General features: G+C 48.1%; 104 protein-coding genes (2 of these 104 cut by a window edge). 38 read left to right on the top strand and 66 right to left on the bottom strand.

The window, feature by feature from the left end; all coding sequences use genetic code 11:
* From K300_RS15410 to K300_RS16295, 12 genes are all read right to left on the bottom strand, one after another.
* Nucleotides 1-1,370, bottom strand: partial view of an efflux transporter outer membrane subunit gene (locus K300_RS15410; protein WP_022851644.1) — the 5' portion only. The gene continues 73 nt to the left of window position 1, outside the view; the window shows 1,370 of its 1,443 coding nt (coding positions 1-1,370); it begins with the start codon at nucleotides 1,368-1,370; its stop codon lies off the left edge, out of view.
* Nucleotides 1,371-1,638: 268 nt separating this feature from the next.
* Nucleotides 1,639-3,624: a methyl-accepting chemotaxis protein gene (locus K300_RS0110570; protein WP_022851643.1), complete on the bottom strand. Its 1,986-nt coding sequence runs from the start codon at nucleotides 3,622-3,624 to the stop codon at nucleotides 1,639-1,641.
* Nucleotides 3,625-3,723: 99 nt separating this feature from the next.
* Nucleotides 3,724-4,731, bottom strand: a complete 1,008-nt coding sequence (locus tag K300_RS0110565) for a PilZ domain-containing protein (RefSeq protein WP_022851642.1) — start codon at nucleotides 4,729-4,731, stop codon at nucleotides 3,724-3,726.
* A gap of 143 nt (nucleotides 4,732-4,874) precedes the next feature.
* The gene (locus K300_RS0110560) at nucleotides 4,875-5,912 is read right to left on the bottom strand and encodes a protein-glutamate methylesterase/protein-glutamine glutaminase (RefSeq protein ID WP_022851641.1); all 1,038 of its coding nucleotides are present in this window, start codon (nucleotides 5,910-5,912) and stop codon (nucleotides 4,875-4,877) included.
* Nucleotides 5,913-5,927: 15 nt separating this feature from the next.
* Nucleotides 5,928-6,422 (bottom strand): chemotaxis protein CheD, encoded by a 495-nt coding sequence (locus K300_RS0110555; protein ID WP_022851640.1) that lies wholly within the window; start codon nucleotides 6,420-6,422, stop codon nucleotides 5,928-5,930.
* Nucleotides 6,409-7,293: a sensor histidine kinase gene (locus K300_RS0110550; protein ID WP_022851639.1), complete on the bottom strand. Its 885-nt coding sequence runs from the start codon at nucleotides 7,291-7,293 to the stop codon at nucleotides 6,409-6,411. Before K300_RS0110550 ends, K300_RS0110555 begins: the two co-directional genes overlap by 14 nt.
* 11 nt (nucleotides 7,294-7,304) lie before the next feature.
* A complete protein-coding gene (locus K300_RS15405) occupies nucleotides 7,305-8,123 on the bottom strand; it encodes a CheR family methyltransferase (protein ID WP_051135302.1) in 819 nt (272 codons plus the stop codon).
* Complete coding sequence (locus K300_RS15400) at nucleotides 8,113-10,395, bottom strand: chemotaxis protein CheA (RefSeq protein WP_022851638.1); 2,283 nt, start codon at nucleotides 10,393-10,395, stop codon at nucleotides 8,113-8,115. Before K300_RS15400 ends, K300_RS15405 begins: the two co-directional genes overlap by 11 nt.
* Nucleotides 10,396-10,418: 23 nt before the next feature.
* The gene (locus K300_RS0110535; protein WP_022851637.1) at nucleotides 10,419-10,673 is read right to left on the bottom strand and encodes a hypothetical protein; all 255 of its coding nucleotides are present in this window, start codon (nucleotides 10,671-10,673) and stop codon (nucleotides 10,419-10,421) included.
* A 4-nt stretch (nucleotides 10,674-10,677) separates the two neighbouring features.
* Nucleotides 10,678-11,193 carry a chemotaxis protein CheW gene (locus K300_RS0110530; RefSeq protein ID WP_022851636.1) on the bottom strand — a complete coding sequence of 172 codons (516 nt, stop codon included), beginning with the start codon at nucleotides 11,191-11,193 and terminating at the stop codon, nucleotides 10,678-10,680.
* 1 nt (nucleotide 11,194) lies between these two features.
* On the bottom strand, nucleotides 11,195-11,578 hold the full coding sequence (locus tag K300_RS0110525; RefSeq protein WP_022851635.1) for a response regulator: 384 nt from the start codon (nucleotides 11,576-11,578) through the stop codon (nucleotides 11,195-11,197).
* 43 nt (nucleotides 11,579-11,621) lie between these two features.
* Nucleotides 11,622-13,046 (bottom strand): response regulator, encoded by a 1,425-nt coding sequence (locus tag K300_RS16295; protein ID WP_162139885.1) that lies wholly within the window; start codon nucleotides 13,044-13,046, stop codon nucleotides 11,622-11,624.
* Nucleotides 13,047-13,253: 207 nt separating this feature from the next.
* On the opposite strand from K300_RS16295, the gene K300_RS0110515 reads away from it, so the two are divergent.
* Genes K300_RS0110515 through K300_RS0110500 form a run of 4 tightly spaced genes read left to right on the top strand, consistent with a single transcriptional unit; the run spans nucleotide 13,254 to nucleotide 17,429 of the window.
* Complete coding sequence (locus K300_RS0110515) at nucleotides 13,254-15,110, top strand: nucleoside-diphosphate sugar epimerase/dehydratase (protein ID WP_022851633.1); 1,857 nt, start codon at nucleotides 13,254-13,256, stop codon at nucleotides 15,108-15,110.
* Complete coding sequence (locus K300_RS0110510; protein WP_022851632.1) at nucleotides 15,107-15,868, top strand: N-acetyltransferase; 762 nt, start codon at nucleotides 15,107-15,109, stop codon at nucleotides 15,866-15,868. Before K300_RS0110515 ends, K300_RS0110510 begins: the two co-directional genes overlap by 4 nt.
* Entirely contained in the window at nucleotides 15,865-16,815 is a 951-nt protein-coding gene (locus tag K300_RS0110505; RefSeq protein WP_022851631.1) for a Gfo/Idh/MocA family oxidoreductase, read from the top strand. Before K300_RS0110510 ends, K300_RS0110505 begins: the two co-directional genes overlap by 4 nt.
* Nucleotides 16,816-16,823: 8 nt before the next feature.
* Nucleotides 16,824-17,429 carry a sugar transferase gene (locus K300_RS0110500; RefSeq protein WP_026836413.1) on the top strand — a complete coding sequence of 202 codons (606 nt, stop codon included), beginning with the start codon at nucleotides 16,824-16,826 and terminating at the stop codon, nucleotides 17,427-17,429.
* On the opposite strand, the gene K300_RS0110495 is transcribed toward K300_RS0110500, so the two are convergent.
* From K300_RS0110495 to K300_RS0110485, 3 genes are read right to left on the bottom strand one after another with little or no spacing between them, the layout of a single operon-like run.
* A complete protein-coding gene (locus K300_RS0110495; protein WP_022851629.1) occupies nucleotides 17,426-18,463 on the bottom strand; it encodes a glycosyltransferase family 4 protein in 1,038 nt (345 codons plus the stop codon). The genes K300_RS0110500 and K300_RS0110495 overlap by 4 nt on opposite strands.
* Nucleotides 18,460-19,497 (bottom strand): glycosyltransferase family protein, encoded by a 1,038-nt coding sequence (locus K300_RS0110490; RefSeq protein WP_022851628.1) that lies wholly within the window; start codon nucleotides 19,495-19,497, stop codon nucleotides 18,460-18,462. Before K300_RS0110490 ends, K300_RS0110495 begins: the two co-directional genes overlap by 4 nt.
* 3 nt (nucleotides 19,498-19,500) lie before the next feature.
* Nucleotides 19,501-20,775 (bottom strand): polysaccharide deacetylase family protein, encoded by a 1,275-nt coding sequence (locus K300_RS0110485; RefSeq protein WP_022851627.1) that lies wholly within the window; start codon nucleotides 20,773-20,775, stop codon nucleotides 19,501-19,503.
* 90 nt (nucleotides 20,776-20,865) lie between these two features.
* On the opposite strand from K300_RS0110485, the gene K300_RS0110480 reads away from it, so the two are divergent.
* Nucleotides 20,866-21,627, top strand: coding sequence for a TylF/MycF/NovP-related O-methyltransferase (locus K300_RS0110480; protein ID WP_022851626.1), 762 nt, complete (start codon nucleotides 20,866-20,868; stop codon nucleotides 21,625-21,627).
* On the opposite strand, the gene K300_RS0110475 is transcribed toward K300_RS0110480, so the two are convergent.
* From K300_RS0110475 to K300_RS0110455, 5 genes are read right to left on the bottom strand one after another with little or no spacing between them, the layout of a single operon-like run.
* Complete coding sequence (locus tag K300_RS0110475; protein ID WP_022851625.1) at nucleotides 21,624-22,721, bottom strand: DegT/DnrJ/EryC1/StrS family aminotransferase; 1,098 nt, start codon at nucleotides 22,719-22,721, stop codon at nucleotides 21,624-21,626. The genes K300_RS0110480 and K300_RS0110475 overlap by 4 nt on opposite strands.
* Before the next feature lie 12 nt (nucleotides 22,722-22,733).
* Nucleotides 22,734-23,654: a transketolase family protein gene (locus K300_RS0110470; protein ID WP_022851624.1), complete on the bottom strand. Its 921-nt coding sequence runs from the start codon at nucleotides 23,652-23,654 to the stop codon at nucleotides 22,734-22,736.
* Nucleotides 23,651-24,430 carry a transketolase gene (locus K300_RS0110465; protein WP_022851623.1) on the bottom strand — a complete coding sequence of 260 codons (780 nt, stop codon included), beginning with the start codon at nucleotides 24,428-24,430 and terminating at the stop codon, nucleotides 23,651-23,653. The genes K300_RS0110470 and K300_RS0110465 overlap by 4 nt, the downstream gene beginning before the upstream one ends.
* A 4-nt stretch (nucleotides 24,431-24,434) precedes the next feature.
* Nucleotides 24,435-25,202 carry a class I SAM-dependent methyltransferase gene (locus tag K300_RS0110460; protein WP_022851622.1) on the bottom strand — a complete coding sequence of 256 codons (768 nt, stop codon included), beginning with the start codon at nucleotides 25,200-25,202 and terminating at the stop codon, nucleotides 24,435-24,437.
* A complete protein-coding gene (locus K300_RS0110455) occupies nucleotides 25,192-26,406 on the bottom strand; it encodes a glycosyltransferase (protein ID WP_022851621.1) in 1,215 nt (404 codons plus the stop codon). Before K300_RS0110455 ends, K300_RS0110460 begins: the two co-directional genes overlap by 11 nt.
* Nucleotides 26,407-26,475: 69 nt before the next feature.
* Between K300_RS0110455 and K300_RS0110450 the strand changes: the two genes are divergently transcribed.
* On the top strand, nucleotides 26,476-28,491 hold the full coding sequence (locus tag K300_RS0110450; RefSeq protein ID WP_022851620.1) for an STT3 domain-containing protein: 2,016 nt from the start codon (nucleotides 26,476-26,478) through the stop codon (nucleotides 28,489-28,491).
* Between the two features lie 279 nt (nucleotides 28,492-28,770).
* A complete protein-coding gene (locus tag K300_RS16980) occupies nucleotides 28,771-29,049 on the top strand; it encodes a transposase (protein WP_026836411.1) in 279 nt (92 codons plus the stop codon).
* Nucleotides 29,050-29,533: 484 nt separating this feature from the next.
* Here the strand turns inward: K300_RS16980 and K300_RS0110440 are convergent, their stop codons facing one another.
* From K300_RS0110440 to K300_RS0110420, 5 genes are all read right to left on the bottom strand, one after another.
* Nucleotides 29,534-31,246: a hypothetical protein gene (locus K300_RS0110440; protein WP_022851619.1), complete on the bottom strand. Its 1,713-nt coding sequence runs from the start codon at nucleotides 31,244-31,246 to the stop codon at nucleotides 29,534-29,536.
* Between the two features lie 261 nt (nucleotides 31,247-31,507).
* On the bottom strand, nucleotides 31,508-33,637 hold the full coding sequence (locus K300_RS0110435; RefSeq protein ID WP_022851618.1) for a secretin N-terminal domain-containing protein: 2,130 nt from the start codon (nucleotides 33,635-33,637) through the stop codon (nucleotides 31,508-31,510).
* Nucleotides 33,634-34,176, bottom strand: coding sequence for a hypothetical protein (locus tag K300_RS0110430; RefSeq protein ID WP_022851617.1), 543 nt, complete (start codon nucleotides 34,174-34,176; stop codon nucleotides 33,634-33,636). Before K300_RS0110430 ends, K300_RS0110435 begins: the two co-directional genes overlap by 4 nt.
* Nucleotides 34,173-34,700, bottom strand: coding sequence for a hypothetical protein (locus tag K300_RS15385; protein WP_022851616.1), 528 nt, complete (start codon nucleotides 34,698-34,700; stop codon nucleotides 34,173-34,175). The genes K300_RS0110430 and K300_RS15385 overlap by 4 nt, the downstream gene beginning before the upstream one ends.
* On the bottom strand, nucleotides 34,697-35,674 hold the full coding sequence (locus K300_RS0110420) for a hypothetical protein (RefSeq protein ID WP_022851615.1): 978 nt from the start codon (nucleotides 35,672-35,674) through the stop codon (nucleotides 34,697-34,699). Before K300_RS0110420 ends, K300_RS15385 begins: the two co-directional genes overlap by 4 nt.
* A gap of 149 nt (nucleotides 35,675-35,823) precedes the next feature.
* Here K300_RS0110420 and gspG point away from each other — a divergent pair, with 149 nt between their 5' ends.
* The 7 genes from gspG to K300_RS0110385 are packed head-to-tail and all read left to right on the top strand — an operon-like array spanning nucleotide 35,824 to nucleotide 41,254.
* Nucleotides 35,824-36,249, top strand: coding sequence for a type II secretion system major pseudopilin GspG (gene gspG / locus K300_RS0110415; RefSeq protein WP_022851614.1), 426 nt, complete (start codon nucleotides 35,824-35,826; stop codon nucleotides 36,247-36,249).
* 3 nt (nucleotides 36,250-36,252) lie between these two features.
* Nucleotides 36,253-37,902, top strand: a complete 1,650-nt coding sequence (locus K300_RS0110410; RefSeq protein ID WP_022851613.1) for a GspE/PulE family protein — start codon at nucleotides 36,253-36,255, stop codon at nucleotides 37,900-37,902.
* Complete coding sequence (locus K300_RS0110405; protein WP_022851612.1) at nucleotides 37,899-39,098, top strand: type II secretion system F family protein; 1,200 nt, start codon at nucleotides 37,899-37,901, stop codon at nucleotides 39,096-39,098. The genes K300_RS0110410 and K300_RS0110405 overlap by 4 nt, the downstream gene beginning before the upstream one ends.
* A 1-nt stretch (nucleotide 39,099) precedes the next feature.
* Entirely contained in the window at nucleotides 39,100-39,318 is a 219-nt protein-coding gene (locus K300_RS0110400) for a type II secretion system protein (RefSeq protein WP_022851611.1), read from the top strand.
* Nucleotides 39,311-39,727: a prepilin-type N-terminal cleavage/methylation domain-containing protein gene (locus tag K300_RS0110395; RefSeq protein ID WP_022851610.1), complete on the top strand. Its 417-nt coding sequence runs from the start codon at nucleotides 39,311-39,313 to the stop codon at nucleotides 39,725-39,727. Before K300_RS0110400 ends, K300_RS0110395 begins: the two co-directional genes overlap by 8 nt.
* Nucleotides 39,690-40,337, top strand: coding sequence for a pilus assembly FimT family protein (locus K300_RS0110390; RefSeq protein WP_081646961.1), 648 nt, complete (start codon nucleotides 39,690-39,692; stop codon nucleotides 40,335-40,337). Before K300_RS0110395 ends, K300_RS0110390 begins: the two co-directional genes overlap by 38 nt.
* A complete protein-coding gene (locus K300_RS0110385) occupies nucleotides 40,334-41,254 on the top strand; it encodes a type II secretion system minor pseudopilin (protein WP_022851608.1) in 921 nt (306 codons plus the stop codon). Before K300_RS0110390 ends, K300_RS0110385 begins: the two co-directional genes overlap by 4 nt.
* Here the strand turns inward: K300_RS0110385 and wbaP are convergent.
* Nucleotides 41,251-42,705, bottom strand: a complete 1,455-nt coding sequence (gene wbaP / locus K300_RS0110380) for an undecaprenyl-phosphate galactose phosphotransferase WbaP (RefSeq protein WP_022851607.1) — start codon at nucleotides 42,703-42,705, stop codon at nucleotides 41,251-41,253. The two genes, K300_RS0110385 and wbaP, sit on opposite strands and share 4 nt — an antisense overlap.
* A gap of 160 nt (nucleotides 42,706-42,865) precedes the next feature.
* On the opposite strand from wbaP, the gene K300_RS15380 reads away from it, so the two are divergent.
* The 3 genes from K300_RS15380 to K300_RS0110365 are packed head-to-tail and all read left to right on the top strand — an operon-like array spanning nucleotide 42,866 to nucleotide 46,068.
* Nucleotides 42,866-43,570 carry a WecB/TagA/CpsF family glycosyltransferase gene (locus K300_RS15380; protein WP_081646960.1) on the top strand — a complete coding sequence of 235 codons (705 nt, stop codon included), beginning with the start codon at nucleotides 42,866-42,868 and terminating at the stop codon, nucleotides 43,568-43,570.
* Nucleotides 43,567-44,697, top strand: a complete 1,131-nt coding sequence (locus K300_RS0110370) for an O-antigen ligase family protein (protein WP_022851605.1) — start codon at nucleotides 43,567-43,569, stop codon at nucleotides 44,695-44,697. Before K300_RS15380 ends, K300_RS0110370 begins: the two co-directional genes overlap by 4 nt.
* Before the next feature lie 24 nt (nucleotides 44,698-44,721).
* Nucleotides 44,722-46,068 carry a lipopolysaccharide biosynthesis protein gene (locus tag K300_RS0110365; RefSeq protein WP_022851604.1) on the top strand — a complete coding sequence of 449 codons (1,347 nt, stop codon included), beginning with the start codon at nucleotides 44,722-44,724 and terminating at the stop codon, nucleotides 46,066-46,068.
* On the opposite strand, the gene K300_RS0110360 is transcribed toward K300_RS0110365, so the two are convergent.
* From K300_RS0110360 to K300_RS15365, 12 genes are all read right to left on the bottom strand, one after another.
* On the bottom strand, nucleotides 46,061-47,017 hold the full coding sequence (locus K300_RS0110360) for a GNAT family N-acetyltransferase (RefSeq protein WP_022851603.1): 957 nt from the start codon (nucleotides 47,015-47,017) through the stop codon (nucleotides 46,061-46,063). The two genes, K300_RS0110365 and K300_RS0110360, sit on opposite strands and share 8 nt — an antisense overlap.
* Nucleotides 47,018-47,950, bottom strand: a complete 933-nt coding sequence (locus K300_RS0110355) for a sulfotransferase family protein (RefSeq protein WP_022851602.1) — start codon at nucleotides 47,948-47,950, stop codon at nucleotides 47,018-47,020. It abuts the gene before it with no gap.
* Nucleotides 47,947-49,524, bottom strand: coding sequence for a hypothetical protein (locus K300_RS0110350; RefSeq protein WP_022851601.1), 1,578 nt, complete (start codon nucleotides 49,522-49,524; stop codon nucleotides 47,947-47,949). The genes K300_RS0110355 and K300_RS0110350 overlap by 4 nt, the downstream gene beginning before the upstream one ends.
* Complete coding sequence (locus tag K300_RS15375; protein WP_022851600.1) at nucleotides 49,524-51,164, bottom strand: sulfate adenylyltransferase subunit 1; 1,641 nt, start codon at nucleotides 51,162-51,164, stop codon at nucleotides 49,524-49,526. The genes K300_RS0110350 and K300_RS15375 overlap by 1 nt, the downstream gene beginning before the upstream one ends.
* Nucleotides 51,164-52,057, bottom strand: a complete 894-nt coding sequence (gene cysD, locus K300_RS0110340; protein WP_022851599.1) for a sulfate adenylyltransferase subunit CysD — start codon at nucleotides 52,055-52,057, stop codon at nucleotides 51,164-51,166. The genes K300_RS15375 and cysD overlap by 1 nt, the downstream gene beginning before the upstream one ends.
* A complete protein-coding gene (gene cysC / locus K300_RS0110335; protein ID WP_022851598.1) occupies nucleotides 52,047-52,652 on the bottom strand; it encodes an adenylyl-sulfate kinase in 606 nt (201 codons plus the stop codon). Before cysC (K300_RS0110335) ends, cysD begins: the two co-directional genes overlap by 11 nt.
* A 66-nt stretch (nucleotides 52,653-52,718) precedes the next feature.
* Nucleotides 52,719-53,609, bottom strand: a complete 891-nt coding sequence (locus K300_RS0110330) for a polysaccharide deacetylase family protein (protein ID WP_022851597.1) — start codon at nucleotides 53,607-53,609, stop codon at nucleotides 52,719-52,721.
* Nucleotides 53,606-54,391, bottom strand: coding sequence for a formyltransferase family protein (locus tag K300_RS0110325; protein ID WP_022851596.1), 786 nt, complete (start codon nucleotides 54,389-54,391; stop codon nucleotides 53,606-53,608). Before K300_RS0110325 ends, K300_RS0110330 begins: the two co-directional genes overlap by 4 nt.
* A gap of 13 nt (nucleotides 54,392-54,404) precedes the next feature.
* Nucleotides 54,405-55,124: an adenylyl-sulfate kinase gene (gene cysC, locus K300_RS15370; RefSeq protein WP_022851595.1), complete on the bottom strand. Its 720-nt coding sequence runs from the start codon at nucleotides 55,122-55,124 to the stop codon at nucleotides 54,405-54,407.
* A gap of 16 nt (nucleotides 55,125-55,140) precedes the next feature.
* Entirely contained in the window at nucleotides 55,141-56,661 is a 1,521-nt protein-coding gene (locus tag K300_RS0110315) for an ulvan lysase-like protein (RefSeq protein WP_022851594.1), read from the bottom strand.
* On the bottom strand, nucleotides 56,654-58,528 hold the full coding sequence (asnB, locus tag K300_RS0110310) for an asparagine synthase (glutamine-hydrolyzing) (RefSeq protein ID WP_022851593.1): 1,875 nt from the start codon (nucleotides 58,526-58,528) through the stop codon (nucleotides 56,654-56,656). The genes K300_RS0110315 and asnB overlap by 8 nt, the downstream gene beginning before the upstream one ends.
* 1 nt (nucleotide 58,529) lies before the next feature.
* Entirely contained in the window at nucleotides 58,530-59,393 is an 864-nt protein-coding gene (locus K300_RS15365) for a glycosyltransferase (protein WP_022851592.1), read from the bottom strand.
* 162 nt (nucleotides 59,394-59,555) lie between these two features.
* Here K300_RS15365 and wecB point away from each other — a divergent pair, with 162 nt between their 5' ends.
* A complete protein-coding gene (gene wecB, locus K300_RS0110300) occupies nucleotides 59,556-60,611 on the top strand; it encodes a non-hydrolyzing UDP-N-acetylglucosamine 2-epimerase (protein ID WP_022851591.1) in 1,056 nt (351 codons plus the stop codon).
* Here the strand turns inward: wecB and K300_RS0110295 are convergent.
* From K300_RS0110295 to K300_RS0110250, 10 genes are all read right to left on the bottom strand, one after another.
* Nucleotides 60,608-61,894 carry an O-antigen ligase family protein gene (locus K300_RS0110295; RefSeq protein ID WP_155827594.1) on the bottom strand — a complete coding sequence of 429 codons (1,287 nt, stop codon included), beginning with the start codon at nucleotides 61,892-61,894 and terminating at the stop codon, nucleotides 60,608-60,610. The two genes, wecB and K300_RS0110295, sit on opposite strands and share 4 nt — an antisense overlap.
* Complete coding sequence (gene galE / locus K300_RS0110290) at nucleotides 61,873-62,844, bottom strand: UDP-glucose 4-epimerase GalE (RefSeq protein WP_022851589.1); 972 nt, start codon at nucleotides 62,842-62,844, stop codon at nucleotides 61,873-61,875. The genes K300_RS0110295 and galE overlap by 22 nt, the downstream gene beginning before the upstream one ends.
* A 50-nt stretch (nucleotides 62,845-62,894) precedes the next feature.
* Nucleotides 62,895-63,431, bottom strand: a complete 537-nt coding sequence (locus K300_RS15360; protein WP_081646958.1) for a tetratricopeptide repeat protein — start codon at nucleotides 63,429-63,431, stop codon at nucleotides 62,895-62,897.
* A 26-nt stretch (nucleotides 63,432-63,457) separates the two neighbouring features.
* Nucleotides 63,458-64,993 carry a hypothetical protein gene (locus K300_RS15355; RefSeq protein WP_022851587.1) on the bottom strand — a complete coding sequence of 512 codons (1,536 nt, stop codon included), beginning with the start codon at nucleotides 64,991-64,993 and terminating at the stop codon, nucleotides 63,458-63,460.
* A gap of 99 nt (nucleotides 64,994-65,092) precedes the next feature.
* A complete protein-coding gene (locus K300_RS0110275; protein ID WP_022851586.1) occupies nucleotides 65,093-66,295 on the bottom strand; it encodes a hypothetical protein in 1,203 nt (400 codons plus the stop codon).
* Entirely contained in the window at nucleotides 66,279-67,511 is a 1,233-nt protein-coding gene (locus K300_RS0110270) for a lipopolysaccharide biosynthesis protein (protein WP_022851585.1), read from the bottom strand. The genes K300_RS0110275 and K300_RS0110270 overlap by 17 nt, the downstream gene beginning before the upstream one ends.
* Nucleotides 67,512-67,513: 2 nt before the next feature.
* Nucleotides 67,514-68,122, bottom strand: a complete 609-nt coding sequence (locus tag K300_RS15350; RefSeq protein ID WP_162139884.1) for a CatB-related O-acetyltransferase — start codon at nucleotides 68,120-68,122, stop codon at nucleotides 67,514-67,516.
* A 20-nt stretch (nucleotides 68,123-68,142) separates the two neighbouring features.
* On the bottom strand, nucleotides 68,143-69,177 hold the full coding sequence (locus K300_RS0110260) for a polysaccharide pyruvyl transferase family protein (RefSeq protein WP_022851583.1): 1,035 nt from the start codon (nucleotides 69,175-69,177) through the stop codon (nucleotides 68,143-68,145).
* The gene (locus K300_RS0110255; protein WP_022851582.1) at nucleotides 69,174-70,232 is read right to left on the bottom strand and encodes an N-acetylneuraminate synthase family protein; all 1,059 of its coding nucleotides are present in this window, start codon (nucleotides 70,230-70,232) and stop codon (nucleotides 69,174-69,176) included. The genes K300_RS0110260 and K300_RS0110255 overlap by 4 nt, the downstream gene beginning before the upstream one ends.
* The gene (locus K300_RS0110250) at nucleotides 70,229-71,854 is read right to left on the bottom strand and encodes a cytidylyltransferase domain-containing protein (RefSeq protein ID WP_022851581.1); all 1,626 of its coding nucleotides are present in this window, start codon (nucleotides 71,852-71,854) and stop codon (nucleotides 70,229-70,231) included. Before K300_RS0110250 ends, K300_RS0110255 begins: the two co-directional genes overlap by 4 nt.
* A 296-nt stretch (nucleotides 71,855-72,150) precedes the next feature.
* Here K300_RS0110250 and K300_RS16290 point away from each other — a divergent pair, with 296 nt between their 5' ends.
* Nucleotides 72,151-73,143 carry a response regulator gene (locus K300_RS16290; protein ID WP_022851580.1) on the top strand — a complete coding sequence of 331 codons (993 nt, stop codon included), beginning with the start codon at nucleotides 72,151-72,153 and terminating at the stop codon, nucleotides 73,141-73,143.
* Between the two features lie 118 nt (nucleotides 73,144-73,261).
* On the opposite strand, the gene K300_RS0110240 is transcribed toward K300_RS16290, so the two are convergent.
* Nucleotides 73,262-73,993, bottom strand: coding sequence for a hypothetical protein (locus K300_RS0110240; RefSeq protein ID WP_022851579.1), 732 nt, complete (start codon nucleotides 73,991-73,993; stop codon nucleotides 73,262-73,264).
* A 73-nt stretch (nucleotides 73,994-74,066) separates the two neighbouring features.
* On the opposite strand from K300_RS0110240, the gene K300_RS16600 reads away from it, so the two are divergent.
* The gene (locus tag K300_RS16600) at nucleotides 74,067-74,276 is read left to right on the top strand and encodes a cysteine-rich CWC family protein (RefSeq protein WP_081646955.1); all 210 of its coding nucleotides are present in this window, start codon (nucleotides 74,067-74,069) and stop codon (nucleotides 74,274-74,276) included.
* On the opposite strand, the gene K300_RS0110235 is transcribed toward K300_RS16600, so the two are convergent.
* The 8 genes from K300_RS0110235 to K300_RS0110200 all read right to left on the bottom strand — a co-directional run bounded on the left by K300_RS0110235 (nucleotide 74,240) and on the right by K300_RS0110200 (nucleotide 82,782).
* A complete protein-coding gene (locus K300_RS0110235; protein ID WP_155827593.1) occupies nucleotides 74,240-75,256 on the bottom strand; it encodes an ATP-binding protein in 1,017 nt (338 codons plus the stop codon). The two genes, K300_RS16600 and K300_RS0110235, sit on opposite strands and share 37 nt — an antisense overlap.
* Nucleotides 75,257-75,433: 177 nt before the next feature.
* Entirely contained in the window at nucleotides 75,434-76,240 is an 807-nt protein-coding gene (dapB, locus tag K300_RS0110230; RefSeq protein WP_022851577.1) for a 4-hydroxy-tetrahydrodipicolinate reductase, read from the bottom strand.
* Between the two features lie 4 nt (nucleotides 76,241-76,244).
* Nucleotides 76,245-77,126: a 4-hydroxy-tetrahydrodipicolinate synthase gene (dapA, locus tag K300_RS0110225; protein WP_022851576.1), complete on the bottom strand. Its 882-nt coding sequence runs from the start codon at nucleotides 77,124-77,126 to the stop codon at nucleotides 76,245-76,247.
* 19 nt (nucleotides 77,127-77,145) lie between these two features.
* The gene (dapF, locus tag K300_RS0110220) at nucleotides 77,146-77,964 is read right to left on the bottom strand and encodes a diaminopimelate epimerase (RefSeq protein ID WP_022851575.1); all 819 of its coding nucleotides are present in this window, start codon (nucleotides 77,962-77,964) and stop codon (nucleotides 77,146-77,148) included.
* Nucleotides 77,965-77,978: 14 nt separating this feature from the next.
* Nucleotides 77,979-79,238 (bottom strand): diaminopimelate decarboxylase, encoded by a 1,260-nt coding sequence (gene lysA, locus K300_RS0110215; protein WP_022851574.1) that lies wholly within the window; start codon nucleotides 79,236-79,238, stop codon nucleotides 77,979-77,981.
* Nucleotides 79,239-79,392: 154 nt separating this feature from the next.
* Nucleotides 79,393-79,860 (bottom strand): HyaD/HybD family hydrogenase maturation endopeptidase, encoded by a 468-nt coding sequence (locus K300_RS0110210; protein ID WP_022851573.1) that lies wholly within the window; start codon nucleotides 79,858-79,860, stop codon nucleotides 79,393-79,395.
* A 115-nt stretch (nucleotides 79,861-79,975) separates the two neighbouring features.
* Nucleotides 79,976-81,676, bottom strand: coding sequence for a nickel-dependent hydrogenase large subunit (locus tag K300_RS0110205; protein ID WP_022851572.1), 1,701 nt, complete (start codon nucleotides 81,674-81,676; stop codon nucleotides 79,976-79,978).
* A gap of 11 nt (nucleotides 81,677-81,687) precedes the next feature.
* Nucleotides 81,688-82,782, bottom strand: coding sequence for a hydrogenase small subunit (locus tag K300_RS0110200; protein ID WP_022851571.1), 1,095 nt, complete (start codon nucleotides 82,780-82,782; stop codon nucleotides 81,688-81,690).
* Nucleotides 82,783-83,032: 250 nt separating this feature from the next.
* Here K300_RS0110200 and K300_RS0110195 point away from each other — a divergent pair, with 250 nt between their 5' ends.
* On the top strand, nucleotides 83,033-83,971 hold the full coding sequence (locus tag K300_RS0110195; RefSeq protein WP_022851570.1) for a radical SAM protein: 939 nt from the start codon (nucleotides 83,033-83,035) through the stop codon (nucleotides 83,969-83,971).
* A 65-nt stretch (nucleotides 83,972-84,036) separates the two neighbouring features.
* Here K300_RS0110195 and K300_RS0110190 read toward each other — a convergent pair whose 3' ends face one another.
* The 4 genes from K300_RS0110190 to K300_RS0110175 form a co-directional block, all read right to left on the bottom strand.
* On the bottom strand, nucleotides 84,037-86,136 hold the full coding sequence (locus tag K300_RS0110190; protein ID WP_022851569.1) for a methyl-accepting chemotaxis protein: 2,100 nt from the start codon (nucleotides 86,134-86,136) through the stop codon (nucleotides 84,037-84,039).
* Between the two features lie 335 nt (nucleotides 86,137-86,471).
* Entirely contained in the window at nucleotides 86,472-87,272 is an 801-nt protein-coding gene (gene kdsA, locus K300_RS0110185; protein WP_022851568.1) for a 3-deoxy-8-phosphooctulonate synthase, read from the bottom strand.
* Nucleotides 87,273-87,419: 147 nt separating this feature from the next.
* Nucleotides 87,420-89,486, bottom strand: coding sequence for a hypothetical protein (locus K300_RS0110180; RefSeq protein WP_022851567.1), 2,067 nt, complete (start codon nucleotides 89,484-89,486; stop codon nucleotides 87,420-87,422).
* 8 nt (nucleotides 89,487-89,494) lie between these two features.
* A complete protein-coding gene (locus tag K300_RS0110175) occupies nucleotides 89,495-90,925 on the bottom strand; it encodes an aldehyde dehydrogenase family protein (protein ID WP_022851566.1) in 1,431 nt (476 codons plus the stop codon).
* Between the two features lie 295 nt (nucleotides 90,926-91,220).
* On the opposite strand from K300_RS0110175, the gene K300_RS0110170 reads away from it, so the two are divergent.
* Entirely contained in the window at nucleotides 91,221-91,619 is a 399-nt protein-coding gene (locus tag K300_RS0110170) for a hypothetical protein (RefSeq protein ID WP_022851565.1), read from the top strand.
* A gap of 57 nt (nucleotides 91,620-91,676) precedes the next feature.
* On the top strand, nucleotides 91,677-91,922 hold the full coding sequence (locus K300_RS0110165; protein WP_022851564.1) for a hypothetical protein: 246 nt from the start codon (nucleotides 91,677-91,679) through the stop codon (nucleotides 91,920-91,922).
* A 466-nt stretch (nucleotides 91,923-92,388) separates the two neighbouring features.
* On the opposite strand, the gene K300_RS0110160 is transcribed toward K300_RS0110165, so the two are convergent.
* Together K300_RS0110160 and K300_RS15340 are read right to left on the bottom strand one after the other, a co-directional pair.
* Entirely contained in the window at nucleotides 92,389-94,590 is a 2,202-nt protein-coding gene (locus tag K300_RS0110160; protein ID WP_022851563.1) for an NADH-quinone oxidoreductase subunit G, read from the bottom strand.
* Between the two features lie 3 nt (nucleotides 94,591-94,593).
* Nucleotides 94,594-96,606 carry an FAD-dependent oxidoreductase gene (locus K300_RS15340; protein WP_022851562.1) on the bottom strand — a complete coding sequence of 671 codons (2,013 nt, stop codon included), beginning with the start codon at nucleotides 96,604-96,606 and terminating at the stop codon, nucleotides 94,594-94,596.
* Nucleotides 96,607-97,033: 427 nt separating this feature from the next.
* On the opposite strand from K300_RS15340, the gene K300_RS0110150 reads away from it, so the two are divergent.
* From K300_RS0110150 to K300_RS0110105, 10 genes are all read left to right on the top strand, one after another.
* The gene (locus K300_RS0110150; RefSeq protein WP_022851561.1) at nucleotides 97,034-97,582 is read left to right on the top strand and encodes a LemA family protein; all 549 of its coding nucleotides are present in this window, start codon (nucleotides 97,034-97,036) and stop codon (nucleotides 97,580-97,582) included.
* Between the two features lie 11 nt (nucleotides 97,583-97,593).
* Nucleotides 97,594-99,312, top strand: a complete 1,719-nt coding sequence (locus tag K300_RS0110145) for a DUF2207 domain-containing protein (RefSeq protein WP_022851560.1) — start codon at nucleotides 97,594-97,596, stop codon at nucleotides 99,310-99,312.
* A complete protein-coding gene (locus K300_RS0110140; protein ID WP_022851559.1) occupies nucleotides 99,309-100,178 on the top strand; it encodes a methionyl-tRNA formyltransferase in 870 nt (289 codons plus the stop codon). The genes K300_RS0110145 and K300_RS0110140 overlap by 4 nt, the downstream gene beginning before the upstream one ends.
* A gap of 32 nt (nucleotides 100,179-100,210) precedes the next feature.
* Nucleotides 100,211-100,552 carry a hydrogenase maturation nickel metallochaperone HypA gene (hypA, locus tag K300_RS0110135; protein WP_022851558.1) on the top strand — a complete coding sequence of 114 codons (342 nt, stop codon included), beginning with the start codon at nucleotides 100,211-100,213 and terminating at the stop codon, nucleotides 100,550-100,552.
* 9 nt (nucleotides 100,553-100,561) lie between these two features.
* Nucleotides 100,562-101,221 carry a hydrogenase nickel incorporation protein HypB gene (gene hypB, locus K300_RS0110130; RefSeq protein ID WP_022851557.1) on the top strand — a complete coding sequence of 220 codons (660 nt, stop codon included), beginning with the start codon at nucleotides 100,562-100,564 and terminating at the stop codon, nucleotides 101,219-101,221.
* A gap of 14 nt (nucleotides 101,222-101,235) precedes the next feature.
* Complete coding sequence (gene rnhB / locus K300_RS0110125) at nucleotides 101,236-101,763, top strand: ribonuclease HII (protein ID WP_022851556.1); 528 nt, start codon at nucleotides 101,236-101,238, stop codon at nucleotides 101,761-101,763.
* A complete protein-coding gene (locus K300_RS0110120; protein ID WP_022851555.1) occupies nucleotides 101,760-102,092 on the top strand; it encodes a YraN family protein in 333 nt (110 codons plus the stop codon). Before rnhB ends, K300_RS0110120 begins: the two co-directional genes overlap by 4 nt.
* A gap of 204 nt (nucleotides 102,093-102,296) precedes the next feature.
* The gene (locus K300_RS0110115; RefSeq protein ID WP_162139883.1) at nucleotides 102,297-102,545 is read left to right on the top strand and encodes a hypothetical protein; all 249 of its coding nucleotides are present in this window, start codon (nucleotides 102,297-102,299) and stop codon (nucleotides 102,543-102,545) included.
* 167 nt (nucleotides 102,546-102,712) lie between these two features.
* On the top strand, nucleotides 102,713-102,961 hold the full coding sequence (locus K300_RS0110110) for a hypothetical protein (protein WP_162139882.1): 249 nt from the start codon (nucleotides 102,713-102,715) through the stop codon (nucleotides 102,959-102,961).
* A gap of 167 nt (nucleotides 102,962-103,128) precedes the next feature.
* Nucleotides 103,129-103,377, top strand: coding sequence for a hypothetical protein (locus K300_RS0110105; protein ID WP_162139881.1), 249 nt, complete (start codon nucleotides 103,129-103,131; stop codon nucleotides 103,375-103,377).
* A gap of 443 nt (nucleotides 103,378-103,820) precedes the next feature.
* On the opposite strand, the gene K300_RS0110100 is transcribed toward K300_RS0110105, so the two are convergent.
* Nucleotides 103,821-104,273, bottom strand: a complete 453-nt coding sequence (locus K300_RS0110100; protein WP_022851551.1) for a MarR family winged helix-turn-helix transcriptional regulator — start codon at nucleotides 104,271-104,273, stop codon at nucleotides 103,821-103,823.
* A 352-nt stretch (nucleotides 104,274-104,625) separates the two neighbouring features.
* Here K300_RS0110100 and glyS point away from each other — a divergent pair, with 352 nt between their 5' ends.
* The 4 genes from glyS to K300_RS0110080 all read left to right on the top strand — a co-directional run bounded on the left by glyS (nucleotide 104,626) and on the right by K300_RS0110080 (nucleotide 111,220).
* Nucleotides 104,626-106,689 (top strand): glycine--tRNA ligase subunit beta, encoded by a 2,064-nt coding sequence (gene glyS / locus K300_RS0110095; RefSeq protein WP_022851550.1) that lies wholly within the window; start codon nucleotides 104,626-104,628, stop codon nucleotides 106,687-106,689.
* A 20-nt stretch (nucleotides 106,690-106,709) separates the two neighbouring features.
* The gene (gene ppdK / locus K300_RS0110090; RefSeq protein ID WP_022851549.1) at nucleotides 106,710-109,337 is read left to right on the top strand and encodes a pyruvate, phosphate dikinase; all 2,628 of its coding nucleotides are present in this window, start codon (nucleotides 106,710-106,712) and stop codon (nucleotides 109,335-109,337) included.
* Between the two features lie 112 nt (nucleotides 109,338-109,449).
* A complete protein-coding gene (locus tag K300_RS15335; protein WP_162139880.1) occupies nucleotides 109,450-110,871 on the top strand; it encodes a sensor histidine kinase in 1,422 nt (473 codons plus the stop codon).
* The gene (locus tag K300_RS0110080) at nucleotides 110,864-111,220 is read left to right on the top strand and encodes a response regulator (protein WP_022851547.1); all 357 of its coding nucleotides are present in this window, start codon (nucleotides 110,864-110,866) and stop codon (nucleotides 111,218-111,220) included. Before K300_RS15335 ends, K300_RS0110080 begins: the two co-directional genes overlap by 8 nt.
* 208 nt (nucleotides 111,221-111,428) lie before the next feature.
* Here K300_RS0110080 and K300_RS16285 read toward each other — a convergent pair whose 3' ends face one another.
* Together K300_RS16285 and K300_RS0110070 are read right to left on the bottom strand one after the other, a co-directional pair.
* A complete protein-coding gene (locus K300_RS16285; RefSeq protein ID WP_162139879.1) occupies nucleotides 111,429-112,172 on the bottom strand; it encodes a lysophospholipid acyltransferase family protein in 744 nt (247 codons plus the stop codon).
* Nucleotides 112,173-112,177: 5 nt separating this feature from the next.
* Nucleotides 112,178-113,035, bottom strand: coding sequence for a GNAT family N-acetyltransferase (locus K300_RS0110070; protein WP_022851545.1), 858 nt, complete (start codon nucleotides 113,033-113,035; stop codon nucleotides 112,178-112,180).
* Nucleotides 113,036-113,271: 236 nt separating this feature from the next.
* Between K300_RS0110070 and K300_RS15325 the strand changes: the two genes are divergently transcribed.
* Nucleotides 113,272-115,343, top strand: partial view of a glycosyltransferase gene (locus K300_RS15325; protein ID WP_022851544.1) — the 5' portion only. The gene runs 364 nt beyond the window's last position; 2,072 of the gene's 2,436 nt are visible here — the first part of the coding sequence; the start codon lies at nucleotides 113,272-113,274; the stop codon falls past the right edge of the window.

The following is a 115,343-nucleotide window of genomic DNA, read 5'->3' as shown; positions in this document are numbered from 1 at the left end:
TACAGGTTAATTCTCGCTTTTATCACATCCGCTCTGGTGCTCACCTGATCCTGCAGATAGCCGATCATATTCAGTTCCTCGTTAAGCACAGGGAGGAAGTTGCCCGCTCCGTTGATGTACTGCCTTCTCGCCTCACGCATTGTATTGCTTGATAGCTCTATCCGCCTCTGGAGCGTCTCGAGGGATTCACGATAGCGCCTCTCGTTTATGAGGGCATCCTCCACCTCTTTATATGCTGTGACAACAGCTTTGCGATAGCTCGCTATACGCTCCTCCGCCGCCGCTTCAGCCCTTAGCACCTCCGCTTTGCGCCTTCCACCGTCAAAGATCGGTCCTGCAAGATTTGCCGCAAGGTTAGCCACCCAGTTATCCATGATATCGGCAAGCTCCGCACCGTAGTATGAACCGGAGGCGGATATGCTCAGCTTCGGAAGCCTGTCCGCCCTGGCCGCTGTAACTGCCCATTCGGCAGACTTCAGCTTAAGCCCTGCGGAGCGAATATCAGGCCTTGCCGCCAGAAGCTCTGAAGGTATGCCTGCTTCAGGGGTTTCTGATATCTCTGGGAAGGAACTGCTTTTAATATCAAGCCCGGATGCACCTGCCCTGCCGAGAAGAAGGGCTATCTGGTTAAGATAGAGCCTCTCCTGGGCACGAAGGGGAACCAGCCTTGCGTTGATACCTTCGATGGTCTGTCTCTGCTGGTAAACATCCAGAGCGTCCGCCTGGGCATTCTCAAAACGTAGCTCGGCAAGCCTCAACAGCTTCTTGTTCAATTCCAGCTGATCCTCCATAACCGCAATCTGCCTCCTTACGGAGATAAGACTTACCCAGTTCTCTCCGATTTGGGCAGAGATGCTAAGCATCGCTCCCCTGAGATCCTCACGGCTGGCCTCATAGCTGAGTCCGGCTGACCTTTTCCCCGCCTCGACACGGTTCCAGATATCCACTTCGTAGCTCATGCTGAGGCCTATACGATATTCTTCGGAATTGGAATAGCCGCCGAGTTCGGTATCCCGCTCGGTGCGTGAAGCCTCCGCATTCCCTGTGACAGAGGGGTAAAGGTTCGCACCCGCCTTGACAGCGCTCTGCTTCGCCTGCTCGAGCCTTGCCCAATATTCAGCAAGGGTAAGATTTTCATCAAAGGCCTCTTCCATTAGCGAGTTCAGCTCTTCGCTCCCAAAGCTCTCCCACCAACCGAGCTCAAACTCCGGTGATTCACTGTACATAGAGTATCTCTCGGGAAGCTCTCCGCCGGGAAGTGTTTCCGCCGGATTTTTCACTCCGCAGGAAACGCTCAGAAAGAGGATAAAAAAGAGTAGGGGGTATATACCTGCTCCTCTCAGGGAGCGTTCTTTTGAACTTTCAATCATTCTCCACCTTAAATCACTTTAAATCATATCAAATGCAGGCAGATAAAACATGCCATCATACCTGTATATAACAAATACTATGCCTTTAAGGAAACCTCGATTCTCTAACTTTCAAGCACATACAAGCCTGCACATTCTGCCCGTATGTGCAGTATCTGCACAATTAACTCAGCTTTAGAGTAGAACGTGAAGGGTTATATGTTGTTCATGACAAAAAAAGCCCCTGCTCAGAAAACAGGGGCTTTTATCACTTTATATAAATTGGTTTTTAGAAATCGTGGAGGTCATCGCTGTCAAGGGGAAGGACATCTTCGGGATCGTCATCCTTCTTCTTGGCCTTCTTCGCCTCCTTCTTGGGAGCCTGCTGTTTCTTGCCACTACCACCTTTGCTCTCGAGCATCTTAGGCTTCTGCTTGGATGAGCCGCCGGTGTTAATCTGGTCCGCCTTAAGCTCAAGACCAACCATCTTCGCAATCTCTTCCACACTGCTTATCATTGAAACAGCCTGGGCATTAAGCTCCTCTGCGGCTGCGGCCGCTTCTTCACTTCCTGCGGCGTTCTGCTGGGTTATCTGATCGATGGAGCCCATGGCTACGGAGATCTGGTTCATGCCTTCGGTCTGCTCACGGATGGATACGGCGATCTCGCTTATAAGGTCGCTGGTCTTCTTTGTTTTATCAAGGATATCCTGGAACGCCTCGTTGGTGTCCTGTGCGATCTGGTTACCCTCTTTGATCTGCTCTATCGCCTGCTCGATAATGTCCGCTGTTTCCCTTGCAGCTGTGGCAGAACGCTGGGCAAGGTTCTTCACCTCATCGGCAACAACCGCGAAACCGAGGCCGTGCTCACCCGCTCTGGCCGCTTCAACTGCAGCATTGAGTGCGAGGAGGTTGGTCTGGAAGGCTATTTCATCGATGGTTTTGATGATCTTGGCGATCCTCTGGGATGCCTCGGTTATACCTTCCATGGACTTCATAAGGTTCTGAATCTTAACATTACCCTCGTTTGCGGACTGGTTGGAGCTCTTGGCAAGGATATCCGCTTCACGTGTGTTTTCGGAGTTCTGCTCGTTAACGGAGGTTGCCTCCTCTGTGGTGGCGTTAACCTCTTCCACACTGCTCGCCTGCTCACTGGCACCATCGGCAAGCTGGGATGAGGATGTGGATATCTCATCGGAAGCGGCCACAACCTGGGAGCTTGCATCAAATATCATCCTTACAGATGCAGTGATCGGCTTTGTGATACTCCTGATAATGAGGAGTGCGGCAATTATGCCGATGACAATAGCTGCAATAAGACCGTATATCATCACCTTTGAGGAGGTAGATAGGCTTGTCTGAACGTCACCTGCAAGACTGATAGTGTTTGTGAGCCCCGCCTCAGCGATGTTCTGGGATACACCAAGAACAATATTACCAGCATCTTCGAGGTGGACGGCTGTCTCACGGAAGGTTTTGTAGGCTTCCTGAAGTATCCTGATAGCGTCACCGTAGCTGTTGGCTGATTCAACAATCCGGTTGAGCCTCTCTATATCGGCGGCCTGTCTTGTGTATTTGCGGATCTCCTCTACCTTACCGTATGCTATCTGTAGATTATCAAGTGCTGAGCTGAGAAACTCGGGGTCCCTGTCCGCCTGGGCCTTGAAAACATCGATCCTTGCGGCGTTTCCAACATCGATAATGTCGTTGATAAGGGTTATCTTGGTAAGCCTTTCCGTGTTCTCGGCGGGTGTTGCTCCGCTATAATATTCCTTTTTTGCGCTCTCGTTCTGGTTAGTGAGAAAGTCGCCCGTATTCTTCATGTAGATAGCGGCATTGGTATCAAGCTGAATTCTGGCTTCATCAATGCTCTGGTTAACCTGGACCATCTCCTGCAGGTGTTCCTCGTACTTTTCAACTGCGTTCACTGCCTCACCAAGCTGTTCCTTAAGCTTAACAAGATTAGGATGCTTCTGAACCAGCTCCTCCCCCACAGCGATGAACTTGTGCACCTCTTTAAGGTAATCCCTTCCCTGCTTAAGGAACTCAGCCCTTGCAGTATAGTTGTAGCCTCTGATGCTATACATAGTCATAAGCGAGTTACGCTCAAGACCGTTGGACTGTTCCACCTCGGGCACATACTGCTGAGATAGCACATTCGAAATGTCCCGCGCATTGGTCATGTTCTTAACCGCAATCCCTCCAAGGATAAGTGAGATCACAATGAGTATCGTAAAGCCCATTGCAATCTTTACGGACAGAGTAAAGCCTTTCATTATACAGCCTCCGTAATAATTAAAAATTTTTGCCGCTTGTGTAATGTTAACAAGTCCGGCCAACTTGTATTCTTATTAGAGATAAACACCGAGAACATATCAGGCTGTTTTCTCTTCAAGCTCCTTCTCGAGCTCTTCCTTTCTCATGAGTAGATAGTTCTTTATAACCCTTTCTGTGGCTGGATCCGGATATGTTTCCACACCCAGCTTACACACCTTTTCACAGAATATATACTTAACCTTCCCTCTGAGGGAGATGTCGGTTCCGTCCTCAACGGGAAGTGAGAAGGTTATGGTTATATGGGAATAGCCCTGAACAGCGTTTTCATCGAGATTGAGTGAAAGCCCCCTGAGGGATACATCCTCGATGTAGCTCACAGCCTGCTTCCCCTCCACAGACAGCTTCGCCTTAAGGGTACTTTTTGGTTGGAGGCGGAAGATCTTCCTGCGGTCGAAGGGCTTTTTCATAACAACAAACCTGTCCAGAACAGCTGTACAACTGTTAAGATCAACCTCACGAACCTTCGCAGAGATCTGCTGAGGGAGAAGCTTGTGGGTAAAGCTTGTATAGCCTTCGTTGTTAAGGGCAACAGCCTGGTGCCTGTGCACTTTCATTACAACGCAGTCCTGACGAATCTCTGCAAACTCGGCAGCGTGGAAGATTCGCAGACCCTTATATGTGTTCATAAGCTTTGGGGGAGTATCCTGATTGCGGAGGAACTGGAAAAGCTCCATAGCTTCGGAGGACTTCTCCGCATAGTCCTCATAACTGGTATCATTTATCTTAACAAGGTCCAGCATAGAGAGGATTGTGTCCCTGTTCTGCTCCGGCTCTTCACCGGCGTTCTCAAGGAAGGAGGCGAGTATATCTGAAACGGAGGCAATAAAAGCAGGGGCGAAGCTTTTGCCGCTCTCCCCAAGTTTTTCAAGGGTCTTTGAATACACATCGGATGCACGAATACTGGAGGAATCAGCACTGTAAGTGCGATAAAAACTGCTGGCTGCATTGAGAACTGAACCATCGGGTTCCAGACCTGTGAGCTGTACGTATCTCTTGCGAAAGACTTCCTTAAACTCCGCCTCAGTCAACTTATAACTGCTAAGCATACTCTCTCCACCTTGTATCTTCTTTTCATCATTATATTAATATCCTTCCAAGGGTTTCAATATGCAAGGGTTTTTCAATAAAGCTAAACATATTGAATCATACACCCTTAAACACTCATAACCAACATCAATTGGGCGTTTCATCACTTGGAGACCAGCTCCATTAGTCTCTCCGGTATATCTCTGAGTGATTCCACATAATCCGCCGCTCCAAGCTCGACGGCGACCTTAGGCATACCGTAAACCACGCAGGACTGGCTGTCCTGGGCGACTGTCTTCGCACCCGAATTTTTCATCTTGAGAAGCCCCTTTGCACCATCGGAGCCCATCCCTGTGAGGATAGCACCCACGGCGTTGCTCCCCACATACTTTGAAACTGAGTTGAAAAGTACATCCACCGAAGGCCTGTGTCCGCTGACCTTCTTGCCTGTACCCACCTCAACGTAATATCTCCCGCCTGTTCTTTTAACAACCATATGGAGTTCTCCCGGAGCGATCAGAGCAGTGCCCACACCGACAATATCCCCATGCTTAGCCTCTCGTACCTCAATGCGGCAAAGGTCGTTCAGCCTTTCGGCAAAGGCGGCTGTGAAGTTCTGGGGCATGTGCTGTACGATAACTATCCCCGGCGAGTTTGGGGGGAGTACCGTAAGCACCTCCTGCAGGGCAACCGTTCCCCCCGTTGAAGCACCGATGGCGATAACCTTGTTTGTGGTTTCTCCGAGGGCGGTTGTTATCTCCTTCTTCGGCGTCTGCTTGATGGCGGCGATGGTTTTTTTAAGGTTTGAATGGGCAGCATTCTTAACCTTCTCAATGAGCTCCTTTTCCATCTCGCCGATGCCGTCGTATATGTGCATATGGGGCTTTGAGACAAAGTCCACAGCACCGGCATCCAGAGCATCAAGGGTAACCTTAGCACCCTTCTTCGTAAGGGAAGAAACCATTACAACGGGGGTCGGCATATGCTGCATTATCTTGCGCAGGAAGGTTATGCCGTCCATGCGGGGCATCTCCACATCCAGACAGATAACATCGGGCTTATGCTTTACGATCATATCCCTTGCTACGTATGGATCGGGTGCCGCCCCGATAACTTCTATGTGGCTGTCCTTGCTCAGAACATCCGTTATCATCGCCCTTGCGGTAGCGCTGTCGTCAACAACTAAAACTCTTATGGCCAAGTTCTTCTCCGAATTCTATTCAGCCTCGTCACGGCTGGTGTATTTAAGTTTGATACCCCCTGTACGGGAGTCCATAAGTATCCTTCTACCCTTGAAGCCGCCAAGATCGCTTGCAACAACCTTGATACCCTCCTTTGCAAGGTGGTCCTTGGCCACGGTTATATTCTTCTCGCCTATCATAAGGCCTTCATTTGTAAGCTTCTGGGGGCTTGCGCCGCCAAACAGTTTTGCAACGAGAACCATCCTGTTCGCCCCCTTCTTCTCCATGGACTCTATGAGTTTCTTTATACTGACATTGCCGTACTTCAAGCTCTTCAGCCCCTCACCGTTCCAGAGGGGGAGGAGGTAGTGGTTCATACCCGCAACCCGCTTAACGTTGTCGAAAAGACAGACCGCCACGCATGAGCCCAGAACTGTGCTTATATAAACCTCTTCATTGGTCACATGCAGTTGACCCGCATGGATGTAAATCTTTGGTCTTTTAGGATCAAGCCCTTTAGAACTCGTCAAAACCTTCTTCCTCATCAAAGAAAAATTCGTTCATGTCATCACCGTAGGCCATAGCCTTATCGGCATCCACGTTAGGTATATTTAAAACTATCTCCATACCGCTCTTCTTCATGGCGGACTCCACCCCACCCATAAGGAATGAGGTGAGCTCACGAACAAGGCATATCTCAAGGGTATTTCCGTTTACCTCAAGCCCGCCGGCGGTCTCCGCAGAGCATAGTGTGCAGGATCTCTCAGCATGCTCGTTGCTCAGGAAGGTTCCTGTGTAGTTCACAGTTACAGAGATACTCTCCCCGTCTCCTGCAAAACTTACCTTCACGCTCCCCCCCTCGTCTGCGGCATCGCCGATAACGTGGATAGCATTCGCCACAGCAAGGTAGACAAGCTCCTTATCCTGATAGAATTCACCGGATAGATTCTCCTCCCACTCCATGGAGATATTCTTCTCCATAAAGAGGAAGTGGAGAAACTCCTTAACCTGCTCCATCACAGCCGTTGGGCTGAGACTCCCGATATAAGGCACAATGGTTCCCGCCTCTATCTCTGCGGCTGTAATTATGTTGTTTACCTGGAAGTTAAGGCGTAACGACTCATAATACAGTGTACTCCCAATCCCCTTGGTCTCCTCACTGTCCGCATGGATGGAGAGGCTTTTAGACAGGTTCATCAGGCTCGATATGGGGTTGTTGAAGTTATTGCGGACGAGGGACATAAACTTGCTCTTGTTCTCCTCCGCCTTCATCAGCCTGTCGTTCATCTGCTCGAGCCTGCGCATCATATTCTTCATCTCTGTGGAGGAGCCTTCCCCCTCCTTGAGCCTTCTGGCAAGCTCACCCAGCAGTGTATCGTTGTCGAGGTCTCGGTAGTCCATGGGTACCCCCGTTATTTCTTTATGTATATCGAAGAAGCCGCCGGGCTGAGCCCGCAGTTCATCTTATGCAGGCTTTCCGAATGCCCCAGGAAGAAGAATCCCCCCGAAACAAGCTTTGAGGCAAGGCTCTGCACAACGTATCTTCTTGTCTCTTCATCAAAATATATCATCACATTCCTGCAGAAGATCAGGTCAAAGGTTTTATTAACTATGCCGTAATCTCCGTGTACAAGGTTGAAGGAACGAAAGAGGACCTTATCCTTAACCTCATCCGCAACACGGTAGATATCCTCGCCTCTTCTCTTGTTGAAGAACCTCTTAGCCCCCATCTCGGAGACGTTCTTGAGCTTTTCCCCCGTATACTCCCCCTTCATCGCCGATTTCAGGATCTTCTCGGAGATATCCGTGGCGAGTACCCTTATATTCCATGCGGAGGGGTTGGGGAGGTTCTGCATCAGGAATATAACCACGCTGTAGGGTTCCTCACCACTGGAGCAACCTGCAGACCACACCCTGAAACGCCTGTTCGTCTTTGTTCCGATGATCCTGGGGAGGGTCGCCTTAAGAAACTCCCACTGGGATCCTTCACGGAAGAAAGAGGTGACGTTCGTTGTAATCGCCGAGGTGAGCGTGAGGATCTCTGAGCCGGTATCATCTTCCACAACATAATCGTAGTATTCCGAAAATGTGCGCAGGTTAAGCTCCCGAAGCCTCTTGGAGAGCCTGCTTTTAACAAGCTGCCCCTTCTGCTCACCAAGCCTTATACCTACCCGGTCAAAGATGAGTTCACGGAAGTTTTCATACTCCCTTCGGCTGAGTTCAGGGCTCAATCTTCAGATCCCTGTCCAAAAGCTCACGCATGTGCTCAACATTCAGAATCAGAGATATTTCGCCGTTACCAAGGATTGCACCGCCGGAGAAGTTCTTCGCACTCTCAAGGAAGGAGCCGAGGTTCTTGATAACAACCTGCTGGCGCCCCACGAGCTCGTCCACCTGTGCCAGAAACTTACCTCTCTCATGCTCAAGGCATATGAGAGTCGCTTCATAGGCAGGCTTGGGCTCCCCTTCGATATGGAGAATCTCCTTAAGCTTCAGAATGGGGAGCATCTCTCCCCTGAAATTAACAAATTCACCCTGCCCCTTTACCTGATTAACATCGGCCTTTTTCGGACGGTAAGACTCGATAACCGTAAGGGTGGGTATAATGAATGTTTCGTCATTTATCTGCACAACAAGGCCGTCGATAATAGCAAGGGTGAGCGGAAGAACCAGCTTAAACACGCTCCCCTCATCCTTCTCGGAGCTCACCTCGATCTTACCGCGCAGGTTTTCGATGGAACTGCGCACAACGTCAAGCCCGACACCCCTACCTGAGACATCACTGATCTCCTTGGCAGTGGAGAAGCCCGCATCAAAGATGAGGTTTATAATCTCATTATCTGTCAGGTTGTCATCCTCTTTGATAACGCCCCTGTCGATAGCCTTCTGTCTTATTACTTCTTTATCGATACCTTTTCCGTCATCACCAATTTCTATGACGATATTTCCGCCCCGGTGGTACGCCTCAAGATGCACATGCCCTTTGGGTGACTTCCCTGCGGCTATGCGGTCCTGAACCGTCTCCACACCGTGATCTATGGAGTTCCTTATCATATGAACCAAAGGCTCGGAGAGGGCATCGACCATCGTCTTGTCTATCTCCGTTTCCTCACCCTTTATACTAAGCTCAATATCCTTGCTGGTCTTTTTGGATACGTCTCTGGCAACCATGCGCATTTTGTTGAAGGTGTCCCGAATGGGAACCATCCGCAGAGACATCACCTTGTTCTGGATCATTCTTGTGGATTTGGCCAGCGCCTCAAGGTTCCTTGCGATCTCCGGGTCGCCGATATCCCTGATCTTCTGGTTCTGGTAGAGGAAGGACTGGCTTATGACAAGCTCGCCCACTACATCAAAGAGGTCGTCGATCTTATCGGATTCCACCCTTATGAAGCTGTGGTGCGAGGAGGGCTTCTTCTTAGGCTTCTTCCCGCCATCATCCTTTGCAGGCTCTCCCTTTTTTTCAACTGGTTTAGGCGGTTCTGCCGGTTTTGCGGGCTCTGGCGGCTTCTCATCAACGGATTCAGGGGTCTCTGCACTCTCCTCCCTTATCTCAAGGTCAGGAGCCTCTCCACTGGCGGGAACGATGATCTCAGGACCCTTATCCTCCGGGTCCTCCATCTCCAAAAGCTCTTCACTGCTCTTTCGCAGAGTATCCATATCCGCATTGCTTAACTGGCGGATCTGAACTTCGGTCTCCTCAACGGTGAAGTCGAATACATCATCAACCTCTTCCATATCGGCAGGCCCGTTGGCTAAAACGGTCACACAGGTTATGTAGTTAACCTCCGGATCGTACATCTCAATGGGGGGAACCTTTGTCATATCCCAAACGGAGATGATAACGCCAAGGGTTTCGGAGATTAGCTTGATAAGTATAGTGTGGTTGTAGCCGCGGAAGTATATGTCATCCTCGAGGATGAGGCGGATAAGATAAACGTTCTCCCCCTCTTCAAATCTCTGAACCGCTTCGTATCTCGCATCCTCCGGCATTGCGGCGATATCCAGCGGCTTAAGAGGTGCCGTATCATACTTAGACTCTGCCACTATATCCAATACCTCTTGGGACTCTTCAACCACTTCCGGCGCACCCTCTACGGGAGCCGCTCCGCCACCTTCAACTGCCTGCTTGATACGTTCCATCCAGTAGTCGTAGTTTTCGGGATAGCCTTCGGTTTCGTTTATCTCCATCTCCAGAACTTCCTTGACGACATCGAAGGCCGAAAACAACAGCTCCAGCTCCTCCTCGTTGATCGCCTCGTCCCTGGAACGGTAGATATCCATAAGGTCTTCGAAATGGTGGACAAATCCGCCTATTCGTGTAAAGCCGAAGGAGTTTGCACTCCCCTTAAGGGTATGGATGCCCCGAAAAATGCTGTTAATTATATCCTTGTCCGAAGGGTCGCTCTCGAGCTCCATAAGGGCAAGGGAAACCTCCTCAACGATGGTGGAGGCCTCATCAATAAATATATGAATTATCTGCTGTCTCTTATCATCAGACATTTTGTTCTCCCTCAGCTAAAGGCCTAGTAGCGCACAGCCATCCTGCCGACACCCTCAAGCCTTACCTGTTCGCCCTCCAGCACCGGTATGGAAACATTCCCGGATTCCTTCTTAAACGCAAGGAGAATGGAGAGAAGAGCCGAGTTTTCAAGGGGCTCTTTATCAAGCTCAACAAGCTTGATCTCATCTATATGTTCCATAAGAAAGGCACCCAGTTCCTTGATGTCGTTAAACTCCATGGAAGGGCTTACCTTAAGTATTCCGTCAACTATTTCCATGGCATCACCTGCTTGCATTAGTTTCCATGGAGAGAAGCTCCTCTTCGCTGAAGATCTTCTGAAGATCTATCATCATGACAACCCGGTCCTCATTCTGGTATACGCTGTCGATGAAATCTGTGTCCACGGATGTGCCGAACTTGGGGGGTGCTGAAAGCTTGTCATGGGTGACGGGGAGAACCTCGTTGGTGGCATCCACAATGAAACCGACTTGGGTCTTCTCCGAATCATCCTCGCCGGAGCCGATGAGAACGATGATTATTATGGTCTGTGCCGTATACTCCATCTTGGGGAGATTGAACTTAAGCCGCATGTCCACAACGGGGATTATCTGGCCCCGGAGGTTTATAACGCCCTTGATATATTCGGGTACGTTCGGAACGGAGGTTATCTTCATCATTGCGATTATCTCTTTTACGCAATGAACGTTTACTCCGTAATGCTCACCGCCGAGCTCAAATGTAAGGTAACGCTCCATCTTTTCCATCTTGGTAGCTGTACGGATCTCCTCGCTGCTCATCTTAAACCCCCAGTATTTTCTTTATTGCCTTGAGTATAATCTGGTCCTGAAAGGGCTTTGTTATCCAGCCTGTAACGCCAAGCGCCTTCCCCTTTGACTTCATATCTGCTGAGGTTTCTGTGGTGAGCACCAGGATAGGCTTCTGGCGGAACCTTGAGTCCTGCTTAAGCCTTGAAATAAGCTCCAAACCCGTCATCTGCGGCATGTTTATATCCACAAACAAAAGATCGAAATCAACCTCGCCGTTCTGGGCCTTCTGAAGGAATTCAGCAGGGTTCAGGAAAGACTTGGCCTGAAGCTGACCCTTGCTGACAAGATCCTTCACAGTAAGCTCCAGCACTGCAATAATAGACCTGCTGTCATCCACAAATACAACTTTCTTCATCAGGTAAACTCCTTGAGTGTATAATAAATCTTTAATCTATTCTTTAAAAGAACTCGATATCGTCCTCGTCCCCTCCGCTTCCGCCGCCGAAAACCATTTGCAGCTGGAGGGATGTGCTGTAAAGAGAGCTGTCCAGGTAGTGTATATCCCTGGCCTCTCTGTCTATAAATATATTTGTGCGCCATGCAGCAATGTCAGATTCAAGTTCGAAAAGGAGGAGAACCAGCTTGGACTTATCATCAGCGGAGAGCTCATCGGGGTTGAGACTGTCCAGAAACGAAGCAAGATCCGCGAGAGAAAGACCAATACCTGCAAACTCCTTTAAATAATTTATGACTTTTGAATAACTGAGCAATACATTAATAATATTTCCCAGCTCTTCACGGCTTGAGCTGCCTTCAAAGTTGTATATCGCAGTGTAGAGAGCATCACTCTGCTCCTCCAGAACCTCAATATCAAGAAGCACTTCTTCAGGCAGAGAAGCAACGTATTCTGCGGCACTCTTGGCCGTTGTGTGTGTTCTCCTAAGCAGTTTAGCACGGCTCTCTTCTAGTGTATCGTCAAAGGCTGATTTATTCGATACAAACTCGGCATCCGGCTTAGGCTCTTCATATACAGGGGGCTCCTCCTGAACGGGCTCTTCCTCTTGGACATGCTCTTCGGTTTTGTCTACCTTTTCCTCTGACGGAGCTACAGGCTCCACGGGGGGCAGACTCTCCTCATGCTCCCGAGTGACAGTTATACGGACATCATCCCCGACACGCTCAACGTTATCCTTAACAAGTGAGTAAAAGGCGCTGGAGGTAAGCTTGGAGAAAGACTCGGCTACGTCTGGAAGGATAACAACAAGGTTGCGCTCATCATAGAGCACAGCCGCCTCAACGGACATATCTGCGCTTATAATGCGGTCGAAATAGTCATACAGCAGATTGAAGACCGAAAGAAAGGAGCGCCCTTTCTTAAGCCCTGACTCATGAAAGACCTTGCTCAGAAAGGTTGTGAAGCTCACAAGCCCCTCGTGGCTCTTTATCCGGAAAAGCCTTTTCTTAAGGCTTTCAAACTCGCTCTCTTTGGGGAGGTCACCCTCCTCTCTGTTTCGTATAAGCTCGATGAAATTCTTGATAATATTGCTGACCTTAGCAACACGGACAGGCTTGTTAAGATATGTAATTGCACCAGCATCAAGAAGCCTAGCCTCCGTCTCCTCTGTGGTGTCCGCTGTGATAACTATCACTGCGGCATCGGTGTAGAGGGAACATATCCTCTTTGTAGCCTGCAGTCCGTCCATCTCAGGCATCATGTAATCCATGAGCACAATGTCCGGGCGGGTTTCCTCCGCAATCCGGACGCCACTCAGGCCGTTCTCCGCTTCGTAAACGGATACTGCTGAAAACTTCCCGCAAACTCTCTTAAGGAGGATCCTGCTTTCCAGATTGTCCTCCACAATCAATATATTAATATCCCGCATAAGGCGAATCTCCATATACCTCTGTAAACTATATTCTATCACTCAGAATCTAACAAATCAAACATCTTGGAATCCATATTGATATAAAAATAAGCAAACCCAGGACTTATGGCCGGATATAATGTACTATTGAATTGCAGAGCCAATTTATATACAATTGACAACTTTAATAATACCGGCATAACCCGCCGCTGCACAGGACAGCCGATGAATTTCAGCAATCTCAGAAGATACGCATTTTTCCTGCTCTCAGACTCCATTCTCATAGCCGTATCTTTGTATCTTGCCTTCTTTCTGCGCTTCAACGCACACCTTCTGCCTGAATACCGGAACATGTTCCCTGTCTGGCTCTTTATAAGCCTTGCAGTAAAGATCGTCATGCTCCACATATTTCTCGGTTATAATATAAGCTGGCGATTCGTAGGCTTTAAGGAGGCCTCCGGCATCCTGTTTGCGAGTGTAGCCTCCACATCGGCTCTGCTCTTTCTCAACCTCCTCTTCTACCGCTATAACTCTGGGCTTTATGCACCGCTAGGCGTTATAGCCATCGACTTCTTCCTCACATTCTTCCTTATAACAACGCTCAGGGTCTCCAAACGCTTCTACTACGAAGTGCTCAAGTTCCGCAAAGGGGGTAAAAAGGCAGTTATCATAGGTGCCGGAGAGGCTGGAGAAAGGATAGCATCCGAGCTTATGCGCTACTCCAGCAGTGATACACACCCCGTAGCCTTCTTCGATGATGACAGGAAGAAATACAAAACAAAGATACACAACATACCCGTTGAAGGTAACCTTGAGCAGGTATCGGACTACTGCAGAACAAACTCAGTGAGCACTGCTATAATCGCCATATCCGGCGCATCCCATAACATGATACGAAAGCTCTACGACCAACTCCACTACGTTGGTGTGCGGGAGATCAAGATCGTACAGAATATGGCGAATATTGATGAGAACACAAACCTTACCAAACAGCTCCACGATATCAACATCGAAGATATCCTCTCACGCCAGACGGTAAACGTGGACAAAGACAGCATCGGGCGTTTCATCGAAGGCAAGAGTGTACTGGTGTCCGGCGCCGGAGGCTCCATAGGCTCTGAGATAGTCCGGCAGCTGCTGAGCTTTTACCCCGGCAGGGTTATTGCACTGGATATAGACGAAACTGAGCTTTTCTATCTCGGCTACGACATATCCGACAAACTGTCCGGCTCTTCCGTGGATTTTGTGCCCTTCGTATGCGATGTAAAGGACACCGAAAAGTTAAGAAAGCTCTTCAGTACATACCCCATAGATATCGTGTTCCATGCGGCAGCCTACAAGCATGTCCCCCTTATGGAGGAGTTTCCCGAAGAGGCTGTTAAAACAAACATATTCGGAACCCGCACAATGGCAGGTCTCGCCTCGGAGTTTGGTGTTGAAAAGTTTATTAATATATCAACGGATAAGGCGGTTAACCCCACAAGCATCATGGGCGCAACCAAGCGCATGGCGGAGGAGATCTGCTCCAGTCTCAGTACGGATTCCGGCACTTCCTTCATGAGTGTACGCTTCGGAAACGTACTGGGGAGTCGTGGAAGCGCAGTGCCCATCTTCCTTGAGCAGATAAAAAGAGGGGGACCGGTAACCGTAACCCATAAGGATATGAAGCGATACTTTATGACCATCAACGAAGCGGTGCTTCTTGTGTTTCAGGCGGCTGAGATGGGGAACGGCGGGGAGGTCTTTGTCCTTGAGATGGGGGAACCGGTCAGCATAGTGAAGCTTGCGGAGGACCTTATCCGCCTCAACAACCTGACACCATACACCGATATAGATATACAGTTCACCGGGCTACGGCCGGGAGAGAAGCTTTTTGAAGAGCTCCTCACCGCAGAGGAAGGTACATCCAAAACCGGACACCATAAGATCTGGACAGCCAAAAAGGATAAACCGAAAACCGCAGAGGAGATGGAACTCATGCTTAATAGGATAAAGGAGTCCGCCGGAACACCGGGGGTCTTAAAGAATACACTGAGGGAGTTTGTCCCGTTCTACAAAGGTTCCCCAAAGGAGGGTTCATGAACAGCATCATACATGAAACCGCCGCCATAGGCGACAATTGCACCATCGGCAACTTTACAACCATATCCGAGAATGTAACGGTGGGCGAGGGGTGCGTTATCGGCAACAACGTTGTGATCCACCCAGACAGCATCATAGGCGACAATGTTCGCATCGATGACCATGCCGTAATAGGGAAGCTCCCTATGAGAGCGGCAAACAGCGCCATCACAAAGGAGATGGAGCTTAGCCCGGCGAATGTGGGAAGTAACTGTATCATCGGCACATCCACTGTTATATACAGGGGGTGTACCCTTGGCGAGAAGGTGCTTGCGGCGGATCTTGCCACTGTCAGAGAGAATGTCACAGTGGGGAGCTACACCATCATAGGCCGGGGTGTTGCCATCGAAAACCTTGTGGAGATAGGAAGCTATTGTAAGATTGAAACAAACGTATACATCTGCGCCTATTCAGAGATAGCAGATTACTGCTTCGTTGCGCCGTGCGTGGCTACATCCAACGATAACTTCCTGGGTCGGAGTGAGAAACGCTTTGAACTTTACGGCGGTGTTCGGATTAAGAAAGGTGGACGCATAGGCGTCAACGCTACTATACTCCCCGGAAAAACCATCGCCGAGGACACTGTTATCGCCGGCGGAGCACTGCTCACAAAGGATACCGAGCCGGAAAGCATATACGCCGGTACGCCTGCGAAATACTTCCGGGATGTTCCGGAGGATGAGCTTCTAAAAAACCAGAAACCGAAGGAGAAAAAGTGAAACGATTTGCCCTGATCGGTGCGGCGGGATACATCGCACCAAGACATATGAGAGCCATAGCGGACACAGGAAACACACTCGTTGCTGCCACAGACCCCCACGATTCGGTGGGCATTCTGGACAGCTTCTCGCCGCATGCTGATTACTTCAAAGAGTTCGAACGGTTCGACAGACATATAGAAAAGCTTCGCCGCAAAGGTGAGGGGCATAAGGTAGATTATATCTCCATATGCTCACCCAACTATCTCCACGATGCACACATTCGCTTTGCCCTACGCAACGATGCGGAGGCGATCTGTGAAAAACCCATTGTTCTCAACCCTTGGAACCTGGATGCTCTCAAGGAGCTTGAGGAGGAGACGGGCAAGGGTATAAACAATATCCTCCAGCTGAGGCTCCACCCCTCTATCATAGAACTGAAGAATGAATTCGCAGGTTCAAAGAAGAAACACGAGATAGACCTCAGCTACATAACAACAAGGGGCAACTGGTACCTCTATTCATGGAAGGGGAGCCTTGAGAAATCCGGCGGGCTCACAACAAATATAGGCGTCCATTTCTTCGACATGCTCATATGGATCTTCGGTTCTGTGCAGAAGTCCGAACTGCATATCAATGACGACAAAAAGCAGGCTGGGTACCTCGAGCTTGAGAACGCAAGGGTTCGCTGGTATCTCTCCATCGACAGAGAGGATCTCCCCGAACAGGCTGTAAAGGAGGGGAAGCCCACCTTCCGCTCCATCACCGTCGACGGCAGAGAGGTTGAGTTCTCCGGCGGTTTCACTGATCTCCACACCCAGAGCTATCAGAGAATACTCGAAGGGGAGGGATTCAGCATAGAAGAAGCCCGAGCCTGCATACAGACCGTTTACGACATACGCCATGCGGACGTTCAGGAAGGGACCCTCCTTCACCCCTTCACCGAAAGGTATATGGAGAGTAAATGAACGACTTAATGAAAAGAGCATTTGATATCTCTCTGTCTCTGTTCGGCATTATCATATTCTTTATCCCAATGCTTGTTATTGCAATGCTGATCAAGAAAGAGGACGGTGGACCTGTTCTTTATAGAGGCGTTAGAGTTGGAAAAAACAACAAAGACTTCAAGATGAATAAGTTCCGAACCATGTTTGTTGATGCTGATAAGATTGGCCCCTCGTCCACAGGGGAAGACGATCCACGTATAACAAAAATCGGTTCATTCATAAGAAGATATAAGCTGGATGAACTTCCTCAGCTTTTCAATGTTCTCTTTGGTTCCATGAGCTTTGTAGGACCGAGGCCACAGGTGCGCTGGGCTGTGGAAGGCTACAGCGATAAAGAGATGCGACTGCTTGAAGTTCGTCCAGGAATAACTGATTTCGCATCAATCAAATTCAGTAACGAAGGGGAGATCCTTAAAGGTTATGATGATCCGGACAAGGCCTACATGGAGCTAATTCATCCTGAAAAAACAAGACTCGCCCTGAAATATATCGATAACAGAAGTGTACTTCTCGACGTAAAAATACTCTGGATGACCGTTCTTGCTGTTATGGGCAAAAAGGTAACAGTAGATTAGGAGGAGAGGGAAAGAAGAATATCCTCCACTTTTTTCATCTGCGTTTTATAATCTCCACGCTCAAGGATAAGCTTTCTATTGTATTCTGCGGCACTCTCCCGAAATGCTTCATCATTCAATGCCAAGCCAATATACTTTTCGAAATCATCATAGTTGTTGAATAGGTAACCGTTCACACCGTGCTTGATCCACTCTCGGTTTGAGGGTATATCACTAACCACAGGGAAGCACCCCGATCCTATCGCTTCAAGAAGGGACAGGGATGTACCGTCCGACATAGTTGCGCTCACGTAGACCTTAGTTCGACCGAGCTTTTCAAGCAGGTTTCCATGATTGATATATTTCACGAAATCTATACCCGGGTTTTCATTCTGAATTATATCGAAACGTTCATCCGATATATGTGGCAGTGCTACGAATATCTTTTTCCCACCAAACTGGTCTTTACCCAAAGAATGGAGTATGTCATCTATGCGCGAATTAGGCACATAAGCTCTGTTTGAAATAATATCGGTATCCCTGACCTTCTCCGACATCAGCTTTTCTGTTTCAATGCCATACTGGCCGGTAAATACTGCTAAACTCGGCACAAGATCCCTTACGGCAACGGATATCTGTCTGGAAACAGCAAACACATACTCGGCTCTCTTAAGGACAAACCGGTTAACATGTTTCATTATCCCCGGTAAAGGCGGTGCAAGGATATCGCTCCCATGGCAGACGACAGTCATAGGGATACCTGTTCCAATATTGGCAAGTGATGTCACCAGCCCCATACTGTAAGAAAAATGAACATTAAGGACATCCGGCCTTTCTCTAATGATAATACGCCTGAGCTCAGGTATTCCTTTGAGGTAATGGTAGTTTCCTCCTTTCACGCTCACTTCCCTGTCACCAAGATAATAAACATATTCGCAATCGGTTTTGTTCTCTCTGCTGAATGTGCAGATAATGGTTTCATACTTTTTGTCAAAGTAGTCCACCCATTTTTTTATATGGATAGAAGAAGCATCACCAACAAACAGAATTTTCACAAAAGACTCTCCATAAATTCAAGACGTTTCTTCTCCTTTACGGATACATCCAAATTATTTTTGGCAAACTCATGGGCCTGCCTGCGCAACTCATTGTTCATATGCGCTTTGTGTAAAAAGGCTTTTATCTCTTCTATAGAGGAAAGGATATCCTCCTCGTAGTGGCCGAGTTTTAATGCAAAGGGTTCTTCGCCGGAAAGATCCACTTCATTATATGCATATACAACAGGAAGCCCAAGCGAAAGGTACTCCCTTACCTTAAGAGTACACGCATCCTTCAGCCCCTTCCTTATCCATGCCAATGTCCCGAAGCCAACATCACAACCGGACAAAAGGTCCTCGGGTTCACTCATAAACCCGTGATAAAATATGTTTGCCTTACTATCACCTTCACCACCGATTATATGGAAATCACACTCGGGAATCTGCTGTGCAATCTTAAGCAAAATATCGGTGCCCTGCCATGGCTGTTTCAGCGTTCCAATAAATGCTGCTTTTGGTCTTTGTCCTTCATTTTGAATATTCAATGGGTCGGGGACACTTATACCGTTCCCAAGTACAAGACTTCTTGCTTCATGTTTAAATCTGTCTCTAAGTTCTTCCGTAACAAATACAAACCCGTCAGGTATATCTAATACAAGATTTCTTGTTGCTCTGTTGTAGACCCCGAAAGATCTCCCGGATAAATCGTACTCTTCTCTATCGTCAGCATTAATTTCCATTACAACCTTAAATCTTTTTAAAGCTTGTTTAAGGAATGGTACGTAAAAATGATACCGGAGATAGACAATATCCCAGTCGCCTTCTTTGAGGGCGTCCTTTAGGTTCAATCCCCTTCCAAAAACTCCATATCTATATTTTTCACCAGAGGCTGTGGACACAAAGGAATCCAGAGTCTGCCAAGTGTGAGAATAGATTGAATATAAATCAACCTCATGGCCTAACTTTTTCCATAAGGATGCCTGATCTACAATTTTTTTACTAACTCCGGTTTTGTCCTGTAAATCTCTTTCGCATACGTAGAGAATCTTCACACGTCACTCCCTGTCAATCTTAGAAACTGTTTTGTAATAAGTATCTGCGGAAAGCTTGGATGAATTGTGCCAAAGTAAAGAACCGCCTCCATATGTGGCTTTGCTTTCTTCGATATACTCAAATAATCTCTTTTCAGAATACCTCATATACGATGTAACAGTAGCATCCATCAGATAAAGGGGGTGCTCACGAAGCCGGAGCATCAGTCTTTGCTCAACATCAAAAACCGAATAAGGTTTGCCTGTACCGCACCGGTAGCCGGGTTTTTCAGCAAAACCGCAGGTATAATCCTCACTTATCCCGGCATCCTCAAGTTTCCGCCATGTTTCTGGTACAGAAAAACGAAGGAAATGATTCCTTGATTTCGTTATTTCAGCACCTACAATATTCTCGAGGATATCCTTCTCACTTCTGTAAAGGTTTTCAATATCTGCGTTGTAAGAGAAATGTATGCCTAATTCGTGCCCCCTCTCCTTCACATGCTCAATAATCCGCTTCACTCTTCTATCATGCTTTGTATTAAAAGGTGGATCATACTCCCCTTTTCCCCCTGTCATGAAGAAGAAGACCGCTCTTTTACCGAACTCTTCAGCTATGTCCATAAAGCTGTCGAAACGGTCGAAGGGATCCTTCTTTCTGCCGGCGATAACCGTTGATATATCATAAATATTTCTAACAACAGCTTGTAAATCCCCTCTTTTTGCAGGTGCAAATGTATTCTTAAATGTAAAAGAGTTCAGTCCGTAGCAGTAAGGATAATCTATATCGTGGGTAAGCTCTGTAATTCGCTCAGGCTTACTAAGATCAAAATATGATGCAAGAAAAGCCGTATAGTCATCCACAAGAGCCCTGTGATATACCCCAAGCTTTTCTGCTACTGAGTTCTTGAGCTGGAACCTGCCGTGTTTGTCCTCCACAGTCTCCTGCATCTCCTCTATACGTGTCAGCATGAAGAAGGCGGAACCGAAAATATCAATGCCTAGTGTATTACCAGAGGAATCGCCGGAACCGTAAAGTCCACAAATATTTCCGTATTCCGTGTCTATGCTTATGAGCTGGTCCGGCAAAATCTCACTACTTTCGAGACCTTTATCCTTTAAGAGTGGAAGGAAACTGTCATCGAAAGAAAGGGAGCGACCTGCATCTGCAATAGTCCACTTTTCACAGTCAGAACGTAACTCCAAGGTGTAAGGTGCCCTCAGCATCTCTGTAAAAAGAACAAAACAAATGTATTCTCTCTCTTCCCTCATTCCTTCGGGTGCTGTAATCTTGAACATAATGAATCATATTCGTAATAATTGTATTCAGCAAGATACAATATTATGCTAAAATTTGTTCTGTTTTACAGATATTAAAAGAGGTTTACAATGCCGGGTAAAAATAAACTCACCAAGGAAAACCCCTTTGCAACCAACCGCGAGGCGGAGGCTGTGGAGGATTATCAAAGAATATTTGAATCCTCAGAGGATGATACAAAAACGAAGCTGAGACACTTCCCCAAATACGTCCGCAGGCAGGATATGACCAAGTTCCTCGCACGCTATGAGATTTTTAAAAGAGTTTTGAATGTTAAGGGTTCTATCATTGAATGCGGCGTTTTCAAAGGATTTGGCATGTTCAGCTGGGGACATTTCAGCGAGATACTGGAGCCGAACAACCTCACCAGAAGGATATACGGATTCGACACCTTTGAGGGTTTTCCTACTATATCCGAGCAGGATAAAACATCCCTCGGCACACCCGAAAAAGGTGACCTCGCCTCCCACGCCCTTGAAGAGCTAGAGGATTTGAAAGGTGCCTTCGACAAAAACCGCTTCCTCGGCCATATGGAAAAGATGCGCTTCGTGCCAGGCAAGGCGGAAGAGAGCATCCCAAAGTTCTTGGAAGAAAACCCGCACACGGTTGTGAGCCTTCTCTTTATGGACTTTGATCTTTATGAGCCCACAAAGGTTGCCCTTGAACACTTTGTGCCAAGGATGCCCAAAGGGTCTGTCATAGCCTTTGACGAACTGGACAATCCGCTCTGGCCCGGCGAAACCCTTGCACTTCTGGACAGTATAGGCATAAACAACCTGCGCCTTGAGCGCTGCGACTTCGACCCTTACGTGGGATTCGCAGTTATAGACTAGGCATAGAATCCGGCTATGGTGTCTGCGACATATTCCGCCTTCTCCGTCTCAAGCTCGGGATAAAGGGGTAGAAGCAGGCATCTGCTGAAGAACAGCTCAGTTCTCGGCAGGGAGACATCAAACCCGAGCTTCTCAAACTGATGGACCCCCTTGCCACCCCATTGGCGGGGTGTCTGGATACCTTTATCAGCCAGATACTTCTCCAGCGTCTCCCTGTTCTCCGCCTCAATCTCATAGTTCTGGAAAACATCACGGTGTCCGTCACCGTCATAGGCGGGGAGCACCAGCTGCTCTATTCCTTTCAGTTTATCGTGGTAGATCTTTGCTAATACACGTCTCTTCTCAATATTTTCATCCAGCCTGGTGAGCTTATAGTCGAGTATAGCGGCATGGACGTTATCCAGACGGCTGTTAAGCCCCCACATAACTATCTCGCCGCTGGGCGCACGGCCGTGGTTTCGCAGAAGCTTCGCCTTTTCGGCTATCTCATCATCATCGGTGGTGATAGCTCCCGCATCACCGAAGGCTCCGAGAACCTTGGCGGGGTAGAAGCTGAAGTTGCCTGTTAGCCCTATGGAGCCAGCGCCTTTGCCGTTAAGCTCTGCGCCAATGGCCTGGGATGAATCCTCGATAACGGAAAGGCCATGCTTCTCCGCAATCTCCATAAGATTATCCATCCCTTTCATGATGCGCCCATTTAGCTGAACGGGCACTATCGCTTTAGTTTTAGGAGTTATAGCCTCCTCAACCTTGCTGACATCCATGCACCTGTCCTCGCCGATATCCACAAGAACCGGCTCGGCTCCTGTGAATTTGATAACCTCCACAGTGGCCACAAAGGTGTGGGAAACGGTTATGACCTCATCCCCGGGCCCGACACCAGCCGCAAGAAGGGAGATGAGTATGGCATCTGTGCAGTTGTTGACGCCCACCGCATGCTTAACGCCCACATACTCCGCCAGATTCCGCTCGAAGGATTCAAGCTCAGCCCCAAGTATGTATGCACCCTTCCGGAGGGTTTCCATGATAATTCTCTCGTAGTTTTCTGCATCTATGCCGAACTGCTTTGGGTAATCGAAAAAGCGAACTTCCATATCTTTATCCTGTTACTTAATTATTAGTTTCTTTAACGTTTCTGCGATGTTTGTACCAGATAAACCGTACCGCTCACGCAGATACTCAGCATCGCCTATAAGATTACGGTCGTAGTTTTCTATGCCGATCATCTTAAACCTCGGGGCTTTCCCCGCTTCAAGGAGTGCCTGTGCCGCCTGACTGCCGAGACCGCCGAGAAGATTATGCTCCTCGGCAGTAACAACCGCAGGATACCTCCCTGCTATCTCAGCCACCCCCTCACTGTCAAAGGGTGAAAGCGTGTGCACATAGAGAACCCCTGCGTCTATACCCTCTTCTGAGAGGATTTCCCTCGCCTGCAGAGCACTCTGCACCATGGAGCCAGTGGCAATTATAAGACCGTCCGTCCCCTTTCTGAGATGAACTGCTTTTCCCGATAGGAAGGGTGTTTCCAGCTCATATATACTCTCCTCAGCCTGCCTTCCAAGCCGTATATATGCCGGCCCGTTGTCCTGCATACACCAGTCCGCCAGGTTAACAGCATCCGTGGTGTCCGCCGGAGCAAAGGTTCGCATGTTTGGCAGGGAGGCCATTAATGCAAGGTCCTCAAAACCGAAGTGGGTGTAGCCTTCGAATCCGTAGGTGAATCCGCCCCCCACAGTGACGAGCTTCACATCCGCATTGTGCAGAGCCAGATTGAGCCGTACCTGCTCGAATGCCCGCATGGTGAGAAATGGGGTGATGGAGTAGCAGACAACCTTCTTGCCCGACAGGGCGAGCCCTGCCGCTGTTCCCACCATATTCGCCTCGGCCGCTCCTGCGTCTATGAACCTTTTCGGGTCCGTATCACGAAAAGGGTCGAACAACACAAACCCGAGATCCCCTGTTAACAGGTATGTATCGGTGTTGTCGGCAAAATGTTCGTGGAGCCTTTTGAAAAAATCGTTCCTCATACTTGAAGCTCCTCAACTGCCTTAGTGTATTCATCATCATCCGGCGCCCTGTAGTGCCAGAGGAGCTTATCCTCCATAAAAGAAACACCCTTCCCCTTAACCGTATCCAGCACTATGGCAAGGGGTTTTCCGTTCCGATTCGTGTTGAGTGCAGATTCAACGGCGTCCATATCATGTCCGTCTACACGTAAAGCATCCCAGCCGAAGCTTTTCCACTTATCCTCAATGGGCTCAAGAACCAGAACATCCTCGGTATCCCCAAGGGCTTGAATCTTGTTTCTGTCTATCATTACAGTCAGATTATCAAGCTTGTGATGTGCGGCAAATAATGCGGATTCCCACACCATTCCCTCGTTCAGCTCTCCATCCCCCAGCATAACAAATACCCTGGACGGGCTACTGTCGTGCTTCGCCGCAAGTGCCATACCGTTACCGAGCGAAAGACCGTGCCCGAGGGAGCCCGTGGCCGCCTCTATACCCTTTGCAGTATCGATCATCGGATGCTGTTCAAGGGTGCCTCCGTTCACTGCAAACCCCTCGATGTCCTCATCGCTCAGCAAGCCTTTCAGATGGAGTATCGCATAGAGCCCGGGGCATGCGTGCCCTTTGCTCAACAGAAACCTGTCCCTGTTCTCTCCAAAATCCATAACCTTGAAATAGAGAACAGCCAGCGCCTCCACCATGGAAAAAGATGAGCCTATATGAGGTCCACCGGTTTTATAGATCATGTCCAGTATCCCGAGTCGTGCCCGGGAGCATATCTCTTTCATATCCATTGATTCAGTCCTTCTGTGCTGCCATATATATTATCTTGTACTCGTCCCCGCCGATATACGGTACGGGTGGTTCGTAATCGATCATATTGTCTGTAACTGCTTCAGGGATCGGCTTCAGCTCGCCCATAAAGATCCTCTTAAGATAGGTTCGAAGACGTAAACTGCCAGGAATAAGGTTCATCTTTGTTGCTCCACGCTTAAGCACGGAGAAGGCCCTGTCCTTTGCTCCGGCAGGGGCAGAGGGGAAAGCTCCATATGTTTCAACAGTGCTGAAATACTTCCCGGCAAACGCAGCCAGTTCCGCCGCTGTGTAATATCGCCTAGCATAAGGGGATGGGTGGAAATCCTTCCATTCAGGGTTCACCGAACAGATAATGAGCCAGCCACCTTTTTTAAGCTTCTCCATTGCTCCATATATAAAACTCTCTATATCATCAAGATAATATACAGCCTCATAGAGAATTATCAGCCCGTATTCCTTATCTATCTCCCTGAGCCTGCATGCATCGAACTCGAAGACCTCAACGGACTCATTATCCCTGTGCAGTTCAGATGCAATGCGGAGGTTCTCCTTATCGATGTCGCAACCATCAGCCCGCCCAAGCTTTTCCGCAAGGTAGCCCAGCCCTATTCCGGAGCCGCAGGCCGCTTCAAGTACAGGCCCTTCTGTGTTTTCAACAGCAAAACGGTAACGTTGATAAAGCCTCTGGAGCTGTTCTACACTCGCTTGAAGTCCGGGTACTTCGGTTATCTCATTAAAATTATCGCTCATTGGCAATTTCCTCTAGATAGTCCGCATAATCGGAGTAAATCTTATCGGCATCAAAGCGTTCTTTGAATATATTTCCAGCATTGGAGGAAAAGCGATTTCTCGTTTTTTCATCCATAAATTTTCTAATGCATCCTGCCAGCTCTTCACAATGCCCCGGCTCAAAGTTTAGTCCTATACTTTCTTTATCAATTAAGTCCCTGAGCTCACCATGCCAGGCTGATATCAAGGGCAGAGAAAACGATAGATAGACAAATACCTTATTTGGGAAAGCACTTCTCTTTGCCGGAGCGGTTGTTATTCCGCATGCGCTCCATGAGAGTAGTTTTGCCATCTCCAGCTCATTCAGCCAGCCCGTAAATATAACATTATCAAGCCCGGCTGCATCTTTTTCAAGGGATTCACGCATGTCACCGTCACCCCCCATTACAAAAAGCACAGGCTCATCTTTCATCAAATGTGCTGCCTTTATAATATCCGAAGGATCATTATTTGCACTGAACGTTCCCACATATGAGGCGATGAAGCACTTCCCCACGTTCTTCTCGATTCTTTTCAGTTTATCAGGAGTGTTTGATGGTACGGTAACAGCCCTGCTGCCAAGGTAAAAGACCCGGTCGCTTTCTCTCCTGCTGCGGTTCAATTTCCCAAGCCCCCAGTCAAGCATCTCTTCCATCATGCTAACAAGACCGTCGGCGTGGGCTAGTGTGTGCCGAAGCATTGCAGAATCCTTATACAGCGCAAGCCTGCCAATCGGTCTTAGTGGTTCTGGAAGGTAGCTCAGAAATATATCAGGCCATTCATCCCTGATATCGACTATCAGGGGGATCTCACGTTTATATGCATACTTAGCCCCTTCATGGGCAAGATCGTAGGCTGGTGTTGATGCAAGAATCAGGTCCGGTTTTTCTTCTGTTAGGGCTCTTTTACGGAAGTCCGCAGCCACTTTCCTGTGGTCTCTGAATCGTCTGAGTGAGATATTCTTTTTATATCCGTAACCCTCAAGGAGCCGGTAGCTTATTCCATTGTATTCTACTGAAGTATCATCACCAATCCATTCTTTGGTTATATGATCGAACCTGCTGGACCACCATGTTACAGAGTGCCCCCTGCTGATAAGCTCTTCAGCGAGCAGAGCCGTTCTTATCTTTCTGTTGCCCGATTTTATCGGAAGGGGTTCTCCTGTTTGCAAGAGCCAAAAATTCATCTATAATCCCGTATGCAGTTTAACTGCTTCGATAATATCTAATCAAACTAAGCAAAACAAGGATTAACTATGGATATCAAAGCACTCTCTGAGAATAAATCATTCAAAGTAATCGCCGTGTTTCTGATGATAGTAATTGCGTATTCTATCGGAACAGGAATGAGGGTTAAGCAGTATAATAAAGCTATGGGGGAACACAGAGAGCGCTTTATGACTCAACTTGATTTTCCTTCATTTACAACCCTTGATGCCCACTACTGGACAAGGTACGCAAACGAACTGAAAGAAGGTACCTATAAAGCAGGAGAACCTGACACTAAACGGCTCTACCCCACGGGCTCAAAATATCCTGAAAGAGTCCCTCTTATCAGCATAATGCTGGCAAAGATCTCGTCTATATCCGGCATGAGCGTCTGGAATGCAGGCATATGGATGCAGACCTACTTTCCCGCCTTAGCTGTTATTCCAATTATTCTATTATTCGTACGCATTGGTCTGCCTTTAATAGGATTTGCCGGTGCACTTGTAACAGCGACCAGTTTTGAATACACCATCAGAACAAGCTTCGGCAGGGTTGATACTGATATTCTGAACCTGTTTTTCCCTGTACTTGTGGCATACATTCTTACTGAATTGGTTTTACAAAGAAAGGAACTTATTAAATATCTTCTTGCTATTGTTGCTGGTGTTTCAATGTATTTATATATCCTTTGGTATAACCATCCGAGTATGCAGTTGTTTTTCTCATTCTCTCTAATTGCTGCATTATTTGTGAATAAATCCAACATACGCATGATCACAGTAAGCACTGTACTATTCCTTGTGTCATCCGGTCCGCACTTCTTTTTGGCCGGCATTACTGACATAATGTATACCTTGAGAAACTTTATAATAACATCTGAGACTCCAAGCGCTGATACAGCCCGCTTTATTTTTCCATCCTCTTCATCAACTATCAATGAGCTCAAACAGCTGGACTTCTTAAAAACATCCAGAGCAGTTTTTGAGTTTGCATCGATTGCAATACCCGGCTTCATAGGCACAATTTTATTGTTCATATTTGAACGTAAGAGGACCCTGCTGATGCTTCCAATCCTAATACTTTCCCTCATGACATTCTTTGTGGGGATTCGTTTTTCTATGTATGCAACTATCTTTGCTGGTTCCGGTTTTGCATACTTATTCTTTTTGGCAGGAAGATGGCTGTATAACAACTACCATCCCCACGAGCTATTTAAACATCTTTCAACACTACCTGCATTAATTCTATTGGTGCTTACTCCATTTTCTAGTTCCTGGACGATCACATACAACAAACCAGCATTATTGAGTGAAATACTCGATACAGCAATACTTACAACTGAGCTTAATAACAAACCAGTCTTCTCCTGGTGGGGAAATGGATATATGCTTCAAGATTTACAGCAGTCCAAGACTTTCATCGATCCCGGAACACACTCCAAACCTGTGACCAATTTAATTGCAAAAGCAATTATGAATGACAATGAGAGTGATGCATTGTCCATATTTGACTATGTTTATGACAATGGCCTTAAGGGAGTATATACAGCACATGAAACTTTTAATAGTCTGGAAAGCTACGAAGATTATATAACAAGCTATCAATCTGACAACTCTGACTACTATCTTTTCTTGTCTGAAGATATGCTACATAAAACACCGTCAATGAAGCACATGGCAAACTGGGGGCAAACGGACTCCGGTAGCCCTCTTATCTCACATTTACGTTGCAAACCGACAGCAGAGGATGAGCTAACCTGCGGGGCTCTAAAAGTTGACATGCGGAATGGTATCATTAACGGTTCTGCTAAAATTATGAGCAATGTTTTTGTCAATTCTGACGGAGTTGCAGGACGAAAAGATTTCGACTGGGATGAAGGTTACTATATGGTGTTTATGCTGATAAATGGAGAAAAGGTTTACAATGTAATGCTGATGCATGACTACGTTTTCAATTCACAGCTCATTCAGATGTATATATTAGGTAATTACGATAAATCAAACTTCAGTCTGGTTACAAACGGATACCCTTATACCAAGGTTTATAAACGCATCCATCATTGATTCTACAACTACTACTATTTATGATACAAACAACACCATAACTTAGCGCGTAGTTCTTCTCAATGTGAGTATATCGATTCTTCCACAATTATCTATCTGTATAGTACCGTCAAGACAACTAACAATTGACAGAACATGAAGCTGGAGTGTAGCTATCCGTCTTTTGGATGGTATATACCTCAACGTAACTAGGGTGGTTCATATGGATAACATTGATGTACTAATGGCAATAAATGTAAATGAAGAAGGTTACATCACGTAATCGGTGCATCAGGAGGAATGAAGGAAAATAAGGAGATTTTGAGAAACTTCCTCTGTGATCTTAACGAACGAGGTTTAAAGGGTGTTCAGCTTTTTATCGGAGATAAGTGCCTTGGGCCTGTTGATGCACTTAGTGAAGTCTATTTGTATGCCAAGTACCATCGCTGTATGGTTCATTTTTACAGGGATGTATTTTCGGTTACACCTAGAACTAAGGTGAGAGCTTTGGCAGCTATGCTTAAAGCCATTCATGCCTTAGAGAAGTTTAAGGCTGTTACACCGAAGCTTCGAGGTTGAAACAAAGAGTATTTGTTAAAAATTTTGAACACAGCATAGAGTAGATTTTGGCCTATATGACGTTTCCTTATGCTTACTTTCTCAAAATTAGGACGAATAACGTGATTGAGCGGCTTAGCAGGTAGATACGGCGATGAATACATGTGGTTGGAACTTTCCCTGACGGCAATTCAGCCCTGGTGCTGGTGTGTGCTAGATTACGTCATGCTGCTGGGACTCAGTGAGGAACAAAACGTTATATGAGTATGAAGTATTTTAATGAAGCAGAGGAATTAGAAACGGATTCAGTCGCTGGATAGCTGTATAATACCAAACGGCAAAAGTGATTTTACGAAACTTTCTTGACGGTACAGTACATTCGATAAGGGATGCTGACTAAAATCAGTATCGCAAAGAAACACTTGAATAAAAATAGTTAAATTCCGCATAAAAAAAGGCCCCGCAAAAAGCGGGGCCTTTTAAAATATCTGGTCTTAGCTACTAATTACTGAGCCCAGTTGTTCTGGTCGAGAACGGGGATAACCCTGTCTACTCCACCGGGGATAGCCTGAACAGCTACGCCGTGAACCTTGTCCTTGGGAGAAGTAATTGTGAATGTAGCGAAGAATCTGTCGTTTGTCATAGTGTAAGTGGGGTCTGCAGCCATTGCAGCAGCGATGATATCGCTAGCTCTTACAACTACGGAAGAAACTGCGGGAACCTGCTCTGTTCCAGATACCTGGAGGTTAGTGAGCTTGTTGTTGCCAGTTTCGTCAAAGATGTCGATGTACATGTCAGCAGCTTCTGCGTCTTCGTTAGAGATACGTACCCAGTTAGAAGCAGTGTTGAACATGTAGGGAACCTTGAGAACCGCACCGTTGATATCGATATCAAATGTTCTGATAGAATCTGCGCAGTGGTCAAGTTCGCCGTCAGCGTCGTTGAAATCGATCTGGTAACCAGCAGTTACAGTGTAACCGTAGTCCATAGTCTCGTCTGTGTTGTCAGTACCGAAAAGAACGTATACTTCGTCATCTTCGTTTCCACCAGTGCTGTCGAAGTCAGTTACATCGTCTGCACCTCTGGTGAAGTTGCTGAGGTCGAATACATACTCTGTACCGTTTACAGCAAAATCAGTCTCTGCAGCGTCATCACTGATTGCAGTGTCGAAAGTATCGGGGTTTCCAGTCTTGTCAACACCGTCGAAGAGGTTAACAATCATGAAGCTTCCAAGATTCTGTGAAGGTGTGAAAGACATACCTACATTGTCATCGTTGGTGATTGTTATAGCCTGGTCAAGAAGAGCAGCGTTGTCCACAGTTACAAACTCATAGTTTGCAAACTGAGTGCTGGCGTCATCAAGAGCAGTGGCTGTATCCTGAACGAAAAGTGTTCTGGGAGTAGTAGCTTCAACATCTACCTCAGCAGAAGTAGCGTCACTGTCGCTGAGACCGTAGAATATGTCGAACTGGGCAGAGATATCAACTATCTTTGTTGCAGCAGTTGCAGCACCAGCGATGGAGTATCCGCCGCCACCGTCAGTAACAGTTGACTCAACCTGAAGGGTTACGCTGTCAGTGGAACCGGGAGTAGTACATCCATCGTTGTCGATGTTGATGTCAAGGTTAGTGTAGTCAGCGTTGTCATCGCTTCCAGCAGTGTCTTCAGTGGAAGAGATTACAAGTCTTGTACCAGCATCGATAGTTACGCCAGCTTTAGTTACGAAAGTGATAGTGTCTGTATCAGTAGTAGCACCGTCAGTAGAAGCTACAGACTCAAGGTCGTCATCACCAGCTGCATGAGAACCGGGATCTTCATCCTTAAGAAGGTAAAGAGTACCGCCTTCGTTGAAGGTAGCGCCTGCAAGCTTCATAGTGATGAGTGAGCCTGAGGGAATATCCGTAGTGGGGATATACACGATTGTAAGATCGTCAGCAGCATCTGTAGCAGCAGCACCGCCAACAACAGAGTCACCGTTTCCAGTACCATCGAAGTCTGAGAAGTCAAGATCGAGGTCATCTGTAAGCTCGTAAGCTACCTTAACTTCTTTGTTTGTGTTAGTAACGCCTGTGCAATCTGCGCCAGAGTACTGGCTAAGAGTTGTACTAACGGCCTCTGAGCCTTTGTAGAGCTCAATACAACCGATTGTACCGGCGAAAGCAGAGCTTGCGAAGAGGCAAGTGGCTGCTGTGCCGACAGCAATTTTTCTGAAGTCCATAAAACATCCTCCTAAAAGTTATAGTCTTTTTTCTTAGTTTTCCTACTTTAAATGAGACACAAAAAATTAAACCAATGCTTCCAGTTTATTTCAGAGCGGCTCACCTCCTGTAGAATCCCATTCTTTAATCCCCTGCATATTACATGGATCATGTAACAGTTAATTTTAATCGTAAACAACGTTTATCCTATTGTCAATCTTTTTTATCCCCTGACACATATCAAATAAATGTTGTTTACTGTGCAGTTTTGCAAGTGAATTTTACCTCTCTTCACGATTAATGAGTTCAAACTCCTTTTCCACTGCATCGGCGATGTTTCTTACATCATCAGCCTGAGAAAGTATATACGGTGTTATCTGAATGATCAACTCTGTTTTCTGCTTCGACATAGACTGAACCTTAAATAAATGCCCCAGAATGGGGATATCTCCAAGGAGGGGTATCTTGTTCATTGATTCACTTTCGTTTTCTCTTATAAGACCACCCAGGAGAACTGTCTCGCCGGACTTAAGATTTACCTCTGTTTGAATGCTTCTGTTCAGGATTATCGGGGAGTCAATGCTTGATGTACTGTTGCTCTGCGCCTCGCTCAGCTCCTGCGAGATTGTCATAGTTAAAAACCCGTCGGAGTTCACAACTGGAGTAACACTAAGGCTTACCCCTGTACTCCTGTACTGAACATTTCTAACAATTGTGGGGTTATTATCAGTACCTCCGAGGTCGCCTGCTGAGGTTTCCGAAGTAACAACAGGCACCTCGGTACCAACATTTATACTGGCATTCTTGCCGTCAAGGACCAGAATATGTGGGGTTGAAATGACATTAATTAGGTCATTCTCAGCAAAGGCGTTCATGAGCGTCTTGAAATAACCGGACTCATTAGCCGCACTGTAGACAAGACCTGCTCCGCCTACACCAAGCCCTCCCATGGTCTGGATAGCACCGTTGAAATCGCCGCTCTGTTTCAGGTACCATTCTATTCCATACTGCAATGCATCGGTAAGCGTTACATCGGCGATGGTCACTTCAACAAGGACCTGATTCGGGAGTGAGTCCAGCTTTTCCGCAACACGCAGAAACTCTTTGTATTCGGCAGGCGTGGCAGAGATGAGTAGCTGGTTTCTCCCCTCGTCCACGGAGATGCTTATACTAAAATCCTTAAGCTCCACCGATCCTTCATTGCTTTTAACACTCGCAGTCTCTTCTTGGTTATCCTGAGCAGAAGGCCTGGGTGTTTTTGCCCCGCTGACCAATGATTCAAATACACTGCGCAGACTTTCGGCGTCCCTGTTCTTGGGCTTATATACAAAGAGACGCTTCTTCTCCCCTGTAAAAACCTCTTTATCAAGTTTTTCTTTCCAGAAGTTTATGGTCTCGTTCCATTTATCATTGCTGTAGGCCACAAGGAGTGCCTCTATTCTATCAATTGGTATAAACAGTACACCGGGGTCGTTTCCGCTTTCTGCAATCTCATAGCCCTGGGTTTTAAGGATCTTCTCAATTTCCACTTTAAATTCAGACGGCAACATATTATCGAAGTAGTAAAGCTTTGTCTTCTTGCCGAAAAGCTGGGGCCTGTCGAATGCCTCCACAAGCTTTACAGCTCTTTTCACGTCTGAGAGCCTATCGGTGATCATCATGGTCTTTGTTCCTGGAACAGTATCCACTTTAGAGCCAAAGCCAAGGGCATGCTTCTGTATAAATGACTTATAGTAATCAGGGTTTATGTACTGCACCGGAATCACCTGTGTTACCATTGTATGCGGATTGAGTCCGACAGGGAGATCCTTTCCAATAATAACGAGGGGCTTCTCCGGCTCTGCCTGATAGTTGCCTCTCCCTCTGCTGAAAAAGAACGCTCCGTTGTTTATCTCTACATCAACATTGTGCCTCTTAAGCAGCTCCACAACGAGGTTCATGAAGTCGTCACTCTCCATGCTCTCGGTCATCTGGAGTGTGATACCTTTATTAATCTTCTCTACTTCGGGATCCATATTATATGTAACGCCGAAAATATCACCGAAAACGGTAATAATGAATTCCTTAACAGGTATGTCATCAACGGAAATATTCACGTCGCCGGAGGGGAGCTTTAGCTCTGTGGCGTCGTAGCTGGTGTTCTCAACGAAAACAGCTCCGCCGGAATACCCTTCCATCAGAGTGGGAACCTCAACGATATCCTTCTTTCTTTCCATCAATTCTTCTTCGGTCTGGGGAGCCTCATCATCGGCAAAGGTATTCTCAACCTCAGCCTTATTGACCCTCGCTTTCTCGTAGGCTGTCTTGAATATAGGACCCCGAACCTTCTTCTCGCTCGCCGTAGTACATCCGGCCAAAACAATGAAAAGGGCGCATATGGTAAAAACAGCGATCCTTCTGCCGTTTATCATCTCATAACCTCCGTACTGAGAACCTTAAGCTCCCAGACACTGCTGTCTTTTGTATATTCCACAAAGACCCTGCTTCCCAGGATCCTCTTTATCAATAGATTCTTCTCAAGGTACTCACCCTCGTCCGCCGCCTTGAACCCACGGCTCTCCGGTGAAGGGTTGCTGAATATGGCAAAGCTACCTGCCCTTGAATCGGCAATGCCGTAAAGCTCCCAATAGTAGCTCTCATCAATCTCACTGGCAATACGGAACCGCGTACCGTTCTTCTCAAGGAAGAAGCTTTCGGCAGGGCTGACTTTATCAACAACTTCCTCTGTCTTTTCTTCTTCTACCGGTGCTTTTGCAATACCCCAGAGCGTTCCGTAGTCCTCATAGGTAAATTTCTCACCCTGCTTCTGTACAACGGGGGGGTTCATATCCAGGAGATCGGGGCGTTTCTGCTCCGGTTCCGCAAAACTGGGGAAGACGGATATAAAATGATATATCGCAATAACGGCCGCTATGCCGTAAAGAACGGCGTGCTTCTTTATATCCCTCATTCCGACCTCAGCTTATAGCCGGATACAAAGCCGCGGAAAACAAGATGGTCCTCCTTCCTCGGTTTTGCCGCCATCATGGTATCTATGGTAAGAAGCTTCTCGTATCCTGTAATACTGTTTATAAAGCTGGGAAACCCCTGAGGGGGACATTCCACGATAACCTGCATGGAGAGGACGCTGTACCAGTCCTGCGGGATAGGCTCCGCCCACATGGCATTCTTGTATGAACACCCGTTGTCCTGAGCAAACTTGCGCATGAGTGTCTGCATGCCTGTAAAGTCCATGCTCGCCGTACTCTCGGCGGAGTAGAACATCTGCTCGTTCTGCCTGTTTATCTCTATAAGTTCCTTCGCCTTTTCCTTGGCCTCTTCCCTGTGCTCGTATACAGCCTTTTCACGCACAAGGGTGCGCTTCTTAATATTAGCGGAGGAAACGGTTCCTGCGGATTCCTGAATAAGCGGGTTCACATACATTACATAGAAGGCGAGGAGTGCGGTGAAGATGAGTGTCTTACGGTTTATCACTGCTGAGCCTCCGCCAGAAGTAGCTGGGCATTGATATTAACCTTTGAGGGATTATCCCTGTCCGGAACGGCGGAATTTACCTTAACCTCATAGAATGCTCCCGTGTCCTGAAACTTTTCGATGAAGTCACTCGCCGAGGAGCACTGCATGCGTATGGTGATGGAGATCCCTGCATAGTCGATGAGTTCAAGCCTGCCGTTGAGCTCATTCGTTGCGGATGCTATGGCGTTCATGTACTCACCGATACGGGAGGAAAACTGAACAAGCTTATTAAAATCCTCCCATCGCCCGAGCTTCGCCCTAGCCTCATCCACATCCGCCCTGATGGGAAGATTCATCTTCCTGTATTCCTTCAGCTCTTCGCTAACAGACTCCTCGCGGCTGTTAATGTAGGACGATACAGCAATATCCCCCACAGAAAGAACGGCAAAAAGAACTATCAGGGGCATAACGGAATCTGCGGCAAGCTTGCGGAAATAGTTGGAAAAATCCAGCTGGGTTCTGGCGAATGTATATATATCGGAGAATGTGATCTCATAATCGCCGTTGGACTCTATGATAAAGGGCTCCCTGAGGGAATGCTCCCTTGTGAGGAGCTCTGCAAGCTCTTCGTCACTCCGCATGGGGGGCTTCATCATCTGGGAAACCATCCTCCCCTCACGCACAACGCAGACCGCCGAGCCTTCACCCCTGCCGATGACAACCGCATCCCCCCCTTTGAGGGATGAACACATCGCCCACCCTTCGGGGATATGAATTTTTCCGCTCTGGAGAGGAATACGAGTGAACCAGATGAGAAGTCTGTCATCTATAGTAGTATAAACTACACCTTCGGGGGTAAAGGGGCAGAGCTCACCGTAGTTCAGCATAACTAGATGCGAAGAGAGCTTGAGCTTCTCGGGGAGTTCCGCAGAGGCGAAATAGGTATCCCCGGCACTAAGTGTTTGGATATATCTGCCTATAAACTTTACCATAGCGACCTATTAATACAGAATATCGGGTGTACTGTAAAGTTCATTAACTTGCGAATAAAAGAAGTTTTAGCGATTTTTGTTGATGAGCCCGCCCCATATCGGTTATAGGTATCAGGTACGATTATAATAAAGACAGAAGAGGTATATACATGCTCCGCAAGAAAACCGACAGAAGAGGTTTCACACTTATAGAGGTGCTGGTGGTTATGATAATCATATCCCTGCTGGCCTCCCTCGTTGCTCCCAAGCTTTTCAAACAGCTTGGCAAATCCCAGACAAGAACCGCCGAGGCGCAGATTGAGATGATAAGCACAGCCCTTGATGCCTTCCGGCTCGATGTGGGGAGATACCCCACCACCGAAGAGGGGCTGGAAATACTATGGACGAAGCCGGGTGATCTCGAAAAATACGATGGACCCTACCTCCCCAAACCGGTAAACGGCGATCCCTGGGGGGGGGAGTACCATTACGAGGCGCCTGGTGAAAACGACCGCCCCTTCGAGCTCTACACCCTCGGTGCGGACGGCAAAGAAGGCGGGGAGCGGGAGAATCAGGACGTCTCCTACTGGGAATAGACGATGAAAAAGCTGTTCGGCGAGATACTAACAGAGCGAAACGCATGCACCGTTGAGGATATAGACAAGGCCCTTGAGGTGCAGAAATCCTACGGCGGAAAGATCGGAACCATACTGATGAATATGGGGACGATCACCGAGGAACAGCTCCTCACTTCACTGGCTGAACAGCTCAGCCTCACCTACGCAAAGGACATAGACGGTCTCACCCCCTATGACACAGGGGTGGACTGGAAGATCCTCGTGCGCACAGGGATCATACCCGTATCCGAAAACGACGGAAGAATCAAAACCCTCACAAACGAACCGCTCCAGATGGAGATATTCTCCCTCATCGAAACGGTAACCGGCAAACGCCATGAGATCGTACTCACCAGAGAGGAGAACATAAACCGTCTCGCCGCCATGGTGGAGGAGACGGAGATAGAGAGCAGTACAAACCTTGTCCTTGATATCGACGACGAGGTGGACAGGCTCAAGGAACTCGCCTCCGAGGCCCCTGTAATTAAGCTGGTGAATACACTCATGAATAAGGCGATGGAGCAGAATGCCTCGGATATCCACTACGAATCACTCAAGAACAGCATGGTTGTCCGCTTCCGTGTGGACGGCATCATGCACCATGTGGAGACTGTTCCATTAAGGCTGAAGCTTGCTGTGATAACAAGGCTAAAGCTACTCTCCGGCATGAACATAGCGGAGAACCGGCTCCCGCAGGACGGGCGGATATCCATGAAGATAGCGGGGAAGGAGATCGATATCAGAGCCTCCTCCGTACCCACCCAGCACGGGGAAAGCTTCGTGCTTCGTCTGCTCGGAAAGGATAATCTGGACTACTCCCTTGACAGCCTCGGCTTCTACGCCGACCACAGGCAGATCATCGAAACGGTTACATCAAAGCCCAACGGAATATTTCTCACCACAGGACCCACGGGCTCCGGTAAAACAACAACGCTTTACTCTGTTCTCAACCGTCTGAACGGTGAGGATGTCAAAATAATCACCGTGGAAGATCCGGTGGAGTACGAATTCAGTGGTATCAACCAGATCCAGGTAAAGCCGGAGATTGGGTACAAGTTCAGCAATGCACTCAGAAGTATACTCCGTCAGGACCCAGATATTATAATGGTCGGCGAGATCAGGGACAAAGAGACCGCAGAGATCGCCATACAGGCTTCACTCACAGGCCACCTCGTTCTATCCACGCTCCATACAAACTCCGCACTGGCCGCTGTCACAAGGCTTCTAGACATGGGTGTGGACTACTTCCTTGTCAAGGCGTCCCTCGTAGGGCTCATGGCACAGAGGCTTGTCAGAAGGGTATGCCCCAACTGTGCAGAGAAGGATCCCGGCGCCGATGAGGCAAGAAGGATCTACGACATAGACAGGATCATAGAAAACTCCGGTTTTGCAGGGAGCTTTAACCCGATGAAAGGGAAGGGCTGTGCCCACTGCGGCGGAACAGGCTATAAAGGGCGTATGGTTATCAGCGAGATAGCCCCCTTCGACCGGCAGCTCGCCGCCGCATTTCAGGAGGATCCCTCCTTCAGCGATCTCCATGCCGTAAACCAGAGAACGATGATCGAGGACGGACTGCTTAAATACGCCGAGGGTAAGACATCTCTGGATGAGATTCTGCGGGTTGTTCAATGAGAATACTCCGTTATCAGGGGATCAAGGACGGGGGCGAAAAGGTCTCCGGCACTTATGCGGGTGATGAAGCCTCCCTTGTGAAGGAGATGCGCTCCCAGGGGATCATCGTCACCGAGATAAAGGAAGAGAAGAGCCGCAGCAAGGGTAGGCTCAACAAGAAGAGCTTCCACGAAGGTGTGGAGAGGCTCTATTACCTCCTCTCCGCCGGAATGAAGATAGACGAGGCACTGCGCATCGTTGTTAAGAACACAGAGAACGCCGCCGCCTCCGCCTTCTGGCAGAATGTACTCACATACCTTAAGCAGGGGCAGGTTTTCTCCACAGCCCTCAAGAACGCCGCCGAAGAGAACGAACTGCGCATCGAGGAGTTCTATCTTAATATCATAGGCGTGGGGGAAGAGGTGGGGGACATCTCGGATGCCCTCAAAACGGTAATGGAGCATGCGGACTTCAAATCGAAGATGATGGCGGAGATACGCTCCGCACTCGCCTACCCCTCATTCCTGCTCGGGATGAGCCTTGTGGCCGTCTTCTTCATATCCGCTTTCATACTCCCCAAGTTTGCATCCATATTCAATGAATCGGAGATGGCAAGGATTCCTGCCATCTCAAAACTGCTCATAGATTTCGGCAAGGCGGTAAACGCCAATATGAAGGAATTCGTAATCGGCTTCCTCGCTATTATAGGCCTCTCGGGATGGCTCATAAGCACCGAAGGCTTCAGAAGACAACTGAGAGACCTTGTGGATAAAACCCCGTACCTGCGGGATCTCTCCCGCAAGATGGAGCTTTCCGGCGCATTCAGCTCCCTCGGCGCCATGCTCGGCGGTGGTGTTGAGATCACAAAAGCCTTCAGCATGACCGCTAAAGGTATGCGCAACCCGGAGCTTGAAAGCGTTATGAAGAACACCGCCGATGAGATAAAGAAGGGGAAGCGGGTGAGCGAGGTGTGGTCAACCAGCGATGCGATACCCGGCGAGGCGGTTTCCCTCGTTGTCGTGGGTGAACGCTCTGCCAGACTCCCCGAAATATTCCGCAACCTCGGCGAAAGATACCTTCTGGACTTCAAAACCGCTGTAAGCCGTATGCTTACACTGCTGGAGCCTGCGGTAATCGTACTCCTCGGTCTTTTTATCGCCGTAATCGTTGTGGCTATTATGCTTGCCGTTGTGAGCATAAGCGATATTAGCGTTTGATATGAGAAGAGGCTTCACCCTTATAGAAATCCTTGTTGTTATGGCGATACTCACCGCCGCAGTTGCCCTCGTGGCCCCAGCCAGTATACGTTCGCTCGACAGGTTCGACCGCTACCTTGAGGAGAACCGTGTCCGGTTCAATGAAACAAAGGTATTCTTCTACGAATTCGCCAAGGACAGCGAGTGCCGCCTTGAGGATGGGGAGGTTGTCTGTGAATAAACAGGGCTTCACCATCGTGGAGGTGTTGGTGGCCATGGTTGTGGTCACAGCCGCCATCGCCGTTGCAAATATGTCCTACAAGATCTACCTCGACCGCGCCGCCGCCATGCAGAAATACGAGCTGCTGTACAATACAGCCCTCTCCCTCAAGGACACCATCGAGGCTGGCGAGCTGAGTGACGGCAAATCTATGCAGGGGGAGCTTAACGGCTTTGAATGGGATGCAGAGGTGAACCTTCTGGCAAACAACAGGAACTACCACTACGCCCAGGCGGATGTCTCCGAGCGGAATGAAGGAGCCTTTGAGATGTACCTCTACCGGATAGACCTCACGGTTGGCGGACAGGAGACAGAGTTTTACAGGACGGTATATGAGAAACGTGCGGATATCATCAACATGTCCCAATAGGGTGGGCTTCACCCTTATAGAGATGCTTATCTCCGTGCTTATTATGTCCATAATAATAGGCCTCTCTGCGTATGCCTTTCGTCATTATCTCAACTCCGCCGCAAGGGTAAACCTACCCTTCAAGCCGGAAACAGCCCACATATCCTATCTGCGTGACTCCATAAAAAGCACCTTCCATTACATATATGAGGCAAGAGGAAACGACGGGCTCATGCACAACAAGTATTTTTTCCATGGAACTGGAGGAAGTCTGAAGTTTGTGACGGCAAAACCGTTCTTCGGTGAAGAGCTTGCAGTTACAGAGATATTTCTGGACGGAGAGACCCTCAGCGTACGTCAGGCACCGGTATATGATAAAGTGAACACCTACAAGAATCCTCAATTTCCGGAAAGGACTACAAAGCTATACCCCGTTTACAACGATGTCTCTGAGATCTCCTTCACTTACGAATGGGGTGACAACAGCACGAACGAGATCGACGGGATAATCCCCGAACTGGTTAAGATCTCCTTCAACAGGAACGGCAGAGAAAGGGAGATCTTCTACGCTATAAAAAGCGGGTTCAACGAAAAGCTGGATATGGTGAACCACTACGGGGGCGCTGAATGATACGCAACGAAAGGGGTTCTGCCATCATCTTTGTACTGGTTATCGCCCTCATCGCCCTCTCCGTGTCCGCATATATGCTCCGCTCCGCCAAGGATGTTCTGCTCACCGCCGAAATGCTGAGAGACAAGATACACGCCAAATTCGAGGCTGAATCGATACCGGAGCTCCTCGCATTCATCACCGCCACCGCCAAGTTCGAAAAGAACTACTTCCATTTCGAAGGGGATCTACGCAAGATACCGGTGGACAATGAAACCTATTATCTCGACGGGCGGGAGAACACGATGCTTGACTCAAAGGTTGAAATGCTCGATACAGGCGCAATGCTCCCCCTCTGGGCGTTTGACCACAGCTCCATAAGTAAGCTGTTCTACAACGAATTCGAGCCATCCAAGGCCTCAATAATGTACAGCTCACTCATCGATTGGAAGGATGCCGATGACCTGCATCAGATGAACGGTGCGGAGAGCCATTACTACAACTTCGAGAAGAAACTCCCCTACACCCCCAGAAACCGCTTCGATATACAGGCGGTGGAGGAGCTTAGACTTATACGCGGTTTTGATAACGAAACCTACGACAAGGTTAAGGATAACCTTATCGTCGCCCTAGGCGGCAGGCTGAACGTTTCCACTGCTCCGCCGGAGATCATCGGCGTTATGTTCAACCTCTCCAAACGGGAGGTGGACTATCTCAAAGGAGTTAAGAAAGAGAAGGGTGAGATAACCCTCGCTGATATTGAGGATGTTACGGGTGCGGGAACGGTAATGACCGAGGTTGTGAACGAATACCCCTCATACTCTGTGGTGGTGGACGTGTACACGGAGAAGGGGAAGGCCGCCGAAAGACTGCGTACCATCATGAGCTTCAAGCCCACAAGGGACAAGCCCTATAAGATCCTGCGCTGGGAGAACTAGTATACACCTTTGCGGAATATCACCACGGGTATAGTCTTCGCCACCAGCAGAAGATCCAGCCAGAAAGACCAGTTGAGTGAATACCACGCATCGAGCTGGACCCTGTCCTGAAAGGTGAGGGTGTTCCTTCCTGATACCTGCCAGAGGCCGGTAATACCGGGGTAAGTGGTGAGGATCTCGTTAATATATCCCTTCATATCTCCACTTTCCGATGGCATATAAGGCCTTGGACCAACAACGCTCATCTCACCCCTGAGCACATTGAAAATCTGCGGCAGTTCATCGAGTGATGTCTTGCGGAGTATGTGACCGATCCTTGTTATCCTCGGGTCGTCCCCCTTGAGCTTGTGGTACTCCTCCCACTCCTGACGTTTTTCAGGGTTTTCCGCCAAATGCTTTTCAAGGATCTCATCACTGTTTACATACATGGTCCGGAACTTGAAGCATTTGAAGTTTTTGCCGTGTCTTCCCATCCTGTCCTGCTTGAATAGTGCGGGTCCCTTGGAATCCAGCCTTATCAACACAGTAAATATAACCATCAGCGGAAGGAACACAGGTGCACTGAGCAGTACAAAGAGATAATCGAAAACACGCTTGATGAACATGCTGGTGCCCGATTTCAGGTTGTTCTTAAGGTTCAGCATAAGGAGCTGGTCCTTGAAGATATGCTGGGGCTCAATACTCATAAGGGGTATACCTTTGAGTTCGGGAATCAGCAGGATATTGCGGGCGTGTTTATGTATGGTGTTGGTAAGCTGTGTGAGCTTCTCCGCCGGAAGCGTGGGGATGGCGATTAGCACGGTCTGGCTGTCGAACTGGGTCATATGCTCCTTAAAGCTTCCTATGGGGCCAAGGACCTTAAGGCTACGCCCTCCGTTGTCAATATCTTTCCCGTGAAGCGAAGGGTCATCATCAAGGAAGCATACGGGGTTATAGCCGAGGAAATCATCCTTCTCCAGCCAATCCGCCGCCTGCTGACCCGCAATACCGGCACCGAGGATAACCACATTCTCCTTCCAAACACCCCTATAATGAAGCAGCCTTTTCACATAATAGCGTAAACCAGGTATGAAAAACATTCCGGCAAGGGCGAAAACACATGATTCAAAGGCTATGGAAAAGGCAAAGTCCGCTGTAAGGAAGAGATGGGTATAAAGGGCGATGGCGACGCTCACCAGAACGGCACGGTAGACCTGCTTTGTCTCGTCCGCCAGGGGGAGTCTCTTCGTATACAGCCTTTCTACAGCGATGAGGATTATGGTAAGAGCAATGAGGTAGCGCTTCTCCACAGATGGGGGAAAGAAGCTCTGAAGGTGGCTCAAAAAGAGCAGAGTGGTAAGTATGTGAGCAAGATACATACTCAAGCTCACAGAGATAATGTCCGCCGCAAAAAGAACGGCAAAACTTGCATTCTTCCTGTACAGGTAGTTCTTCCTGCTAATCTTTACCAAAACTCTAAGCCCACACGCTTGTTTTTATAGCCCACATAAAGTTTTAACACGACTGGCCTCTATTGTCGATTCTTTTGACCAGCCGATGAATCTGGTGTATAAAAGGGCGGCTGTATATACAATTAACAGCTAAATACGCTTTTGCCGAGTGACTATTACCATGAACCTGCCGTATATTATAGTGAACCGCATGCAGAACAGGGAGATATGCTCAGAGGGGATAACAACCTTTCTGAACCCACACACCTATGTTGTGCACAGGGATAATCCCGAACTACTCTCCAGGTTTGACCATATCTGCTTTGACGGTATAATGATGGTAAAGGCTCTCCGCATGGCCGGAGTTAAGGATGCGGAGCGGATAAGCTTCGATATGACTTCCCTCGCCCCCGAGGTTTTCCATACGGCATCGGAGAAAGGACTCAGCGTATATTTCGTTGGAGCCAAGCCCGGGGTTATCGAAAAAGGAGTTGAGAAGATCTCCGCCAGCTACCCTGAACTGCGGATAGCAGGTTACCGGAACGGCTATTTCAAGGATAACGAGAGAGAGGAGTCCTTCGAAAGAATAAAGGACTCAGGCGCAGACATCGTCGTATGCGGCATGGGGGCCCCTTTGCAGGAGGAGTATCTGGCAGACCTTAAGGATTCAGGCTGGACAGGGTGCGGATATACCTGCGGCGGTTTTCTGCACCAAACAGCCGAGGGGATAAAATACTACCCCGACTGGGCGGACAGATACAACCTCCGCTGGGCGTATAGAATATATGACGAGCCTTACCTTTTTAAACGCTATCTAACAAACTACTCAAGATTCGCCCTTCATTTCCTGCGTGATATGAAGGAGTTCAGGAGGCTTTGCAGATGAACTGGTGGTGTCTGGTCAGCATATCCCACTCCGTTTCCATCAGCTCCACCCAGATAATCCTCGGCGGGCTGCTGTTCTATTGGATATACATCTCATACAAGCACAAGGACTTCTCCCTCGGCAGGGATCCTCTTATGATAGCCCTCGGCGTAATGTTTATAACAGGCCTTATCTCTGTGATCGCCGGGCCTTATAAGTTACGGGCGGCGGAGGGGATAACAAACTACTGGATATTTCTCTATCTCTTCGCAGGGATCTATTACATAAAAGATACCGCAACCCTCAAAAGGATATACTACTGTGCAGCACTGGGTGGTGCGATAATATCCGTAACAGGGCTATATCAGACTCTCGTAGCGGGTGAGTTCCGTGCAGAAGGGTTCTACTCCCACCCCCTCACCTTCGCCAACGTACTTACAATTCTTATAACGATGAATGCAGTACTCATATTAAGAAAGGGTTGGAACGATAAGAAGGAACTGGCCTATCTTATGGTTACGGTTCTGCTTATGTTTGCGGCTGTGCTCGCCTCCGGTTCGAGGATGCCCATACTAACCCTGGCGGCGATCTTCCCCGTTATCGCCGTTGCAACACTCCGCTGGAAGGGGCTTGCACTCTCCATAATCGTCCTTGCCGCAGGGGTTGTGGCCATATACTTCTCCCCGTCGATGAAACAGAGGTTTATATGGTCGCTAAGCCAGGATCTCAGCGACGGGATGACATCATTCGGTAACCGGCTGGAGCTCTGGAAGGCATCGTGGGAGATGTTCAAGGACAGGCCCCTCTTTGGCGTGGGCTACAAAAACTTCAGCAAGGTTGTGCGCGATTACCTCACCCAGGACGTTTACTCCGTCGCCCATGCTCATAACGCATACATTCAGCATATCGTGCTCCACGGCATAGTGGGCTTCGCCTCACTTCTCGCATTCCTGGGGCTTATAATTAAAAGAGTCTTCGGTGTAGTAAACCGCTCCCCTTATCACTTTGCCTCGCTGTTTATCCTTGCCGCATTCCTCATCTGCGGGCTTACAGAGAACACCCTAAGCGACTCGGAGGTGGCGATGTTCTGCATGTTCCTCGTGGGGAGCGCCATCGGCTCAGGGGAGAGAAATGAGACCTCCCACTGAACACGGCAAACACTCCTTTCGTCGATGATAAAGAACATAATTTATAAACAGCTTCTTTCCGATTCCGCCGTTTACGGGGCCGGGATGGTTTCTATCAAAGCTATCTCCTTTCTCACACTCCCAATTTACACACGCATTTTCTCCCCCGAGCAGTTTGGTGCTATTGAGATGCTTAGTATTATAGGAACTTTCATAGCCTTAATCATGAATTCCGGAATGGACTCAGCCCAAAGCTACTACTTCATGGAGGCCAAAAATAAAAACAACTATGATATAAGAGATATAACAACCGCTGTTCTTCAATACAGACTTGTTTCCGGCGTATTAATCATAGGTGTTGTTTCTGCCCTGTCTCCATTTATTATCGACTTCAGTTTCGACACGAATATCGAAGTAAAACTGCTACTGATCGCTGTTATTTCAATTTTTTTTGCAAACCTTGTTAATCAGAGTCTCGAGATATTCAGACTTATTTATAAACCGTATCAGTATATTGGGCTGTCTCTTTTCCAAACATTAGGAAACATAGGCTTCATCCTCTACTTCAGCTATGTAAAGAATATGGGTGTTTCCGGATATTTCTGGGGATCCGTGTGCGGCTCATTTGCTGCCCTTATAACCGGATGGTTTGCTACCAGAGAATACAGGCACTGGAGCAGATTTGAAGTAAGGCTTTGGGGGATTCTGCTGAGATTCGGACTCCCACTTGTTCCAGCAGGGCTTATGATGTGGATAATGAGAGCCAGCGATCGTTGGTTTGTAATGAATATGCTAAGTTCTGCTGATGTGGGTATATACGCCGTAGCGGCAAGATTCTCTGCGATTATGATTGTTTCTGTTGAAGTATTCCGTAAGGCAGTGTGGCCAATTGCCATGGATATGCTTCACAAAGATGACGGACCAAAATTCTTTTCAAATGTGTCTACAGCCTACATACTTGCAGGTTCTGTGCTAAGTATTGCTTTTACAGCCTTGTCCCCCTTTATAATAAAACTTCTCGCCGCACCTGAATATTTCGAAAGCTGGAAGGTTCTTGGCATACTCAGCTGGGTCTCTGTTTTTTACGGGTTTTACCTCTTTAGCGGTATCGGTTTCTTCTCAAGCAGGAGAACATATCTGACCCTATACTCATACGCAACCGGAACCGTTGTGAACCTGATTCTTAATTATTTTCTGATTAGAGCCATAGGTATAGAAGGTGCTGCCTATTCCACAGCTATAGGCCTACTCACAGCCAACATAACATCGATAATACTCGGAAGAAAGCTGTACTCGATCAAGTGGCGCTATGGAATACTTGCAACTTGCATCACTGCAGGACTGCTCTTTACATGGTTTTACACAAAACTTAATTTCGCTTGGATTACCTAAGACTGTCTCTGAGTAAGAAATAGAGCTTGAGCAACCTAGAATCTATTCGGGATATACTGTAATAATCCTTACGAACAGAACCGAAGCTCCGGAAGAAGCTTTCGATATTCTTATCCATAGACCCTTCAAAATCGAACTCCTCAACCTTACCGTGATAATGCCTGACAGCCTCTCGAATTATCAGGGAACCTGCTCCGCTGTTTCGGTACTCAGGATCGGCGCCACTTACAAGGTAATAACAGCTCATGGAATCATGAACAAAAAGTGCCCCCGCCACAGGATGCTGATCCTTATAAGCAATGAACATCTCGGCTGAATCATTCTCTATACAGGCATCGTACACCCTTTTCAAGAATTCTTTCGAATAAGGAGCGGGCATACCCTGTCGCTCATAGGTTTTCATTACAAGACTGTACAAAAGATCAACATCATCAGCTCTTTCAAGCCTACACTTACTTTCAGCTTTTCTTATCTCACTTCGCACCTTTGCGGCAAACCGTTTCTCAATTTCTTCAACTTCATTGGTCAAATCAATCACATATGTATATCGAGTCGTCTGCTCAAACCCCTCCCAATAAAAGGGTAGCCAGTTATCAAAGCTGTAGTGGAAAGTATGCCGGAAAATATCGAAGGGGGGGATATTCTCAATAAAGCTCTCGCATTTTTTCAGTCTGTAGCTCTCCCAACTGGCATCGGTATGGTTTTTCTCACGCCTTATCCATGGGCCTATAAACTGAGTCAGGGCCGGTTTTGAATAGACCTTTCTTCCATGCTTCCTGTAAAACGGGAGAGCCCAGGCAGATTCTATCCGACCGTTATTCTCATTGATAACAGCGTCCCAATCCTCCTCAACGCATGCGACATCAAGCCACCATCCTTTCTGGAAGATACGGAATCCGGACTCCTCAACACTAAGCTTTCGGTATAGATCTTTATTAAGGTGGTCCATTTACCTGTATTTCTCCAAGTAGTAATCAACTTTGTTTTTAAAGTCATTACTTAGATCTTTTCTGCCGTCAACAGGTTTAGGCATTACAAGCCCTTCCCTCTGCTTTATGCCAGTAAAATCTTCTATTTTCTCAAGCACTTTAATAGGATTGTCTAACAAATCTTCATAAAATATTGTAATGTATTGAGTATCACAATAAAGCTTGAGATCATTTATAATTCGTTTCTCGATCAAAGCCACCTGTGCAGTGACCTGCTCTAAAGGCTCTTTTGTTAAAAGACTCTCGTAGCCCTCCGGTTTGAGACTAAACCATTCATACTGGCTTCCCATAACCTTATCTCTACCTTTCAAAATCGATAAGACAGTATCGTAAATATTTCTCCTTATGAAAATAAACTTAGGATATTCTGCACTTATTTTTAACATACGTAGACGTAAACCTGCATTGAGGTTTTTAAAAATAAAAGGTCTACTAAACATATTGGACATGCTGTTAAGGTAAACATTAAGTTTTCCTATTTCTTCAGAATTTAGCGTACTCTCATCTGCTACATGCTGTTTTTCTGTTAACCAATTATACCAAAAGTCACCACATTCATTTGGCCCCCTGGGACCACCTTCTACTGTTTTCCCATATTCTGAATTAAAACCTGAATGAGGGCGATCATTAAAAAAAAGATTACTTAGATGTAATCCTATGAGGATATTTTTATGAAAAGATGCAGAAAAGTTATCAATATAACTAACATTATATGAAGAAGTCAGTAACTGATAAAGAAAAGTTGAACCTGTTCTAGGAGAACCGATAATGAATATCTGAGGATATTGGGCACTGTGGCCGTAATTATCAAGTAGCTTCTTCTCAATTAAACTGATAAGAGGAGAAGACTTATAGATAGTTTTGTTGTATATTCTTCTTAATATTTCATTCAACTTTTCGCACCATTATTTTGATACAACACAAACCTGAGCTCTTCCCCGTAATGCTCATAAATCTCAGGAAACTGCTCCCTGTCAAAAGTAATCGAACTCACCATGCTCCATTCTGAAAAAGGAAGGGGGTCTTCAATACTGCTGTTTGTGTGGTAAACAAAGTAATCTGCACTCCAATCTTCGATATTCTTCTTTATGCTCTGGATGTCACGCCCCCAGAAAGATGGTAATGAATCATCGTTGTTGCTTTTGAAAACGAGATACCAATCTGGGAGCATATGGATATCCTTCAAGGCGGCAGAGTAAAGGAAGGCTTCATATAATGTACGTAGACCAGAGAAAACAGAGTTGTAAACACCATCAGGATCATCAAAGGTAAATATAATCCGAGAACCGCTTTTAACAGGGCTAAGGAAATCTGCCACAAAATCATTAATACGGTGAATTCTGTAAGGTTTGCGTTCAGGAACAATCACGAGAGGGGCTTTGGCCTCGCTAAATTCAAGGAAAAAAGGAAGTGGATTTATCAGAATAATGAATGAGATAAATAAAGCTGGGTTGAAATGCAGGATAGTAATTACTGCACCAAGGCAAAGGGTTGGAACCATTGCAGAGGCGTTGTCTCCATACCTCATATAGGTGGACGAGTTGAGAAAGAAGAGTACCGCCATCGCCGTAAAGAGAGGGTCAAAATTCCCGGCAGTAAGATACAGAACAGCCATAAACTGAAGGTTAAGTGCTAAATAATAAACAGCTTTAGCTACAACTGAAGGTTGTTTTGCCCTTTTGTACTTCACATTCGATGAGATCACCCCTAGCCCTTTCAGGATATCGGCAAACTGCTCTCTCATCTTGCCTGCCTTCAGAAGGGGAAGAAGATGTGTCGCAATCTTCAGTGATGATGGAATAAACGCAGCAGCAGGGAGCAGTGACAGCGAAGATATCGAGGCAACGACTGTAAATACTCCAGCCGTGACCCATGCAGTAAAGCTCCCGAAACTTACCAGAAGCCAGCCGAGGGAGGCAAGCAGGTAGTTCCCCGTGTATAGCCCGTATAGCCCCATAGGGAAGAAGAGCCATCCGAGTGCGTTATAGTTTTGAAGTTCAAATGTGTTGGCATAGAACATACTGCTCAGCATTATTGCTGTTACTACAAGTAAAACTACTCCGGAGTCCACTTCTGTTGTCCATAGCATAAACATGGACAGCATCCCGAACATACCCATAAGAGGCCCTGCAGAGCCCATCCTTTCCGTTATATACAGAGAAGGGAGTGACACCTGAAAGAAACGTGAGAGTTCAAACTTTCCGTCACTAAGAATAGGAGAAGTCCCTGATCGTCCATATCTTTCAAAGTTAACAGCCTGAGTAGAATAAAAAAGCGAGTTTATGCCTCTTATAAGCCCAAACCGGTTGAATCTTTTAAGCTGACCCTCCGCCAGAACACGGCAGCTCCAGATTGCCTGGAGAAACCTGAAGGGTGTCGTAACGGCTACAATAAATGGACTCAGCAAAACACTGAGGAGACCACTCCAGCCATAACGCTCTATGAATACAGAGAATAGATGTTTCATTATTCGGATATCCCCAGCTCACCAAGGAGAAAGAGCAGCTCCCCCATCTCCTCGGCAATATCTTCACGTATCTCTCCGCCAAACTCAAGTATATCCAGACAGTGGTCCCTCACCCCCTCAATATCAGCATCCTCTTCCTTCACAAGGACAATACAGCCAGCGGAATAAAGATGAACTGCCGCATCCGCCGAGCTTCCCGTTATTGCGGCGGCGAACATCTTTCTCTCTATAAGCATAGCCTCATAATCGCCGATTCGCCGGGAGATACCCCCCGTGAGCACGATTATAGCACCCTTATGCCCGATCTTTTCGAAACGGTAGCCCTGATCTGCAATGGATACCTCCGCTCTGGAACCGGCCTGCTCCCGTGGACCCGATTCTTCGTCATAAAGGGGTTCGAGGATGATTCCGCCCCCCATGATCTCATAATCACGCACCATAACGAAACGCCCTGTATGCGGGAAATCGGTCACTGTATCAAAGGCCGCCGGTTCATCCAGCTTTATGATGCATTCGGCAACCTCGTTCCGCTCAACGGCCTTTCGCTCGCTGGAGTGGTTAAGGTCGGAGGAGTCGATAACACGCTGAATATCTGTGATCCTGCCGATTATCTTTTTGCTTCCAAGACGGAAGGTAAACTTGCCGTCAACACCGATGGGTTTCTTGCCGAGCCAGAATATGCTCGCCTTGAATGTATCCGAAACCATCGGAGGTTCCTCTGCGGCGAGGGAGACCATATCACCCCTTCTTGCATAAACAGGGTCTTCGGTGGTAAACCCTGTGGAATCCATGTATCCGGAAGACCCAAGCTCACCATCGGGGAAGGTCTCTATACTCTTGATTTTTGTTTTTGTCCCTTCGGGGCTTATGAGGATCTCGTCCCCCTTCCTGAGGACACCGCTTGTTATCCTTCCGGCAAGAATCCTCCTCTCATCCCCCTCGGAGGTGAACTTGTACACATCCTGAACGGGCATGCGGAGGGGTCTGTCAGCATAATCGCCTATACGGGTATACTGCTCCATCGCCTCGGCAACGGTATATCCGCTGTACCATGGCATATTAGTACTTTTTCTGTATACGTTGTCACCGTTTATCCCGCTTGCAGGGATGATAAACATCGGTTCAACGCCTATGCTTGAGAGGAAACGGAAGTATTCATCCCTTATCTTTGTGAAGATCTCCTCGCTGTAGTTCTCCTTGTCCATCTTGTTCACAACAACGCCGATCTGGCGTATACCGAGAAGTGAGGCCATATATCCGTGCCTGCGGGAGTTCTCACGCACCCCTTCGGAGGCATCGATAACGAGGAATGCACCGTCCGCACGGGAGGCTCCGGTGATCATGTTCTTAAGAAATTCGATGTGCCCCGGGGCATCCATAACAAGGAAGTTGCGCCCCTGTGCACCCTTATAGAAGACACGTGCGGTGTCTATTGTTATCCCTTGAGCCTGCTCAGCTTTGAATGCATCTATGAGAAAGGCATACTCCATGGGTTTTGAGTTCTTCTCACACCAGTCCTGCACCTGCTCCAGCTTACCTTCGGGGAGGTTTCCCGAATCCGCCATGAGCCTGCCCACTATGGTGCTTTTGCCGTGGTCAACATGTCCGGCAAATACAACGCTTACAACACCCTCGGCCATTACATGTACCCTTCCTTGCGGAGTGTTTCCAATCCTCCGCCGTCATCCTTATCCTGCGCCCTTCCCGAACGCTCAGCTATGTTTGAAAGCCTGCCGGAGCGAAGCTCCTCTATTATCTCATCCACATTGGAGGCATCGGACTCGATGGGTCCTGTGCAGGGCTCACAACCTAGTGAGCGGTATCGCTTCCCGTTCCTGGAGAAATAGAGGGGCACAACGGGTATGCTCTCCCTCTTGATGTATTCCCAGATGTTAAGCTCGGTCCAGTCGAGCAGGGGGTGGATGCGCACATGGGTTCCGGGTGCGAAATCTGTCTTGAACTGGCTCCAGAACTCGGGGGGTTGTTCGGATATATCCCAGTAACTGCTTGTGTTCCTGGGGGAGAAGTAGCGTTCCTTTGAGCGTGAGCCCTCCTCATCCGCCCGTATGCCTGCGATTATCCCCTGGAATGGCTCCGGTTTCGGGTCTGGAACGTACATACCTTTTGTATGGTCGAAATAGTCCCTCTCGCCGGTTCCGTCTATGGTTTTGACGAGGGCCTCTGTCTTGAGATACTTACAGCACGTAACCCTGTCCACAGCTCCATCGGGGAAGGTCTGTTTCCCTCTGAGAGCTTCCTTATTTGCCCCGACGAACATCCTGAGCTTCCAGTCACGCACAAGGTTATCCCGGAACTCGATCATCTCGGGGATCTTATAGTGGGTGTCGATATGAATGAGCGGAAAGGGCACATGGCCAAAGAAAGCCTTTCTTGTGAGCCACAGCATGACGGTGCTGTCCTTGCCGATGGACCAGAGCATACCGAGACTGCGGAAGTTTGCGTAGGCCTCACGCAGGATATATATCGCCGTGCTCTCAAGTTCGTCAAGGTGGCTGAACTCTTTATTCTGCATCGATTATCCTTCTCTTTTTAAGTTCATCTATAATAACCCGGACACACTCCGCCGGGGAAAGTTTATCTGTATCAAGAACTATCTCTGGTTTTGACGGGGTCTCATATGGGGAGTCGATACCTGTAAACTCCCTTATTTCGCCCGCTCTGGCCTTCTTGTAGAGACCCTTGGGGTCACGCTTTTCGCACTCCTCAAGGGGGCAGTTAACGTGGATTTCGAAGAAGTTTTTATCCGATGCGGCCCGTCTCGCCACATCCCTGTCCCGCCCAAAGGGGGATATGAAGGCTGTAATGACGATAAGTCCCGCACTGGCCATCAGGTTTGCCACCTCTGCAATACGGCGGATATTCTCACTCCTGTCCGTATCGGAAAAACCGAGATCGCTGTTCAGCCCCTGACGAATATTATCACCATCGAGAACGAAGGTATGGGCCTTATAATCCCTGAAAAGGGCATGATCCAGTTCTCTGGCTATGGTCGACTTACCGCTTCCGGAAAGCCCTGTAAGCCAGATTACAGCAGGGGAGTGCCCCTTTATGGAGCTTCGCTCCAGATCGCTCACCTTATGTGTTTCTGTGGTTAGATTCCTTTCCAAATCCTGCTCCGAAAGAAGTTTTAGGAAATAATCTAGCACAGGGTAAGGCAAAAATGGAAGTGTGTATTAAACTGTTTCGTTCCTGATTAGGTCTGCCATTTCATCCATCCTGATCAGCCTTTTCCCCGACTCGCATATTACATCAAGTGCACGTCTGAAATAATCGAGCTTGGTCTCGATACTGATCTGAGATCTTTCTAAACTGCATCCTCTCGTTCTGTCCAAATCCTGAGGGGCGAGGAGGTCAGCAGGATGAACAAGATAGTAGAAATACTTGTACCTCTTAAGGCAATCTCTCAGGAGGGCTTCATGCCTTTTCCACCCAAAAACAAAAGCAGTTGTGTGCCAGCAGGCCATCCGGAACTTTGCAGTGGGCAGGGGCATAGTAACCAAGCCATCCTTAACAAAGGGGGCTCTCCTGCCTAACAGCGGATTGAACCAATCCTTTCTCATAAGAATATTCTTAAAGGTTGGGCTCCCAAAATGATTCAATAGCATTTTTGCGATACTGGGATATAGAAGGAGTGTGGGAAATGAGGATGTGTCATAACTATAGCTCATCTCTTTGAGAACGCTCTGAACACGGCTTGAATTAGACCATCCCGGCGCAATAAACCCCTTTGGCTCAACACCGGTTATCTCAAATAATGCCTTATGCGACTTCTCTATCTCGTCTTTAACTCTATCGTAGGATAATGAACCAAGACTAAGGGGGTGTGACCAGGTGTGATTCCCTATCTCATGCCCTTCCTCAGCATATAGCTTCATACCTTTTCTTGAGAAATTATACTCCCCGTCCTTATCGATCAGGTATGTGCTGTACTTAAAACCATAATCCTGTGCAAACCTAAGGAACCTTTCCTGAACCACTCCATATGAAGGATCTTCATAGTTTTCAGGGAAGCCGTAGACTTCGGCTAGAGAATCGTAGTTGATATTGATTGCAGCAAAGCTCATCTAACCTTCCACCCTCCCAAAATATCACTAAGACGTACAATCTTACCCCCCTTTTTTCTAAAAACAGACAAATCCTTTCTTTCCGGGAAGCTGTAGTAGGTGTCCGGAAGCGAGCTGTCCTTTGGAACATATTCCTCATTTTTTAGCCTTTCTATAGCCTCCAAAGCCATTGAGGGATACTCTGAAAATACTGTACGATAGAACTCTATAAGGGAACCATAGCTTCTTCCAAGGTGTTTTTGAGCGAGTATTTCGCCGGTATCGATCCCCTCATCGACTTTGTGAAAAGTAAGACCGTGGGGTTCGGATTGAACAATATTCCAAATGTAGGGAAGAACGCCCTTGGATGAGGGAAGAAGCGCAGCGTGGTTGTTTATAACGCCTAACTTTGGAGCATGTATGATTGGATGCTTTAGGATATTGCCAACCATGATGAATATTACATCAACATCATTATCCTTAACCCACTCAACAACATCATGGTTATTCGGGTTTCCCCCCTTATGAACAGGGATCGAGCTGTCATTTGCAAGTCTCTCCCAGCTGTCGAAACTCCCCCTGAAACCCTCAGTCAAGGAGTAGAGACCAAGAAGGAAAAAATCGATAATACCGAATGTTTTTAAGTACCATAGAGGAATCTGAAGTCCGGTTCTTTTGCCCATCCTGTCTGGGAACATATATATGCCAGTAATTTCATACCCGGGGGGAAGCTGCTCAACAACCCTTCGCCAGGCTGGGAGTGCGAAATTTCTTTCATCACTACAAAAAACGGCAATTTTCATAATAAGCGTTCCATTACTTTACATACTTTGAGCATAGGTAATCTGCGATCACCCCGGCGGATTCATCTATGCTGTTTTTCTCTGTGTCAATAATCAGGGCGGGATTTTCAGGCTCTTCATAGGCATCGCTTACTCCTGTGAAGTTCTCTATCTCACCACGCCGGGCTTTTGCATATTTGCCGGCGGCATCCCTCGCCTCACATGCGTCCACGCCAGCCTTGATGAACACCTCCTCATAGCTCCCGCACAGCCTCTCTATCTCAGCACGCCCCTCCTTATAGGGTGAGACAAAGGAGGCCACAACGCCCCTTCCGTCCCGCTCGAACATGCTTAAGAGAAGACCTACACGCTTAAGATAGCGAAGACGTTCCTCACGACTGAAGCCCTCCTGGGGAAAGAGGGAGCGGACATCCTTGCTGTCGAACCTTTTAACGGTTACACCACGCTCGGCCATCAGCTCGGCCACACGATCGCCTATTACCGTTTTGCCTGCACAGGGGAGCCCTGTTAACAGCACAACAAAGGGCTGAACCTTCTTTATTCCGAAACCTATGCGAGACCATATCCTTTCGTGGAAGAAATAGAGAAATATCTTGGAAACAGACTCAAGCCCTCCGGCCAAAAGGGCAAGCTCAAAGCGCCCGAAGATAATATACACGATGGTGGCAGTAACAAGCGTTGCTGTAATCCGCCATGAAAAGGCTTTTATGAGTGAACGTTTCTTGGTTTCCATTATTAAACCTGTTTGATTAATCCAAAGATTTCTTGTTATGAAAGTAACGTGATGTTGCCATATGAATTGTACTGAATTTTCCGCCATGGACAACATTACCCGTCTCCGGTTTATTATCCATTTCCCTCTCTATCTCACCAGTCCTAATACTAATACGCTTATGAACAGTCATTCCCCTAACTGGTTTATTGGGGCTTATCAAAACCTTTACAATCAGCTTTTTAACTAATTCCCTCATAAAGCCGAATCTTGATATAGCTGGCAAAACAAGCCTTAAAACAGCCATTCTGAAAGGGTCCACCACCTGTCTGTTCACCTTTGCGAAGCCTGCAACTACGGTAACAGATTCACCTTCAAGGACACAACTAGAGTTCTGAAGAAACTGTGACGAGTACAGTTCCCCCGAATCAAAATAATAGGAACCGCAATCATCGACAATAAGAGAGCCAGCTTGTTTATCAAAAATTTTTACAACTCCACCCTTTGAAACCCCAATAACCGTATAGAGCATGTCTGTGGAGGCGACAAATATACCTGCATCTTGATAGAACTTGGTAAACTCTTTCTTATACGGAAGATTTTCAATACACTCCTGCACTGCTCCATATTCAGTAAACATAATTAAGTTTGAAAGCAAAGGAGCAATGTTTCCAGCGTCATAGTTAAGAGGGTACAAATAACCAAGGTATCGTTTTTTAATTTCAGCAGTTATTGAAGTAGCTGTCGAAGAGTGACTTGAAAAAAAAGAGAAACCACCGGGATAGGGTATCTCAGTATTTCTTGAGCCGTACTCTCCACCGTAACTCCCATCAGGATGGAAGAAATGTGAGCAAAACTCGATACACTTCAGTGCTATTTGTATCAGCTCTTCATCCTGTCTGAGCTCAAGGATTCTGGCTGTATAATAAAGAGCCAGAGACTGATACCCGGGATCTGCTCCTCCGTACTCTTCAAGCCACCCTTCTGAATTTGAAGCCTTTTTTACTACACCGGTATAGTAGTCACCTCTATCTTCATATTCTGGACCTTCATCAAAGGTTTTATGGAAATAATAAAGCGAAGCTGCTGTACCAAGTAGATGGTTTGATATAATGCCATGCGTTTCATCGTTCCTCATCAAATAATCTGCCATAGGCTTACAGCACAAATAGAACTCCCTTCTCTCCTCTTCATCCAAATGGACAGATATTGTTCTATACGCAAGGATAATATCAAGAAGAAGAAACCCTGTACCTGCATGACTGCTTTCATAGGGGTATGCCTGATTTACAGAACCGTTATCGTTCAATATTGAGCGGGTAAATCTCAGAATAGATAAAATAATCCCCTTTTCGTCAAGACTCAAAGATTCCGTATTTTTCATGATATACGCTAAAGGGTATATAAACCTCTGGAGTGTTGCATCCGGAAAGTCTTTAATTTTCCAAGCCCAGTGGAGTCTATCACAGCAGCCAACAGTTTTGGAGAGGGGGTCTCGGTCTATATTACTCATCAGATAAGGGTAGGTGTCTTTTATCAACTTTAATGAATCATCCATCTATGAATGTCCTGTACCATAATTCCAGATTAAGAGCCCCCCACAGATCCCTTGAGAAACGGTTTGATGCGTTGAGCTGCTCCTCCACCGCTTCGGTGTTTATGATACCCCTCCGCTTTGCAGTTTCACCCGTAAGGATATCCATAACATACTCCCTCAAAGGCCCTGTAAACCATTCGGAGATCGGCGTCGGGAATCCCATTTTATCCTTCCTCTCCACAATCTCATTGGGGAGCAGGTTCTTGACAGCCTTCAGGAGGATGGACTTCGCCTTACCGTTGTTGAATTTGAAGAGCGGCGGCATCTTAGCGGCCATCTCCGCAATACGGTAATCGAGCAGAGGAACCCTCGATTCAAGGGAAACCGCCATGCTCATCCTGTCCTCAACCTGTAGAAGCCCCGGTAGAAGGGTCTTTGTATCGAAATAGGTCATCCGGTTGAAGTAGGAACCAAGACCCTCACGGTTGAAAATATCGCTGAAAAGACCGAACATAGCCTCACTGTCCACACCTTCAAGAAAACCCTCATCGTAAACCTTATGGAGATTGGGGGAACGGTTCACAAGGGCATAGTAACGCCTGTCCATCTCCTCAAAAAGCCCGCTTCCGAACTGCTGCTTTATCATCGGCATATACTGCTTAAGCATCGGCAGGCTGTCTACAATGGTTTTGAGCGTTACGACATAATAGCCGTCCTGGGTCCCGTTTATGGCACCCTTCAGGCACTGTTCAAGGTATGCAACGATATACCTGGCATAGCCGCCGAAAAGCTCATCACCCCCCTGACCGCCGAGAACAACCTTGACGTTCTCCGAAGCCAGCTTCGAAACCATATACTGGGGGAAAACACCAGGCCCTGCCACGGGGAAGTCCATATGATATACGAGCTTCTCAAAATCACGCTCGAAGTCTGTATGCTCAGGCCATATCTCGAAATGCCGGCTCTGTATCTTGTCGCTAACTATACGGGCGTAGTGCGTTTCGTCGTATAACGGGGATTCGTGGAACCCCCCGCTGAAGGTGGAGATACTTCCCGGAAAGCTTTTAGCGGCAAGTACTGCCACCGTACTTGAATCGAGACCTCCGCTGAGGTATGAACCCACAGGAACATCCGAGCGCATCTGGATCGAGAGTGAGTTTTCCAGCAGAACAAGCAGCTCCGAGGCGAACTCATCCTCGCTCTTGTCATAATCAACAACGAAGTCCAGCCGCCAGAACTCCTTCTTCTCTTTAACTTTCCCTTTCTCCACAATCATATAGGACGCAGGCTCCAGAGCCTGAATATCCTTGAAAAGGGTATCCCCGTTCATCATAAGCTGATAGGTGAGATACTGGGATACTGCGCTTTCGTTTGCCTCTGCCTCGACCTCGGGGTGTGCCAGAATACTCTTGATCTCTGAGGCAAAGACAAAAGACTCGGAACCTTCGTAATAATACAGCGGCTTAATACCGAAATGATCCCTTGCCAGAAACATCGTATCCGTCTGTCTATCGAGCACAGCAAAGGCGAACATCCCGTTCAGATAAGCGAGACACTCCTTGCCGTAGTTGGCGTAAAGTTTGAGCAGGACCTCTGTGTCCGAATGGGTGGAGAAGCTTTCGCCATCCTGAACCAGCTTCTGCCTCAGTTCCAGATAGTTGTATATCTCGCCGTTGAATATAATCGTGTAACGTCCGTCGGGGGTCTGCATCGGCTGTTTTGCATTGGCAATATCGATGATGGCAAGACGCTGGTGGCCAAGGGCGTGGTTATTGTGGAAGAAGGTGCCGGAATCGTCGGGCCCCCTGTGGCGTATCCTCTCCATCATCGGATAGAGAACCTCCTCAGAATAACCCCTTTCGCTATAAAAACCGGTTATCCCGCACACATCAGCCCCCTATCTGGCAAATGGTTGTACGGCGTTTTGCGTATTTGTTGTAGACGTTAACCGCCTCTTCGGGGTCCTTTCTGTATATCTCGGCAAGGTGCTTATAGAATGGGCGCCAGCCTCCGAAGGGCCAGTGATACAGGATAGCCATAGAGAAGTAGCCGAGGGTGGTGATACTGCTTATCATCTTGCTGGGGCTTGCTTTTTGATCATACCGGAGCACGAAGGGCACCTCTGCGAAGGAGCACCCCATAAGCTTGAGCTTAACGATTATCTCAAGGGTGGAGGTGAAACCAAGCCCTTTCAGCTGAATGAAGCTGTTTCCGAATATGCCCACTGCATATTTCAATGCTTTGACACGATAAGCCCGGAATCCGCATGAGTAATCCCGCACACCCTTGATGTTAAACATAACAGCCATGAACAGGTTTGCCATGTAGCTGATGAAGGATCGATAGCTGTTTACCCCCATCTGACCGCCACCTTTACGGAAGCGTGAGGTATTTACAACATCGTACCCCTCCTGAACTTTCTTTATCATGCTGAGGATATAATGGGGTTCATGGGTGTCATCGCAGTCCATACGGATGGCAATATCATCATCACTCCCATGCTCTGAAACGTACTCAAACAGATCCCGCTCTGTCTCGCCCAGTCCTCTGTTAATCTCATGGCGAAGGATAACAAGGGGGTAGTCCCCTTTAACACCCTCAAGGACACAGAATGTATCGTCACTGCTGCCGTCATCAAGGGCGACTATACTGTAGTCAAAGCCCTCCTGTTTCATATACTTATCTATCTTTGGAAACATAAGGGGGATGGAATCCTCTTCGTTGAACGCGGGGAGCAGAATCCATATCTTCATAATATACCTTCCTTATAAGGTTTAGCAAAAATCTATCATAACATATCGGTGTTGCCAATATAAGCCTCTATACTCATATATATTGCGTCGCAACGTATACTCACAGGTTTTTTTTCACAAAAAGCACTTATCTTTATCCCGCTTTTAAGCTATATAAACTCCATGAAGATCGTAACGGTGGTGGGGGCAAGACCCCAGTTTGTTAAGGTAGCAGTTGTAAGCCGAGCTCTAAAGGAAGCGGGGCTTGTGCATGAGGATATTATCCATACCGGACAGCATTTCGATAAGAACATGTCCGACATATTCTTCCATGAGATGGAGATTCCCAAGCCCACAGTTAATCTAGATATCCACGGGCTTGCCCAGGGGGCCATGACCGGCAGGATGCTTGAAGGGCTGGAACAGGAGCTTATCCGCCTTAAGCCCGATGCTGTGCTTGTATATGGGGACACAAACTCAACGCTGGCCGGAGCACTCGCCGCCTCGAAGCTCCATATTCCGGTGGCACATGTAGAGGCCGGCCTCAGAAGCTTCAACACAGCTATGCCCGAGGAGATAAACCGCATCCTCACCGACCGTATAAGCACGCACCTCTATGCACCCACAGAAACCGCCGTTATGAACCTCGCCTCCGAAGGTTATCTTGACATGGACTGTACTGTTTTCCAGACTGGTGATGTCATGTACGATGCTGTTCTCCACTATAAACCAAGGATGGTAAAGCCTGACAATGTTGGCACAGAAGACTTTCTCCTGTGCACTATACACCGCCAGGAAAACACAGACCATCCGGAAAGGCTGAACTCCATCTTCAAGGCTCTCAGGGAGATCGCAACCGAACGTCCCGTTATTTTGCCCATGCACCCCAGAACCAGAGGGAAGGTGGACGATGAACTTATGGAGGGGCTTAGCATCATCGAGCCGGTGGGGTACTTCCAGATGCTTTGGCTCCTTGAGAACTCCTCCATGGTGCTTACAGACAGCGGCGGACTGCAGAAGGAGGCCTATTTCTTCAATAAGCCCTGCATAACAGTAAGGGATGAAACGGAATGGACCGAGCTTGTGGACGGTGGAGCAAACGTTGTGGCCGGAGCCGAGAGAGAAGCGATTCTGGAGGCGTACCATAACTTCGCTTCGTCAAAACAAACCTTCAGGGAGGGGCTATACGGAGACGGAAAGGCCGGAGAGCATATAGCGGAGCTAATCCAGTCTATCTAACCTGCCTGCCTATCGTACCCCCCTTTTAATCCGGCCTGCTTGCCGAGGAAGATTCCGGCGATAAGCATGATAAGAAACTCTGAATGGAAGAAGTAGTGGGCGTTCAGAAGAAACCCCATGATCTCAACTCCGGTAAAGTTCATGAGTGTTGCAAGCCCTATACCAAAGACAAGCCTGTCATCAACATCGTAACGTACATACATAACACGCTTTCTAAGGAAGAAAACGGTCCATATCTGGTAAACGACATAGAAGAACAGGGCAAAAACACCCCCTTCCACGAACATAAGCAGATAGTCGTTGTGGGCGGCAACACCCAAAACTCCGGATATTTCATAGAAGAACTCGTTGAACCCTCCCATGCCTATCCCCGTCCAGAATTCTGATGAACTCAGCCCCTGAAAGCTGTCCTGAATGATCGTAAGGCGATAGTTGGTGGACGGGTCAAGCTCCTCCATGCTGAATAGCTCCTTCAGCCTCGGAAAGAGGTCGGTGTTCAGAATAGTATACACCAGCCCTGAAAGCACCGCTCCGCCGGCGATTATGACCCTTAGCTTCTTAAGGAAGGACCTTCCCGCAAGGAGGTGGGCAGCGTACAGGGATGCAAAAAACGCAATGGTCAGCATCCTTGATCTCGCCAGAAGCATAAAGACGAGACCGGACAAAAACAGGAACCTTGCAAATAGCCTGAATAGGGGGTCCAAAGGCCTTTTCAATGTCACATTAAGCATGTACCCGCACAGAACGAATAGCAAAAGAGCGTAGCCGAGCTGGTGATGGTTGAAATGCCCTGCCACACGGTAAGCACCGTTCTTGAACTGCACACTCCCCGTGGCTATTTCCCAGAGTCCCCCCAGAACTGCCACAATTAGCATCAGCATAACTGCGAGGTCCACCACCCGAAAGGAGCTTCGCCCCCGCTTTGCCAGATACCACGAATTATATAGAACAAGGAGATAGCCGAAAAATCTTAGGAAACTGGGCGCCCACTCTGAAAGTGAGTTTTTTGCAATGGAGACAGCAGTCATCCAGAATAGGATAAAGAATAGTATATATACCGGAACGAAACGCCCCGGGATGTGCAGACCGTTCACTCCGGCAACTAGTATATTGAAATAGAAGATGAGGGCGATAAAGCCCATGTTTACTATACGCTCATCCACCCCGGAGAGGTTTGAAAGGATATAGCTAAAGGATGAAATTACGAGGAGGAAGGCCATGGAGCCGTAGTAGAGCCCCTCCCCGATCATCGGTTTATGGTTTAAGGAAGCGATTTCTCCCACTCCCAGGCTGTGCTGATTATCTTGTCCAGGCTGTCATGCTTAGGAACCCACCCAAGCACCTTACGAGCCTTTGAGCTGTCCGCCACCAATGCTGCGGGGTCACCCTCCCGGCGTTCCCCCTCAACGGTTTCGAAACAGTCGCCAAGGACACTGTAGCCGCTGTCGATAACCTGACGAACGGAATACCCTTTCCCGTAGCCCAGATTGAATACATCGCTGGAGCCGCCGTCATCTAGGTATGCCATGGCATCAAGATGAGCCGAGGCCAGATCTGCCACATGGATATAATCCCGAACGCATGTACCGTCCTCCGTGGGATAGTCCGTACCGAAGATACTCATCCGCTCGATCTCACCCTTGGCCGCCTTAACCAGCCTGACGATAAGATGGCTGGCATTCTCTGTGCGCAGTCCCAGTTTTCCGTCGGGGTCAGCGCCAGCCACGTTGAAATAGCGAAGGGAGACAAAGCGTATACCCGATGCCTCTGTACTCTCCTCCAGAACCTTCTCCACAAGCATCTTGGATGTCCCGTAGGGGTTAATCGGTGCTAAGGGCTCATCCTCCGTTATCGGATTATTCTCCGGCTGGCCGTAGACTGCGGCTGTGGATGAGAATATGAATTTGTCCACACCGCACTCCTTCATGGCACCAAGGAGGTTTATGCTGTTGCGTGTGTTGTTTGTGAAATATTTGAGAGGATCACGAACCGATTCATCCACCCGGATAGATGCGGCGAAATGCATAACCGCATCGGGGGTAAAATCCCCCATAACACGGTTAAGCTTATCCATGTCTGCCAAATCCCCTTCAACAAGCTCACCATAAAGAACGGAGCTCCTGTGACCGGTGGATAGATTGTCATATACAAGAATATCGTGCCCGGCCTCACCGAGCTGTTTAACAACATGGGAGCCGATGTACCCAGCCCCCCCTGAAACAAATACCTTCATTTAACCAACCACACACATTGTATTTAGAAAGGGGGCCAGGCCCCGGTTATTTAGTTCATATACATGTCAAGCTTAAACTTATGCCAAACAGCCTGACAGTATTTGTTCTTCTCTTTCTCTTTAGCCGCCATCAAAAGAAGATCTGCAGCCTTCTCAAGGTCCTTTTCAACACCCCAGCCCTCGGCATACATCCTACCCAGATTGCAATAGGAGCGCTTCAGGCCTTGCTCCGCCGAGAGTTCATAAAGCCCGAGAGCTTTATCATAGCTCTGCTCAACTCCGCCTGTGGCGTTCTCATACATGTTCGCCGCCATGAAAGAGCTTCTCGCATGCCCAGCCTTAGAACCCTTAAGGAACCATTTAAGGGCGACATCATAATCCTTCTTAAAGCCCTGACCGTTAAAGAACATTCCACCGATGTTGTAGTAAGCATCGGGATTCCCCTGCTTTGCGGCCTTTTCATACATCATATAGGCAACATCGTAACGGTCCTCTGCCATTGCCCTGGAGCCTTCCTTGATATAGTCCACGCAGAAAAGCCCCCCCGAACAAAGGATTGCTAATAACACGGACACAGTCTGTACCATTCATTTTCCTCCAATGGTAATAGTATTTATGACCCTTTCGAGCCGTTATTTCTTTTGGAAAGATAGTGCATAACAATGGCTATGAGGAACGCCGCCGCTGCAACGAGAATCACGAAAACACCGCTGAACACAACAAACTTTTTAGGGTTAACACCGTGGGCGGTGTCGTTGCGCATATCCGTTTCGATGAAATAAAGCTCCTTGCTTGCATTCACATTCTTGTTAACTATCTCATTGTAGAGGACTCTAATCTCACTGATGGATTCCATGAGAAGAACACGCATCTCATCGAAACGTTCTCTTATCATGAGGTCGATGTCCTCGCCCCCCCTGTTATCTTCCTCCAGGCCTTCGAGAATATTCTCATATATCTTGATACTCTTTTCGTATGATATTGAATCAAGCCTCTCCTCAACGGCCTTATCAAGAAGCTCCTTCTTGTATTGAAGTTTTTTATCCGTTGTGGCGAGGTTTATTATATTATCGATAAAGCTCTGGTCCAGCTGGGGGATCATTGCAGGAAAGCCGTTTTCACCAGCACCCGCCTGGGGCTGAACTCCACCCCTCTGCTCATTCTCGTATCTCTCCACAGCCTTCTCATAGGACTCGGCTCTGTCCATAACAGCCTCGTACTCTATCTTTGCCTGGAACGCCTGCTCCTCAAGATAGAGCCTGATAAACTCGGGATTCTTGTTCAGACCGAGTGAGGTGATATATTTCAGAAGCGGATTAAGTCTGAAATTAAGCGCATTCTCGAGCTTGATCCGTATCTCCGGCAGGGTCAAACCACTTTCGGGGGATGATATCTTCTTACCGCTCGGGAGATCGATTATCTCCTTAATATTCTCGAGCACAACGTTATAGGTAGAACGGAGCATATCAACTGCGATAACATACTCCTCCTTATCTATGAGATCCTTCTCAATAACGATATCATCGCTGAAAATATTGACGGGATACTCAAGGTACCCGTTCTCCTTCGCCTTCTGAGCCCAGCGGTCAAGTATGTCGTGGAGAAACTTGTCCTTAAGCTCATCAGGCATAGCCTTCATGGGGTTTTTCGGGTTCATGTACAGGAGCCTCAGATCGAGGATACCCGAATTATCCACGAGGAACTGCATCGTCTTCTGGGCCTCCTCCTTCTGCTCAAAGGTGGCCTTCCTGTCCACAAGCACCTGCTGAAGCTCTATAAGTCTGCGCTTTTTCTCTATAGGCATACGTGGTTCGACATACACAGCACTCCTGAAGGTTTCGAAGGTGATATACTCATCCAGACTGTTCAGTGTGTAGACTTCCCTGAGAATATCGGCGGAGGTAATGTCAGTTGTATCAAACTTGGTCACGCCATCGGGATAAAGATTCTGATTAAATTTCTCTGACTCAAGCCTGAAATCCGTATAGGAGCTTGTAACTGTCTTGGTAAGATAGATATATGAGAAAGCCGCAAGACAGAGCAGGATAGCCGCTCCGACTGAGGCTATGATAGGCTTAATATATTTCCCAAGTGCGCTGAACACCTGCAGGATATCGATTTCATCGTTTCTGTTGTTTTCGGGGGTCATTGTTTTCACCTGTACAAAATAATTAGAGCTAAAGATACCACAGCTAAGACAGCATATTCAACAGCAAGTTCAGGGCCTATCCCTTTAAAAACAGGGGTCTTAGAGATATTCATTCAAACGGCGGGCTATGTTCTCTGCTCCCCGCAGGTTTTCCTCAGACACAAAACGTGTGTAGGCACCTTCCGCAACAACTATTCCGTCCCTTTTCAACAGATCTAGATTCTGGAAAAGTTCTTCATCACTATAGATCTTTATAAACTCATCGCAGGCGGTGAACTCCTTTTGGAACCTCCAGAACTGTCCATTTCTCATAAGAGAGAACGCCGGCTTTCTAAGCATGAGCGCCTGTATGAGAACCGTTGAATTAAAGCCGAAAACCCCATCGGAACGGGCGATATCCTCCGCCAAATCCATAGTGCTTATGCTCACAAAGTCCTTCTCTGTATACTGCTCATACCGGTTTCTGTCATCCCTGGGATGCACACGGATATTTACCCGGAACCCTCTATCCTTAAACCTTCCAACAACATCAATGAAAGAGGCGATCTCCTTCTGCTGGAGCTCATCGTAGATATTTTCGTTGTGCCACAGATACCCCTGGGTAACGAGCATAAGCTCCTTTGCTTCACCACCGGAACGAACGGGAAGATTCTCACCGAAACGCACCAGATCACCGAACCTCGGCACTCCGGTTATCTCTATCCTTCCGCCGTCAACACCCTTTGCCGTTAAAAGCTCCTTTATATAGCGGCTCGCCACAAAGATCCTCTCAAGGCTTTTAGATGAGCCAACCTCGCTCGGAAGGTAGTAGCTGAAAGGTAGGCCGGACGCAGTTCTTGCCACTAAGCTCCTGATGCTCTGCTTTATGTCATAGCTGTTCAGACCGCCGTTCCTTATCATATCTAAAAAGCTATACTCTTTATTGGAGAGAATACCGTCCAGAAGGAGGATACCCCTAAGCCCCCCTTTGTCCATCAAGACGCGCTGGAGCGCACCGTCATTACCCATGACAAAGAGCCCGAAGCGCTCTGCAAGGTATTCCGCATAATGGATAAAACTCCTGACAGATCTCACCTTTTCCAGAGGAGATGAGAGATAAAACGCCCTCTCCATCCTTATGCCGGGCTCAAGCCTCTCAAAGGGGCATCCGCCGAGGAGCTCCTGATGGTAAATACCTGACATATCAAGGAACACTGGATTTACTTCGTACTCATTCCTTAATACCTCTGCAACGGGGAGCATATTCTGAACCTGCACCTCGTTCTGGGGAAATAGCAGGATTTCCTTAACTGCTTCTGCCAAAGAATATATCCTCCTTGAAGATGAAGTAGGTTATCCCGAAGATAACGGCAAACTCCGTAAAGTATGAGGCGGCTGTTGTCCATGCCGCTGCCTTGTAACCGTATAACGGCAGCATGAAGTAGTTAAGGGCAATATTCACAACTGCGCCGATTATTGCGGGGAGAGAGAAAAGAAACATCTTCTTATGATAAAAAGCGACATTGGAAAGCACCGTATAGAGAAAGTAGAAGAACAGACCAACGAGAATGACGGGTATTATATCCGTAATAACGAGGTAAGACTCATTTGATAGAATAAGAACCCACAGCTTACGGGTAAGTATCATGAAGAGCATCGCCGCCAGCACAAAGAGGGTGTAATAACGGGCGTATTTGCGTATTCTGGGGAGGTTTTTCCGCTTAAGATTCTCCAGGATAAAGGGCTGCCACGCCTTGTTTGTGGCCAAGAAAGTCATGGATAGAATAGATGCCACAGTGTATGCGAAGGAGTATTCCGCCACCTCGGTTTTTGTGTAGAAGTATGCGATCATATACCTGTCCGACATGCTCAGGAGAAAGGCGGAAACCACCGCAGGGATAACTGGAAGAGCTATACCGAGGGAGAACTTTAGATACTTCTTCCGGAACCCGGCACCAGCACCCCTGATAACATCCTTCATGGCAAAAAGAACTATTACAACCCCCACACTAAGATGACCGTAAGCAAACCATACGGATCTGTCAGACAGGGTAAAGATTATAATCACCGTTGATATGTACGGGAGCGAGTTCCTTGCAAAATAGAATATGTTGTACAGAAGCACCTGCTTACTTATCTGCAGGTAGCTGAGATACATCTCGATGAGCGCAAAGAGGCATCCTACATAGAGAAGCACCCTGGTATATTCCGGTGCAACTATATCAAAGGGGAGGGCGAGTTCTAGCAGGATCACCGCCGCAAAAACTATGAACCCCACGGCATAAAGGTTGAATAGAAAGCCCCGCATCTGCCTGGGATAGTCGATATAAAAACGCTTAACGGATACGTTCTGGCCAAGTGAAAGAGTGAGGGATAAAACTGGAATTATGGACATATAAAGGGAGAACTTACCAAACTCCTCCTTTGTCCAGTTATTTGTAAAAACGGGAATAGCAAAGAAGGGAACCAGCTTCACAACCCCTTCAAAGAAGAGGTAGTAAACCCCTGATTTTCCCTTTAGTTTGGAGATAATACCCAAAATCAGCCACCCTGTATTTCTTTAAGAACCTCTTCGTCAACGCCCCTGCGGAAAAGCTCTATCCGCTCTTTAAGCTCCTCTTTACTCCATTCCCACCAAGCGGAATCAAGGAGCGCCTGCTTTGTTTCATCATCAAAGCGGTCTTTGATCTTTCTAGCGGGGTTTCCGGCAATTACAGCATAGGGTTCAACATCCTTTGTGACAATACTTCCAGCACCGATAACAGCCCCGGTGCCCACATTAACCCCCGGCATGATAACAACGTTGCACCCCATCCATACATCGTGCCCAACGGTTGTTCTCACGTTGATACGCTCGGTTTTTTCCGATATGCCGAACTGGGCGATGTAGGGGAAGGCGTGGGTAGAGATGTGGTCGGTAGGGTGCCCTGTGGCACCGATGGTAACGTTCCATGATATGGAGCAGAATCCCCCGACCACGGAGTTATATATATTTGTTCCCCGTCCCACGGATGTAAATCGGCCGACATTTGAGTTCACAACATTAGCTCCAGCCGCAACATGGGCCCATTCGCCGAAGCTCGAGCCGCTCGAAGAGGCATTACGGGATATGTGAACGCCGTCCTTATACTTCACTCTGTAGTATCGCAACGCTTTACGCAGGAGGGATTTCACTTAAGCTTCTCCAGAAATTCTTTCATTACAGGATAGGTATCCTCAATCTTTCTGAAAGCGGGGGTAACGGTTTCCCAGCCGGATTCCAGCCCTTCGTCTATCATCCTTGAGCATTTTTCCACAAGCTCTCCATCCGTTGTGCGCACAACGGGGAGGCCGAGGGTCTTCTGCATCCCTGCACCTCTGCCATCCTCACAGAACAGGATGGTGGGTTTTCTTCTGCTAAGAAAATGCAGATGGGCGTGGACACGGTAGCCAACATGTAGATCACAGTCCCCGTAAAAGTTTATCCTTTCAAGGTCATAGGATACATCCTCAACCTTGTGCCCCTTAACGGTAGCGTATCCGGCCATGAGAGAATAGATCCCGGCACTTCGCCATGAGGTGTGCTCATCGGGCCAAATACCTCTGTGGAAGGATACAATTATCTCCGCATCCGGGAACTTCTCCTCAAGCAGGCGGATATTAGCAAGAACCTGCTTAAAAAGCCTGGGGTTTGCGGGAGTGGTAAAGACGATCCGCCTCACCTCTGATGGGAGATCGTATTCTGCTCCGATAAACCTTTCATCGTGCCAAACCGGGCATCCTGTCATAACGACCTTGTCGTAACCCTGCCCATGGAGAACCTCAGCAGTTATTTCGTCCCGGCAGCTGTAGAGGCCGTGTTCATGGATCCTGTCCATAAGCTTTCTGGATTCAGCATTAAAGGAGAATCCGGCAGGATTATCCGCAGGCTTCCCGCTCCACCCGACGCCAAGGGGTATTACGGGGACCTCGAGGGTATCCAGATCACGACTTATGGCGTATACATCGGGGCGCATATCCTCGGCGTATCCGGGTCCACCGCAGATTATAAGGCCGCTTGTGTCGTTAATCTGGTTCATTGCTGCATCGAGGTACTGCCATCTGCCGTACTCTGCCAGATAGTCTGTAACGTGGTTTCTTATGAGCCTCTCGGCACGGTCTGCAATGAGGTAATCCCCCACATTCTTAACCGCACCGTGTATCTTTACGTATTTTTTTTCTGTCACTTAAACATCTTCCATTGCATTACAGTATCTTCATCTATGTCTTCCGCCGCAGTCATACCCACCACATCGTCCATATATCTGGGGCTTATACCGTGGGCAGGACGCTTCCATGTGAGATCACCAGCGGTTATCTTCCGTCCGGCGGCTATTTTCTTCGCCGCAACAAGGCTACGCCTTGCGTTCCTGCGGGAGGTATCCTCACTTTCCAAAGGTTTCTTATCGTAGTTCCCGGCCAGAGTTTCAAGCCTGTTTATGAGGTTTTTATATACCTTTATATCCTCTTTATCCATGGCGTGGTAATGATCGTTGCCAGGGAGTGTTTTATCGTGGGTAAAGTGCTTCTCTATGATATGCGCACCGAGGAGTGCGGCTGCCTCAAGAACCTTCATATCTTTCGGCAATGTGTGATCCGAATACCCTGTAACGTGCTCAGGGTACTTCCTGCGCAGACAGCTTATCATGGCAAGGTGGGCGTTCTCGTCATCGGTGGGGTAGTTGAGAACACAGTGGAGGAGGGAGAGGGGGACACCTTTCTCCGTAATCCAGCTTACGGCCTCCTCTATTTCATGGAGATACGCCGCACCGGTGGAGAGGATAACAGGCTTGCCGAATCCGGCGATGAGCTGGATAAACGGCTTATTCGTAATATCCGATGAGGATATCTTAAAAACGTCCATAAGTTCGTTGAGGAAGAAGGCGGATTCCCTGTCGAAGGGGGTGGACATGAACTCTATCCCCGCCCTGTCACAGTGGAGCTTGAGCTGCTCATACTCCTCCTTCCAGAACCTGTCGTACTTCTGGAAGAGTTCGTATTGGGACTTTGTGGGCTCCTTGGTGATATCCCAGTAGTACGGCGAATCCTTCGAGGCGATGGTAGCCGCCTTGTATGTCTGGAACTTTATCCCATCGGCACCAGCCTCACCCGCCTGATCTATCAGTCTCTTAGCTGTTTCCATACTCCCCTCGTGGTTCACACCCGCCTCGGCAATTAGGTATGGCCTTTTAAATACGGGGCCAAAGGGGTCGTGTTCGGCAAAAACATCCAGAATTTTCATCCGGTTATAACCTCTCGTATGATTGAAATAACCCGTTCTCTCCCTTTCCTTATATCTCGGGAGAGCATGAGTTCATTCATATATTTCCGTTCGTCAAAGTCATCAACAAGCTCTGCGAAGGTTTCTAATATGTGCTCGCTCGTCACATTAACACCGAGCCCCATATTAATAAAGCCGTTTTGGGCATTTGCAAAGAAGTGGGTCATCTCCCTCTCGTTCTGAGCCATAATAATAGCTGGTGTTCCTATACAGGCTATCTCATAAACGGTTCTTCCTGCGGATGTAAACACAATATCCGCATTAAACATGAACTCGCTCATATTCTTTATATTACGGTAGATGTTAGCCTTTTCAAATCTGCTCAGGTCATGCCCGACCTCGTAGCCGAGTCCGAGCACAACATCAACTGCGATGCGGTTGTCCACACAGAAATCGTAAATGGAATCCAGTACCTTCTCGGTGAGATTACTGGGATCAACACCACCAAAGGAGAGAAGAACCCTTTTAACATCCTCCTCAATCATCTTGTCCGGAGTGAACAGGAACTCATCCCTGGGACAGAAATACTCATGCCCGAAGTAGTGGTTCTTCAGAACCTTCCTCTCAGGATACAGCGCATTAATAACAGCATTCGCCATCTCAGCACCGCTACCCAGATCCTCGAAGTTTATGGTGGAAACGCCCATGCGGGCAAGCTTGCCCATGTAGTCTTCTGTTGTGTCGAGGATATCGCTTATTACCGCGTCGGGGGAAAGCTTTGCTATATCCTCTGCTATATCCTCGCAGCTCTGCATCCGAACGTCATAGTTGTAGGAGGCGATAACCTCCATGCCAAGGGCACTCTTCTTATCCACAAGGAATACAAGGCGGTGGTCGAGAATGTTTGATGCAATCTGCAGTTGGCGGTACACATGACCGAGGCCAATCTCTCTGTAGCCGGAAACAACGATGAGAACTGTTTTATGCCGCAGATAATACTCGCATAGCGCCCAGTCCTCATAGGTATCTATATCGATGGCCTCTTTACCCTCAAGGGGCACGACGCTCACATTCTTTCCGATTCTGCTTTTTTCTGTGATAACAGAGGATTTGGTTATGAAAAATCCCCCCGTCTCCTTGAACTCACTGGGGAGCTGCTGTCTATTAACCCTCTTTTCGTAGTTCGGCAGAAACTTATCCCCCTCCTTGCGCCAGGAGAGCTTGCGTTCTTCGGTTACAGAGAGCACAGTCTCCAGATCCGGGCTCTCTTTGAGCATCCTAATCCCCATTTCAAGGGACGACGCTTTCAGCAAGGGGGAGGTCGGCTGCATGGTGACGATTATGTCGTAATCCCTGCCGGTCCGCTCCTTCATCTCAACGTAGGCATTGTATATAACGGGATCCAGTGTCACAGCATCACCGGAAAGCCTTTCCGGTCTTCTATTAACCTCAGCTCCAAGCTTTGAGGCCATCATCAGGATCTCTTCGTCGTCGCTGTCCACAACAACATCAGCCTCACGACAACAACCCAGGGCCGTATTAATAGAGTAGTAAAGCAGTGGCTTACCGCACAAGCTTCGCAGATTTTTACGGGGAATACCCTTAGACCCCCCTCTGGCGGGGATAACAATAAGAACGCTCAAAACCGGCCTCCGTAAACCACCTGGATTCATAGAAATTACGCACAATTCATTACATATTTTAAATGAATTTGACGTAGTTAACAAGGCATTTAAGATATCCCTCAGACAGCGTTCTATTTCCATATGTGCATAAAAGCTCACCAGATCATACTAGACCACATGATAATTTTTATTATTTGTGCAACTTTTTCGCATATTTACTGAATTTTGCGTAAAAATGGGTTTAAATTTACTTGTAAATATTTATCTTAGGTATCTATAATTCGATATACACAATAGTTTTTGGAGAGTGGACAGTGGAGAATAATTTTACGGTTTTCATTGTTGACGATAACCTCCCTACCAGGAAACTCCTCTCTGCCACCATGCGCAACGAGATTGAAGGAACAGTTATTCACGAGTTTGAAAACGGTTTGGACTGCGTTAATGCGTGCAGAGAATGTAAGCCTGATATGGTGCTTATGGACTACCGAATGCCCGGTCTGGACGGCATCGAGGCCACAAGGATCGTAAAGAAGGTTTATCCTGCAGCAGAGGTTATCGCCTTTACTGGGGTCAGCGAAAGCGGGCTTGATGAGAAATTCGCTGAGGCAGGTGCATCGGAGGTTATCAAGAAACCTCTCAATGCGGATAAGCGTCTTATAATCATGGATATCTACAACAATATCATATCCGCAAGAATGACCACCGAGGAGGAGATTGCAGAAGAGGAGTTTGATGACCTTGATTCAATCTTTGACTTCGACCTGGAGGATGGTTCTACAAGCAATATTAACGAAACGGACTCTGCGTTTCTTGATCACACACACGTTGACAAAATACCGGCATCGGAATACCTGCAAAGGATCGGCGATTCATACTACGAACTCACCGATGCACTAAACGAACATAACGATGAGCTATATTCCACGGTTATGGCCTTCGAAAAGAACAAATCCTACCATATCTTCGAAGAGATCCTGCACATCCTCGAGTCATATTCGAATACACTTTACAGCCTTATTGACTTCGCCGGGCTTGAGTATGCGATGCGCTCTCTGGCGGATTTCCTTGCAGAAAGGCCTTTTGCAGACTTCTCAGATGAAGACCTGGAATTTATCTGCCAGATGCTCTATTCGGTTCTCGATGACATGCAGGAGTGGAAGAAGATCGTCTTCGATGAGCAGACTGCCCAGGATATACATTTCCTCGATCAGTCACTTGTGAGCTCAATTATGCTGATTGTGGACAGGCTCAAGTCAACGGAGAATGTGGGTGTCAGCTCGGATGATGACTTAGAGTTTTTTTAACGAATATGCCCGTAATTACAGATAAATATAAACTTCCCCTTCCCAGCTTTTGATATTGTGCTACAATAAAGGTTCGGGGGGAGTCAACTTTTCGGCGGACCGTCCCGGTCCGCCATCTTTATTTCTTATAGTAAAGGTTATGGTACCTGACCCTTGTTATCGCTGAGGCGAGTGTCCTTACATCAAGCACATCATTATCAAGAAAGTACCTTCCTATCAGCGGCTGTGCCTTTCGTTGGGCTGTCAGCAATACACGCAGGTTGAAGCCCGAAATAACATCGTTTTTAGTGAGTATTGTACCGATAAGCTCGCCAGGCCTCTTATTCATAATAAGCGGAACAATATCCGATTCATTGAACCACCCCCACATCTTCGCAATGTCCCCGATCCTGTCGCGCTCCGATCTCTGCCATACCACAGCACCGCTCAGATCCCTGTAGGAGACTATTCCGCTGTAATAGAGATATTCACCAAGGCGGAGCCTCCGTTTCGGGAGCGCACCCCTGTAATATTGGGCGTGCTTACGCCTCTGCTGCGATTGGTAATAATCCCTTCTAACCTGCTCTGTGGAGGCTCTTTTGGCGTTCTCGGCAAGCTTGCGCTTTTCGTTCATGCTGATGAATGCGCTGACGGTCTCAAAGGAGGATTTCAGGCGTATGAATTCCTCGTGCCTGCGCCTGAGCTCCGAGCTGTCCCCTCCTCTATACAGATCCGGATGCACCTCACGAACCCTGCTGCGGAAAACCTTTTTCAGTGTATCCTTATCCAGTGAGCGGACGAACTCCCCCGTAAAACGGGTGTCATCATTAAATATCTGCCTCAGTGAGGTAATTAATTCCTTATTTGTCATACTTCCCATATAAATTGCAACAATTGTGCCAATGCGTCTTGTCGCTTCCACATCTTCATGACATAATTAATACATGAGCAATTACGCAGACATGAATATGAAGGAATGCCCGATATGCGGTGGTGAAAACCTTTGCGCAGTGGCGAACCTTGAGCGCCCCGAAACCTGTTGGTGCATTAAGTACACCCCTCTCTCCGATGAGGTTCTAGAGGAATACCAGAACAAGCCGTGCTTCTGCGAGAGTTGCTATAAATCCCTTAAAGCGGGGAAAAAGCTGGTCTGAGCTCGCACCCATTCCCCATAAACAGGATCCTTTATCCTGAGATCACCCTTCTCCTCTATTATAACCCCCCTTTCTCGAAGATTCGATGCCCCTTTCTGCATAACCGCAGCAGATGTTCCAAACAGTTCGAGTACAGATGATGAGTATATCGCCTTATGCCCTCCTGCAAGTGCGGAAAGAACCTTCCTGCGTCCACCGCTTTCAATGGAGAATGCCCTGCGGAATTCGCTGTGCATCTTGCGAATATACCTTCGGAAGGCCTTCTCTCTCGTGTCCTTTCCAAAGACTTTGTTACCGGATGAAAGTATCTCAGAACATATTCCGATGGTATGTCTGGGGTGACCAGAGCTAAGTTCGGCAATGGCTCTGGCCTCATCACCGCTGCATGAGAGATCACGGGCCTCAAAGGTTTTCGTAATAAACGGGACCCAGTCCCACATGTTGATGTAGCCCAGCCTTATATCACCACCGCTTCTGCTTAGGAGGGCAACGGGCAGTATCGACTCACCAAAAAGTGCTTCAACACCTTTATCTTCCGGCGCAGTATCGATATAAATTGCCCTAAAGCCACCTTTTTCTGCGGATTCACTTACGGAACGGAGAATCCTGCCGGCACTTCTGGCCGAACCTTCCGGGAAATAGCGCACTCGGCCCCTGTATTTGAAAGCCTTATATGGCCAGGCAAAGCGGTATTCGATGAGTGCATCCTCTAGTCCGGATGTTTCCAATGAGCGCATGAAGCTGTCGAAAACTGCGCAGGTAGCAGTCCACAGATCAGCAGAGTACGGAGCTTCAACATACAACGCTTTCACCCTGCCGGTGGATTCTGCCAGAAAGGATGAACCACCCTCACCCTCGTTTACGCAAACAACGGTGTTAAGACCCTCACCGACCCTTGAGGAAAGTTCGTTAAGCTCGGAAACCCTTCCACAAAAAGAACTACCAGTAACTGCACCTGTTGTTTGCAATGACGAAGCCATACCTTATCACTCCCAGATTATCTTATAGGTATATTCGTCATTATCGCTCATTGCATTATACTAAACAGTATAATTACACAAAAAAAGGGCTCCCCAAGGAGCCCATATATCAATTTACTGCAGAGGCTTACGCCATCACAAAACTTTTTATTTAAACCACGGTATCTTTACAGGCTTCTAGAGTCCAAGAACATCATACATGCTGTAAAAACCGGGTTCTTTACCTGCAAGCCATGCACCGCCGGAGATAGCTCCCTTAGCAAAGGTATCTCTGGTATGGGCACGGTGGGTGATCTCTATACGCTCCCCCTCGCCGCAGAACATGGCGGTATGCTCACCAACTATGTCACCTGCCCTTATCGTCTGCATACCGATCTCACGATCGCTTCTTTCGCCAATCAGTCCTCGTCTGCAGTATTTCCCGTCCTTCTCTATATCCCTGCCGAGGACCTCTGCGATAACCTCTCCCATTCTCATGGCGGTTCCGCTCGGTGCATCCTTTTTCATCCTGTGGTGGGACTCAATGATCTCTATGTCGTAGTCCTCGCCGATGGCCTTTGTAACCATCTCAAGGACCTTGAAGGTAAGGTTTACACCAAGGCTCATGTTGGGTGAGAAGAGTACCGGTATCTTATCCTCCAGATTCTTAAGCTTTGCCGTCTCCTCGGGGGTGAAGCCTGTGCTACCCACTACAAGGGGCTTACCCGCATCCACGTATCTATCAAGGTTAGCCATTGTGGGGCCGGAGCCTGTGAAGTCTATGAGCACATCACTATCCTTCACCGCCTCATGGATATCAGCAGTTATGATTACGCTGTTCTTGCCGCAACCGGCAACCTCGCCTGCGTCCATGCCGAGGAAGGGTGATTCGGAATACTCCAAGGCTCCGCCGAGCTCAGCCTTAGGGCTTTCGCTCAGCAGGTTTATTATCTTTCTACCCATTTTGCCTGCGGCACCGACCATGCAGACCTTTGTCTTGGACATATCGTTACCTCACAAGCTTCACGCCGGCCTCAACAAGGGCCTCGCGCATCTTTTCTGTGGCTGCATCGGTCATGGAAACAAGGGGGAGACGTATCTCATCCTCTGCCAGCCCCATAAGGTAAAGAGCCTTCTTCACAGGTATGGGGTTTGTCTCGAGGAAGAGTGCGCTAAAAACAGGGAGGAGCTTATAGTGCTGGGCTCTTGCCGTTTCAACATCGCCAGCCTCCCATGCATCCCACATCTTGGCCATATCGGCGGGCACAACGTTTGTGGATGCACTGATAACACCCTTGGCACCAATTGCAAAAAGAAGATACGTAAGGGCATCCTCACCGCTCATGACGGAAAAGTTGTCATCGGTGCCCTCAATAACAGCTGCCGCCTGCTCAAGGGATCCGCTCGCCTCCTTGATGCCGACAATATTATCGCACTTGGAGAGGCGGATAACAGTCTCGGGAAGGATATTGCAGGCTGTTCTTCCGGGTACGTTATAAAGCACAATGGGGATCTTTACGGCATCGGATATTTCCTTAAAGTGCCTGTAAAGACCTTCCTGTGTAGGCTTGTTGTAGTAGGGGGTTATAACGAGAGCACCATCCGCACCCGCTTTCTGGGCATGCTGGGTAAGGAATACAGACTCGTGCGTACTGTTTGAACCGGAGCCGGCGATAACGGGAACACGGTTGTTTACCTGGTCGATAACAATATCGATAACCTTGCAGTGTTCCTCATAGGTAAGGGTGGCTGATTCACCTGTGGTTCCACAGGGAACAACGCCGTCCGTTCCGTTTTCTATCTGGAAGTCAACGAGCTCTCTAAGCTTCTGCTCGTCTACCTTTCCATCCTTAAGTGGTGTGGCTATGGCAACTATACTGCCTGTAAACATGGGTAATCCCTCCTGTTTCTCAATACTTGTAGGCCTCGCTCCAAAGTTCCCCGGTGTAGACAACCCTTGCCTCACCTTCGAGATAGACCTTGTCGTCCTCTAAATAGACCTTGAGCTCGATGCCGCTGGTGGTAACCACTGTAACGGGGCTTTTCACAAGCCCTGCATTAACGGCAAAGATGGAGCAGGCAACGGAACCCGTTCCGCACGCCTGCGTCTCGCCCTCGACACCCCTTTCATAGGTTCTAACCCGGATAGTATCCTCGGCGGTTTTCTCATAGAGGTTCACGTTTGCCCCTTTGGGAGCGAATTCGGAGTGATACCGGATTGCGCTGCCGTATTTCATTAGATCTACCTTATCGATATCCTCAACCTGCATACCGACATGGGGCACGCCGGTATTGATATGCGAGACCGTAACCTTTTCTTCCTCGAGCTGGAGCTCGAAGTTTTCCCGAAGATCGAAGGGGTCCGTGAGCTGAACCTTAACATCCGGCTCATCCTTGATCTCGGCCTCTATAATCCCCGCAACGGTTTCGAATTTCATCCTTTCTCCGGCTATGCCGTTGAGGTATGCGAATCTGGCTGCGCATCTGGAGCCGTTTCCGCACATCTCTGCTTCGGATGCGTCGGAGTTGTAGAATCTCCATTTAAAGTCCGCCTTGCCTGTATCGCTGTCCTCGATGAGGATAAGGCCGTCCGCACCCACAGAAACACTGCGTGAGCAAACCGCCGGTATGAATTCCGGCAGATCAAAGCCGTTCATACTTCCGTCACGGTTATCTATTATAACAAAGTCGTTGCCGCTTCCGCTCATTTTATAGAATTGAGGTTTCATAATAGACACCTCTGTTATTTAGTATACTTTGCAGGGATCGATTCGGGACCTGTAAGGTCCTCGTATGTTTCCCTTCTGCGTACGATGAAGTAGCTGTCGCCATCCACAAGCACCTCAGCCGCTCTGGGGCGGGAGTTGTAGTTAGAGGCCATGGTCATGCCGTAGGCACCTGCGGAGAGAACCGCATAGTAGCCGCCGGGTTGAACATCGGGGAGCTCCCTGTCCTTGGCGAGGAAGTCGCCAGTTTCGCATATAGTTCCCACAACATCGGCGGTAACCTTACCCTCAACCTTCTCCTTAACGGAGACTATCTTATGGTAAGCATCGTAAAGGGTGGGACGGCTGAGATCGTTCATAGCAGCGTCCACGATCTTGAAGTGCTTCATCTCCGTCTGCTTGGTGTAGAGAACCTTGGTAACAAGGGCTCCGGAGTTTCCGGCGATGCTTCTGCCGGGTTCGAAAACAAGGGTAAGCCCCTCACCTTCGATCTCTTTCTTAAGGGCCTCTGCGTAATCCTTCATGCTGGGGGGAACCTCATCATCATAGGTGATGCCGAGCCCGCCGCCGAAGTCGAGATACTTTATGTTTATGTCCTCTTTTCTGAGGTCACGTATAAGCTTAACCATGATCCTTGTGGCATCAACGAAGGGATCCACCTGGGTGAGCTGGGAACCGATGTGGCAGTGGGCTCCCACGACCTCGATATTCTCAAGTTTTGCTGCATAGCGGTAGTCGTCCATAACGCCCTCAACGGGAAGGCCGAACTTATTCTTCTTAAGCCCTGTGGAGATATAGGGATGGGTCTTCGGGTCAACGTTTGGGTTCACACGGATAGCGATGGGGGCCTTTTTGCCCAGCCTTCCGGCTACCTTGTTGAGAACATCAAGCTCCTGACGTGATTCGATGTTGAACATGAGGATTCCGCTGTTTATGGCGAATTCCATCTCATCCTCTGTTTTACCGACACCCGCATAGGCGATCTTCTTGGGGTCGATGCCAGCCTCAAGGGCTCTGTGGAGCTCACCGCCGGATACGATATCCGCACCGCATCCTTCGGAAGCCAGCATGCCGAGAACGCCGAGGTTGCTGTTTGCCTTAACGGCGAAGCACACTATCCTCTCGCATCCTTCGAAGCTGTCGTAGAACTCACGGTATCTCTCACGGAGATAGCCTGCACTGTATACATAAAAGGGTGTGCCGACCTCTTCGGCAATCTTTTCTAAAGAAACGCCTTCGCACTGGAGTGCGCCATTTTCATAGGGAAAGTATTCCATAGGTAAATCATCTCCTCGTAAATTTTGTTGATATCTTTAAAGCACACCGGCCGGTGCAATAAGGGCTTGTCATAACCGGAAAACACCGGATGTGTACATACTTTCTTAAACAAAAGCAAAACAGGCTAACATCTAAAGTTAGTTTTGTCAAACTCTATCTTTCTTCTAGAAATAGCTCAATCTCCCGCCCCACAAGGTTTACAAGCTTATCCATATTCGCTTCAACCTCGGGGGAGAGGGTCATATCCATGTTAACATTTCCGGACTGGATTCCGAAGAGGGTAACCTCTTCCGGTCTGTAGCCGGCCAATTCCGCTGTGAGGAGCAGATCCTTCATCCCCATCTGGTGAGGGGAAAGCTTCGTCTCAAAGACCGGCTCCACATCCTCACCCTCGATGCGCACAACGGTCCCGCAAGGGTGGTCCACATCCACTGCATCTATAAGGATAAGCTTATCCGCCCATTCCACCATGGGGAGGAGATCCAGTCCAAGGGTTCCACCCTCCACAATGCGCAGCTCGTCAGTTTCTTCGTATCGTTCCGCAAGCCTCTGAGCAGCAAGGGCTCCAGCGGCATCGTCATTCATAAGGATATTCCCTATACCCAGCACAAGAAGTTTCATTTATTCACCAAAATCATTTTTTTAATAATAGTCCAAAGTTACGGGAAATACATAAAAAAAAGGCTCCCGCACCAGACGGAAGCCTTTTTTCATCTATACGAGGAGTTTTATTCTTTTAAAGTACCTTAACCTTTGAGCGGAGCTTATCCTTCTCGTCATACACATGCACAGCGCATGCAAGACACGGGTCAAAGGAGTGTATCGTCCTGAGTATCTCAAGGGGTTGCTCCGGATCCGCCACAGGTGTTCCTATGAGACTGAGCTCGTAGGGGCCTGACTTCCCGTCGGCGTCTCTGGGGCCTGCATTCCACGTTGAGGGAACAACGGCCTGATAGTTCTTAATAGCCTTATCCTCAATGACGATCCAGTGGCCAAGGGCACCTCTGGGGGCTTCGTGCCAGCCGTATCCCTGTGCGGTCTTCGGCCAGTCATCGGGACTCCATTTCGATGTGTCCTGTATGGCGTAATCACCGGAATTGATGTTGTTGGCAAGGTCCATAAGCCAGCCATCGAGCTTGTTAACGGTGAGCAGTGTTTCAATCGCCCTTGCTGCCGTACGTCCGAGGGTTGAGAAGAGCGCCTCGGGGCCGACATTGAGGGTGTTGAGTACATAGTTAACCGTATCCACAACCTCTTTGTGCCCTGAAGCATAAGCCACAAGCATCCTTGAAAGGGGACCAACCTCCATAGCCTCGCCGTCGTAGCGGGGCGACTTAACGAAGGAGTATTTATCCTCAACATCAAGGTACTCATAGGGGGGCTTGGGACCGGTATACTTCTTGTCGGTCTCCCCTTTATAGGGATGTCTTGGTCCTGTATCCTCAAACCATGAGTGGACAACATCCTCTGTGATCTTCTCCTGATCAACGGGGTGAACCTTGCTGAGATCTCCACCTTTGATGATACCAGCGGGGAGCCAGAGGTTATTCGGGAAGCCGTCTCTGCCTTCGGGGAACTCACCATAGGAGAGATAGTTTCCGTTGCATGCACCGATCCCACCCCAGTCGAGATAGAAGGGTGCAACGGCGATGATATCGGGGATATAGACCTTCTCCACAAATTCCTTTGCGGTCTGGATGTACTGCTGGATCATTGCGATCTTATCAGCGTTTATTGCGTTCTGGCTGTTGGGATCGCAGGGGATCGACATCCCGCCCACAAGGAAGGTCTGGGGATGGGGGTTCTTGGAGCCGAGAACGGCATGAACCTTGATGATCTCCTTCTGTACCTCAAGTGCCTGAAGATAGTGTGCTGCTGCCATAAGGTTTGCTTCGGGGGGGAGCTTGTATGCTGAGTGCCCCCAGTATGCGTTTCCGAAGGGTCCGAGCCTTCCTGTTTTTGCAAAAGCTGTGAGCTTGTCCTTAACGGATTTAAAGTAGTCTTCGCTGGAGTATTTCCAGTCGGAAACGGACTGCTGGAGCTGGGCTGTCTTCTTGGGGTCTGCGGAGAGTGCGGAGACGATATCCACCCAGTCAAGGGCGTGGAGGTGATAGAAGTGTATCACGTGGTCCTGAACATACTGCATTCCCATGATCAGGTTACGTATCATCTCTGCATTGTAGGGAACCTTCATGCCGACGGCGTTCTCCACCGAACGGATGGAGGCGATGGCGTGAACCGTGGTACAGACACCGCAGAAGCGCTGGGTTATGTACCAGGCATCCCTGGGGTCCCTTCCCTGAAGGATCTTCTCGATCCCTCTGAACATTGTACTACTCGACCAGGCATCGACAATCTTGCCGTCTTCCACCTTGGCCTCAATTCTCAAGTGCCCCTCGATTCTGGTAATGGGGTCAACAACTATCCTTTCAGCCATCTATGCACCTCTTATTTATCTTCACTTTCATAAAGCCCTTCTTCGACCTTCTTCACAGTACCCCTGTTGCGGATAATACTTACGATACCGTGAGCACCGAAGATAACAGCGGCTGCACCCATAATCTTGAGGCCGACGCTGGTGGCTGTGGATTCAACACCGAAACCGGGTACGTTGGGGAGTCTTCCATAGAAGGGAGCCATGGTGTCAAGGAAACCGGGCTCTGAACAGCCCACACATCCGTGCCCCGCCATAACAGGCCAGCTGAGGCCGTCGTTCCAGCGGAGGGTGGGGCAGTTATGCCACGACTGGGGACCTTTACATCCCATCTTATAGAGGCACCATCCATCCCTGTGCCCCTCGTCACCCCACTGCTCTACAAACTGGCCGGCATCGAAATGCGCTCTTCTTTCACAGTTGTCGTGGATGCGCTTTCCAAAGGCAAAATGGGGGCGGAGGTTTGCATCGAGTGCGGGGAGTTTGCCGAAGAGGAGATAATGTACGATAAGCCCTGTGAGGTTGTCGCAGTTCATGGGACATCCGGGCACGTTTACCACAGGAACGCCCTTCACAAGGTCCGCAACGCCAACCGCACCTGTGGGGTTGGGATAACCCGCAGGGATACCGCCGTAACATGCGCAGTTTCCAACGGCGATAATCATAGCAGCCCCTTCGGCTGCTTTTTCAAGATGGTTAAGGGCGGAATCGCCCGCAATACAGCAGTACACACCGTCCTCATCCTGCGGTATGGCGCCTTCAACAACAAGGATATACTTACCCTTGTTCTCCTCCATGGATTTATTCTTCGCCTCTTCCGCCTGATGCCCGGCTGCCGCCATAAGCACCTCGGCATAATCGAGGGAGATTATATCAAGGACAAGTTCGCCAACCTCCGGGCGGCCGGAACGCAGAAGGGATTCGGAATCACCCGAACAGCTTTGAAACTCAAGCCATATTACGGGGGGCCTGTTATCGCTTTCAAGGGCCTCGGCCACCTTGGGAGCCATCGCAGGAGGAAGAGCCAGCGTGGCACTGACTGCCGAACAAAACTTTAGGAAATCTCTCCTGCTGATACCGTATAAATCTAGTTTTTCACGCAGTCCCATGACTCATACCTCCGTGAGCAAATATAAAACCGTATTTTTATATTTAAGATTACCATGTATTATCAGTGTTGATCAAGCAATTTGAAACTATTCTCAAAAATAACTGTATACGTAAGGTGCTGAAACTACTAATATTATAGGATTCGTACAGAGCATTAGTTCATTTTACACCTATTCATTAAACTATTTGTATAACACTTGTTTTTTTATTCCATGGGGTATAGATTCCTATCTGAAGGGGGCTTTGTCTATGAATCTAAAACACATTTTTGGGCCTGTGCCGTCGAGGCGCCTGGGAAGTTCACTGGGGATCGACATCGTGCCCTCAAAAACATGCACACTCGACTGCGTATACTGCGAGGTGGGACGCACAAACAGGCTGGGGATTGAGCGGGAAAGCTTTTACCCCCCCGAAGGGGTCATAGACGAATTTGCATCGGAATACCCCGCTCTCAAGGAACATCTCGATGTAGTCACCATAACAGGCTCCGGCGAACCCACAATGAACTCGGATCTGGGCACTCTCGCCTCAAAGATAAAATCTGTATCCGATCATCCCTTAGCCATACTCACAAACAGCACACTCATAACCCGTTGCGATGTAAGGAGTGATCTTAAAAACTTCGACATTATCGTGCCGAGTATAGATGCAGCATCACAGGATGTTTTCGAAAGAGTGAACAGACCCCACCCGGATCTCGATATTCATGAGATTAACGAAGCCCTCATAGCATTCACAAACAGCTTCAGCGGCAGAATACTTCTGGAGGTTCTTCTGGTTAAGGGAGTGAACGATTCGGAGGATGAGCTCAAGCGGATTGCATCTGTTATCAGCCGTTGCCGCTACGATATGGTCCAGCTAAATACCGTATTCCGCCCTCCATCATACTCCGAAACCGAGGGACTCGGCGAAAAGGAGCTCGTAGAGGCTATGCTCATGTTCAAGGAACAGGGGATACGTATAGAGCCTGTGGGTAACTTCATAAGACGCCTTGGTGGCTCCGTTTCAGACAGCCCCTCGGAGAAGATCATGAACCTGTTACGTATGCGTCCATGCACTACCGGTGATATAGCGTCCGTTTTCGGCATAGAGGAAAGCGTTGCTGAGAGCTGTGTTAACGGTCTGCTACATAAAGACCTTGTGGAAGAAAGCATCTTCAAGGAAGAAAGGTTTTATTTCGGCAAATAAAAAAAGGGGGCATAAGCCCCCTTCTCAAAAAAAGAAACACCCTCTATCAGAGCAAGAACCCAGAGTTACATAGTCTTAAATCTTCCCACTAGGTAACGCAGCTCGTCGGCCTGCTTCTGAAGATCTCCCACAGTAGCGGTTACCTCCTTAACAGCTGCCGAGCTCTGCTCCACGCCGGATGATATAAACTGTGCGCTATCATTTATCTCATTAACCGCCTGAGCCTGCTGGGTTATTGCAGTCCCCACCGCGGCATTCGAATCGTGTATCATGGTGACGGATTCCACAATCTCCCCGAAGGAGCGCTCTGTGGTATTAATCGCCTTCATACCGTTATCCACACGCTCCCTAGCACTCTCCATATTCTGGGTGGCTGTCTTTGTCTCCGCACGGAGCCCGTTGATAATCTCGGAGATTTCACCAGTGGCACGCTGGGTTCTCTCCGCCAGCTTTCGCACCTCATCGGCAACCACAGCAAAGCCTCTGCCGTGTTCACCAGCCCTTGCCGCTTCAATAGCCGCATTAAGGGCAAGGAGGTTTGTCTGCTCAGCAATATCATCGATCACATTAAGGATATTGCCGATATCCTCCGATGAGCCGGAAAGGCTGTTTACCGTTTCTCCCAGTGTGTTTACGCTTTCGTTTATCAGATTCATCTCATTGATAATTCTCTGCAGGTTCTCAACACCCGCATCCGTTGATTCCTTTGCGGAGGATGTCTTCTCGTTCACGTCCTCCAGCGAAGTAACGATCTCAGTGGAGGTTGTACTCATCTCCTCGGTGGCCGTTGCAACTTCGGATATCTGCCCCGCCTGCTCATTGAAGGTTGAGGAGAGCTGTTCAGTCGTACTGGCAAGCTCGGTACTCCCCGAGGCGACCGATTCGGCGGACTGCTTCACATTCTCGATAATGTCCCTTAGCTTCGCTATGAATGTATTGAAATGACTGCACAGCATGCCTATCTCATCGCTTCCGCTTACCGGCATCTCCTTTGTGAGATCACCTTCACCCTCGGACATCTCTCGAAGCAGCTCATTTACCATGATGATATTCTTCGCCATCCTAGCCGCCATAAACTGGCTGAATAGTCCAATGGCTATAATAAGCACCAGGGAAAGAATACTTACGGTGGTAATCGTCTTCCACACATCCTTCATGAGAGCGGCTTCCTCCGCCTTTAGCTTCTGCATGTCGAATACTGTATACGTTCCCACGGCCCATCCCCATTCATCCATACCCTTCACATGGACTACCCTGTGAAGGTGCGGGCGGTCCGTATCCGGTGTATACTTTATAGCCCCACGTCCGGACTTTGCCGTATCCAGGATCTGCTGGAAGAGCATTGTTCCGTCCTCGGCTCTGTGGGATCTCATATCCTTCCCTTCGAAACTTTCGTTTTCAGGATAAAGGATAGGAACACCTGAATAATCAACAATGAAGAACCTGCCGTCGTCGCCATAACGTAGACCGGAGAGTATGTCCTTCGCCTGCTCCTGAAGTTTGCCGTTAATGTTGCTTATGTAGTCTCCTGTACCGACTATCCAGTTGAAGGGTTCAAACACAAATACATAGGAGATCTTCTTCTCGTATTCACCGGACTTGGGATTCAAAAACTCATAGGTTATATAGGCCTCTTTCTTCCCGCCCTTAAGAGCCTCTGTGGCAAGCTCAACAAAGGGAACCTTTTCGGAATTCACAAAAGTCTCCCCATCCAGGGAGGGCTTGATGGGGTGCATAACCATTTTGTTATCGAAATCATTAATCCAGTAGTAGCCAACTCCATTATTGTACCTATACGCCTTTACAAGCTTCTTCAATGCCGATGCAGCCTCAAACTCAGAGATATAGGCGTTACCCTCAGTAAGATTCCTGTGATATTTAAGCATATATTGGTGGAAGGTCTCCGCCTGCCTCTTAAGAACCTTACCCACATTTTCCGGCCTGCTCTCTTCATACAGGCTTTCAACGGCATGAAAAGCGATATCGGTGCTGTTCCTGATACCATCCTTTGTGGTCTGGATCTCTTCGGCCTCAAATCTATGGATATCTTCCTCACCCTTGTTCTTCATATGCATGCCCACAAAAACGTCCAGGCACAAAGTGAGCACAATCAAGGGAAACACGGACATAAGAAAAAGTTTGAACTTAATTGAGTTCAGCTTCATTAAAGCCTCCAAAAAAATTGGGTATATTTTGTCAACTATTGCATGAGGTGTTACAATAGTTACCAGAAATTAAAATTCAATATTATTTTTTTGTGATAATTTTGTCATGTTTTACGGGTACGTTGTTTGTTCCCTCGGTTAAGACAATGAAACGGGACAAGCTCCCAAGGCTTTACAGGCAAGGCTTATATCGATAGCGGAAATGACTGACAAACATAATACAGTTGAATGTGCCAACTATTATCAGACCCATGCATATTGGCTAAAGTGATATTCAAGGTTAAGAGTTCACGCAAATAAAACTACATTTATCGTAATTTAAAAATATAGGTGTTCTATTTTGTTACAGCGATGAACTGCATAAGTTTTTTAAGGAAATCCGGCATGTCGCCAAGGGGGATCATATTCGGTCCGTCCGATTTTGCAGAATCGGGGTCCGGGTGGGTCTCGATAAAGAACGCTTTTACACCCACCGCCGCAGCTGCGTAAGCCATCCTTGGTGCAAGCCTGCCGTCGCCCCCGCTCTTTCCGCCAAGCCCGCCTGGTCGCTGTACGGAGTGGGTAGCGTCCATAATGACAGGCACATCCATCTCCATCATATCAATGACGTTCCTGTAATCCACGACGAGGTTGTTATAGCCGAACATCGTTCCTCTTTCGGTGAGCATTACCTTATGGTTACCAGACTCCCGTACCTTTGTGAGGGGGTGAACCATATCGCCGCCGGAGAGAAACTGCGCCTTCTTTATGTTGATTATCCTGTCTGTTTTTGCGGCAGAGGTTAGCAGATCCGTCTGCCTGCAAAGAAATGCAGGTATCTGAAGTATATCCGCAACTTCGCCTGCGGGTCCGGCCTGGCTTGGCTCGTGGATATCTGTAAGCAGGGGCACACCCTGCACACGGCCTATCTCTTCCAGCATCCTAAGCCCCTCTTCCATGCCGGGGCCTCTGTATGATGACAGAGATGTACGGTTGGCCTTGTCGAAGCTGGCTTTGAAAACATAGCTAAAGCCAGCCTTTTCGCACGCTTCTTTCATATCTGCGCAGATACGCATGGCGGTATCCGCATCCTCTAAAACACAGGGTCCCGCTATAACGAAGGGAGCCTGAGTAAGCTTTCTGTATAATTCATTCATATCTATTTCTTTTTTTTCTTATCTTTTTTGTATCGATCCTCGATACTGCAGCTTGTGCTGTTAGGGCCTCAGCCAGCACCCGGCTTAATACGGGAGACGAGGATTACGAATACGATAAAGACAACCAGTCCAATGTATTCTTCCATACTATTCCTTCCTTTTTATATCACCCTCATACCATTCACCGCCTATCTTTATGCGGAATCTTGCTCCTTTGCCGGGATCTGAGCTGATATGAAGGCTAAGGCGTTCCTCCGGCTTCTCAATGAGCCAAGCTATACTTCCATCCGCTTTATTAAGCAGCTCCTTCCCTCTAATTAAGCCGATAGCAGGGTAAATGTCAAGCGGGTCGGTGTTCCATACCTTTTTCAGTTCACCGCCGGAGATTATCTCCACACTCTCAAGCCGTTCGCCGGGCCTTCTTATAACAGCCTCTATGGTTATATCCGCCCTTCCATCGCTGCGTATGACATTTCTCTCGCTGACAACGTCCTTACCCATACCACTCTGCAGAAAGAGCTCTATGGGGCTGGCGCCTCCTGCTTGGACATATCTCTCTATCTTGAGCTTGGGCCTGTACGCCTCGGGCCTCACAGAATAACCGCCGAAAAGGTGATACCCCGTTCCATCTCCCTGCAGTAATGGCGCAATGAGAACACCCTCCATGCCGGGGGTATGGATGTAGTTGGTCATATCCACTTCAACGCTGTATGGCTCATCCTTCTCGAAAAGCTGTGTTATGTATGTCATCGTTCCCGGGGCATACCCCTTCTCTGCAGGGCTCTTCATGCTGTCGTAGCTGTATATCCTCATCATGCCGGACTGCCTGTTCGGAAGATGGGAGAGAACAAGGGAGGCTCCCTTAACAAACATGCCGCCGAGCCCCAGCTTATCCCTGTTGAGCCTTACAAAGAAGCCGTTTCGCACCTCATCGGATGCCGCAACATAGGGCATACCCGGCCGAAGGTTGTATTCCTCTGCGCTGAGGCCGACACGCTCTATGGAAGAGACCGCCTCATCAAGGTACACGTACTCCGTCTCGGTTCCGTAGGAATCCAGCTCCATGCGCCATGTTCCCCCGCCGCCGGTTCCGTGCCATGTCCCACTGACAAACTCATCGGTCAGAAAGCCCTCAAAGGTCTGTTCGCATTTGAATGATGAGCCGGGTCTTTGACAGTCGAGAGATATATTAACCTGCCCCTTTTCCACCTTTCCGTTCAGTGGATACTTGCGTTTCTTGCCTGAGATATCTATGAGAGCCTCGCCGAAAAGATTATCACCGTAACGGTCCAGCCTCCAGACAGCATCGATGGTCTTGTTGTCCTTAGAATAGGATGTACGGGTATCAAAAACTCCACCGCTAAATACCGGTGCAGCGGACTCCACGCCGGGGAGTTTTTCCATATAAAAATTCTTTGAAAAGCTGAGATTTTTCTCTCCGCCTTCGATCTCAACGGTGTAGCTGTATTTGCCTGCAATATCCGTAAGCACGGAATCCCCTGTTTCCAGGATAGTTATCTCCGTTCCGGCCACAGGTTCAGTACCCTCACCAAAAACCTGTCCGGAGACCGTTACCTCCGCCGGACTGTCATCGGTGAAAGTGAAATTGTGGATAATCTCCTCGTAGCCATCCGCAGAGACTGCCAAAGTAAGGTTCTTCACCAGAAACATCTTCAGATTTGCAAGGATAAAGTTCTGCATATTCATGTTCACATGGGCGGCAACATCCATCAGTGCAAAGCCGTCATCCGCCTTTATTTCCGCTACAAAGATCTTGTTCATGAATACAATGGTGAAATCCGCATCGTTTATGTAGCTTGATTTTGGAACATAGGTAAACACGCCCCGGTCGCCGAAGGAGATCTCCTGGGTCTTCTTGTTATCCAGTTTAGAGGTCAGCTCCTTATAGAGGTTGTGCGCCTTAACGAAATTGTTAAAGGCGTACACATCGGCATATACATCGAAGGTCTTCTTACGGCGTATATCCATGAGCGTCTCAGCCCTTGGAGAATAGTGGGAATAGTGGGTGGAGTATTTCACTCCGGTTCGGAAATCCTTCTGGGTTATGCCGGTATTAAGCCACAGTTCCTCGCCTCCGTTCAGCCTCTTCACATCGGGGAAGAAGGAGCGGGAAATATCATCAATCTTAACAGCAAAGGCCGCACCGTTAAGAAGCAGTGCGGCCGCAAGCATCACAATTATTCTTTTGAGCATTCTTATTATCAGGCCTCGTTTAGATTTATCATGACAGTCTTAATCTCTGTCATCTCCTCCACGGCAAACTTGGGGCCCTCTCTTCCTGTACCGGAGAGCTTCACACCGCCATAGGGCATCTGGTCCACCCGGAAGGTGGGCATATCGTTTATCATAACACCGCCTACGTCTATGTTGTCAATGGCGTAGAATGCGTTCTTTATGTCGTTGGTGAAGAAACCAGCCTGCAGGCCGAACTGGGAATCGTTCACTCGCTCCACAACCTCTTCCAGGGTCTTGTATTTCATTATGCACACAAGGGGCGCAAAAGCTTCATCGGAAACAACCTTCATCTTCTCCGTGGTGCCTTCAAGAACAGTGGGCTCAAGCATAGCCCCTTTTCTGCCACCACCGGTAAGCAGTGTTGCACCCTGCTCCACAGCCTCCTTTATCCACCCCTCAACACGCTTCGCTTCGCCGTCATCTATCATCGGTCCCACAAGCGTTTTCTCATCGGCAGGATCACCAAAACCGCTCGCCTTAACACTATCAACGAACATGTCACGGAACTCATCGTACCTGCTCTCGTGAATGTATATACGCTGTATACTTATGCAGACCTGCCCGGAGTTTGCGAAACCACCCGTAACACATTTTGGCACGGCGTACTTTATATCAGCATCCCCGTGGATAACAGCGGCTGAATTAGAGCCAAGCTCCAAGGTGACTTTCTTGATCCCAGCCTTCGACTTTATGTCCAGACCTACCTCGGGAGAACCTGTGAAGGTAAGCATATTTATCAGTTCAGATTCCACCATTGCGTTACCCACAACGGAGCCGGAACCGACCACAAGGTTTATACCCTCCTTCGGCATACCGGCCTCGAGCATGAGCTCCACCAGCTTCACTGCTGTAAGAGGTGTGCTGGAAGCTGGCTTAAGAACTATGGGGCATCCTGCAGCTATCGCTGGACCGACCTTATGCGCCACAAGGTTCAGAGGGAAGTTAAAAGGAGTTATCGCTCCAACAACACCGATAGGGTAGCGCTTATAGTAGCCGAATCTACCGGAACCTGACCCCGAAGCATCAAAGGGGATAAGCTCCCCGCCAAGTCTTCTTGCCTCATCGGCGGCGAAATGAAAGTTTTCAGCAGTGCGCCCCGCCTCTCCGCGGGAAAACATGATACCTTTGCCAGCCTCAGCTGTAATGATGCCTGCAATCTCTTCCTTATCACGCTCTATGAGTGAACCAAGCCTGTCCAGTATGTCACCTCTCTGCTTGGCAGTGAGTGATTTCATGATACCTTTGGCATCAAAGGCACACTTGATCGCCCTTTGGGTCGTCTCTGCATCAGCCTTGGAAACCCTGCCCGCCGGCTTTCCGTCAAAGGGGCTCGCAACATCGAGATAGTCCCCTGTATCTAACCATTCTCCGCCTATAAAGAGCTTCTTAGCATCCATATATCTAAACCTCCACCGGTTTTTATTTTAAACCTAGGTTATCAAAATGCCGTTTGAATAGCAATATTCACCGTATTATCAGCCCCAAAACTTCGTATGGGACAGGTAGAGTTATGTGCAATACTCATTACCTATGTATATTTTACCTTGTTTTTGTTCAATCAAACTCTAACATGCGCTCATAACATAGCATTACAGTATGATTTTCCATTGTGCAGGCAGAATATCGAAGCTATATTCACTACAAGCGGATACTAATGTTTTAATTTATTCTTATAGTTGTGCGGAGGCATGTATGAACAAAAAGATATTTATCCCGATTTTTGTAATAGTAGTAGCTGTACTGATGGGAATCTCTGTTATACCCGATTTCAAGAAAAGCCAGGAACCTATTAATGTGCTTAAAGCAATGGCCAGGCAATCCGGCGGTATCGGCATAGCCCAATACACATCCAACCAATCCGAATACCAGAAAGCCATCGAGGAAAAGAGCGCCACTGTGGAGAAATACGGCGAGAGAACTGCCTACATGGTCTTCAAAAAAGAGGAAGAGCAGAAATTCCTCAACAGAACCAAACTTGACGCCCCCGCCTACTTCATCTTCGATACAGACGGTAACCTCCCTGTTGCGGAGAAAGGCATACTTACATTTAATGAACTCCAAAGTATCCTCGGGGGACTGCATACGCATTAATGAATAGCGTGCCCTAGCACAAAATCTAATTCTCTCTGAATAATTTCGAATGTGATTATGTATAGAAAAGACTTAATGGGTGGTTTTAGGAACAAACCACCCCGCTATATCTATATGAATAATTTTCCATCCATGGATATTATTCTGCCGTTCGAAGAAAGAGACTTCCTTCTCACTTACGCAAGCGAGCTTTCATCCATGAAAGCTCATGCTAATCAAGCATTTAAGGTTGAGGCGAATAAAGCCAACCTGGATGTTGGCTCTGAAGGCGAAAGGAAGAACAGCTTTGCTGGTCTGACGTAGCCGGAAGTAAGCGGAGCGAAGGCTTTGCCAAGCGTAGCGGCGATGGAATTTCCATGGATGATAAATTCCATAGATTTGTAAATCAAAAGATCGCAGGGAACTTTTTAGGGAACAAAGTTCCCCGCACCCCTCAAAAACCCATTTTGAAGATAAATATAATGATTGATGTGTAGTACGCTTTCATCCATGAAAGCTTATGCTAATCAAGCATTTAAGGTTGAGGCGAATAAAGCCAACCTGGATGTTGGCTCTGAAGGCGTAGCTGAATTGGGCTCTGCTCAATTCACGTAGCCGGAAGTACGAGAGGGCAAGGTCTCCTTGCTCGAACAACAATGGAATTTCCATGGATGGTAAATTCCATAAATTAAATCAGCCAGGGAAATTCTCAGGATGATGAATTTCCCAGATTATATTAAAAAAAGCCCGCACACTGTGCGGGCCCTACTATTTATAAGAACTTAATCTACTAGTATTTCTCGGGTATCAGCGCAATGCCCTTCGCAACATCCTCGCTTTCGGTGAATTTTCCGCTGAAAGACGAGTTGGCACTTGCAATAACATCCTTCTCCGGTTTGAAGTGAAACTCCCTGGATACCTGTTCATCCTCATAATCGAAGTTTGCCTTAACGGTAATAGTGCCGCTGTGGTACTTCGGCTTAACCCTTATTTCCTTAGCTTTTCTTGGTTTCTCATCGAAGGTGTAGGGTGTTTCGTTATAGCTGCTGGCTGTTTCTGCGTAGAGGCAACCGTCTACCTCGTTATAAGAAACTGCGGGGTATCCGTTTTTACCGGATACAAGGCTATTGAAAGCATCCTCTGCGGTGCAAGGGAGCTCAACGCCGAATGCCTTGGCGATTATGGAGGCAATCTCTACATCTGCCTTTTCCTCGCCGACAGATTCGGTGACCTTGTTCACCTTTGCAACACGTCCGTCTATCTTGGTGAATGTACCCTCAGTTTCAAGGGCAGCTTTGGCGGGGAGTATCACGCTGGCAGCTGATGACGAACCATCCTTGAAGAGGTCAACTGCGATAACGTTCTCTGCATGCTTGAGGGCATCCTCCAGCCTGTCTGCCGATTCATCGGAATAAGTATTGTTGAATCCTGCAAGGATAACTGTCTCAGCCTTTTTGGACTCGATATCCTCAGCAAGCTTGGCGGGTGTGTAACCACCGCCGAAGAGACCCATTCTGTAGAGTGCGTCTGTATTGGTTTTATCGTTTGCATTAAAGAAGCAATGGAGCTTGTCCTTACCGACGAAATCTGCGAAGGCAAAAACAGCCTCGAGCTGATCCTCGGCCTGGGTATACTCACTCCCGACTATGAAGGATATCTTAGATGCGCCGGCGATATACTCCCTGATCTCTTCGTATTTCTTACCCTCACCTTTCTTTATCTCCTCAAGGACACGGGCAAAATTACCCTGATCCGCCATGAGGGACTTATCGGTGAAAACATCGTACTCATACTTTCTAAGACCAACGGTAACGAGCTTGCATTCGTTGTGCACCACAGCGTTCATCACCTTCCACTTAAGGCCTATCGCCTCCCTGCGGAGATCGGAGCCGATTACAAAGGTAAGCTCGGAGCCTTTGAGATCCTCTAAAGTGCCGATGTTGCTGTATGTGGCGAACTTCTCCTTGTACTTCTTCATGTAGACCGCTTTGTTGAAGTCCGCCTCGGTGATTATCTTGTCAGAACCGAGTTTCTTCATGAGTTCAGTATAGGCGGCCATCGCTTCGTTTGTGAGGCGTGAGCCCATGACGAGGGCTGTCTTTTCACCAGCGTTTTTATCCTTGAGGCATTCCTCTATCTCTTCCCAGCTTTTTGCAGAGAACTCATCACCGGACTTGAGCAGAGGTGCTGAAACCCTGGTTTTGTTGTAGATATAGCTATAGGCGAACCTGCCCTGGGATGATATCTGAGAATCCTCAACGGAACGGCCCCTTTCGATCTTGCCGTCACGCACACCGTAAACCACATCCCCCTCCGAAGCGGAGAATGGTGAGGCTGTACTTGTCTCGTTGAGATCCCACACCCTTGCGCTGTGGTGGAACTGATTGTCGAGCAGAGCCCCTACTGGGCAGCGGTCGATACAGGTTCCGCAGAAATCGCAGTCGAGGGTTTCACCCTTGGAGGGTACAACATGGTTATTGAACCCTCTGTCCTCCATATCGAGAGCGGCGCATCCTGTCATCTCACGGCAGGATTTCATGCACCTTTCGCAAAGGACGCAGAGGTTTGAGTTGTATACAATCTTGTTCCAGTATGCCTTGGGTTCGTTCGGCTTCTCAGAGGAGATGGTCTCCTCCATCATACCGAACTCGTAGGCAGTATCCTGGAGCATACACTCCCCAGCCTTGTCGCAGATGGGGCAGTCTAGGGGGTGCTTGATAAGTATGAAATCGAGCATCTGTTTCCTGTGCTTCCAGATATACTCGTTATCGGTCTCTATCTTCATTCCATCAAGAGCATAGAGGGTACAGGCTGATTGAAGCCTCTCCGCTCCGTCCACCTGCACAAGGCAAAGACGGCATGCTCCGATGGGTGTAACCTCTTTAAGGTAGCAGAGGGTGGGGATATGGATTCCGTTTCTTTCAGCAACATCCAGAACGGTCTCCCCTTTCTCAAAGGTGCATTCCTTTCCGTTTATGATGATTTCAGCCATCGGTTACACCTCTACACTGTCTTCGTTTTTGGTGGCACCATCGCCATCCTTCGGTTCACGCACATTCTCAAGGGCAACCATCGCCATTCTTACACAGCGGAGGCACCTTGTGGCTTCGTCATAGGCCTGCTTATCGGTATAGGGCTTTTCGACCTCTTCGTAGTTATCCCTTCTCTCTTCGCCGGTGAGCTTATGCTGATGCACCCTGGGAATAGTTGGGCATTCCTGCCCTTTAACGTCCTCGTTCTTATCGAAGACGTTGTTCTTCTGGAGGTCAAGCTGGAGTGTTTCCTGTTCTGTGAGGTAGGGCTTGCCCTCCTGCAGGTAGCGATCGATCATTATTGCGGACCAGCGTGCGGCGCCAATGGCCTTAACAACGGTCATCGGTCCCCATTCGCAGTCCCCTGCGGAGAATATCTGCGGATCGCTTGAGACGTAGAGATCATCCACAACCTTGAAGGTGTTCCACTTTGTAACCTCGATACCGTCCTCCTCTTTGAGGAAGGTGAGGTCTGAGAACTGACCGATGGCGGGGATAACAATGTCACAGTCGATTATAAATTCGGAGCCCTCAACGGGCTGGGGTCTTCTTCGTCCTGATTCGTCCGGCTCGCCAAGCTCCATGCGCACAGCCTCAACACCCACAACCTTGTTGTTCTCTGTCAGAACCTTAGTGGGGTTGCAGAGGAAGTGGAAGTTGATGCCCTCTTCAATGGCATCGGCAATCTCGTAGTCCTCAGCGGGCATCTCTTTACGTGAGCGGCGGTAGATAAGGTTAACATCCGTTGCACCTTCCCGCAGAGCCACACGAACACAGTCGATGGCGGTGTTACCACCTCCGACAACAACGACCTTCTTGCCTTCCATGTTGGTTTCCATCCCCATCGCCTGCTGGCGGAGGAAAAGGATACCGCTGGCAAGAACGCCCTCGTAGCCCTCTTTCTCGCCTTCGATACCCATATCACGGCTTTTCCATGCGCCTATGGTAACGAGGACTGCGTCGTAGGTTTTCTTAAGGTATTCAAGGGAGACATCATCACCGAGCTTGCGCCCGTATTCTATCTCAACGCCGAGGGACTGTATAATATCAACCTCACGGCGGAGAAGGTGTCTAGGTTCACGGTAGTCAGGGATACCGAGGGCAACCATGCCTCCGGGTTCCTGCATCCATTCGTATATCTTACACTCATAGCCCATAAGGGTGAGGTAGTATGCTGCTGTAAGCCCTGCAGGCCCTGCGCCGACAATGCCGACCTTCTTATCCTTCGGCTCCGCCTTTTCGGGGAGTTTGGGGGCTTTATCCTGATAGTATTCGTAATCCCATGGTGCACGCTTGAGAACCATGATGCTTACAGGGTCCTCATCCACAAGCCCTCTGCGGCAGTTATCTTCGCAGGGGTGGGGACAGACACGTCCGCATACACCCGCTAGGGGCATGGTGCGGCGTATGGTGGCGATTGCGTCAAGGTAGCGATGGTCCTTTATCTCTTCGATAAATTCAGGGATGGGCACATTAGCGGGGCATCCGGCAGTGCAGGGTGCTGTAACATGGGTATGGTAGTCATACTCAAAGGGGACAACATCCTTCTCAACCTGATCCCGGAAGTTTTTGAGAAAGCCCATAACGGGTATAGCCGCTGTGGGTGCAACGGTACATTTTGCGGAAAGGTTAATGGATTCAGCCATTTCATAGGCCTTGTCCAGATCCTTCTCCTCAACGGCACCGGAACGTATCTTCATAAGCTGCTCGGCAAGCAACCTTGTTCCGACCCGTCCGGGGAAGCACCTTCCGCAGCATCCATCGCTGCTTATCTCGAACATATATTTAGCCAAAATAGCCAGAATGTCCGTCTTTTCATCGAAAACCAGGAATCCGTCCCAGTCAACGAGGGCTTTCAAAGGCTTGTCGCCGTACTTCTCCGAAGTCTTAAAAGGGGATTCGCTCCACTCTTCCTTCGGTTTGCCCCTGTTGTCAATTACCTTGTCTTTCCAAAATCCGTAGCAAACTTGCGACATCACACACTCCACGGTATTAACTCACGCAATCGTATACTGTATACAATTGCGTATAACACAATTATAATATCCTGTCTATAACTTTATTGAAATTTGAAAGGGTGTTCTGAACCAGTTCAGCATCCCCTTTGGAAACGGAGAGCACGTCCGTTTTCCCACTTTTAAAACATGAGCTACAAGATATTTACATCTCCATTTTCTGAGTTCATGCAATGATGCTATGTTTGAGTAATTAATGCAATGAAAATATACATTAAATTAACTACATCCTCAAACCACTTATATGCGCTGACTATTGAGAACTAGTACCTCCATCCGGCGTGTTTTTATCGTTGTTTATTTAACATTAATTTTTGCTAAAAATTGCCTCGCTCCTCACCCGTTGCTGTACTATTATATATTACAAATCAAAACCGGAGGCTGGAAGATGGCTGGGCTTATATTTCTGGTAATCGTTGTTCTGCTGGTTGCTCTTTTTATATTCTATTACAATAAATTCGTTTCACTCCGTAACCAGAGTGAGGCCGCTTGGAGCGATATCGATGTTCAGCTTAAGCGGAGATACGATCTTATCCCGAACATTGTGGAGACCGTTAAAGGATACGCTTCCCATGAAAAGGATACCTTCGAAGAGGTCACAAGGGCACGGGCGGAGGCGATGAATGCTCAGGGTGTTGAAAGGCAGGCCGAGGCAGAGAATATGCTTACTGGAGCGCTGAAGTCGCTCTTCGCATTATCCGAGAACTACCCGGAGCTTAAGGCGAATACAAACTTCCTCGAGCTCCAGAGAACTCTGCAGGAGACCGAGGACAGCATCCAGCTCGCCAGGCGGTATTACAACGCAGTAGTGCGTGACTTCAACACTCTCACAGATACGTTCCCATCCGTAATAATCGCAAACATGTTCAGCTTCACAAAGCTGGAGTACTTCGAAATAGAGGATACTCAACGTGAGAACGTACAGGTGAAATTCTAGGGAGCAGAACGATGAAAAGGCTGATTACAGCTCTGATCGTATTACTCTTTTCCTCCATCGCCCATGCCGAATATTTTGTCATAGAACACTATGATATAGCCCTTGAGGTTAAAAAGAACTCGGTTATCCACGTGACTGAAAAGCTCAGGGTCCGCTTCACCCAGCCGAGGCAGGGGATCTACCGCGACATCCCCTATGCATACATACAGGGTAAAAAGAAGGGTAGCGCCGAAAGACCCAACACCTTCGGAGGCAAGTACATCACCCTGGTGGACGACATTTCCGTAAGGGGGCACGAACAGAAGATAACAAAAGAGAACGGTAACTACCGGATCCGCATAGGTACGCCGGGTGTTTTTGTAAGCGGAGTTGAGAACTACGAGATATCGTACAAGGTATTCGGCGCAGTCAACTTCTTCGACACAACCCTTGAGGTATACTGGAATCTCATAGGCCCGCACTGGCAGACCACAATAAACAGAGCTGAATTCACCGTAAAATTCCCCGAAGGAACCTTCATCAACCGGGACGAAACCTTTGTGTACACAGGCAGGGTAGGCTCTGTGGGCACAAATGCTGAGTATACAATAGAAGATACCCTCATAAAAGGGCACACCACAAGGAGACTAAGCCCAAACGAAGCCTTGACCATAGGGGTTATGCTCCCAAAGCACGTTTTGGACAAGGGCAACACATGGCTGAGAACAAGGCTGTTTCTGGCGAATAATAAGTTTATGGTGATACCGCTGCTCTTTATTCTTATACTTTTCTCCATCTGGTGGTTCATGGGAAGGGATACCGCTCTCTCCACCGTTGTTCGCTATAAACCTCCCGAAGGCATGAGTCCCGCCGAGGCGGGTCTGCTTATTGACGATAAGCTGGACAACCGTGATCTCGTATCCGTCTTCTTCAAGTGGGGAACAGAGGGGTACATAACCATTGAGGAGCGTGAGGACTATAACTCCATACTCGGAAAGAGCGACTTTCTCTTTTCACGAAAGAATGATATACCGGACACGGCACCGGAGTTCGAGAAGATCCTGTTTAGAGGAATGTTCCCCGGCAGCATGAAACACAGAGTCCTGAGTGAGCTTAAAAACAACTACTACACCACGATGCAGGATGCAAAAGAGGAGCTGAACAGGTATATCCGTATGAATGAATTCTACGCACCATTCACCAGGCTCGCAGGAAAGGGGATAATATTCCTCGGCTTTGCAGCCTTCATCCTTTCAGCCTTCACAGCGATAACCACCGGCGAGTTCAAATGGATCGTTTCCGGTGCAGTTATGCTCATTGCAGGGATACTTTTCGGGAAGATAATGCCCAAGAAAACAGCAGACGGAAATATAAAATACCGCTACCTTCTCGGCTTTAAGGAGTTTCTTGAAAGAGCCGAAAAGCCGCGGATAAAAAGGCTCATGGACAAGTACCCTGAGTATTTCAATACAACACTCCCCTATGCCGTAGCGTTTGGCATGGCGGATAAGTGGGCCAAAAAGTTTGACGGTCTCCTCAAGGAACCGCCGGACTGGTATACCATGCGCCACGGCTCAACCTTTTCAGCGGTTTACCTCGCAGACTCCCTCAGCAGAGGCGTATCCAGCATGGGCTCAACCATGGCCTCCCAGCCTGCCCAGACCAGTGCAGGCAGCGGCTCCAGCGGCTTTTCCGGTGGAGGCGGTTTCTCAGGCGGCGGCTTCGGCGGCGGAGGGGGCGGCAGCTGGTGAGACTACTCCTGTTCACATCCAACATCACTGGCGAGCTGCTCCTTGAGAAGCTCGACTCATACAGCTTTTATCCGGATACTGTTACATATACACCCGGTGCCAGACGGACTGCACTCTCCAGGGACTTCTCACCCTTCGCCATGAAATTCCCGCTCATCCAGATAAGCCGTAACCGCTATTCCGAAGAGGAGGGGAGGATCAAGGCGGATGCTGACACCGTTGCCGTATGTATCGACTGGACAAAGGACTTTTTCCATGATTTCCCCGGTTATATCATATATTCTCACCCCTCACTCCTGCCTATGTACAGGGGCTACAGCGCAATTACAGAGCAGTTCGCAAGGGGTGTTGTCCGCTCGGGAGCGAGCTTCTATAAAGCAGGGGAGAAGATAGACGGCGGCGACATACTCCGCAGGGAAAATATCAGTATAGATTTCAAGGATTACCCCATCGACTTTTTAGAGAAATACGCCGAGTGCGCCGCAAGCTTTATCCTCGACCTTGCGGACAACGGGCTGGAGCAGTTCACCCCAGAACCACAGGATGAAACAAAGGCATTCTACCTGGCAAGGAAGCGGAAGAAAGAGGCAGTTATCGACTTCAATCGTGACGCATTCAGCCTCTACAATCATATAAGAGCCTTCTCCCGACCCTTCTTCGGAGCATATTTCCGCTCAGGATGCAAGGAATACACCGTATGGAAGGCCTCCACAGAGAAATGGCAGGGTGAATACGGCGAGCCGGGAACCGTTCTCTCAAGAGACAGTGCGGGGATCGAGATAGCCTGCGGCTCCGGTGCAATAATGTTGGAGGAGGTGGAATGCGACGGTCTTTCCATCCGCCCCGACGAGCTTGAATTCAGTTGACGTAATAACACCCCGGTATTATCCTACCTCCCATGCATGAAGCCAGTATAGCCCAGAGTTTGATGGAAATAGTTTTTGATACAGCCAGAGCCAACAATGCCGGGAAGATAACAAAGGTTTTCGTACGGATAGGTCGGCTCCAGGCTGTGGAAAATGATGCGCTCCTCTTCGCCTTCGATGCCCTTAAAGAGGAAACGATGGCAGAAGATGCTGAGATGATCATTGAGGATGTCGGTATCACGGGTAAATGCAAGGATTGCGGCAAGGTTTCGGAATTCGAGGCGATAATGCTTCATTGCCCCCATTGCGCATCCTATGCAGTTGAACTTCTCACAGGTGAAGAGCTCGCCATCACCGAAATAGAGATCGATTAGGAGTATGTTATGCCAAAAGTAGATGTTAAGAAGAAGATACTTTCAAAGAACGAAACCCTCGCAGCTGCCCTGAAAGAGGGATTCGACAAAGATAAAACGCTCGTGCTCAACTTCGTATCCTCCCCAGGAAGCGGAAAAACAAGCATCCTTGCAGATGTGCTTGCAAGGCTTAACGATAAGTTCCGCATTGCGGTTATCGAGGGCGATCTTCAGACAGAGAACGATGCAGAGCGGATAAGAGCCGCCGGAGTTGAGGCTGTTCAGGTGAACACAGGTCGTGCCTGCCATCTCGATGCAAACGATATCCAAAAGGCGATGACATCATTTGAAGGACACATCGATCTCCTTGTTATAGAGAACGTTGGCAACCTCGTATGCCCCTCCGCATTTGAACTTGGCGAGGATATGAAGGTGTGTGTACTGAGCGTAACCGAGGGTGAGGACAAGCCTGCTAAGTATCCCTCCATGTTTCATGTATCATCAGCATTCATCATCAATAAGATAGACCTCCTCCCCCATGTGGATTTCGATGTGGCGAAATGCCGTGAGTACGCCATAGGGGTTAACCCGGGGCTTGATATCTTCGAGGCATCCTGCAAAACAGGGGAAGGACTCACAGAGATCGCTGACTGGATCGAAACAAAGGTAAACGAGAAAAGAGGCGTATAATAGCTACCGCCGGAATGGATGAAGTCGGCAGGGGATGCCTTGCAGGGCCGGTTGTGGCCTGTGCGGTCATACTCAAAGAGGGCTTCTCCCATGAAAGACTTATCGATTCAAAGAAGCTGACCGAAAAACGGCGGGAGTCGATGGCCAGGCTCATTATGGAAAATTCTGCCGCCTACGCATACGGCTCCGTCTGCTCCGGTCTCATCGACCAGGTGAATATCCTGCGAGCCACAAAGCAGGCGATGCACAAAGCCCTTTCAAGACTGGCTATACCCTTCGACAGAGTTATCATCGATGCGGTCAAACTCCGCAATATAGATGTTCCTATGGAACACCCCTTCAAGGCGGAGGACAGCCACCCATGCGTCGCCGCCGCATCAATCCTCGCCAAGGTCTACCGTGACCGCCTCATGAAAAGAATGCATATCCACTACCCCGAATACGGCTGGTACTCCAACAAAGGATACGGCGCAAAGATCCATATGGAGGCAATCGCAAAATACGGTCCGACCCCCCTGCACCGGATGAGCTTCCTGAAATGAAGATCCTAAGAGGACAAAAAGGCGAGGCAAAAGCCGTTAAATACCTAAAAAAGAAGGGGTATACGATATGCGAGCGCAATTTCCGGTCACGCTTCGGTGAGATAGACATCATCGCAGAAAAGGACGGTGTAACCGCCTTCGTCGAAGTTAAAACAAGAACAGATAACTCATACGGGACAGGACTCGATGCTATTACCCATGAAAAAATGCGCAGACTGCGAAAAACTGCGGAACTCTATATCGTTAAACAAGAACAGGAAATACCCTGCCGGTTCGATGTCATATCCATCGATAAAGATGAAATAACACATATCGAAAACGCATTCTAAATGCCGATAACTAACAGTCTTCCATGGATGGAAAATTCCATAGATTAGTAGAACTAAGATCGCAGGGAACTTTTTAGGGAACAAAGTTCCCCGCACCCCTCAAAAACCCATCTTAATCTATCTGAATCATTTCCCATCCATGGAATTATTCTTACATTCGAAGAAAAAGGCTTCCTTCTCAATTACGCAAGCGCACTTTCATCCATGAAAGCTTATGCTAATTACACGTTTGAGGTTGCTACTCAACAGGCTTCCATGGATGGAAGCCCTGAAGTGAAGAATATGGAGCTATGCTTCATATTCTGTAACGGAAGTAAGCGGAGCGAAGGCTTTGCCGAGAGTAGCGGCAGGGAAATTCTCAGGATGATGAATTTCCCAGATATATCGAAGCCGGAAGTGCGAGAGGGCAAGGTCTCCTTGCCCGAACAACAACGGAATTTCCATGGATGGTAAATTCCATACATATAATTAAAGACTAAGGTAAATTTTCAGGAACACACCACCCCTTAACAACCCCTCAAAAAATCTTTTATCTATTTGAATAATTTACCGTCCATGGAATTATTCTGACATTCAAAGAAAAGGGCTTCCTTCTCAATTACGCAAGCGCACTTTCATCCATGAAAGCTTATGCTAATTACACGTTTGAGGTTGCTACTCAACAGGCTTCCATGGATGGAAGCCCTGAAGTGAAGAATATGGAGCTATGCTTCATATTCTGTAGCGGAAGTAAGCGGAGCGAAGGCTTTGCCGAGAGTAGCGGCAGGGAAATTCTCAGGATGATGAATTTCCCAGATATATCGAAGCCGGAAGTGCGAGAGGGCAAGGTCTCCTTGCCCGAACAACAATGGAATTTCCATGGATGGTAAATTCCATACATATAATTAAAGACTAAGGTAAATTTTCAGGAACACACCACCCCTTAACAACCCCTCAAAAAATCTTTTATCTATTTGAATAATTTACCGTCCATGGAATTATTCTGACATTCAAAGAAAAGGGCTTCCTTCTCAATTACGCAAGCGCACTTTCATCCATGAAAGCTTATGCTAATTACACGTTTGAGGTTGCTACTCAACAGGCTTCCATGGATGGAAGCCCTGAAGTGAAGAATATGGAGCTATGCTTCATATTCTGTAACGGAAGTAAGCGGAGCGAAGGCTTTGCCGAGAGTAGCGGCAGGGAAATTCTCAGGATGATGAATTTCCCAGATATATCGAAGCCGGAAGTGCGAGAGGGCAAGGTCTCCTTGCCCGAACAACAATGGAATTTCCATGGATGGTAAATTCCATACATATAATTAAAGACTAAGGTAAATTTTCAGGAACACACCACCCCTTAACAAACCCTCAAAAAATCTTTTATCTATTTGAATAATTTACCGTCCATGGAATTATTCTGACATTCAAAGAAAAGGGCTTCCTTCTCAATTACGCAAGCGCACTTTCATCCATGAAAGCTTTTGCTAATCAAACATTTAAGGTTGATATATATAAAAGGCTCCCATGGATGGGAGCTCTGCAGGCGAAACTAAATTGAATTGTATTCAATTTATGTAGCCGGAAGTGCGAGAGGGCAAGGTATCCTTGCCCGAACAACAATGGAATTTCCATGAATGGTAAATTCCATAGATAAAATCAGACCAGGGAAATTCTCAGGATGATGAATTTCCCAGATTATATGGATGGTAAATTCCAAAAAATAATTTTAGAAAGGTCGACACCCAACCTACACAAGGTCGATTTTCTTTACCTCTGGATCGAGGGAACCGATTATCGTATTCAGGCTCTCCATCAGGCTAACTGCGTCCTCGTCATTGATCTTTCCGTCGTCGTAGAAACTGTCCTCTTCGAGGATGGCAAAGGAGCGGTTTGTAAACTCCCTGCCCGCTTCGGTGAGCAGGATATTGATCGTTCTGCGATCCTTACCCGTTTTAGCACGCTGAACATACCCCTTTGCCTCAAGGCGGTCCACAATACCTGTAATGGCACTGTTATTTATGTTGATCCGCTTCGTGAGCTCTGTGAGGTTAATGCCGTCCTCCTTCTGAATCTCATGGAGGCAGAGAAGCTGGGGGAGGGTTATTTGATACTTGTTGTTCAGATACTTTGAGTATTTGTCAAGGAACCTGGAAAGCTTCCTGATCCCGCTTATAATCTGTATTGAAGTGTATGCACTCATCCTAATTATCCTATCTAAATTTGATAATTCATAAATCCAATCATCAGAAATGTCAATATAAAGCGTGTAAATTTTTAGATGTAAATATTACACACATAAAATACGCATCTTTTTCCTATTCTTAAATCAAAGGAAATTCAACCAGACACTCTGAAAAGAATCTGCATCTATTTAATATGTGAAGTTTGGCAGAATAAATAATATCCTTTGGGGGCTCATGAGATAAAACAATTCGGGAAATGCCATTAAAATATCCTGAAATCTTTGAAATAAGCCCGTTTCAGGGAATTTCTCTTGAAAAGAGGTCCCCTAGAATATATAACTTTAGGACTAACTTTAAAAAGGGTGAATGATGTCTTTTTATCTTCTTGAGATAGGCAGTGAAGAGATTCCTGCCGGATTTATCGGCAGGGCTTGCGACTTTCTTAAAAACGAATTCCAAAAACAGCTTAAAAGCTCAAATGTCAGCTACTCCGGTGTTACTGTAGATGGTACGCCGAGAAGGCTTTACGTATACGTAGATGGTCTGGCCGAACGCCAGAAGGACTCCGAGGAAACCATAATGGGCCCACCGGCGTCCATCGCCTTTGATGCTGATGGAGGGCTTACTAAGGCAGGACTGGGCTTTGCCAAGTCTAAAGGTCTGGAAACTGCCGATCTTAAAAAGGTCAGCTCGGACAAAGGTGAATACCTCGCCGGCGTTAAGAAATATATCGGTGTTCCGACTAGGGATCTTTTCCGTGAGCTTGTTCCGTCAATAATAAAAGCCATACCCTTCCAGAAGTCCATGAGATGGGGTGATAACGATTTCCGCTTTGCAAGGCCGGTGCACTGGTTTCTGTCGATATTCGACGGCGAGCTGCTCCCCTTCGAGATTGACGGTATCGAAGCAGACAAATACACATACGGCCACAGGATCATGTGTCCTGAGCAGTTCGAGATTAAGGACTACGACTCTTACCGTGAAACCATGGCAAGGGCGAAGGTTATTGTTGATACAGCAGAGCGTAAAAGAGCCGTTTTAGAGCAGATTGAGGCAATATCCTCCCAGGGGGAACTCAATGTAATCACCGATGAAGAGCTTCTGGATACGGTTGTTAATCTTGTGGAAACCCCGGTAGCTGTTCTCGGCTACTTTAATGAGGACTTCCTCAAGCTCCCGCCGGAGGTCCTCATAACCTCCATGAAGAACCACCAAAAGTATTTTTACGTTGAAGACAACAACGGAAAACTCATGAACTGCTTTGTGGGTGTTTCAAACACCGGAGCAGAGGACATGAGCCTGATCCGTACAGGGTACGAGCGGGTCCTAAGAGCCAGACTCAGCGATGCAATGTTCTTTTATGAGAACGACATAAAAGTCCCCCTTGAGCAGAGGACAGAGGAACTGCGCAAGGTTGTGTATCAGGAGAAACTTGGCACATCCTACCAGAAGATGGAGCGTTTCCGTGAGATAACAGGCTACCTTACCGACACACTCGATAAAGATGTTAAAGAGAATGCGGACAGAGCTGCGTATCTTTGTAAGGCTGATCTCCTTAGTGAGATGGTTTATGAATTCCCCGAGCTTCAGGGTATAATGGGTAGAGAGTATGCCGGACTACAGAAAGAGCCGGAGGCTGTCTGCAGAGCTATCTACGAGCACTATCTTCCCAGGTTTGCAGGTGATGATCTGCCCGCCGACAATGAAGGAGCCTTTGTTTCCCTCGCCGACAAGCTGGACACCATATGCGGTTGCTTCTGCATAGGTCTCATTCCCAGCGGAAACAACGACCCCTACGCACTGCGCAGGAACGCCATCGGTATAATCCAGATCATCAGGTCAGGCGGATACAGGCTCAGGCTGAGCAGTCTTCTTGACATGAGCCTTGGTCTCCTTGAAAAGGATCAAAGCTTTGATAAGATCGAGGTAAAGGGACAGGTTCGTGAGTTTATCGTTCTCCGTCTCCGCCAGCTTCTTCTTAATGAGGGTATTCCTGCAGAGGCTTTTGATGCTGTTCAGGAGAATTTCGATGATATAATCCTCATAGAGAAGGCGGCAAAAGCCCTTGGAGAAATAAAGGGGACTGAAGAGTTTGCCGTTATATCCCAAGGATATAAGAGAATTAATAACATCCTGAAGAAAACGGGAGAGGTCGAGCCGAAGTTCAGCAGGGATCTCTTTGAGCAGGATGAGGAGAAAGCTTTGGCCGATACCTTCGAGGAGAAGGAGAAGAGTATCAGGGCAAAGATAGAGCAAGAGGACTTTGATGAGGCTTTGAGAGAGCTTCTTGGGTTCAGCAAACCCGTAAACGCCTTCTTCGACGGCGTTATGGTTATGGCAGAGGATGAGTCCGTTAAGAAAAACCGACTCGGAATGCTAGCAGGACTAAGGGATGTTTTTGGTCTTGCAGGCGATCTCTCAAGGCTGGCTTAATAAATTTTGGGGGTCATGTAATGTCACAAAAATGGGTATACTTCTTCGGCGACGGCAAGGCCGAAGGGGAGGGCTCCGATAAGGAGCTGTTAGGCGGAAAAGGTGCGGGTCTCGCCGAGATGACCAACATCGGAATCCCCGTCCCTCCCGGTTTCACTATTACCACCGGAGCCTGCGTTGAATATTACAACAACGACAGAAACTATCCAGACGGCCTTGAGGGCCAGATGGAAAAGGCGATGGAGGATCTTGAGAAAAGCACCGGGAAAAAGTTCGGTGACGATGAGTTTCCCCTCCTTGTCTCTGTCCGCTCCGGAGCAAGGGTTTCCATGCCCGGTATGATGGACACTGTCCTTAACCTCGGGCTTAACGATGTATCCGTTGATGGGCTTGCAAAGTCCTCAAACAACAAACGTTTTGCATACGATTCCTACAGAAGATTCATACAGATGTTCGGTGATGTTGTGCTGGGCATCAGCCATAATAAATTTGAGAAGATCCTCCGCCAGATGAAGCAGGATAAGAATGTGGAGATAGATACCCAGCTGGATGCGGAGGACCTCGCCAAGCTTGTTGAGGAGTTCAAGAAAGTTGTCTCCATGGAAACGGGGAATCCTTTTCCCCAGGAGCCGAAGGAGCAGCTGAAGCTTGCTGTTAATGCCGTATTCGACTCATGGAATAACCAGCGTGCCAAGACCTACAGGAAGATCCACAAGATACCCCACGAGTGGGGAACGGGTGTTAACGTTCAGGCTATGGTTTTCGGAAACATGGGGGATGACTGCGGAACAGGCGTTGCCTTCACAAGAAACCCCTCCACAGGCGAGAAGGAATTCTTCGGTGAATTCCTCATAAACGCCCAGGGTGAGGATGTCGTTGCTGGTATCCGTACCCCCGAACCGATAAAGGACCTGCAGGACAGAATGCCCGAAGCCTTTCAACAGCTTGAAGAGGTTTACCGCAAGCTGGAGAACCACTACAAGGATGTTCAGGATATAGAGTTTACCATAGAGAGAAATAAGCTCTTCATGCTCCAGACCAGAACGGGAAAACGAACAGCGGCCGCCGCTGTTAAGATAGCCGTTGATATGGTTGAGGAAGGCTTTATCGATAAGGAGACAGCCGTACTTCGTGTTGCTCCCGATCAGGTGGATCAACTTCTGCATCCCATGATCGATGAAAGCACCTCCTATGAGGCTGTTGCAAAAGGGCTCCCCGCATCACCCGGCGCTGCTGTGGGCAAGGCTGTGTTCAATGCGGAGATTGCCGAGAGCATGAGGGAAAAGGGTGAGGATGTTATCCTTGTCCGTAACGAGACAAGCCCCGAAGACATTGGCGGCATGCACGCCTCCAAGGGCATTCTTACAGCCACAGGCGGTATGACAAGCCACGCCGCAGTTGTTGCCAGAGGAATGGGTAAGTGCTGTGTTGCCGGATGCGGCTCTCTTGATATCGACGAAAAGGCTAAGCAGTTCAGCGTAGCCGGCCATACCGTTAAAGAGGGTGACTGGATCACTATAAACGGAACGACAGGCGAAGTGATAATCGACAAGGTTCCCCTTGTGGAGCCTACACTTTCGGGAGAGTTCGCCAAGATCCTCGCATGGTCGGATGAGTTCAGAACACTTGGCGTTCGCACCAACGCGGACACACCGAAGGATTCAGCCACTGCTAGGGATTTCGGAGCCCAAGGTATCGGCCTCTGCCGTACGGAGCACATGTTCTTCGAGGCGGAGCGTATCGACGCAGTTCGCGAGATGATCCTCGCCAGTTGTGAAGAGGGTCGCAGAAGAGCACTTGCCAAGGTGAAGCCCTTCCAGAAGGAGGACTTCCTCGGCATATTCAAGGCTATGGCCGGACTACCCGTCACAATCAGACTCCTTGACCCCCCGCTCCACGAGTTTATCCCCCACACAGATGAGGATATTCAGCGTGTGGCAGATGCCTCCGGCCTTCAGTTCGAGGAGCTTAAGAGGAAGGCGAGCGAACTCCATGAGTTTAACCCTATGCTCGGTCATAGAGGCTGCCGCCTCGGTATAACCTATCCCGAGATATACGAGATGCAGTGCGAGGCTATATTCGAGGCAGCCTGCGAACTCGGCGCAGAGGGGCAGACCGTTGTTCCCGAGATCATGATCCCCCTTGTGGGGCATGAGAAGGAGCTGAGCGAACTTCGTGAAATGGTTGAAAGAGTTGCAGAAGAGTCCTTCGAGAAGGCTGGAAGAAAGGTTGAGTACCTCGTGGGAACGATGATCGAGCTCCCCAGAGCCGCCCTTACAGCAGACGAAGTTGCGGCCCATGCGGACTTCTTCTCCTTCGGCACAAACGATCTCACGCAGACAACCCTTGGAGTCAGCAGGGATGATTCCGGCAGGTTCCTCCCCCTCTATGTGGACAAGGGGATCTACAGCGATGACCCCTTTGTATCCATAGACCAGAGCGGCGTTGGCCAGCTCGTTGAGATGGGAGTTCAGAAGGGGCGCTCCGTTAAGAAAGATCTTAAGACGGGAATCTGCGGTGAACACGGCGGTGACCCTGAATCAATAAACTTCTGCCAGAAAACAGGGCTAGACTATGTCAGCTGCTCACCTTTCAGAGTACCTGTTGCAAGGCTGTCCGCTGCCCATGCGGCATTGAAGAACAAATAGTATAACCAACAAACATAATAGGCTCATCCAAGGGGGCTTCGGCCCCCTTTTTTAAGCACGGGAACATGCAATGTATTCTGAATTACGGTTTATAAGCCTCCTAGATAAGATATTGAATATCAGTGTAACAAGGATCCGTGTTCACGTGGATGGTGCTCTCCATGAAAAAGAATTCAAAGGAGCCCCTGAGAGGTTCGTAAGCATTGCTGAAACCGATTTATATCGTGTTGAGATAAGGTACGATGCCGAAGAAGAGCTCAAGGACGCTAAGCATGAGGTATTCTGCGAGCTCGCCAGTGTTTACTTTGAGGCAAACAAAACCTATCTATACAACCATTACCTAAAAGGCGCAACGCTTCTCGAGGCGATCGGTAATCATAGCATAGACATTGTTCTTGGTGAGGTAATCTCTAATCTTATAAAACCCGGAAATTACGAAAGGGCTGCTATATTCTTCCTCAACGAGGCTCTTATGGAGCTGAGAGGGGTTGTTTTCGGACAAAGAGGGTTTGAGGTAGACACCACAAGCCTTGAGTTCCGCTCAAAGAAAATAAAGCTAAACAAGAAGAATATTCTTTCCGACATAATGTTCTTTAAACGTTCGGATACCATTGATCTTTCCAAACTTGATAACTGGGGACCCGTTGAGGAGTTTATCGATGGTGAAGTCACAGCCTCCTCATTGGGTATTGGGACAAGACCCACAGGGGTGCTCATGGTTAAAAAGGATGTTTTCAGCCCCTGTGATCTAGATTTTGTCTCGTTGTATGCCAGCATCATTTCACTCTCGATGGAGTTCACAAACATCCGCTCTGAGCTTGAAAGATATCGTAGCTCTGCAAGGGAACCTGCAAGTATCGATTATATCTCTAAGGATCTTGTGAAGATGGGTAAACTTGCCGCCACAGTTGCCCACGAGCTTAAGAATCCGCTTGTCGCCATAGGCGGCTTTGCAAAGAGGCTTGCCAGCTTCTGCAACGATCCGAGAACAGAGAACTACGTTCGCATGATCCAGTCTGAGGTTGGCAGGCTTGAAAACCTCGTCTCTGAAATCCTCGATTACTCAAAGAATGTGGATCTCAAGTTCACTCTGATGAATCTTAAGGATGTAACAGACGAGATAACAAACCTTCTCAGGGAAAAATTCAGCGTGAACATGGTACATGTATCGACGGATGTTGAGCCCGGTTTGAAGGTTCTTGTTGACCCCGACAGGTTTAAACAGGTGTTGATTAATATTATCATCAATGGTATTCAAGCTATGCCTGACGGCGGTGATTTAAAGATTTCTGCTGAACATAATGAAGAAAAAACTATATTGTATATAAAAGACAGCGGAGGGGGGGTAGCCCTTGATGATATCGAGAAGATATTCGAGCCCTTTCATACAACGAAGAAAGACGGAACTGGGCTGGGTCTTCCACTGTCAAAGAAGATAATGACTGCACATGGCGGCGATATTGTTGTCAGCAACGATGAGAGTGGTGCGGTTTTTGCCCTGATACTTCCGAGGCATGGAGGAATAGATGAGTAAAGCAAAGGTTCTGCTTGTGGATGATGACAGAGGGATTATCCAGTTCTACAGCGAGTTATTAACCTCTAACGACTATGAGGTTAGTGTAGCTATGGATGGCGAGCAGGCACTGGAGGAGCTGAGCAAAGAGCTGCCGGATCTTGTTCTTCTTGATGTGAATATGCCCGGTAAGAGCGGCCTTGATATACTCAAGGAGATAAAGATTAAGAACGAGCAGCTCCCTGTTTTCCTTCTCACAGCCTACGAGCAGTATAAGCGCAACTTTTCATCACTTTATGCAGATGAGTATTTAACAAAGGAACGCAAGCCGGAGTTAATACTTAAGAAGGTGAAGGAATACACTGAGTAGTGGGCTTTCTTATCTGATTTAATCTATGGAATTTACCATCCATGGAAATTCCATTGTTGTTCGGGCAGGGAAACCCTGCCCTCTCGCACTTCCGGCTACATAAATTGAATACAATTCAATTTAGTTTCGCCTTCAGGGCTTCCATCCATGGAAGCCAGACTAATCCAATCTGGGAAATTCGTCATCATTAAAATTTCCCCTTAGTGCTTTAATTACATACAAAGATTTCAGAAATATTTCGATGTAGCAGTTCACCGAGTTCTTTTCTACGCATCCCTTCTGAGCTCACTGGATTCAGGACATTGATTTGGGCAGTGATCTCCTTTTGTTTAACAAGGTCATTGAAGTGGGGTTCAAACTCCATATCTCCGTACCAGCATACGAGGTCGCGATTTTTTGGCGAAAACCTTTCTCCATTCACTGTTTTATAGTTTATGCACACAGGTATTACAGGCACGCCCGCTTTTTTTGCTGCTTCAATGAAGGGTGCACGGAATGGGAGTATATTCTCTCCATTGGTAGTGGTTCCTTCGGGAAAGATGACAACGGCAAAGCCTTTTCGCATTAGCTCTGCCAGCATCTCAATCTCCTCACGTATACGTGAGGCGCTCCTTCTCTCAATGAAGACTGTTCCGCCTAGTGCGGCGAGTGTACCGGTATACGGGTCCTCTTCCACCTCTTTAGTAGAGACAAACACAGCCGGCCGCTGTGAGGATATAAGCAGGATATCTATGTAAGACATATGGTTGGAGACGATCAAGCAGCCGCCTTCTGAGTGGAGCCCCTCACGGTTATCAACCTCTGTACGAACCTTGAGTGCATTCAGACCAAGACGGCACATTATGCTTGTAAAACCTATGGATAATCTTCTTTTTGCATCTTCATCCCGCACGAGGCTCCTTAGCAGCCTCTGGGTGTACATGTATATCAGGATGAGAAACTTAACAATCACTCCCCTCACTCTGTAAACTTTCTCCTGAAGCCTTCTTCCATGCTGTCCAGTTCGAGGAATGTGAGGTAGTCGTAGCACCTGAAAGCCTTGTCGAAAGCGGGCTCGCCGCATACCACACCGCCTGCCTTGAGATAGGAGAGGAGAAGCGGTGGTACAAGGTTTTCCGCCGCCGCACGGAAAGGTGCGAAGCGTTTCTCCTGTATCATGCTGAGCATCTTGAAGTATCTTTCGGTATAGAACTTCCCTCTGGGAATAGCTATGAGGGATTCATCCGCAAGATTGTTCTCCATCAGGTAGTTATGTATGAGTGCTATGGTGAAGTTATCCGTTGTTTTAACAGAGGAACACCCGAAAAGTGCTGATGAACCAGTTTCCGCCATATATTTACCAAGCCCTTTCCAGAGTGCCGCTATGGTTGAGCCGCTTCTATAGTCAGGGTGTATGCATGCCCTGCCTAGCTCGATCTTTGTGCCGGGCTTTGCGATAATGCCGTCCATGTCGAACTCTTTGGCGGAATAGAACTTATCATTAAAAAGTGAACAGTTGAGTCTGTATGTGCCGATAACGTTTCCGCTTGATTTCTCGATAACAGCCAGGTGATCAAACTGGAAGTCGTATTTATCTATATCCTTCCCACGAAGGCGTCGCTTGGAAAGGAGTTCACGATAGAAAACCTCGTGACGGAGCTTGAGTACCCCGCTGAGCTCCTGCCCGTTCTCGATCGTTTTAACGGTATACTTCCGGGAATCGATATTGATTTTAACGTGGGGTCTGTAGGTACGAAGACGAAAACGGAAGTTCTTTGAAAGACTTCCTATAACTCCGACAGCTTTTCTAACTCTGGGCCCTCTTAAGGTGTTCATCATGCCTCCATGAATAAAACTGTTCTTAACAGAAAACTATATTTCCCACCTGTCAGGTTTTCTTGTTGTTACTGTAAAAAAAATATCAAATCACTAGGCTTTACATTTATTTTGCAAGTACGGCACAACAAATTAACAGCCCGGTTGTATTAATACATGCAACATAATATATGATACAGATCGGATGGACAAATCCGGACAGAAAAACCCCAAACACCCACCGGAGGCTAGATACAATGGCTAAGGCTGACCTGCACTGTCACTCCAAGTTCTCAAACCACCCCACTGAGTGGTTCCTGCAGAGACTTGGTTCAGCAGAGTCCTACACAGAACCCGACTTCATCTATAACACTATGAAGGAAAGGGGAATGGATTTCGTTACCGTAACCGACCACAATAAAATAGACGCATCTATGTATCTTCACGAGAAGCACCCCGAGGATACTTTCACAGGGGTTGAGTCAACGGTTTATTTCCCCGAGGATGGATGCAAGATACATTGCCTTGTGTACGGCCTCAACGAGTCACAGTTCTCAGAGATACAGAAAATCCGCCGCAATATCTACGATTTCCGTGACTATATACGCGAGCAGAACCTGGCATATTCCCTCGCCCACGGAACCTACTCCGTCAACAACAGGCTGAAGATCGAACACCTTGAGAAGCTTGTCCTCCTGTTCGATGTCTTTGAGGGGATAAACGGCGGCAGGGGGAAACTGCACAACCAGACGTGGGTCAACGTACTAGAAGGGTTAACCCCGGAAAAGATAGACGAGCTGTACGACAAATACCGCATCGAGCCTTTCAGCACCAGTTCATGGATAAAGGGCTTCACCGGAGGTTCCGATGACCACGCAGGGCTTTTTCTCGGCAACACATACACTATAACAAAGGCGTCCACCCCCGAAGAGTTTATCAACAAACTCAGAACCAGACAGACGAGACACGCAGGGAACTACAGCAACTTCCATACACTCGCTTTCACAGTGTACAAGATCGCCTACGATTTCACCCAGCACAACAAGAACAAGGCGGCTGGTGCTGAGAGCCTGTTCAACAATATAACAAACCAGATATTCACCGACCGCAAGCCCACATTCATGGAAAGACTCCGCATGAAGGGTTTCAAGATAAAGAACAGGAACAGATCCAGAGATGCCAGCCGTGTGAGGGCTGAGCTTATTGAGCTTGTGGAAGAAGTTCGAGGCATATCCGATACAAATACGAACAAGAAGCTTGAAGTAGTTTACGACAAAGCGGCTAACATTGCCGATGAATACCTTAAGATGGCGATATCCGGTGTTAACCTTGATAAGAACAATTTCAAACTGGATGAACTACTTAAGAGCATAAACTCCGTTCTTCCCGGGATCTTCCTGAGCGTTCCTTTCTTCACATCCTTCACTCATATGTACAAAGACAGGGGCATTCTGGACGAACTCGAGAGACGATTCTCCATCAGAAGCGTAAACAACAAAAAACGTATCCTCTGGTTCACAGACACTATTAATGACCTAAACGGCGTATCGGTAACATTAAGAACCGTAGGAAGACTCGCCGCCGAGCAGGGATACGACCTTAAGCTCATCGGCTCACTTACCGATGATGAAGTAGATCACCGCCTTCCTGAAAACTTTGTGAATCTCAAACCCGTCCACGCCTTTAAACTGCCGTACTACGAAAAGCTTCTGGTTAAGATCCCCTCTGTGCTTAAGTCATTGGAGGACATCTACAACTTCGATCCTGATGAGGTCTACATATCAACACCCGGCCCTGTGGGCCTGCTCGGGCTTCTCGCATCGAAGCTGTTGAGCGTTAAGAGCTACGGCATATACCACACCGACTTCACCAAAGAGTGCTACGAGATCACTGGTAACGACTCCCTCAAAACCCTTGTGGAATCATACACTCGCTGGTTCTTCGATGCCGTAGTTGAGCTTAAGACAACCTCAAGGGAATACATGCTCTATATGGAGCGCAGGGGGATAAGCCGCGAGAAGATGAGCGTCTTTAACAGAGGGATCGACACACGCCTCTTCCGCCCTGTCAAGCGCGAAAAAACTGCGGATGACCCTTTTGTTATCGCCTATGCAGGGCGTATATCAAAGGATAAGAACCTCGAGTTCTACTTTGACCTCTGCAAAAGGATAAACGCACGCTTCGACAATATCCGCTTTGTCATGGCGGGTGACGGCCCGTTCATCGATGAAACGAAATCTGCAGCCAAGGAACTGGGCAATATGGAGATCCTTAACGAGATTGAGCACGACAGGATGCCCGAGATGTACGCCTCTTCGGATCTGTTTGT

The organism is Limisalsivibrio acetivorans, assembly GCF_000421105.1.
GTDB lineage: Bacteria > Chrysiogenota > Deferribacteres > Deferribacterales > Geovibrionaceae > Limisalsivibrio > Limisalsivibrio acetivorans.
Note: the sequence above shows the minus strand (reverse complement) of the source record. Positions and strands in the feature narration are given on the sequence as shown.

Excerpts from the sequence above, each read along its gene's own strand:
- K300_RS0110570 (WP_022851643.1), bottom strand. The coding sequence starts at position 3,624 with ATGAAAGGCTTTACTCTGTCCGTAAAGATTGCAATGGGCTTTACGATA.
- K300_RS0110565 (WP_022851642.1), bottom strand. The coding sequence starts at position 4,731 with ATGCTTAGCAGTTATAAGTTGACTGAGGCGGAGTTTAAGGAAGTCTTT.
- K300_RS0110550 (WP_022851639.1), bottom strand. The coding sequence starts at position 7,293 with ATGGACTACCGAGACCTCGACAACGATACACTGCTGGGTGAGCTTGCC.
- K300_RS15400 (WP_022851638.1), bottom strand. The coding sequence starts at position 10,395 with ATGTCTGATGATAAGAGACAGCAGATAATTCATATATTTATTGATGAG.
- K300_RS0110535 (WP_022851637.1), bottom strand. The coding sequence starts at position 10,673 with ATGGAAATAGTTGACGGAATACTTAAGGTAAGCCCTTCCATGGAGTTT.
- K300_RS0110530 (WP_022851636.1), bottom strand. The coding sequence starts at position 11,193 with ATGAGCAGCGAGGAGATCCGTACAGCTACCAAGATGGAAAAGATGGAG.
- K300_RS0110525 (WP_022851635.1), bottom strand. The coding sequence starts at position 11,578 with ATGAAGAAAGTTGTATTTGTGGATGACAGCAGGTCTATTATTGCAGTG.
- K300_RS16295 (WP_162139885.1), bottom strand. The coding sequence starts at position 13,046 with ATGCGGGATATTAATATATTGATTGTGGAGGACAATCTGGAAAGCAGG.
- K300_RS0110515 (WP_022851633.1), top strand. The coding sequence starts at position 13,254 with ATGAATTTCAGCAATCTCAGAAGATACGCATTTTTCCTGCTCTCAGAC.
- K300_RS0110510 (WP_022851632.1), top strand. The coding sequence starts at position 15,107 with ATGAACAGCATCATACATGAAACCGCCGCCATAGGCGACAATTGCACC.
- K300_RS0110500 (WP_026836413.1), top strand. The coding sequence starts at position 16,824 with ATGAAAAGAGCATTTGATATCTCTCTGTCTCTGTTCGGCATTATCATA.
- K300_RS0110485 (WP_022851627.1), bottom strand. The coding sequence starts at position 20,775 with ATGTTCAAGATTACAGCACCCGAAGGAATGAGGGAAGAGAGAGAATAC.
- K300_RS0110480 (WP_022851626.1), top strand. The coding sequence starts at position 20,866 with ATGCCGGGTAAAAATAAACTCACCAAGGAAAACCCCTTTGCAACCAAC.
- K300_RS0110475 (WP_022851625.1), bottom strand. The coding sequence starts at position 22,721 with ATGGAAGTTCGCTTTTTCGATTACCCAAAGCAGTTCGGCATAGATGCA.
- K300_RS0110470 (WP_022851624.1), bottom strand. The coding sequence starts at position 23,654 with ATGAGGAACGATTTTTTCAAAAGGCTCCACGAACATTTTGCCGACAAC.
- K300_RS0110465 (WP_022851623.1), bottom strand. The coding sequence starts at position 24,430 with ATGGATATGAAAGAGATATGCTCCCGGGCACGACTCGGGATACTGGAC.
- K300_RS0110460 (WP_022851622.1), bottom strand. The coding sequence starts at position 25,202 with ATGAGCGATAATTTTAATGAGATAACCGAAGTACCCGGACTTCAAGCG.
- K300_RS0110455 (WP_022851621.1), bottom strand. The coding sequence starts at position 26,406 with ATGAATTTTTGGCTCTTGCAAACAGGAGAACCCCTTCCGATAAAATCG.
- K300_RS0110450 (WP_022851620.1), top strand. The coding sequence starts at position 26,476 with ATGGATATCAAAGCACTCTCTGAGAATAAATCATTCAAAGTAATCGCC.
- K300_RS16980 (WP_026836411.1), top strand. The coding sequence starts at position 28,771 with ATGAAGGAAAATAAGGAGATTTTGAGAAACTTCCTCTGTGATCTTAAC.
- K300_RS0110440 (WP_022851619.1), bottom strand. The coding sequence starts at position 31,246 with ATGGACTTCAGAAAAATTGCTGTCGGCACAGCAGCCACTTGCCTCTTC.
- K300_RS0110435 (WP_022851618.1), bottom strand. The coding sequence starts at position 33,637 with ATGATAAACGGCAGAAGGATCGCTGTTTTTACCATATGCGCCCTTTTC.
- K300_RS0110430 (WP_022851617.1), bottom strand. The coding sequence starts at position 34,176 with ATGAGGGATATAAAGAAGCACGCCGTTCTTTACGGCATAGCGGCCGTT.
- K300_RS0110420 (WP_022851615.1), bottom strand. The coding sequence starts at position 35,674 with ATGGTAAAGTTTATAGGCAGATATATCCAAACACTTAGTGCCGGGGAT.
- gspG (WP_022851614.1), top strand. The coding sequence starts at position 35,824 with ATGCTCCGCAAGAAAACCGACAGAAGAGGTTTCACACTTATAGAGGTG.
- K300_RS0110410 (WP_022851613.1), top strand. The coding sequence starts at position 36,253 with ATGAAAAAGCTGTTCGGCGAGATACTAACAGAGCGAAACGCATGCACC.
- K300_RS0110405 (WP_022851612.1), top strand. The coding sequence starts at position 37,899 with ATGAGAATACTCCGTTATCAGGGGATCAAGGACGGGGGCGAAAAGGTC.
- K300_RS0110400 (WP_022851611.1), top strand. The coding sequence starts at position 39,100 with ATGAGAAGAGGCTTCACCCTTATAGAAATCCTTGTTGTTATGGCGATA.
- K300_RS0110390 (WP_081646961.1), top strand. The coding sequence starts at position 39,690 with ATGAGAAACGTGCGGATATCATCAACATGTCCCAATAGGGTGGGCTTC.
- K300_RS0110385 (WP_022851608.1), top strand. The coding sequence starts at position 40,334 with ATGATACGCAACGAAAGGGGTTCTGCCATCATCTTTGTACTGGTTATC.
- K300_RS15380 (WP_081646960.1), top strand. The coding sequence starts at position 42,866 with ATGAACCTGCCGTATATTATAGTGAACCGCATGCAGAACAGGGAGATA.
- K300_RS0110370 (WP_022851605.1), top strand. The coding sequence starts at position 43,567 with ATGAACTGGTGGTGTCTGGTCAGCATATCCCACTCCGTTTCCATCAGC.
- K300_RS0110365 (WP_022851604.1), top strand. The coding sequence starts at position 44,722 with ATGATAAAGAACATAATTTATAAACAGCTTCTTTCCGATTCCGCCGTT.
- K300_RS0110360 (WP_022851603.1), bottom strand. The coding sequence starts at position 47,017 with ATGGACCACCTTAATAAAGATCTATACCGAAAGCTTAGTGTTGAGGAG.
- K300_RS0110350 (WP_022851601.1), bottom strand. The coding sequence starts at position 49,524 with ATGAAACATCTATTCTCTGTATTCATAGAGCGTTATGGCTGGAGTGGT.
- K300_RS15375 (WP_022851600.1), bottom strand. The coding sequence starts at position 51,164 with ATGGCCGAGGGTGTTGTAAGCGTTGTATTTGCCGGACATGTTGACCAC.
- cysD (WP_022851599.1), bottom strand. The coding sequence starts at position 52,057 with ATGCAGAATAAAGAGTTCAGCCACCTTGACGAACTTGAGAGCACGGCG.
- K300_RS0110330 (WP_022851597.1), bottom strand. The coding sequence starts at position 53,609 with ATGAGCTTTGCTGCAATCAATATCAACTACGATTCTCTAGCCGAAGTC.
- K300_RS0110325 (WP_022851596.1), bottom strand. The coding sequence starts at position 54,391 with ATGAAAATTGCCGTTTTTTGTAGTGATGAAAGAAATTTCGCACTCCCA.
- cysC (WP_022851595.1), bottom strand. The coding sequence starts at position 55,124 with ATGGAAACCAAGAAACGTTCACTCATAAAAGCCTTTTCATGGCGGATT.
- K300_RS0110315 (WP_022851594.1), bottom strand. The coding sequence starts at position 56,661 with ATGGATGATTCATTAAAGTTGATAAAAGACACCTACCCTTATCTGATG.
- K300_RS15365 (WP_022851592.1), bottom strand. The coding sequence starts at position 59,393 with ATGAAGATATGGATTCTGCTCCCCGCGTTCAACGAAGAGGATTCCATC.
- wecB (WP_022851591.1), top strand. The coding sequence starts at position 59,556 with ATGAAGATCGTAACGGTGGTGGGGGCAAGACCCCAGTTTGTTAAGGTA.
- galE (WP_022851589.1), bottom strand. The coding sequence starts at position 62,844 with ATGAAGGTATTTGTTTCAGGGGGGGCTGGGTACATCGGCTCCCATGTT.
- K300_RS15360 (WP_081646958.1), bottom strand. The coding sequence starts at position 63,431 with ATGGTACAGACTGTGTCCGTGTTATTAGCAATCCTTTGTTCGGGGGGG.
- K300_RS15355 (WP_022851587.1), bottom strand. The coding sequence starts at position 64,993 with ATGACCCCCGAAAACAACAGAAACGATGAAATCGATATCCTGCAGGTG.
- K300_RS0110255 (WP_022851582.1), bottom strand. The coding sequence starts at position 70,232 with ATGAAAATTCTGGATGTTTTTGCCGAACACGACCCCTTTGGCCCCGTA.
- K300_RS0110240 (WP_022851579.1), bottom strand. The coding sequence starts at position 73,993 with ATGACAAATAAGGAATTAATTACCTCACTGAGGCAGATATTTAATGAT.
- K300_RS16600 (WP_081646955.1), top strand. The coding sequence starts at position 74,067 with ATGAGCAATTACGCAGACATGAATATGAAGGAATGCCCGATATGCGGT.
- K300_RS0110235 (WP_155827593.1), bottom strand. The coding sequence starts at position 75,256 with ATGGCTTCGTCATTGCAAACAACAGGTGCAGTTACTGGTAGTTCTTTT.
- dapB (WP_022851577.1), bottom strand. The coding sequence starts at position 76,240 with ATGTCCAAGACAAAGGTCTGCATGGTCGGTGCCGCAGGCAAAATGGGT.
- dapA (WP_022851576.1), bottom strand. The coding sequence starts at position 77,126 with ATGTTTACAGGCAGTATAGTTGCCATAGCCACACCACTTAAGGATGGA.
- dapF (WP_022851575.1), bottom strand. The coding sequence starts at position 77,964 with ATGAAACCTCAATTCTATAAAATGAGCGGAAGCGGCAACGACTTTGTT.
- lysA (WP_022851574.1), bottom strand. The coding sequence starts at position 79,238 with ATGGAATACTTTCCCTATGAAAATGGCGCACTCCAGTGCGAAGGCGTT.
- K300_RS0110210 (WP_022851573.1), bottom strand. The coding sequence starts at position 79,860 with ATGAAACTTCTTGTGCTGGGTATAGGGAATATCCTTATGAATGACGAT.
- K300_RS0110205 (WP_022851572.1), bottom strand. The coding sequence starts at position 81,676 with ATGGCTGAAAGGATAGTTGTTGACCCCATTACCAGAATCGAGGGGCAC.
- K300_RS0110200 (WP_022851571.1), bottom strand. The coding sequence starts at position 82,782 with ATGGGACTGCGTGAAAAACTAGATTTATACGGTATCAGCAGGAGAGAT.
- K300_RS0110195 (WP_022851570.1), top strand. The coding sequence starts at position 83,033 with ATGAATCTAAAACACATTTTTGGGCCTGTGCCGTCGAGGCGCCTGGGA.
- K300_RS0110190 (WP_022851569.1), bottom strand. The coding sequence starts at position 86,136 with ATGAAGCTGAACTCAATTAAGTTCAAACTTTTTCTTATGTCCGTGTTT.
- kdsA (WP_022851568.1), bottom strand. The coding sequence starts at position 87,272 with ATGAATGAATTATACAGAAAGCTTACTCAGGCTCCCTTCGTTATAGCG.
- K300_RS0110180 (WP_022851567.1), bottom strand. The coding sequence starts at position 89,486 with ATGCTCAAAAGAATAATTGTGATGCTTGCGGCCGCACTGCTTCTTAAC.
- K300_RS0110175 (WP_022851566.1), bottom strand. The coding sequence starts at position 90,925 with ATGGATGCTAAGAAGCTCTTTATAGGCGGAGAATGGTTAGATACAGGG.
- K300_RS0110170 (WP_022851565.1), top strand. The coding sequence starts at position 91,221 with ATGAACAAAAAGATATTTATCCCGATTTTTGTAATAGTAGTAGCTGTA.
- K300_RS0110165 (WP_022851564.1), top strand. The coding sequence starts at position 91,677 with ATGTATAGAAAAGACTTAATGGGTGGTTTTAGGAACAAACCACCCCGC.
- K300_RS0110160 (WP_022851563.1), bottom strand. The coding sequence starts at position 94,590 with ATGGCTGAAATCATCATAAACGGAAAGGAATGCACCTTTGAGAAAGGG.
- K300_RS15340 (WP_022851562.1), bottom strand. The coding sequence starts at position 96,606 with ATGTCGCAAGTTTGCTACGGATTTTGGAAAGACAAGGTAATTGACAAC.
- K300_RS0110150 (WP_022851561.1), top strand. The coding sequence starts at position 97,034 with ATGGCTGGGCTTATATTTCTGGTAATCGTTGTTCTGCTGGTTGCTCTT.
- K300_RS0110145 (WP_022851560.1), top strand. The coding sequence starts at position 97,594 with ATGAAAAGGCTGATTACAGCTCTGATCGTATTACTCTTTTCCTCCATC.
- hypA (WP_022851558.1), top strand. The coding sequence starts at position 100,211 with ATGCATGAAGCCAGTATAGCCCAGAGTTTGATGGAAATAGTTTTTGAT.
- hypB (WP_022851557.1), top strand. The coding sequence starts at position 100,562 with ATGCCAAAAGTAGATGTTAAGAAGAAGATACTTTCAAAGAACGAAACC.
- rnhB (WP_022851556.1), top strand. The coding sequence starts at position 101,236 with ATGGATGAAGTCGGCAGGGGATGCCTTGCAGGGCCGGTTGTGGCCTGT.
- K300_RS0110120 (WP_022851555.1), top strand. The coding sequence starts at position 101,760 with ATGAAGATCCTAAGAGGACAAAAAGGCGAGGCAAAAGCCGTTAAATAC.
- K300_RS0110115 (WP_162139883.1), top strand. The coding sequence starts at position 102,297 with ATGAAAGCTTATGCTAATTACACGTTTGAGGTTGCTACTCAACAGGCT.
- K300_RS0110110 (WP_162139882.1), top strand. The coding sequence starts at position 102,713 with ATGAAAGCTTATGCTAATTACACGTTTGAGGTTGCTACTCAACAGGCT.
- K300_RS0110105 (WP_162139881.1), top strand. The coding sequence starts at position 103,129 with ATGAAAGCTTATGCTAATTACACGTTTGAGGTTGCTACTCAACAGGCT.
- K300_RS0110100 (WP_022851551.1), bottom strand. The coding sequence starts at position 104,273 with ATGAGTGCATACACTTCAATACAGATTATAAGCGGGATCAGGAAGCTT.
- glyS (WP_022851550.1), top strand. The coding sequence starts at position 104,626 with ATGTCTTTTTATCTTCTTGAGATAGGCAGTGAAGAGATTCCTGCCGGA.
- ppdK (WP_022851549.1), top strand. The coding sequence starts at position 106,710 with ATGTCACAAAAATGGGTATACTTCTTCGGCGACGGCAAGGCCGAAGGG.
- K300_RS0110080 (WP_022851547.1), top strand. The coding sequence starts at position 110,864 with ATGAGTAAAGCAAAGGTTCTGCTTGTGGATGATGACAGAGGGATTATC.
- K300_RS0110070 (WP_022851545.1), bottom strand. The coding sequence starts at position 113,035 with ATGAACACCTTAAGAGGGCCCAGAGTTAGAAAAGCTGTCGGAGTTATA.